This window comes from Tepidanaerobacter syntrophicus, from assembly GCF_001485475.2.
Lineage (GTDB): Bacteria > Bacillota > Thermosediminibacteria > Thermosediminibacterales > Tepidanaerobacteraceae > Tepidanaerobacter > Tepidanaerobacter syntrophicus.
This window is the reverse complement of the sequence record NZ_DF977000.1, coordinates 57672-173014: the sequence shown is the minus strand read 5'-3', so window position 1 is coordinate 173014 and position 115343 is coordinate 57672. Positions and strand designations below refer to the sequence as shown.

Below are 115343 nucleotides of genomic sequence, written 5' to 3'. Positions count from 1 at the left end.
AACAATACCTAACTTTTCAAAAAAGCCCATGGTTTGCTGTACATTAAAAGCCGACAGTGCGCCATAAGCAAATTCCGGATTTTTGCCATGATAATATTTTATATCTGTATTTACATTAGTGTAGTTACACCTTCCGTTGCCCGTAGCAAGGATTTTCTTGCCTATTCGCGGATTGCGTTCCAATATAGTAACATTTGCGCCGCTGTAGCGAGCTGAAAGGGCTGCCAATATGCCGGAAGCTCCGCCCCCCACAACATATATTTTTGCTGTATCTGTTTTGGACAATGATTTTCTCTCCTTTATGGTAGCATAATAAATATTTAGAAATACTCATTGACAGCGAAAAAAAATAATAGTATAATAAAATCAGGCTAGAAAAAAGCGTTTAAACACGCCTATGTTCCTTGTAAAGCTGAATAAACTTTAGGATAAAAGTAAATTCTTCGGTACTGCAGTCGGCCAAAAGTTCAAGAGCTGACCGGACCCGAGGATCGTTTAAGAGTTCCCTTATTTCAGGATTCATAGATTTCAATGTAGACGTAAGCTCATCATCCTCTGAAACAAAAAAGCACGGCGAAAGGGAAAGCGCTGCAGCGATTTTTTCTAGAGTTTTAATAGAAGGCTCTACCTTTCCGCTTTCAATCTGACCTATAAGACCGGTAGATACTCCGGCTTTCTTTGCAAGCTGTGCTTGGGTGATATTTCGCTCCCGCCGTATCTTTTTTATCTTGTAGCCGACAAAACTGGTGGAAGCCATGAGAAGTTCCGGTTCTACATCTAAAGCGGCGGCTATATTCTTCAAAGTAGAAAGCGCCGGCATTACCTTGCTGTTTTCAATTTGGCAAAGATAGCTTGGCGAGATATTGGCCTTTTCAGCAAGCTCGCTAAGAGACATGCCTTTTTCCTCTCGAATAATAGAAATCTTTGCTCCAAGTCCGCTGGTATTTGCCGGACTGGTTGGAGAAAGAAGTGCATCACGAGAAATATTCAAGGCTTGCGAGATTTTTTCAAGGGTCTCCAATGAAGGCTGTTTCTTGCCTCGTTCAACTTCACTAAGGTAAGAAACTGAAAGACCCGTCTGCCGGGCCAAATCTTCTAATGTCATATTTCGCTTTTGACGAAGGCTCCGAATAATTTTGCTCTCTATCATAAAAACTGCATCCTTCCATAATAATTTAAAAATAATATTACACTAAACCTTTAAGGGGTTTTCGCAAAATATAAATTATACTATAATAGTAGTATAGTATAACCACAAAAACAGGTCAAGAAAAATAAAATAGTTTCCAAAGGAGGAAATTTAAATGAAACCTATAGTTGTTACAGACGATAATTTTGAAAGTGAAGTCCTTCAAGCAAAAGGTAAGGTATTAGTAGATTTTTGGGCAGCTTGGTGTGGTCCTTGCCGCATGATGAGCCCTGTTATTGAGGAGATAGCCGCAGAATATCCCGGAATTAAAGTCTGCAAATTAAACGTAGACGAAAATCCCAATACCGCTTCAAAATTTGGAATCATGAGCATACCCACACTTATACTTTTTGAAGACGGAAAGGTAGCTAAAAAATTAATAGGATTTAGACCAAAACAAGAATTAGTAGCTGAAATAGGACTATAGATAAAAAACCAAAAGACCAGCCGTCCAAGCGTTTATGCTTAGGTATGGCTGGTCTTTTTATAAGCGGTTATTAATTCAAGCCCCTGGCTTCTTTAAGGATTTTTACCACTTCATCCTTTTTTAGAACTTTGCCAAAGGAGACAACTTTGCCGTCTACTACAAGAGCGGGTGTGCTCATTACTCCATAAGATGCTATCTTACTAAAATCTGTAACATGGTCGATTTTATCATCCATGCCCAACTCGGCCAAGGCTTGCCGCGCAGCTTCTTCTAATGCATTGCACTTTTTACATCCTGAGCCAAGTATCTTGATGCCGCCTTCAGTCTTTTTCTCCTCAGCTATTTTCGTGTTTTCATCGCTGCAATCACAGTTGCAGCAGCAGGGTTCAATTTCCTCTTTTTTCTTTCCAAAAAGTTCCATAATATTCCCTCCACCTTTTATATAAATATATATTGAAATATATTAAAGATATATCCGACTAAAATAATGCCAAAAGTACAAATCCCTATAAAAACTGTCAACAATCTGGGTTTTATAGCCTTGCGCAGCATTATCATGGAAGGTAGGCTCAGTGTAGTTACCCCCATCATAAAAGACAGCACTGTTCCAAGCTGCGCTCCCTTATAAAGCAGTGCTTCTGCGATAGGTATGGTGCCAAAGATATCCGCATATATTGGCACTCCTATCAATGTTGCTATAATTACGCCAAAAGGATTGTTATCGCCCAGTATATTTTCTATAAAGCTTTCAGGTATCCAGTTGTGAATAATTGAACCTATGCCTACTCCAACTAAAATATAAGGAAAAACTCTTTTAAATGTGCTCGAAACTTGCTCTCTTGCATATAGCAGCCGCTGGCTTTGAGTCAAATCAGGAGATTCAATGTCTACTCTGCCGGCCTTTACAATAAACTCTTCAATATACTTTTCCATTTGCAGCTTTTCTATGAGCGTGCCGCCTGCCACAGCGACAACAAGACCTAGAACCACATAAGCAAGGGCGATTTTTGTTCCAAAGATACTCATCAGCAACACAAGACTGCCCAAGTCCACCATGGGAGACGAGATCAAAAAAGAGAACGTAACACCCAGCGAAAGACCTGCGCTTGTAAAACCAATGAACAGCGGAATAGATGAACAACTGCAAAAGGGCGTTACCGTCCCTAGAAGTGCCGCCATACAATTTGCCCATATGCCGCTGAATTTTCCCATAATCTTTTTACTGCGTTCCGGAGGAAAATAACTTTGTATATAGGAAATTATAAAAATAAGGATACACAAGAGAAAAGTAATCTTTAATGTGTCATACAAGAAAAACTGAAGACTGCCGCCTACTTTGCTTTCTATATCCAATCCGAGCCTTACTAATATATTTCCAATCAATGTATTTAGCCACTTAAGGCCCAGGACCTGATTTTGAATAAAATTCCATGCCATCAGCATCTGCACTCCTTACTGCTTTTGCAACAAGACAGAGATGCAATATAGCTTTGAAAATCGTAGAATGTATCACAGTTTAGAGAATAATAGCACCACTTTCCTTCGCGACGGGCATTTACAAGGCCTGAGTCGCAAAGCACCTTCATATGGTGGGATAGCGTAGGCTGCGTAATATCAAACTTTTCCAGTAGTTTGCATGCACATTTTTCGCCATCTGAGAGCATCTCTACTATCTGCAGGCGGTTAAAGTCCCCAAGGGCTTTACATATTAAAGCAGCATCTTTTTCTTCCATGAATTACACCTCATATTGATTGATATCTATCTAATAAGGTAATACATATATAGATATTTGTCAATATGTTTGCGAGTTGCGAATATCGTCAGCTAAATGCAAAAACCTTTATAAATAATTGTAAGCAAGAAGCGTGTATATTAAGTTATGTTCATAGACTGTCTTCTGATTGAGAAAATCTTCACAAAATCGAGAAAATCGCAGATATATCGTTAAAAATTAAACAAACTGTAGCAGAATGGATATATTTAAAGGTGGTTGCATTTTGTATAATTGACATACAAGTTATATAATAAATACAGAGAATGTGAAAACAATCACAAGGAGGTATTATTATGTGGGAGCTTACCGTAAATCCTAATAAAGTTTTTGAGCTAAGATGTAAGAACACAACATATTTTGGAGTTGGAGCAATCCACAAGATTGCTGATATCTTAGATAACTTTAAAGAACATAAAATAACTAAGATTTTGTTTGTCACCGGAAAAGGTTCTTATAAAGTTAGCGGAGCATGGGATATAGTAAAACCGGCATTAGATGAGAGAGGTTTTGAATACAAATTATATGACAAAGTAGGCCCTAATCCAACAGTAGATATGATTGATGAGGCGACAAAGCTAGGCAGAGAAATGGGAGCTGAAGCCATAATCAGTATCGGCGGTGGTAGTCCTGCCGATACAGCAAAAAGCGTATCAGTTCTATTAAAATATACCGATAAAGATGCAAGACAGCTCTACACTCTGGAATTTGTTCCGGAAGAATCTGTTCCGCTTGTTGTAATAAACTTGACCCATGGCACAGGGACAGAAGTCGATAGATTTGCCGTTGCAACTATTCCCGAGAAAAACTATAAACCGGCTATCGCTTATGAATGTCTGTATCCAAGGTTTGCTATAGATGATCCTGCTTTAATGAAGAATCTTTCAAGAACTCAGACCATAGCAGTTACAGTAGATGCCGTAAACCATGTTATAGAAGCAGCTACTACGAAAGCAGCCTCGCCTTATAGTATTTTAACAGCCAAAGAGACCATAAGGCTTGTGGCAAGATACTTACCTATTGTATTAAAAGATCCGGAAAATTTAACAGCTCGCTATTATTTACTATACGCATCACTTCTTGCAGGAATTTCGTTTGATAACGGATTGCTGCATTTGACACATGCGTTAGAGCATCCGCTTAGTGCTGTAAAAGGCGATCTTTCCCATGGATTAGGTCTGGGCGCTATCTTGCCGGCAGTAATTGAGACAATTTATCCTGTAGAAAGTGAAGTGCTGGCTGATATATTATACCCAATAGTTCCTGATTTACAAGGACTCCCGGCTGAGGCAGAGTATGCTGCTTGCAGGTTCGAAGAATGGCTGTTCTCGGTAGGCTGCACCGAGAAACTATCGGATCTTGGATTTACTGAAGAGGATATACCTAAATTAGTAGAACTTGTAAAAACAACACCATCATTAGACGGCCTTTGCGCTATGTCTCCTGTTCCTGCTACCGATAAAGTTATAACCGATATCTTTACTAAATCATTAACCCCCATGCATGCCTAGTGACAATCTAGCACTTAGAAATACCCTCGGAAACGGGGGTATTTTTTTGCAATTCTGGTGAAATAGTTATTCGGTCGATACGGATTATGTATCTATTGACACTCTTTACCTTCTACCTTATAATGTAAGTTACAAATGCAAATCCTTTGCAATTAGAAAAGGTTATTAAAACCAAACTCCAGGGAGGAAAGCCTGTTGAAGAAAACAAAAACTATTTTAGTATTATTTTTAGCTGTATGTCTTGCGGCTTTTGCAGCAGGATGCGCCAAAAACGAAGATGTAGAAGAAGTAGAACCGGAAGATCAAGCAAACCTTAAAATTTACACTACATTTTATCCTATTTACGATTTTACCGAGAAAATTGTAGGCGATAACGCCAATGTGGAAAATCTCATTCCTACAGGGGTTGAACCTCATGACTATGAACTTTCTCCAAAACAGATGGCAAAGATTTACGACGGCGATATTTTCATATATTTAGGCGAAAGCATGGAGCCTTGGGCTTCAAAGATTGCAGAAGATTTAAGTAAGAATGGCGTAAAGGTGCTGGAAGTCGGCACAGATCTTATAGAAAACAATGATCCCCATATATGGCTTGACCCTGTTTTAGCAAAGGAAATGGCACAAAAGATTTTTGAAGTAATTGCCGCAGAAGACCCCGAACATGAAGAAATATACAAAGAAAATCTTGAAGCCCTTTTAAAAAAATTTGATGAACTTGATAAAGAACTGCTTGAAGTAACATCAAAAAGCTCAAAAAAGGATGTTGTTACTTCTCATGGGTTTTTAGATTATATGGCGAAAAGATACGGCTTTAATCAAATATCTATAGCAGGCCTTTCGCCTCAAGATGAACCATCGCCTAAAAAGATAGCCGAGATCGCGGATATATGTAAATCGAAGAATATAAAGTATATTTTAGTAGAAAAAGGTTCATCCTCAAAACTACCTGAAACAGTAGCAAATGAAATAGGGGCACAGATTTTAACTATAAATCCCTTAGAAACACTGTGGCCTGATGAAATAAAGGCAGGAGAAGATTATTTTTCCATTATGGAAAAAAATTTAGATATTTTAAGGCAGGCGTTAGAATATGAAGGGCAGTAATGCTTCATGCATCGATTCTTGCGGCGAATTAAAAGCAAAAGCCGGTGACGAAATGGAAAGAAAGTTAGAGATAGATAAATCTGCCGATGTAATAAGGCTTGAAGGTGTTTCCTTTTCCTATAATGGCACACCGGTTTTGCGTAATATAAATTTATTAGTTGAAAAAGGTGAATTTCTTGCAATTCTCGGCCCCAATGGCTCGGCAAAGTCAACGCTGCTCAAAATCATGCTGGGCCTGCTTGTGCCTAAGGCCGGTGAAGCTAAGATATTCGGCCGAAAAATCAAAAATTTTAAAGAGTGGAATAAGATAGGTTATATATCCCAGCATGCATCAAATACCAATATTTCTTTTCCGGCAACGGTGATGGAAATCGTATCTTCCGGCTATTATCCGGGATTTGGAAAAATATTTAACAAAAGCAAGATAAAAGAAGCAGCCGAAGATGCTTTAAAAGAAGTGGGGATAAGCCATCTTGCAACTAAACTTTTAGGACATCTTTCGGGAGGACAAAGACAAAAGGTATTTCTTGCAAGAGCGCTTGTGAAAAAACCTGAAGCGCTTTTCTTAGATGAGCCTACTACCGGTATTGATGCAGCATCACAGCGGGAGTTTTATGAGCTCCTAGACAAATTTCATAAAGAAGGCGGAACTGTAGTAATGGTAACCCACGAAGTTGACGCAGCGCTGAGGATTGCGGATAAAGTAGGCTACATGGAGGATGGCGAAATATCAGTATATGAAAATAATGACAGTCTTTCAAAAATTTTGGCCTATAGATTGCTTGGCAAAAGTGCAAGGAGAGGTATTTAAATGGATATGTTAAGTTTCGATTTTATGCAGAGAGCTTTTGCGGCAGGAATCATAATAGCGCTTTTAGCGTCGATTATGGGCGTTTTTATAGTATTAAGACGAATGTCCATGATAGGCGACAGCCTGTCCCATGCGGCTTTAGCCGGAGTTGCAGGGGCTATGCTTATAGGCATTAATACATCTTATGGAGCCCTGGCGTTTTCATGCATTGCGGCTTTTTTAATTGAGGCAATAAGGTCATCGTTTAATAAATATGCTGAGGTAGCTCTGGCAGTGGTGCTTTCCGGAGGGATGGGGCTTGCGGCGGTGCTTATAAGCCTTGGAAAATCATTTAATACAGATCTTATGTCTTATTTATTCGGTAGTCTGGTAGCCGTTTCTTCGCAGGATCTGATAATTATTTCAATATTAGGTTCCTTCTTAATGTTTTCTATGGTATTATTATATAAAGAGCTTTTTGCTGTAACTTTTGATGAGGAGACGGCAAAACTTGCCGGAATTCCGGTAAAAGCTGTAAATATTTGTTTTATGCTTATGACAGCGGTGGTCGTGACGCTCTCGATCAGAATAGTGGGAGCTTTACTGATATCCGCTCTTATTGTTATACCTGCTGCTGTCAGCGTGCAGCTTGCCGGAAGTTTCAAATCGACGTTTTTTATATCTGCAGTAGTTGCAGTTTTTTCTGTGATAAGCGGCCTTTATATTTCTTTTTTATTTGATTTGGCTCCGGGCGGAACCATCGTTTTAATTGCTGCGGCTATTTTGATGATTGTTCTTTTGGTTAAAAAATTAAAAGGAGCCTTAAACTAATGGATACTGAAGAGATACTGAAAAAGCAAAAATTAAAAGTAACACCGCAGCGTAAGGCTATAATACAAGTGCTTCAGAATTCCAGTTCAGTTTTAAGCGCTCAGGAGATATTTGCAGCAGTCATAGATGTAATGCCGAATGTTAATCTTTCGACAGTATATCGAAATATTGATGTGCTGCTCAAAAAAGGTGTTTTGTGTCGAATTACTTCTGAAGACGATAAAATTCTTTATGAACTTAGACGAGAGAAAGGCCACCATCACCATATTATTTGCAAAAAGTGCGGTGCGTCAATACCTATTGATTACTGCCCGATGGAAGATATAGAAAAAGAGCTTGACAAAAAAGGATTTACGCCCACGGAACATCGATTTGAAATCTATGGCTATTGTGAAAAGTGCAGCAAAAAATTAAAAAAATGAGGGGGTTTTAATATAGTTGAACCGGCTAAAGTTAGTAGGAAAACTTTCTATTTTTATGCTGGTTGCATTAATGATACTTACAGGATGTAGTAAAGGGGATAGTGCAAGTCCGGGAACTTCTAATACGCAGAACAACCCTTCCGGCACAAAAGAGACATCGTCCCAAGAAGATTCTGTGGTCTTGCCTGTCCAAAATACAGATGATGAAGACACCCAGGATGACTCAAAAAACGGCGATGATGTAAATACAGAAGAGGAACCGGCATTTAATATAGAAGAGGCAGAGCAAATAGAAGGCTGGAAAAAAATTATCGTCAAAGACTATGCTTATGTTACAGAAGACTGGGTCTCATATTCTTTTCGCGAAAATTCCCCTATAATTTCCTACTCCCTAGAATTTCCCTCCCAGTGGAAAGTAGAATATAGTATTTTTACCGATGAAAATGGCGAAAAAATAGGAGAACTTTTGCCGCCTGTGATGATGAAGGAAGGCCAGACTCTCCTTGACACCTGGAAGCCAAGCGATGATTATGAACTTATATCTAAAGAAGATATAAAAGTGGGAGAACTTACAGGCGTAAAAATAATTACGAAATCATATCCTTACGGAGGAGACATCGACGTATGGTATCCTCATACTTATTATCTTACTGATGGAAAGCGAGTCTTCATAATTAGTTTTTATACACTTGATATTGATTTACAAAAACAGGAATTATTCGATAAAATTATAAGCACTTTTAAATTTTTAGATTAAACCATCAAAATTCGACACAAAACATAAAGCGGAGCAAATAAATGCTCCGTTTTTTTGTATCCTGTTATCATCCTATATCTTACTTTCATTCTAAGTACAGCAAAAAATCCTATTACAAAGTTTACAAATAAATCAGATAAAATTTTTCCGGGAAAGGAGGAAAACTGCGATAAGCGTTGAATATATAAATAAGTTACATTTTTCTCAAAGTACTTAGGTAATTTTGCTAAACATTAAAATAAAAATCCTCATAGGTAAACTAATCAAACATCAAAGTCACAAATTTCCATTCCTTATAGGCAATCTATGTCTGTTTGATTATATCAAAAATCGTGATAGATTGCAGCTTATTTTGTAAAAGTTTTTTTAAGTTTTTTTAAAAACCTTCTTGACAATTAGATTATTATGTTTTATGCTTAATGTAAGATTAAATAAAACAGCAAAGTCACAATAATAAGGAGGATTTAAATTGCAATTATGTCTATTGTTAAGAAATAGACAAAATGACAATCAAACTACTTTACCGTTGCAGTATAATCACTTAATTCAAGGAATGATATACAATAATATAGATGATGAACTCGCAGATTTTCTGCACAATAGGGGATTCACCTATAATGAACGCACGTTTAAAATGTTTAATTTTTCTAATTTATTTGGTAAATTCTCAATAGATAAAAAGAACAAATCAATCACCTTTTTTTCTGATATGAAACTGTATTTTTCATCTCCGATGGATGAGTTTTGCCAGTCATTTGGGAATTCCATTTTAAAGAAAGGTGAAATTGTTTTAGGAAAAAACAAACTACAGGTTAAAGAAATACAGTTTATTCCGACAAATACCAAAAGTACATCTATCTTAGTACAAACTCTATCTCCGATAGTAGCCTATAGTACTTTTATAAAACCAGATGGAGGAAAATATACATGTTATTTTACGCCAAAGGAACCAATGTTTCAGGAATTAGTCAAAGAAAATCTAAGAAAAAAATGGCAGGCCTTTTATAATAGGCCGGCACCTGAAAGATTCGAAATTTTCCCAGTTGGCAATCATAAGCAAAATGTAGTTATTTATAAAAATACAGTTATAAAAGGTTCTAGCGGGTTATTTCGCCTGCGAGGCGATAGTGAACTTCTGTCCTTTGCACTAAGTGCTGGGCTTGGAAGCAAAGGCTCTCAAGGTTTTTCGTGCATACAAATAATAAATGAAGGGAGGTAAATTAAGCATATGATGGAATATACTTTTAAAGTCAGAAATAATTGGTGGTTGAATGCGGGATTAGCCGGATTATACCTTATAGCCGTAAAGGATGCACTTCGAGATAAAAGAGAGGAATTAAATATTGAAGTTGTTCCAAAATCGATAGGACTTACATTTCAAGCTGAAAATATTGATGATTTGCGTTCTTTTCTCGGGGAATGCTATGAACATCTTGCAGGGATGTATTGGAATATCTCAAGTGCCAGCCAGCGAGAAAAACAGGAACTTGTAATATATGATAGAGAAAAAGATGAACTAAAAACAGCACCGCGACGAATGCCCATTCCGCCTATTCAAAAAGTGTTAAGCGCAAGAAGCTGGAAAGCCGAAGGAGAAAAATATGAAAATTTGCCTGAATCTCTCAAAAAACGAGTTGATGAGTTTTTAAGCCAAACAAATAAAAAACTGTGGGGTAAAGATGAAAAACTTCTATATGAGCCACCTATTTGTCACGATACTGAAATCAAGATTTTGCCAAAAGAAAAGAGTAAAAAGAAAACCTATACCTGCTGTATATGTGGCCAGGAACACACTGAGGTATATGATATAGCACAACCAATCTATTTCTTATTTGCAAGTGCTTCTGCTTCACGATCCTTTCATTCTCAGGCACGAAAACTCGATGCTGTTTGTTGGGAGTGTAATTTCTTATCAAAATTTGCATACGAGTGTATACACTATAAAACGGACAACGATACCATGATCATAATTTCTCCTAACTCACCCAATTTGAAACATTTACTCAAATTACAGGACAAACTTGGCTGCAGATCTGCTTTAAGAGCTTTTGATGATCAATACTTTCTAAAAAATATAGGGGTAAATAAAGATGAATTACTTTATTATGCTAATAAACCATATGAACTGCTTTGGGCATTCTATTTTGACGCCTATGATTTACTAAAAAGACAATATGACCTAAAAAATGAAAACGTGAATAGTAACATAAATTCATTTCTTCAAGAGCTAATCGGAGATATATTGGGAGCACCAACTGAAGTAGTTTTACTTTTCTTAGAAACTAAAGGGCAAACTTTTATAACTAAAGATTTAATCATTTACCAAGATACAGCATACATGTTTAGGCTATTTTCTGCACTAATGGAAAAAGATGTAAATTTAAAGCAAGTATTTGAAGATTTATACGATACAATGGAATCAAAAATTGAAAATAGGGCATTAAAGCGCAATGAAATACTAAAAAAGGTTCTAAATAAGCATCCTATCTTGCAGGATATGGAAGAATTTTGTTTTAGTAAAATAGTGAGCAATAACGGTTTTCTGCGTATGCGCAATATGCTGCTGTTTATCATGAATTATCAATTAATTATAAGGGGTGATAGCATGACTAAAGAACAGATTGAAGCTGCCGTGAATTTGGGAAAGCAGATTGTCTTGCAGGCAAAGCAAAAACTGAACAATGATGAATTTAAAAAAATTAAAGGCGATTTATTTAAGCTGAGAAAAACACGGACAGCAACAGATTTCTTGAACCAATTAAATAACTTGCAGTTTAGATATGGGATTTCTGTATCTAAACCAATACAAGAGGGATTAATCAACGATGTTAATTTTGAAGATTTTCGAGCTTACTGTATTTTAGGTGCATTGAATGTTTATAATGGTATCATGACAGATTCTAAAAAAGGAGATGTGAAAGATGGAGAAAATTAAGGCATTGACAATTACTTATTTGACAAAGGCAAGCTATGCTTCATTAAATGGTTCTGACAAAGAAGCAGATAACATTTCCAGCATAAAAAAGATACGTAAAAATGATGGGAAAGATTATCCATACTGTTCTTCACAAGCTATTCGGAGAGCGCTTAGAGAGCAACTTGCGGTGATGGGCTTTGAACTTTCTGAAGGAAAAGCCGGAGAGAAAGAGAAAGGTGCTGCTACTACGTTGTGTGATCCCAAAAACTATATCGATGATGATTTATTTGGGTTTATGGATGCGAAAAAAGAAACTGTAAAAAGAACAAGCCCGGTTCGCGTATCGCCGGCAATTGCTCTTAATCCATATCTAGGAGACATGGATTTTGGTACGAATTATATGTCTGTTTCTGCTGGGGGCAATCCCAACATATTTGAAACGGAAATCCATTCCGGATTTTATTGCGGGACTATTCTAATCGAGCTTGATAGGGTTGGAGAAGCTTCAAAGGGTGACCTTTACGAACTTAGCTTAAGTCCGGAAGAAAAAACTAAGAGAGTCCTTGCACTTTGCGATGCAATACAAAACCTTTGGACCGTAGGAAGGCAGAGCAGATTTTTAACTGATATGTCGCCTAAGATGGTTTGCGCAGCTATTATGCCGGTTAAAAATCCTATTTTTCTTGAGAGCGTAAAACTAAAAGGAGAAAACGATTTTGATGCTGAGCTAATCAAAAATACAGCAGAAGATTTTTCATCACAGATTTTGGCTCATACATTTGGAGAAAGAAAAGGTTTCTTTGATTTAGATCATGACGGGTTTGTGCCAATCGGAGAAGCCTTTAAAGAAATCAGAAACTGGATTAGCGAAGTTTATTAAGGAAAATTCATTAAGCAAAGGGAGGGAAATGAATTTGAAAGGTATAAGCATAGAAGTTGAAGCAATTACTGCTTCATTTCGAGAAGCGGCAGGACAGTTGTATCATGAGACACTCCCTTTACCCCCTCCTAGCACCCTTGCGGGATTTGCAGGAGCAGCAATGGGCAAGAGTTTTGAAGAAACTCTCAGCTTTTTCAAAAGGTATCATATTGGGGTCGGATGCCAAGGGAATTATCAAGGCAAAGGCCGCGACCTCTGGAATTATGAGAAGATAAAAAGTGGCGGCAAATCAGGCACAGATATAGTTATCAGAGAGTTTTTATATGAATTTCGTGGCAAATTGTATTATATGTGCGAGGACAAGGAAATAGCAAAGGAGCTATATAATGCTTTTACAGCACCTTATTACGGACTAACCTTAGGCACAAGCGATGATATTGCAAAATTAAGCAAGGTAACATGGCACGATGATTTAAAAATAGGTAAAAGCTCAGAAATAGATAATACCTGGATTTATGGCGATCAATTGTCTAATCTTGAATTAGACTGGGAAAAAATAAGTAAGACTCCTATTGCAAAAACTATAAAGCCAGCAATAGTTAAATTACTACCTGTAGATTATACATTTGAAACTGATGGTGCTCGACAAGCTTGTTCATACCAAACTTTTACCTTTTTGGGAGACAATCAAAAGCCTACTAATCCGGTTTCTGTGTATTTTTTTGATGATACAGTAGTTTCTTTGTGCTATATATTTAATGAAAAAGGAAATGAATAAATAATGTATTACGCTAAGCCTATAAATGGTGAAAAAGGTTCATACTACTATCATGTTAGCAAAGTCTATGAAACCTTTGAAAATGAGTTAAAAGAAACACTAAAATATTTAACTCCATTGCTTAACCGTTGTGGAGAGACGCCGGAGCAATATGAGCAAAAAATGAAAATTGCAATTCTAATGCATGATTTTGGAAAGTTAAATTGCAACTTTCAAGAAGTTATGCGAACTATTATCCGGGGAGAAAAAGTAAATAAAAAGTATCACTTTCGACATGAATTACTTTCGTTTTACTATATGCTGCCTTTTGCAGGTGAGTGGAAAAAGCAAAAAGCGGATTTTGGGTATCCGCTTTTTGCGGTAATATCGCATCACAAACAAATAGATCAAAGATTTGATAGTTTTGAACGAGAATTTAACAAAAAGAACTGGCCATTACTTAGCAATGAGGAAATCGAATATGGTTGTAAACTATTAGATGAATACCATGGTATAAGGCCACAAATACCTTTGAATACAGAAAGTTTTCCACTAACGATAAAATTAATTTTAGAGAACATATTTAGTTTACTGAGTATGGAGGAAAGAGGAGCATTTAAAACCATCAGTCGTTATGACCTACGTTTACTTTACGCTATTGCTAAAGGCCAACTCCAATATTGTGACTGGATGGCATCCTCGGAAGAAGAGATCCGAAAGTATACACTTACTCAAGATGAGCTAATTCAAAGATTAAAGAAAAAATTAGAAGAAGAAGGCAGAACTTACGTAGAAAGACCGTTTCATAAAAAGTGTGCTCAAGCCCAGGGCGATGTAATAGCAATAGCACCTACAGGTTCAGGAAAGACTGAAGCATCTCTTTTGTGGGCTGCGCAATTTGACAGCAAGAAGATAATTTTTTGTATGCCTACTAAAGTAACTTCCAATAGTATTTATGAACGTATGAAAAAATATTATTTTAATCCCAAGGTTTGTGGCTTGAGTCATTCTGGCGCAAACACCTATTTTGCACTACAAGAAAATGATGCTTTACCATCGTTTACGCTTCTACACGGAAAAGCCCTCATACCCTCTGTGATGGTATCTACCGTCGATCAAATTTTAACAAGCGGTTTTAACTCTACATTATGGGGTTTAAAAGAATATGCTCTAATAAACAGTACAGTAATTTTCGATGAAATCCAGTCATACGACACCTTTACATTAGCGCTTATTACTCAAACTATTAAAAAAATAAAGACATTAGGCGGTAGGGTTATGTTAATGAGCGCTACATTTCCAAAGTTTTTGTTAAAACATTTTCAAGATTTATTAGATATAGAAAAACCCATTATAGCAGAAGAATTAATGGATAGAAAATCGAACACTTGGAGATATATTGAAAAGAATTTAGAAGATATTAGAGATGAAATAGAAGAATACTTACAGCAAGGTAAAAAAGTTGCATTAGTAGTAAATGATATAGAAACTGCAAAAAGAGAATATGATTACTGGCATGAAAAAAATGAGTCGCTTCGTGTCTTGTGTCTACATTCCGAATTTACGATGGAAGATAGAATGAAAAAAGAAGCTTTGTTATTAGAAGGAAGCAAGGATTATCAATTAGTTATTGCTACACAAGTCTTAGAAGTATCTTTAGATGTAAGCTTTGAAATTATGTTCTCGGAATGTGCTCCTATTGACAGTTTGGTACAAAGAGCAGGACGCTGCAACCGTCACTTAGAATTTGAAAATTCGGAGTTTATTGTCTTTGATCCGTCGGAGATAAGTATAAAATATGTTTATAAAGACTCAAGAGCAATTTTAGAAAAAACTCAAACGATACTGAAATTAAAGCAAAAGAAATTAGCCGAGCGAGAAATTATAGACATGATTGAAGAAGTTTATGATGGGTTTGATATTTATGATGAAAATTATGAAGAAGGTTTGCAACTATATCAAAATATCGCAGATGAACTGTTTATATTTGATTTACCGATAGACGAAAAGCTTGCTACAAGACGATTTGATATCATAAAAGTAGCTATTATACCTACAATATTTAAGGAAAAAGTTGAAGAACTATATGCAGAAAAGGAGTATGCAAAAATACCCTTGTATGAAGTGCCCGTAACTTACAGCAAATATCGAAGGTGGATAGCAGCGACGAGAGTTGAAGATGAACAGTGTCCATTGCCTTTTTGTGAAGTGGAATATAGTGCGGAACGAGGAATTAAGTATGATGACAGTCCTTCTATCATATAACATGAAAGCTTTTTTACCCCATGCCAGAAGAATTGCTGTTTTAAAAAAACGAAAATAGCAAGAAAGGTGATGCCTAATGTCTGCAGAAGATGTTAAAATTAATGGCACACTGATTTGGTACTATTGTGTATGCAAGAGAGAAGCTTGGCTGATAGCTCGGAGCATCGTGGCTGACCAAGAAAATGAATTCATAGAGATTGGCAGATTTATTAATGAAAGTTCTTACCAGCGTGAAAAGAAAGAGATGCAGATAGGCAATATTAAACTTGATATACTAAAGATGGACAATGGACAGATTGTGATAGGTGAAGTAAAAAAGAGCAGTAAATTTAAGCTTGCAGCAAGAATGCAGCTGCTGTTTTATCTATCAATTTTGAAAGAAAATGGGATATCGGCAAGAGGCGAACTTTATTTTCCAGAGGAAAAAAAGCGCGAAGAAGTTTTGCTAAACGAAGAGGCGTTAACTGAACTTGAACAAATGAAACAAGATATCTTAAAAATCATATACCTAGAACAACCTCCCGCAGCTAGAAAAATTCCATTTTGTAAAAACTGTGCATATGCAGAATTTTGTTTTGCTTAAGGAGGGTCTGCTGTGAAAAAACCTGTATACATATTTTCTAATGGAGAACTAAAAAGAAAAGATAATACATTGTTCTTCGAAAATGAAGCAGGCAAGAAATATATTCCAGTAAACGGCACGAGTGAAATTCACATTTTTGGAGAAGTAGATATAAACAAAAGGTTTCTTGAGTTTGCAACGACTTCAGAAATAATCTTACATTTTTACAATTATTATGGCTATTACGCTGGTACTTACTATCCAAGAGAACACTTAAATTCCGGGCATATGATTTTAAAACAAGCTGAGCACTATTTAGATAATGAAAAAAGACTGGAATTGGCAAAGGAATTTGTTATCGGGGCATCAAAAAATATGAGACAAGCGGTAAGGTATTATATTAATCGTGGCAAAAACTTACAAGATATTGAAAATGAGATAAATAATCTTGAACAGCACATTGATGAATGTTTGCAGATAGATGAATTAATGGCGATTGAAGGCAATATCAGACAATACTATTACGACGCTTTTGATGAAATAATACAAAAACCCGAATTTAGTTTTGTAGAACGAACCAGAAGACCACCAAAAAACAATCTTAATACCATGATAAGCTTTGGCAACTCACTCATGTATACTACGTGCCTTAGCGAAATATATAAAACACATCTTGATCCGCGAATAGGATTCTTGCACGCGACTAACTTTCGACGATTTACCTTAAATCTAGATGTATCAGAAATTTTCAAACCAATTATAGTGGACAGGGTAATTTATACTTTGCTGGGAAGGAACATCATAAAAGCTGATGATTTCGAGAAAACCACCGATGGATTGCTTATGAAAGAAAATGCCAAAAAGGCTTTTGTTCAAGAGTATGAAGACAAATTAAATACAACAATAAAGCACAGAGAATTAGGAAGAAATATTTCTTATCGGCGAATAATACGTATGGAGCTATACAAATTAGAAAAGCATCTTATCGGAGAAGAAAAATATGAAGCATTTATAGCAAGATGGTAAATTTTGTATTTTAAAATTGTCGTCGACCTCCGATAGCGCAAAAACCCCTGGAGATCGACGACAAATAAAAAATGCCTTCAAATAAAGAATTTATCTAGAAAAGAAGGATTTTTTGATTCTATGTAGAAGTTATGTATAGAAAATTACACAAATTATTTTTCTCGCATTTTCTTTATTTTTTACCATGATTTACGGGTTCATAGCCTACCTATAAGGAATTGAAACTACACTAAAGTTCAAGAAATTATAACTATTTTTGAAAGTTCATAGCCTACCTATAAGGAATTGAAACTGGAAAAATTCTTTATAACGATGAGAATAAAGAAATAGTTCATAGCCTACCTATAAGGAATTGAAACAAGGATTGGGTAAATGGAGAAAGCAATCCAAAACTTGAGTTCATAGCCTACCTATAAGGAATTGAAACATAATTGGAGAATACAAGAAGAGCAGAATTTCAATAGTTCATAGCCTACCTATAAGGAATTGAAACGCAGAAAAATTACAGAGTAAAACATATCAGTTAGGAGGTTCATAGCCTACCTATAAGGAATTGAAACTGTAATATGAGAAGAGCCTTCGGGCTCTTTTTTCATGTTCATAGCCTACCTATAAGGAATTGAAACCAGCGCAGGGGTGCAGATACAGGGAAGTATTTTGCATACAGTTCATAGCCTACCTATAAGGAATTGAAACCGGTAACTTATAGGGAGAGGTGGTTATAAATGGCTTTTACAGTTCATAGCCTACCTATAAGGAATTGAAACATTATCTCCTCTTGTAACCGCTCCCTTAAAGATAAAAAGTTCATAGCCTACCTATAAGGAATTGAAACTCAATCATCATCGATAAACTTGAAGGGAAGGCTTGAGTTCATAGCCTACCTATAAGGAATTGAAACTTCATTGCCTCTGCAAGTATTTCCCATGCAGGTATACCGTTCATAGCCTACCTATAAGGAATTGAAACTTTTGCATCCTAGGGGCGTTGCTTTCCAGGGCAAAAGTTCATAGCCTACCTATAAGGAATTGAAACTTGTATAAGAAATTGCCCATTATATTCCCCGAACTCGTTCATAGCCTACCTATAAGGAATTGAAACTCCACTCCCAAAAACCGGCTAAGGTAGGCTTCATTTCCGTTCATAGCCTACCTATAAGGAATTGAAACCTGGAAGTGCGATGATTAAAATGTCCTTGGATGCACGTTCATAGCCTACCTATAAGGAATTGAAACCCATTACCGGCGGCACGATTATGGGTTACAGCGTAAGTTCATAGCCTACCTATAAGGAATTGAAACTACAATGCCAAGAGGTAAGCCTGGAAGACCGGTTATTAGTTCATAGCCTACCTATAAGGAATTGAAACACAGAATTATCCTGGCTTTGGGTCAAATGCGGGCTAGTTCATAGCCTACCTATAAGGAATTGAAACGGTGTTTGCCATGCCATTTTACGCCCTCCTTCCATTGTTCATAGCCTACCTATAAGGAATTGAAACCAAGGTTTTTGAGAAGATTTTCATCGGCTGTAACTGTTAGTTCATAGCCTACCTATAAGGAATTGAAACTGAGTGTCTTTTTTACATATCGGCTCTGCATATGAAGTTCATAGCCTACCTATAAGGAATTGAAACAGCATAAATCTGGTTCTAATCAAATCGGTTCTCATTGTTCATAGCCTACCTATAAGGAATTGAAACCACTGTTAGATGTGTTCTAACAAAAAATGGGCAGGTCGTTCATAGCCTACCTATAAGGAATTGAAACTCCTCCACCGGCTTCAACGGGCAGTCAGCCTGTCTAGTTCATAGCCTACCTATAAGGAATTGAAACGTGTTTCTATCGTGAGTGTTTCTATTGTGCATCTGAGTTCATAGCCTACCTATAAGGAATTGAAACAACATTACATCTATCATTCCCACCGGCCCGTTTCTAGTTCATAGCCTACCTATAAGGAATTGAAACCGGTAAAAGCACAGACACAAAACCGACCCCGGACAGTTCATAGCCTACCTATAAGGAATTGAAACATTGACCTTTATGCTAGTGACAAGTATTTGCAGGAATGTGTTCATAGCCTACCTATAAGGAATTGAAACACGATACAGAACATGGCTAAAACTATAGCAAATCTAGTTCATAGCCTACCTATAAGGAATTGAAACCAGCACCAAATTGAACTGGACAAGCCAAAGGTCATAGTTCATAGCCTACCTATAAGGAATTGAAACATTGATATATATTCCGGTTTGGTCCATCAATATTTGAGTTCATAGCCTACCTATAAGGAATTGAAACTGCCCTGTCGAAAGGGGGCTTTTACATTGGAGGTGAAGTTCATAGCCTACCTATAAGGAATTGAAACGAATTCTATTAAGGCGGTGATAAAATGAACAGATATAGTTCATAGCCTACCTATAAGGAATTGAAACAAGGTGATACTCTTACAATTACAGCAACCACACTAAATGTTCATAGCCTACCTATAAGGAATTGAAACGTCGCCAACCTAAAGCAGATGCATTTATGGATTGGGTCGTTCATAGCCTACCTATAAGGAATTGAAACAGAGCTGCTGGCGTATTTAAAAATAAACATATTCCTAGTTCATAGCCTACCTATAAGGAATTGAAACAATTTTTACCCCAGCTAAAAGCAGAACTCACTAAATGTTCATAGCCTACCTATAAGGAATTGAAACATTGTTTCTCAAGGCTTTTAAGATTTTGCTCTGTGGCGTTCATAGCCTACCTATAAGGAATTGAAACTCCGGACGGCTCTAATCAATTGGGAGCCGTTCAAAGTTCATAGCCTACCTATAAGGAATTGAAACCTCAGGGGCCCAAAGGAGGGGGTCAAGAAGTGCAAAGTTCATAGCCTACCTATAAGGAATTGAAACAACCTTGTCGTCTACAAGGTTTCTCATGAAACCGTGGGTTCATAGCCTACCTATAAGGAATTGAAACAGCATATAACTTCGGCAGAAAGAACAGCATGGAATAAGTTCATAGCCTACCTATAAGGAATTGAAACAATATGCCGCCCTCTGCCGGAGAAGGCCGCTGTTGGTGTTCATAGCCTACCTATAAGGAATTGAAACCAAGATATAGGGAAATTCTTCGCAACACACAAAAAAAGTTCATAGCCTACCTATAAGGAATTGAAACAATATTCCCCGATGGTCATAATGCTCTGGCTCTTCCGTTCATAGCCTACCTATAAGGAATTGAAACTCTTGACAGTATCTGTCAATTGCTCGGGCAATTTCGGTTCATAGCCTACCTATAAGGAATTGAAACACACCATGATTGACAACAACATCACGCCACGCAAACAGTTCATAGCCTACCTATAAGGAATTGAAACTTGCGTTTTGTATACCTCCTGCTTTTAGTGCATCGTGTTCATAGCCTACCTATAAGGAATTGAAACTGACAATAAATACTGACACTACTATGGGCAATTTCTAGTTCATAGCCTACCTATAAGGAATTGAAACTCAGGGCAATCATTCAAAGTAACCATAGAGCCGGAGTTCATAGCCTACCTATAAGGAATTGAAACTACAAGTAGTGTTCAATGCACCTGAACACCCATTTAGTTCATAGCCTACCTATAAGGAATTGAAACACAGAAGAATGATCAGCAGCCCAATATGTATCTACTGGTTCATAGCCTACCTATAAGGAATTGAAACTTGAGCGATGGATTGCAACAAACATACGTTCACCTGCGTTCATAGCCTACCTATAAGGAATTGAAACTAAAATGCCGTCACCGTCTTTGTTGAGCTGCCCGGGTTCATAGCCTACCTATAAGGAATTGAAACTAGCCGAAGCTGGACTGGCAGCAGCCTTTCAAAACCGTTCATAGCCTACCTATAAGGAATTGAAACAACATGGAGCGTAACACCTGGGACGCGAAGGTTTACCGTTCATAGCCTACCTATAAGGAATTGAAACCGTATTGTTGCTATGGGAACAACATCAGTGGGTACGTTCATAGCCTACCTATAAGGAATTGAAACAAAAAAGCCGGCGGCAACGCTTATGAACAGATGATCGCGTTCATAGCCTACCTATAAGGAATTGAAACCGCCATAGGCCTGAAATACTTCATGCTCTTGGGCGGTTCATAGCCTACCTATAAGGAATTGAAACGCTCAAATCTCGTCTTGGTCCTGCGGATTTTCTTCCAGTTCATAGCCTACCTATAAGGAATTGAAACGAAGAGAGACCCTAATTAATCACGGGCTGCAAGGCGTTCATAGCCTACCTATAAGGAATTGAAACACGATTATAATTGTAAACCTGTAGGACTGAACACACTGTTCATAGCCTACCTATAAGGAATTGAAACGGTTTAAAGGTTATGTTAAATCAAACTTTAGAGATGATGTTCATAGCCTACCTATAAGGAATTGAAACATAAAACTTTAGGAATTACTCAAAAAATACAAACATGTTCATAGCCTACCTATAAGGAATTGAAACTACCCTTTATTACAACACCTCCCTACAGCCACAGTGTTCATAGCCTACCTATAAGGAATTGAAACATCACCTTCTCTGCCTCCCTTCATTTTTTGCTCCAGGTTCATAGCCTACCTATAAGGAATTGAAACCTTTTGACCATCCACATAGCCCACCAACACCAAAGGGTTCATAGCCTACCTATAAGGAATTGAAACGCGGCTCTCCCATATATACAAAGCAAGGCAAGCATGGGTTCATAGCCTACCTATAAGGAATTGAAACGCCTGTGATGGATTATAATTCTTGTCCAGCACTTCAAGTTCATAGCCTACCTATAAGGAATTGAAACTATCAAGATGAGTTGTATGAATTTATGGAAGACAACGTTCATAGCCTACCTATAAGGAATTGAAACTGCCAGGGTGCGTTACAACCAGAACCTGGACTACGTTCATAGCCTACCTATAAGGAATTGAAACCAAAATACAGAAGCTGCTCAAAGCCCCACTTAAACCGTTCATAGCCTACCTATAAGGAATTGAAACAAATCCCCAAAAGGTATATTTTGGGCTTGTCCGGCCGTTCATAGCCTACCTATAAGGAATTGAAACATACAAGGGTTGCACAATGGGATAAGGGTTGCATAGTTCATAGCCTACCTATAAGGAATTGAAACACGTATTTTCAAAAACAAGACTGCACAGCCGAGAAGAGTTCATAGCCTACCTATAAGGAATTGAAACTGGTGATGATAGTATGTTAAGAGCTTACAGATACAGAGTTCATAGCCTACCTATAAGGAATTGAAACCTTCAAACCCTAGCATGTTTGTTAGAACTGCTGCTGTAGTTCATAGCCTACCTATAAGGAATTGAAACATTGATGAAATGAATAAATTAATATCTGATTTAGTAAGTTCATAGCCTACCTATAAGGAATTGAAACTTATTTGCCTTTCGGTCTCGTTTAGCGCCCCTATTGGTTCATAGCCTACCTATAAGGAATTGAAACCTGGCAGCGCTTTTCGCAATTGCATCTGTTGCTATTTGTTTATAGCCTACCTATAAGGAATTGAAACTTGTTACAACTCCTTTTTTTATTGTTATAATATATTAGTTTATAGCCTACCTATAAGGAATTGAAACACTTTAAAGGCTATTTTTGGTCATATTTAATAGTATGTTCATAGCCTACCTATAAGGAATTGAAACAAACGTATGTTTCCGGCACTAAGCCTAGCGGCCTGGTTCATAGCCTACCTATAAGGAATTGAAACAAGAACTGCCATGAGGTAAGAGTAGTAACGGCTCCAACGTTCATAGCCTACCTATAAGGAATTGAAACACAGAAGGCACTGTATCTTTTAACACCAAAGCTACGTTCATAGCCTACCTATAAGGAATTGAAACATAATCTAGACAACGAAGTTATAACGTCTTCGCTGTCGTTTATAGCCTACCTATAAGGAATTGAAACATTCTATTGGATGGAGTGAATAACCCCAGTTCATTTCGTTTATAGCCTACCTATAAGGAATTGAAACAACGCTTTCTGCAGGCCGAAGTTTATTAGTGCATCTTCGTTTATAGCCTACCTATAAGGAATTAAATCCGGAATTAAATCCATCTTCTTTAGCGTGGCAAGAGATGCCAGAGATGTTCATAGTCTGTCTGCAAAGGATCGCTTGTCGCTAAATGGAAAAAATGAACTTAAACCCATACTAATGGGTTTATTTTTATATCGCACAAAAATCATATGGTAAAATATAATAAACAGTACAGAAGAATTTCATTGAAGAAAAGCTTAAAGGGTGGACAAAATGTTTGTAATAGTTGTATATGATGTCGGAGAAAAACGAGTGGCAAAGGTTTTAAAAATATGTCGAAAGTATCTGACATGGGTTCAAAATTCTGTCTTAGAAGGGGAAATTTCGGAAGCAAGTTTTAAAAAATTAAAGCTTGAGCTGAAGAAAACCATCAAAGAAAGTGAGGATTCAGTTATATTTTACATACTTCGAACTACCAAGTATTCTGAAAGAGAAGCTATGGGAATACGAAAAGGGGGAGAAGATTTAATTATTTAGCTAAAAATCAAAAACAAGTGAATGCTGATAAACTAAGCAGATATTTAATAAAAAACAAGAGTATTAGTGATATATGGCGTAAAACAATTGTTTTCAGAAAAAATGTATTATACAAAACCTAAAAAATATGATATATTAAAATAAAGAAGATTATGTATTCTGTATACAAGAAAACAGTATCTTGTGTATGCGAATATTTTCAAACGAAAACATATATTGAGCACGGACTAAATTAGAATTAATATTCTTGAGCGATTGTATACAGGAAACCTGGCATCCAAAAATACCGAATATTCTGTATACGTTTCTTCAACCAAACAATTATTGCATGGGGTGATATAAGTTGAAATACGATGATAAAAAAACGATTGTACTAGGAGTTATAGGGTCTGATGTGCACTCAGTAGGAATTAGAATCCTTGATGAAGCTTTCAGCGAAGCCGGTTTTAATGTGGTAAACATCGGGGTTTTATCCTCGCAGGAAGATTTTATTAATGCCGCAATAGAAACCGATGCAGATGCTATTTTAGTGTCTTCGCTCTATGGACATGGAGAACTTGACTGCAAAGGCTTTAAAGAAAAATGTATCGAAGCAGGCTTAGGTGATCTGATCCTATATGTAGGCGGCAACCTGGTGGTCGGAAAACAAGATTGGCCAACCACTGAAAAGAAATTTTTAGATATGGGATTTGATAGAGCGTATCCACCGGGAACGCTGCCTGAGAAGCCTATTGAAGATTTAAAAAATGATTTAGGGATTAAATAAGCAATTCTTGTTTACAAAGAGGTGTGAAAATGGAACTAGCCTTACTTATAGATATTGGAAGCACCTATACAAAAGTGACTGCCATAGATTTGGAAACTGTGGAGCTAAAAGGAACAGCTCAAGCAGCAACTACCGTAGCTGAAGATGTAAATATCGGAATAAATAAGGCCATCGAAGAGCTTAGGGCAATGGGAGTAGAGCCTACAGAAGCAAAACATAAGCTTGCATGCAGTAGCGCGGCAGGCGGACTTAAAATGATAGCAGTAGGTCTTGTACCTGAACTGACTTCTGAAGCTGCAAAGCGTGCGGCGCTGGGAGCAGGAGCCAAAGTAGGACATGTATTTTGCTATGAGCTGACAGACGATGAGCTAGATCAAGTAACAAAGTACTCGCCGGATATAATTTTACTTGCAGGCGGCACCGATGGCGGCAATAAGGATGTAATAATCCACAATGCTAAGAAACTTGCAGAGCTTAAAGTCGATGCTCCCATAATAGTTGCAGGCAACAAAACGGCGGCATCTGCTGTCGAAAAAGTTTTGCGTGCGGCTTCTAAAGAAGTCTATGTGGCCGAAAACGTAATGCCAAAATTGGAGTGCCTCAACATAGAGCCTGCCAAAAAAATTATTCGGGAAGTTTTTTTAAACAGAATCATCTATGCCAAAGGTCTTGCAAAAGTAAGCGAATATGTAGATAGCCCGATAATACCAACTCCTTCAGCGGTAATGAAGGCAGCCGAACTTCTTGCAAAAGGAAGTAATAATGAAGCAGGGCTTGGAGATGTAATGGTTGTGGATATCGGCGGAGCCACCACAGATGTGGATTCTGCTGCAACAGGAGAGCCGACAAAACAAGGAGTAACGCTGAGAGGACTGGAAGAGCCTTTCGTGAAAAGGACTGTTGAGGGAGACCTTGGGATGCGTTATAGCGCCTTAGCGCTAGTTGAAGAAGTAGGCATCAAAAACATACTGAAGAACTATCTGCCGCCTAACATAGAAGAAAAAATGCTGGTGGAATATGTTGAGAAAATAAGCAAAAATACAGATTATGTACCCTGCGATGACATAGAAAAAGAAATAGATGCAGGAATTGCAAAAGCTGCAACAGATCTTGCGGTAAAAAGACACGTAGGAAGAATTGAAACAGTCTATAGCCCCTTTGGAGCGGCATATGTCCAGCATGGAAAGGACCTTACCCAGCTAAACTATCTGATAGGGACAGGCGGCATCTTGATATATGGCGAAAATCCAAAAGAAATACTAAAACATGGCTTATATGACAGCAGCCAGCCGGATATCCTAGCGCCGGAGAATCCTAAAATACTCCTTGATGAAAAATATCTTTTATCATCCATCGGATTATTAAGCGAAATCGTGCCTGACAAGGCCTTAAGACTAGCTAAACAATATCTTAAAGAGATTTAAAACTGTAAGTTTATTATAACGAGGAGGCGTTTACTGTGGAAATTCAAAATAAAAAATGGGACATAAAGAAATTTAATGAAATGAGGCAAGAGGTTTTAAATCAGTGGCCTACAGGAAAAGAAGTTGATTTTGAAGAAGCCTTAAGATACCATCAGAACCTTCCAAAGAATCAAATCATGACAAACAAGCTGAAAGAAGCTGCTTCAAAGAACAACACACTGATACAACCCAGGGCCGGTGTAGCGCTACTTGAAGAACATATAGAACTTTTAAGATTCTTAAGACAAAAAGGAAAGGCAGACGTGCTGCCTACCACAATAGACAGCTATACAAGACAAAACAGATATGAAGAAGCCGAAAAAGGAATTAGAGAAAGCGAAAAGGCAGGACGGTCTCTGCTGAATGGTTTTCCTGCAGTAAATTACGGCGTACAAAAGTGCAGAAAGGTCATTGAATCCTTAGACTGTCCCGTTCAAGTAAGACATGGCACTCCCGATGCCAGACTTCTTGCTGAAATTTCTTTAGCAGGAGGCTTTACAGACTTTGAAGGCGGCGGCATATCATACAATGTGCCTTATGCCAAGAAAATCTCTATTGAACAATCGATTTATTATTGGCAATACGTAGACAGACTTGTAGGCATTTATGAAGAAAACGGAGTTTCTTTAAACAGAGAACCCTTTGGACCGTTAACAGGAACATTGGTTCCGCCTTGCATATCCCATAGCATCGGCATTATCGAAGGAATTCTTGCTGCAGAGCAGGGCGTTCGGAATATTACCCTTGGATATGGACAATGCGGCAATTTGATTCAAGATGTTGCGGCAGTAGAGACGTTAAAAGAGCTGTCAGCGGAATATCTAAAAGATTATAGTGTCATGATTACAACAGCTTTTCATCAATGGATGGGCGGATTTCCCCAAGACGAAGCTCAAGCCTTCGGTGTCATATCCTGGGGAGCTGCAACTGCAGCATTGAGCAAGGCTACCAAAGTTATTGTAAAAACACCCCATGAGGCGTTTGGCATACCTACAAAAGAGGCAAATGCCGAAGGTTTAAGAGCAACAAGACAAGTAATTAATATGCTAAAAGATCAGAGGATGATTTCTAATAAGGAACTTGAAAAAGAAAAAGAAATTATAAAGAGGGAAACCCGGCAGATTTTGTCCAAAGTGTATGAACTTGGAGAAGGAGACTGGGCCAAAGGCGCAGTAAGAGCCTTTGCAGCAGGGGTACTTGATGTTCCCTTTGCGCCTAGCCAGTATAATGCCGGAAAAATCTTGCCGGCACGGGACAACAGCGGGGCAGTCAGGTTTTTAAACTTCGGGTCAATTCCGTTTGATGATGAAATAAAAGAATTCCACAGAAGAAAATTAGCCGAAAGGGCCAAGGCGGAAAACAGAGAAGTAAGCTTTAAAATGGTTATAGATGACATTTATGCCATAGGGCAGGGAATGCTTGTAGGAAGAACGGATTCTAAAATTGCATAAAGGAGACAAGATGATGAGCAAAATCAGACAAGTTATAGCATCTAAAGGTCTTGCCGGCTTTTATTTCGATGATCAGGCGGCAATCAAAAGCGATGCAAAAGAAGATGGATTTATTTACGAAGGCACGCCTAAAACAAAGGGATTTAAAGCTGTAAGGCAAGCCGGAGAGTCGATTTCCGTAATGATAATAACAGATGATGGCAAGATGGCTTATGGAGACTGCGCCGCCGTCCAATATTCCGGGGCAGGCGGTCGGGACCCCTTGTTTTTAGCTGAGGATTTTATACCGGTTATTGAAAACGAGATAAAGCCAATACTTATAGGCGAGGAGCTTGACAGCTTTAGGAGACTAGCCGATAAAATAGATAACTACAAGATAAACGGCAAAAGGCTTCATACAGCGCTGCGGTATGGAATCACTCAAGCAATTCTGGATGCAGTTGCTAAAGCAAAAGATATAACCCGAACAGAGGTAGTGGCTGAAGAATATAACCTCAAAATAGATCCTATGCCGGTTCCTATTTTTGCCCAAAGCGGAGATGACCGCTATACAAATGCTGATAAGATGATAATAAAGCGGGTGGATGTGCTCCCCCATGCCCTTATAAACAATGTTTCAAAGCTTGGTAAACAGGGCGAAAAGCTCATAGAATATATCAATTGGCTAAAAGAAAGGATTTACCAAATAGCAGGAGATGACTATAAGCCCATATTTCACATAGATGTTTATGGGACAATCGGCGAGGCATTTGACGGTGATATTTGCGCCATAACGGATTATTTTGAAAAACTCGAGGAAGCAGCATCTCCATTTACGCTCAGAATAGAAGGCCCAATAGATGCGGGAAGCAAATATGAGCAGTTAAAGCAATTAAAGAAGCTTAGAGAAAGCCTTAAAGGGCGAAATATCAAGGTTGAAATTGTAGCCGATGAATGGTGCAATACCTTAGAAGATATAAAGGAATTTGTAGATGAAGGCGCCGCCGACATGATTCAGATAAAAACACCGGATTTAGGCGGTATAAACAATACCATCGAGGCGGTGCTTTACTGCAAGGAACATAAAATAGGCGCATACCAGGGCGGAACGTGCAATGAAACTGATCGCTCGGCTCAGATATGCACAGATATTGCTCTTGCTACACGACCATGCCAAATACTTGCAAAGCCCGGCATGGGGGTAGATGAAGGATTGATGATTGTATATAACGAGATGAACAGAGTACTTGCTCTTTTAAAGTCCAAAAAGGAGGTTTTCTGATTGGAAGAAATAAAAGTTCTTTCACCAACTGCCATACTCGGTTACGGATTTCCGGTAGAGTCCTTTGAAAGAGGGCTTGATCAGCATCCGGATGTTATAGCGGTGGATGCAGGTTCTACAGATCCGGGGCCCTACTACCTAGGCGCAGGGGTGTCCTTTACCGACCGGGAAGCAGTAAAACGAGATTTAAAGCTTATGCTAAAAGCCGGAAAAAAACTTAAGATACCTGTGTTAGTAGGCACAGCCGGAGGTTCTGGAGCAAATGAGCATCTATACTGGGCCGAAGATATCATAAAAGAAATAGCAAGAGAAGAAAGCCTAGAACTTAAAGTTGCGGTTATAGAGGCACAGATCCCCAAAGAGAAGATCTTAAAAGAATTTGAAAAAGGAAAGATCGAGCCTCTTGCTCCGGCAGGAGAACTTAGCCGAGAAGACATAGAAGAGACAACACGGATAGTGGCTCAGATGGGAGTAGAACCTATTATAGATGCACTGGAAAATGATGTAGACCTGGTATTGGCAGGAAGGGCGTTTGACCCCACTGTCTTTGCCGCACCCTGCATTAAAGCAGGATTTCCGAAAGGACTCGCCCTTCACATGGGTAAAATACTGGAATGCGCCAGCATAGCTGCAACCCCCGGAAGCGGCAGTGACTGCATGATGGGCACACTAAGGCGTGACTGCTTTATCCTAGAAGCCTTAAACCCAAAAAGAAAGTGCACCGTTACATCCATAGCAGCACATACTCTTTACGAAAAAGACGATCCCTATAGGCTTCATGGACCGGGAGGAATAATAAGTCTTGAAGAGACAGAGTTTACTCAGATAGATGAAAGGCGTGTAAAGGTCAGCGGCAGTAAATTCATACCTTCTGATGAATACACCATAAAGCTTGAAGGCGCCAAAAAAACCGGCTACCGCACGATTTCTATTGCAGGGACAAGAGATCCCATAATGATAAATCAAATTGATGATATATTGGAAGCAGTTAAAGACATGGCAAAGAACAATTTTTCAAATATAAAGAGCGACGATTACCAGATACTATTTGCACTATACGGAAAAGACGGCGTAATGGGCAAACTTGAGCCATTAAAGGATGAGCCCTCACATGAGCTTGGCATTATAATAGAAGTAGTTGCCAAAACCCAAGAGATGGCCAACACCATTTGCAGCTTTACTCGTTCAAGCCTTCTGCACTATGGCTACCCCGGCAGAATAGCTACCGCAGGCAATCTGGCTCTTAGATATTCGCCGTCTGATATAGAGGCAGGAGAAGTTTATGAATTTAGCATATATCACCTACTTAAAGTAGACGATCCAAAAGAATACTTTCCCATTACCGTCAAAACAATAAAAGGAAGTGAATAAAATGGGCATTCCGATTACAGAAGTAGCCGAAGTTATAAGGAGTAAAAACTCAGGTCCTTACGAACTTACAATGGATATAATCTTTAAAGACTTTGACTCATATGAGAAAGTAAAGCAGAAAGACATCATAAATAAAAAACTCATCAGCAGCCTTTACCAAATACCCGAAGAAGACATAATATCTATAATAAACTTCGACCCGGCAAAGGCAATAAAAATCACCATAAAAAGACCCCTCGTAGCAGGTGCAATAGGAGAAAGCGATGTCTACGGCGCCCAGCAGCATGCCCCCCTTCTTACAATTGAGGTTTAAATAAATAAAAAGCCCAAACTTCGCAAGTAAAATAATCGGAGCTTGGGCTTTTTAATATAAAAGTAAGATATTAATTTAAAAATTTGGAGGATTTGCATACATTTTTGTCGAATAAGTATGTAATTTGATCTTAGTGATTAAAATTCTATCATACTATCAAAAATTCATAAAGCACAAAATTGCATAAACAATAAACCTCAAAATATCTCTAAAGGCTGATAAGATGCACTGCATGTAATGTAACAGGATGCTGAGAAATTGTATTCAAATTAAAATAAACACGATAACTATATTTTTTAAGTTAATTAGCATGGTTATGATTTTTGCAAAAGCAAAAGGAGGTGAACGCGAATTGACAACACTAAAAATCAAAGTAAATACTGTAACACCTTTATGGACAGGGAACGCTTCGGGCACATGCAAGCGCATACAGCCTCAATCTGTTATGGGTTCCCTGCGATTCTGGTTTGAAGTGATATGTTATGCATCAAGCAAGATTGATGTTAAATCCTATCAAGCAGAAAAGGTAGATTATAATAAGTTTAAATCGGGAGTATATAATATATTATCAAGTGCCGAAAGAAATAACGAAGTAGGTATGTCACTTTTTGAAATTAAACAGAGATCCTTAGAAGAACTTAAAGTTTCTTTACCTTCTCAAATCTTTGGGTGTAATGGCTGGTGTGGCTTTGTAAAAATAAAGAAACTCGAATACTCAATCCACTCTTTCTTAAATGATCAATTAGAGCTACCAAAGTATATTCTAAAAGAATCTATTGAGAGGCAAAAACCTTCGAAATGGTATTATGAAAAACCATACTTTTGGGGGGATTTCTGTTTATATCTCGAATTGGAAAGCGATGAATTAAAGAAAACCATCATATATCCGCTATTGCATTTTATTGAAATATATGGATTCATTGGAGGGAAAAATAACCTTGGGTATGGGAGAGTAAAATTCGAAGTGGAAGATGAAAATCTTGAAATTTATAATAGCTTTAAAATTAAGGGATATCCTGAAATCAATTGTAGCGAGATTGTGAAGGAAAATATAGCAAATTTTAAGGACTTATTAGAAGATAGCCTCATTGAAAATAGACAAATTGGTCTATACATTATGGGAAGAAGCAAAGATACCGATTATAAAAAAATAAGTGAAAAGTTGGTTAAATACAAAAGTGATATGAGATCGGCTGTAGACGATAAAGAAAAACGGCACTACATATTTGGTTCTACCAAACGTGACAAGTATCAAAATATTGAAGGTCCGAATGCCACAAAAATAATTCCTTGGATCAATAAAACAGCAAATAATTCGTATCAGTATGGATTTATTTCTCTAATACTTTTACAAAAATTTTTAAGCGGGGTGAGCCGATGAAATATGAAGCTATTTATGATTGCCCAAAGGAATTAACGCCATATGCCCTCTTTTTAAAATATTCATATAAATATACAGTTGACAAAAGTTCAGATAAAAAAGTAGAAGAATTAGCAGAGGAAGATTTTCTTAATACATTTCCGTTTGTAAAAACGAGCCATATTTCGCACAAAGAAATGCCCAAAAAAGTTAAATTTCAAGAGTTCCCATTAGCTTTTTTTAAAAAAGAAAAAAATGGTTTTTGGTATTGCTCTAATGATGCGTGCTCTGCACAAAAATCGTCTGGCATCTTTAAAAACCAAAGCGCTCTTCAAGATTACATTAAATCTCTTATACCAGGTTCCTTTGGGCTTCAGTATAGATTTATTTTACAAGCCCCTTATTTTTCGCGCGATATGGAGGACTTTTATATAATTGACAACCCGATATTAAAAGAGAAAATATGGAAAGTTCCGATGGTAAGAGGAGCTGGATGGAAAGGGATGCTTCTGAAAACAGCTTCAAAAAAGTTAGCTGAACTCATGGATAAAAATCAAGAAGTAGAAGCTATCCGATATTTTCAAAGCATTTTAAGGATTTTTGGTACAGGCTCGGAAGAATTCCGCAAGATCGAAAAAGCAATTGATGACTATGTAAAAAATGAAAAAAACTCCAAAAACAAAATAGAAACAAGCGCTTACGAAATCGATCTTACTTCTAAAGTTGTAAAATATGCATTAGAAGAGTTAGGGATAAATCTTATATTCAGCAAAGAAGGTAAGAGTATAAAGGAGCAAATATGGCAATATTTCGAAGATAATATTGAAACAATTAAAACTAAAAAAGGTAGAGGAGTGTTCTACCCAACGTATTTTAACCGGTTAGATCTAGAAGTGATAAATCCGCACAATAGAAATACAAAAGCTGGGACTTTTCCTATTTATTTTGAAGTAGTTCCACAAGGCACAGAAGGCATTTTTCAATTTATATATATACCTTATGATGCAGTAATGCTGCCATTTAAAGAGTTAAAAGATCAAGTAAATAATGACTATGAGATTATAAAAACTCTTATCCAATATTCTTTTGAGGAAGAAGGAATAGGCGCAAAAAGCAAATATGGTTGGGGAAAGGCTTGCATAGTAGAGAAAGACACAATATGCTACTTGAATATGTAAGGTGGAAGGGTAGTGGGTAGTTTGGATTTAGAAAAACTTAAAAAGAATAAGACGGAAATAATAAAAGCAGAGATAGGAGCACTTTTATTTAACCTTGGGAAGACACATATTAATTTCAAACATTGGAGTGATTATTTTAACATCAATGCAAAGGCGTTTGAAGCAGAATATGGATATCCAATTTTTACTGGGTACAGAGATTATTATACAGATAATAAAGACCCCAATTTAAGCAGATTTAAAGAAGATTTAAAACGGATAAATGAAGACTTTCCTGATTTTTTCTACAATACCAAAGTTGGCCTAGAAAAAGATTTACTTCTTTCAGATATTGTATACGGCGATGGTATTGAAAAAAAGCGGCCTCTCAATGTCATAAATTTTGTCAAAAATATATTATTCCATGGATGCGAAAATGTAAATTCCGGAATCGACAAAGGAGAACCTCTAGAGAAACAAAAGCTTAAAAATCTATGGATTTCTAATGCATTTGGCTCATTTAAAGAAGAAGTAAAAGAAGAAATGCTTGATAAGCAAAGAATTTGTTTTTTTAAAAATCTATGGAAGATGATAAGTTCAATACCAAGAAAACCAGAGGATTTTTCAGATGATGATTGGATAGAAATAAGAAATTTTGTTTTTGAAGAGGTCAAGAACTGGTATTCACACCTCTTAAGCGATTCTCGATTTCCTATAAACGATGTCACTTTGTGGGACCAGGCATATATGACTGCGTCGCTTTTCAAAGCCTCTCTTGCAGCAATTCAATTAGACTCATCGAAATACAAAGATTATATAGATAATACCAAGTGCAGGAAAATAAGGTGGAGTATACTTGGCGTTCAATATGATAAATTAGCCCTTGCTGAAAAGGCTTTAAAGGCACATTTTATAAAATGGTACCGAGATGCGGCAGATAAGGCTGATAAAATGGTGAAAGATATAATAGAAACGGAATATGCGCTTGGAAATGAGATATATCGAGATGAAACGGGAATTTATTTTATAATACCAGAGAATGCCGGTGATTTTAGGAACAAGAGCGATTATATTTTTCCTTTAAATAAATCTTTGAAAGAAATCGCTGATAAGATTATGAAAGTTTTTAGCGAAATATTTGGCGGTGAAATTTACCCCTCCATCTTTACAACAAAGCCTTCTCGAGGCATGATGAATATCACATATCTTTTAGAAAAAAGTAGAGAAAATTTTTTAAAGGCTTCTTATCCAACAGATTCTGATAATAACTTTGAGAAGATATGTAAAGGTATTGCACTAAAATTAAAAGAAACAGAAGATAAAACAAATTCAAACTTCAATGGTTTGTGCCAGGCATGCAACTTCCGGCTAGCAAGAAAAAGTGATGAAGACTTAATGATTTGTGATGGATGTAAGGAAAGAAAGGATAATAGAATCGAAGAATGGATTAAGAATATAAACGGTGAAACAATTTGGACAGGAGATTTAAAAGATTCAAATGATAGAATTGCTATAGTTACCCTAAAATTTGAGTTGCAGGACTGGCTTAACGGAGACCTAATAAATACTACTTTTACCAATCAAATAGATTGGCATTTAAAGAAAAATCTGTTGGTAAAAGATTTTTCGGTAGCGGGGAAATTAGTTAAGGAAACTATATTAAAAGAATATGTTAATAAAGGCGTTCATAATCAAAAGCTACATGATTTTACTGCTAATATCATACTAGAACGAAGTATTGGGGATAGATGGGAAGAGTTTATTAAAAGTAAACTTGGCGTCAAAGTAGATTTTGATAAAGGAAAGATAGACTGGGATAAGCTAAATGGAGAGGACTCGGATTTCCTTGCTACTATTTTACTTCAATTTGTTTTAAGGAAAAATCCATCACCCGCAAGACTCAGAAGAATATGGGAGACAACTCAAGACTTTTTTATAGAATGTAGTAAAGATATGAAAAGTCTATTAGATATCAGCGATGAAGATTATAGATATAAAAGACTTGTCTGGTATAGAGCTGTCGACGAGCGGGGGTATATGGAGAAAGAATATAGTTACAAAGGACTAGATTTTTGGATAGACAAGAAAGGGAATGCATATCTAATTTCTTCTATAGCAGAAGCTATACCTATTATTGTCAAAAAAAGCTTTAAAGATAAGGCAAAAGATACATTAGCTATTAAAAATACTGACTGGTTAGATGACATTCTACTTCAAGATTACTACACGGGCGAATATACAGATATTAACTTGAGTGGAGATATGGCGACTTATGAGTCATATTTGCCATATATTTCAATAATAAATCCAACACCAATTTCATGGCAGTTTATTATTTCCGCCCAATCCTTACCTTGCCTCATAAGTAATATTCAAAATAAGTATTATAATCATTTCAAATATGTCGCTGGGAAATTACCATTACATATAGGAACAATATTTCAGTACTATAAACAACCATTATATATTGGCATTAAAGCAGGAAGAAAAATAAGAAGAGATATAACGAGTTGGAATGAAATACAGATGAATGGAAAAGCGTTAGATATTGAAGAAATTCAAAAGGAAGCATTAAAGAATATAACAATTTATGAAAAAAACGAAAATCCAACAAATTATTACAGTTTCTATCTAACAATAAATAATAAAGAAAATGAATATCAATTGTACATAAACCCCGAAGACAAAAAAACTGATATTTGTGAAGTTGACTTTAAAAATAGTAAACCCATTACTAAAATTGTAATATATCCTAACACAATTGATTTTGAATTTTTAGATACTAACTGTCGCAGAAATGATATTTGCTATTCTAAAGGAAAAAGAAAAATAGAGGGGAAAAGTAATAGACCATATACATGGAAAGAGTGGAAGCTATTTAATGAGTTTGCCGAATACTTTAGGAATGATCAGAACAAAATTGCTGGACTCCACCAAATAATAAATATAATATATTCTAAATTGAATGACTGGAGAAATGATGAGGACAGTATCAAAAAATTTATGTTATCAGCTTTTATTAATATTTTTGATCTGAAAACAGATAATGAAAAAGATAAATTTGCACATATATTAATACAGCCTACTTATACAGATAGCGCAACGACTGTTCCAAAGTTAGAAAATATTTTAATAATGCCTCCAAATGAATTTAGGAGATGCCTTTTGCGGTTTTTAGATATGTATGAATTTTGGCATACAGCTCTTAGAAAGATATAGAAAAGGAGAAATTAAAAATGAGCGAAAAACAAGAATTAAATATGTACGCATTATCGACTGACCCTATTTTTATTGGCACAGGAGGATATACAATTGGCAGAGTAGATAATACGATCGTAAGAGATACTATAACAAAAATACCAAAAATACCAGGCTCAAGCATTGCGGGAACCTGGAGATATTATATGGCATTAGAATTACAAGGATGGTACAAAAAGAATTTTGAAAACATAAAGAGCATTCTTGGAGGAAACGAAATTGCTACAGAAGACATTAGAGAATTGGTAAATCGACTTGCAGACCGTGAACTCGATGCAGGTCGCAGAGAAAACTTTAGCGAACGAATGACAAAGTTTAAGAAATACTCCAAAGCAATAAGTTCGGCAATAAACACTAACTGTTATGAAAATAATAATGATAATGAAACGAAAAATGATTGGCAATTATATTGGGGCAATCTTATCTCATCTATTAAGTGTGCTGGGCAAGATGATAAAGCTAATGAAAACTATGAGGATAGCCTTGTCGGTAGTATTAGGGAATTATCTGATACAGGGCATTGTGGCCACTGCATAATATGCAAGACTTTTGGATTTTCAAAGAAAAACAGATCACAACAAGGGATGGCTTATTTTTCTGATTTGAATATACTTCTTTTTCCGGTATATACTCGATTGGGCGTTAAATGGGTGACATCTCCATACATCTTAGAATCTGCGGGAATAAAAGCTAAATTTCAACAAATGAATAAATCGGAGGATATCTTAAGCGAATCTTCGTTTAGCAGGCTTAGAAATTTGCTTAAAGATGATACAGCTGTTATAGTAAAGAACTGTGAGAATGAAAATGATAAATATTATATTAATTTAGGCTGGCTAAATCTTGAAGCAGTAAACCAGGATATTTTATTGGCATTACCAAACCTCGAAAATAAAGAAGAAACTTGGAAAAACATATCAGAGAATCTAATAATCGTTCCTGATGATTTAATATCTAATATAATTAATGCGAACTTAGAAGTTAGAACATCAGTATCAATAAATCCCCTTACAGGGACGGCAAAGGAAGGAGCTTTGTTTACATCCGAAGCTATACCTCGAGGCACTGTTTTTTATGGAAATATTAGGCTGCTCGAAAGCCAAAGCGAAGTTGCACCTACTATAAACGAGGTTGTTATGGCACTAAAGGATAGCAAAAAATACTATGAATGTTTAGGGGTAGGTGGCATGACTACAAGAGGTTTTGGCCGAGCTAAATTATTTTTTTCATAAATTATGAAACGATTCTGGGGGTGACATTATGTCTAAAAAAGAAAATCTTGACGCAGTCATAAATAAGTTAGGATATAATATACTCAAGAGTATTAGCGAGACAAGGGGGCCGGAAAGAAGCGGTTTAAAAGCACATATTGACAAAGCGTTAGGCGTTTTGGTAAATGATGGAGTCTATGCTTATTATGTATTCTGCAAATCAAAAGATAAAGATAAAGATAATAAAATATATTCTAAAATATTTGTTAATGATATTATAAAAGAACTTAAGGAATATGTGAACCTAAAAGACGAAAAGTTGAAAGATATAAATTATAGCGATAGAGAAGGTAGAAATGAGGCATTCTTCCAAAACCTCTCAGAAAATTTACATGAACTTTTATTTTTCAGAGAAGCATTGGAGACAGTATTGATTTATGCACGATATCATGTAAAAGCACTAGGTGACGAGAATGAGTAAAAAATGGTATAAATTAATCTTCAAACAGATGGAACCCATACATATAGGTGCCGGAAATTATGGTGTCCTTTCTGAAACAAGGATTTTTATTCCAGGCTGGACAATGTGGGGAGCACTGGCTAAGAGATATGGCGGATATTTAGGAGGAACAGAAGAAGATTTTAATGTAAGCAAAGAATTATTCAAAAACATATCTTGCTTTTTTCCCTCATTTAAAGAAAATGAAGATCCGCTATTTCCAACTTATGTTGATGGCCTGTTTTATTTGGGAAGTATATCAGAAAAAGATTTTAGAGTAGAATTTACAGATACATATATTTCTACAGCTATTAGCCCTGCAATGCAAGCTGCTAAACGTGAATCGCTTCATGAAATTGAGGTCATTCTTCCGATATCAAAGACTGGCATGAAGGAATCTAACAATAGTTTGTATTGGTCAGGTCTATTAAGCGTTAGTGATGATGAAAGTGTTGCTGACAGCGTTTTACACTTCCTTAAAGAGGGCCTAGAACTTACGCTCGGAGGAGAAAGCCGATATGGATTTGGCAGAATAAAACTTATTAGAAAGTGCGAAATTACTAAAGAAGAACTTGAATTTTGGGGCTTAGATGAAGAAGGGAAATCCATTGCAAATGTGTATTTAAAGAATTATAGCGAATACTGTAACGGGATATTTGGAATGGGGAAAATTGAACATATTATTGTAGAAGCCGATTTCTCTATAGCTACTCCAAAAATAAAAGAAAGCAAGATATGCTTAGCGCCAGGCAGTAAAGCAAATTTACCAGGAGTATTAGAAAGAGGAGTTTACATACAAACATAAGTTCAGCATTATTAGTTAATGCCTTCTTAATTATTATATATTACAAGTTAATCATGCAATTATCTCATTTTACATATAAAGTTTTCTAATGTCGTCGATCCCCAATAGCGCAAAAACCCCCGGAGATCGACGACAAACAAAAATTGCCATCAAATAAAGAATTGATATGGAAAAGAAGGATTTTTTGATTCTATGTAGAAGTTATGTATAGAAAATTACAGAAATTATTTTTCTCGCATTTTCTTTATTTTTTACCCTAATTTACGGGTTTATAGCCTACCTATAAGGAATTGAAACAGTGCTTCTCTATTGCAGGTTCTAATGCTTGTTCACGTTTATAGCCTACCTATAAGGAATTGAAACTATCCCACGGCAAGCCACTTCTTTAGGCCAGCCACGTTTATAGCCTACCTATAAGGAATTGAAACAATACAAATCGACAGCACCCAAAGGTTTTGTTAATGTTTATAGCCTACCTATAAGGAATTGAAACTTGACAAGCTGGAAAGGAGGTAGAAAACTTGGAGTTGTTTATAGCCTACCTATAAGGAATTGAAACACCTGCTGGCAAATATGCCACTCAGGGGAAAAATAGTTTATAGCCTACCTATAAGGAATTGAAACCTTCCAGTTCCAGGCACGATACCAAAATCGTGATTTTGCGTTTATAGCCTACCTATAAGGAATTGAAACATGGGCAATCTGGATGCTTACCCTTTCTCGGCACTGTTTATAGCCTACCTATAAGGAATTGAAACATTTTTGTCTTGCTAGGCTTGCCTGTATGTCGTCGTTTATAGCCTACCTATAAGGAATTGAAACTCTCAATTTTAGAAAACGCTGGAGAGATTGGTTTACGTTTATAGCCTACCTATAAGGAATTGAAACCGGCTATCTTCAGCCTCTACCTCAAGAATGAACAAGTTTATAGCCTACCTATAAGGAATTGAAACTAAACGGATACCCGGATGGCACATGGCAGCCGGAAAAGGTTTATAGCCTACCTATAAGGAATTGAAACGCAATTGCTTCTAATATTTCATTTGCAATTCTCGGTTTATAGCCTACCTATAAGGAATTGAAACAAGGGGTCTTCCAGATATTTTGCCTTGCCACCCTTCGGTTTATAGCCTACCTATAAGGAATTGAAACTAGCATATGTCTTTGCGTTTTGCAAGGGATTTTTATGTTTATAGCCTACCTATAAGGAATTGAAACACTTTCCCGGCAAAAACGTAGATTTTAATTTTAATCACGTTTATAGCCTACCTATAAGGAATTGAAACGCGTTTTCATGGAAAATACATATAAATCCGCAATATTCGTTTATAGCCTACCTATAAGGAATTGAAACTTTATTTTTACATTGCAAATGAATTGTTTTCTATACTGTTTATAGCCTACCTATAAGGAATTGAAACAACGATTGTTCAACCGCTTCACCTCCTTAGCATTTGTTTATAGCCTACCTATAAGGAATTGAAACTCTATAACCTTCCCATTGCGTTTCGCCAAGTTACAAGGTTTATAGCCTACCTATAAGGAATTGAAACTAAAAAATTTAAGTAAAAAAGCGGCCGTTATGACCGTTTATAGCCTACCTATAAGGAATTGAAACAAACTCCCCGGTTTCGACGAGCCGATACAAATTACGTTTATAGCCTACCTATAAGGAATTGAAACTAGGCTTCCTCAGCATTTTTAATAAGGTCATCAATTAGTTTATAGCCTACCTATAAGGAATTGAAACTATGTTACTTCTGCGAGGTCTCTTTTGAACTTTAGGTCGTTTATAGCCTACCTATAAGGAATTGAAACTTGCGGTAGCAACGGAGAATTAACACAAGAACATTTGTTTATAGCCTACCTATAAGGAATTGAAACGATATGAGTGCATCCATGGAGATATAGATATGTCAAGTTTATAGCCTACCTATAAGGAATTGAAACAGGCAACGCCGTTTCAGCATCAGGTATTAGGCTACAAGTTTATAGCCTACCTATAAGGAATTGAAACTAGAATGTCATGGTCTATTGAGTAAAAATATTTCTTAACGTTTATAGCCTACCTATAAGGAATTGAAACTACCAGGCGGCGGACATGAATTTCACGTCCAAAGTTGTTTATAGCCTACCTATAAGGAATTGAAACTCGGAATGTTCCACGGCGTAAGGGTTTATTCTTCTATGTTTATAGCCTACCTATAAGGAATTGAAACACTGACCTGGCCGACATCTTGGAAGCCTTTATCCAGTTTATAGCCTACCTATAAGGAATTGAAACGATTCAGCAGACACGAACAGGAACGAAGAAGGATATTTGTTTATAGCCTACCTATAAGGAATTGAAACTAAATTAGATAGGTTATCTAGGAGTCAAAAAGATAGTTTATAGCCTACCTATAAGGAATTGAAACAATACAATAATTTGCAGTTCCTGAACAAGCCGAAGCGTTTATAGCCTACCTATAAGGAATTGAAACTCGATAAAAAGGAACTAAGGAAGATAAAGGGGGCTAAGTTTATAGCCTACCTATAAGGAATTGAAACATTAGAAAGAAAGAAAAAAGTAAAGTCAACTAATTTGTTTATAGCCTACCTATAAGGAATTGAAACTTTTTTAGAGAGCATCCCAATGCTTTAAAAGACGATAGTTTATAGCCTACCTATAAGGAATTGAAACTTTCGTCAATTTCCCATTTCTTTTCAATCATCAGTAGTTTATAGCCTACCTATAAGGAATTGAAACATTTATATAAATTAACTGTTTTTTTCATTTTTTGCGTTTATAGCCTACCTATAAGGAATTGAAACAACGCCCTTTCAGAATATATTTCTCCGAAGCTTTCAGTGTTTATAGCCTACCTATAAGGAATTGAAACCGGGCAAAGGTGTAAAGATAGCGAATCTCGAATCCGCGTTTATAGCCTACCTATAAGGAATTGAAACCCGTAATAAAAGAAGTTCCTCCGCCACTGTCATAAAAAGTTTATAGCCTACCTATAAGGAATTGAAACAGGAATATACAAGACCAACCGGAAGATTTCGATGCATTGTTTATAGCCTACCTATAAGGAATTGAAACGATTTTGATGCTTTCGCTGATTCAGCCAAAAATGCAGTTTATAGCCTACCTATAAGGAATTGAAACTAAACCAAGAATCCGAACATTTAGATAAGATAAATGAAGTTTATAGCCTACCTATAAGGAATTGAAACATGCAGGACCCAGAGCAAGCGAAGTCTCGGACCTTAAAGAGTTTATAGCCTACCTATAAGGAATTGAAACTATCGGAGGCAAATCAGCAACAGGCCATGGCGAAGGTTTATAGCCTACCTATAAGGAATTGAAACTTGCTTCTGGTCCTGCTTCTGCCACTAGTGCAGCATGAGGTTTATAGCCTACCTATAAGGAATTGAAACTCATATTTGAGCGTACCCGGAGTACCAGGGTCAACGGTTTATAGCCTACCTATAAGGAATTGAAACAGTGCTTCCATTAAATCTTCGTTTGTTGCGTTTTTGGTTTATAGCCTACCTATAAGGAATTGAAACGTATTTGCAGGGCATAAAGAACAAAGACCACAAAGGTTTATAGCCTACCTATAAGGAATTGAAACTAAAGAATGGATCGAGGAAATAAGACATAGTGAAAGTTTATAGCCTACCTATAAGGAATTGAAACAAAGATAGCCCGGATACTATTAATAAGGCCGCTTCGTTTATAGCCTACCTATAAGGAATTGAAACGACCTGCCGTTGACTTTTAGGTAATTTAAGTATTCATGTTTATAGCCTACCTATAAGGAATTGAAACTTGCAATTCTCAAGAATTACAGAAAGATTTTTATTAAGTTTATAGCCTACCTATAAGGAATTGAAACACGGTCATGCGGACGGCTCTGTTGCGCTTTGAGCCACTGTTTATAGCCTACCTATAAGGAATTGAAACAGAGATAGAGTTACTGAGAATACAAAGCAATGTATATTTGTTTATAGCCTACCTATAAGGAATTGAAACTTATAAGTTGTTTTGCTTCTTCTTCGTTTTTACGGATACGTTTATAGCCTACCTATAAGGAATTGAAACATGACCGGTAAATCCGGTTTTTCCTCGTCGTTGAGACGTTTATAGCCTACCTATAAGGAATTGAAACTTCTCATAACTCTATAACTTTTGCATCAGAGGCACAACAGCATTTAAAACCATGGAGGTAAAACATGAAAAAATATTATATCCTTGCAATCACTTTGTGCGCGATGTTTTTATTAATCGCCTGTGCAAATCCTAACAGCGAAGTAGTAGGCGAATATGATACAAGTAAACTCGGAGGCGATTTTGCAAAAAGCAGTAATGAGGCTTATGCCATAGGGTCTAATAAGGATAAAATGCCGGTTTTTAAAGATACCGACAAAGCTTTTAAACAAGCCCTTATTGATTATGAAGAAGGATTTAAAGCAATTCAAAAAGAATTTAACTTGAAACCAGTCAGTAAGAAAAACTGGGAAGCATACAAAACTTATGGATGGCAATTATCTGCTGATAATGATGAGGAAATCCGCAGACAGGGAAGAGAGATAACGCAATTTTTCGATATATATGAGAACAGTTTTAAGCAGTTAAGTGTTCTTCATATCAAAAGCATAAATAAATTCAATTCATAAAGCGCACAAATTTAAAAAGGAACATGTCATACATTTATGACATGTTCCTTGATCTCTTTCATTAGGCATTAGTAAACTTTTTATTCAGCTTACCAATGCCTATTTTTTATTTTCGGAAATAGCCAGTTTACTTATTTGAATTCTATTGCCTTAACGTCTTCAAAAATTCATTTAACAGTTCTAATTGTTTAGGAGAAAGTACCTTAACATTTTCAAGTAATTCTTGATATTCAGGAGGTAGATTAACGTTTTCATCCATAAAAAATTCGGCGAGCGTAATGCCCAAAGCATCGCAGATTTTTTGGAGGGTTGTAAGAGAAATTGGTTTTATTCCATTTTCGACCGCGCTTAAATGCTCACGGGATATGCTTACCATTTCCGCAAGTTGCATAGCAGTTAGTCCTTTCTTATTTCGCAAAACTTTAATACGTGTCCCTATATTCATTATTAATCACCGTTTGTAATCGTATTTATTACTTCTTACAGACATTATAAGTGATTCTAAGCAAACTTACAAGAAAAAAAGAGAAAAACGGAGGAAAATAGAGGTTTCATAACCACAATGTAATAATATAAGCTACAGAAAGGTTGATATATGTAATAATTAAAGTTACAATAGTAGATAAGACTTATTTTCTATGCTTTGTACAGATTTTCAAGGAGGTATTCGTATGTCAAATGAACTTTATCAAAAGGCTATAGAACAAGTGAAGGAGGAGATGGTTCCAGCTTTGGGGGTTACAGAGCCGGCCGCTATCGCGCTTTCTACGGCTAAGGCTTATGAAGTAGTTGGAGGTGAGGTAAAGAAGGTTGCAGTTCTGATGGATGAAGGGGTTTTCAAGAACGGGTTTTCATGTGCCATACCGGGAACTTCTGAAAAAGGAAATGAGATGGCGGCAGCACTTGGGGTAATAGCCGGAAAGCCGAATTTAGGTTTAAGGGTACTAGAAGACGTAACAGAAGATGATGTGTCAAAGGCAAAGGAGATGATTAAAGAAGGAAAAATCGAGATAAATGTAAAACGAGGTGCATCTGATATTTTTATAGATGCAATAGTGGAAACTGATAAGGGCACAGGTAGAGCTGTCATAAAAGATAAACATACAAATATAGTTTTAATAGAAAAAGACGGAAAAGAAATCTTTAAAAAAGATGCGGAAAGCGAAACTTCAAAAGACAAGGCTTTTGATATATCAAAGCTTGTACTTAAAGACTTGATAGATATAGCAGAGCACACACCATATGAAGACATAAATTTTATATTAGAAGCAGTCAGGGTCAATGATGAACTTGCCAAAGAGGGCAAACAGGGTCAAGGCATGAAAGTAGGAAGGGGTATATCGGACCTTATAGAAGAAGGATGGCTGAAGGAAGATATATTAACTTATGCAATGGCATATACAGGATATGCAGTTGATGCCCGAATGGGAGGAGTTTCAAAACCTGCTATGTCCATATGCGGAAGCGGTGACCATGGTCTTGTAGCAACACTGCCTCTCATAGCAATAGCCGATAAAAAAGAAATACCGGAGGAAAAACTTGTAAGATCAATACTTTTAAGCTATCTTGTTACAATGTACATAAAAACCTTTGCCGGAAGGCTGTCGGCTTTTTGTGGCTGTGCTATTGCGGCAGGCACAGGATCAAGTGCAGGCATATGCTGCCTTTTAGGTGGGAATAATGAACAGATAGGTTTTACAATAAATAACATGGCAGCGGATATCACAGGAATAATCTGCGATGGCGGCAACTTTGGCTGTTCAATGAAGGCTGTAACGGCTGCAAGCACCGCCATACTTTCAGCACTTTTGGCATTGAAAAATATTCATATACCCAAAGACAGCGGTATCGTAGGAAATACAGTGGAAGAAACCATGCAGAACATTGGGAAAATAGCATCACCCGGAATGATAAAGACAAACGATGTTATTTTGGACATTATGATAAATAGATGCGATTAAATAAAAAATCGCAGCTTCACAAAAAGAAATTGCGATGAAAAATAAACCGTAAGTTCATTTTAATATAAAGCTTCATTAAAAACAATACATCAGGAGGCTTCATAATGGACAAAAAAGACACTAAAATATTATCCTTTAGACCTAACCAATTTGCGGCCCTAGTGCCATTTATCATATTCATCATAATCACCATTTCCCTTTCTTTCATGAAAGCAGCAGACCTTAATATGATGATAGCATCAGGAATAATCGGGCTTATTATCGGCATGTTTTTTTGCGAAAACAAAGAAGAGTATTGGAATGTTATCATAGAAGGATTGGGTTCTGATGTGGGTATGACCGCAGTCCTTATATGGTTGGTTGTTGGTATATACGGAAGCATATTAAAAAGCGGCAAATTAGTAGAAGGATTGGTATGGCTGAGCTGTAAACTAGGAGTAAAAGGCGCAGCCTTCACAGTAGCAGCATTTATATTTTCTGCTATTTTTGCGGTAGCAACCGGTACAGGTTTCGGCACCATTGCCACAATGGGTTTTATACTTTACCCCGCAGGACTTCTTTTGGGCTCAAATCCTGCAGTGCTGGGAGGAGCTATATTAAGCGGTGCAGCCTTTGGAGACAATCTGGCTCCGGTTTCGGATACCACCATAATATCTGCAACCAGTCAAACATATAAATATAAAGAAGGAACCGCGGAGATAGGTGGAGTAGTCAAAAGCCGTTTTAAGTATGTAATAGTTGCCGGAATTATTGCAGCGGTGCTGTTTTGGTTTTTTGGAGGAAGCGCGGCTTCGACAAATACAGAAAGCGCAGCAAAAATACTTACCGAATACCAAAATCCAATGGGTCTTCTTCTCCTCATCCCAACTGCTGTGGTAATTTGGATGGCTGTAAAAGGAAACAGTATCTTTGCAACACTTAGCACAGGGACAATCCTTGCCATAATAATCGGTCTTGCAGCCGGACTATTTAGCGTAGCGGACCTTGCCGTGATTAAAGATGGCGCAGTTGTAGGAGCAATCCCTGATGGTGTTGCAGGCATGACGACAGTTTCCATACTTTTGATGGTAGTTGTATCAATGGGTAATTTGCTGGTTAAAAGCGGTTGTATGGAAACAACTGTAAACTGGCTCAATGAAAAAGTAATCAAAACTCCAAGAGATGCAGATATTGCCATATTTTTATTGTCAACGATTTTCGGAATACTTATCGCTGCCATAAATACCATAGCAAATATATGCGTATCTCCCTTTGTAAATGCCATAGGACGAAAAAACGATTTGCATCCTTACAGACGTGCTGATATCTTAAGCACAGCAGTTTGCTCCTTTCCGTTCTTTGTGCCCTATGGCGGATGTGTTTTGCTATTGCTAGGCACCATGAAATCGGTGTCTTCCACATATCCTTTTGTGCAACCCCTAGATCCATCTTCCTTATTTTTCACCGTTTTTTACAGTTGGGCAGTCTGGTTTGTGACGCTATTTGCCTGCATCTCAGGCTGGGGCAGAGAATTTGAGGGAAAAGATGGAGAGAGGGTCAAACAACCTATAAAAAATTGAAAGCTGAAAAAGTTTGTGATAGGATTAAGCAGAGAAATACAACATATAAATTATTCTAACAGGGAGAGATAGCATGCTGTATTTATTAGATACTGCAAATGTCAAAGAAATAAAAAGGCTCTGCAATATTTATCCTATCGACGGAGTAACTACGAATCCGACGCTTGTGTCAAAAGAAAAAATGGATTTTAGGCAGCTTTTTACACAGTTAAAGGAAATCTTAGGACCGGATAAAATGATTCATGTCCAGACACTAGGCAAAAGCGCAGAAGATATAGTGAAAGAAGGAGAGATTTTAAACAAATTCCTGGGCGAAAACCTATATGTAAAAATCCCTGTAAGCCCTTATGGGATAAAAGCAATTCAGATACTAAGTCAAAAAGGCATAAAGACTACTGCTACGGCAGTATTTACGCCTCAGCAGGCATTAATTGCGGCAAGAGCAGGGGCAGACTTTGTAGCGCCCTATGTAAATCGTCTTGATAATATAATAGGCGATGGGGTAGAAGTAGTTTCCGAAATCATTAAAGAATTCAAGATTTACAATTTGAAAACCAAAGTAGTTGCTGCAAGCTTTAAAAATTTAGAACAAATCCATAAAGCAAGCCAAGTAGGAACACATGCTGTAACTGTTCCGCCTGAACTGTTTGAAAAACTTTTAGAGCATCCGCTGACTGACTCTGCTATAAGAAAGTTTGAAAAAGACTGGGAAGAAGTATATGGAAAAGGCAAGATTGTTTCTGATTTAATATAGGCAAGTTTAAAAAACCTTCCGTGTTTTCTGCGGAAGGTTTTTATAATACAGCTTTGCCATCTTAAACGTAGTGAAGGATCTTCAAAGAATAGAATCCTCTCCGCACTCAAAATGACAAAAGTATGCGGCAGCATAATAAATGAAAATATCAAATTGAGTAAACACTCATGATTGATAAAAAGATAATAATATGATAATATATTCAAAGAAGATAATAAAGTCAGATAAAATTATCCCATCAGCGAATTCCTAAAATATCTCGCAAACACCTCCCTAATTTTTTCAAAATTTTATGTTGTCACAAAATCATTTTTTCCTAGGCGTATGCCTAAATAAAAATTAAAGGAGACGATTTCCTTGGATAAACCCATTGACAAAAAGTATCAATTACTAATTGGCGGTAGATGGGTGGAGGCAAAAGACGGGAAAACATTTGAGACTTATTGTCCGGCAAATGGCGAACTTTTGGCAACTTGCGCCAATGCCGGCAAAGAGGATGTGGACGAAGCTGTAAATGCTGCATGGAAGGCTTTTGAAACATGGAAAGATACCAGCGCACAGAATAAAGCAAATATACTACTTAAAATAGCTGATTTAATTGATGAAAATGCCGAAAAACTTGCCATGGTCGAGACTCTAGATAATGGCAAACCTATTCGCGAAACAAGAAATATTGATGTTCCTTTGAGCTCCGATCATTTTCGGTATTTTGCAGGAGCGATAAGAGCCGAAGAAGGAAAAGCCGCGATGATTGACAAGGATACCATGAGTATCATTTTAAAAGAACCTATCGGAGTTGTTGGGCAAATAATACCATGGAATTTCCCTCTGCTTATGGCTGCATGGAAACTTGCGCCTGCACTTGCTGCAGGATGCACAGTTGTCATTAAACCATCTTCTTCTACACCGCTTAGCATCTTGGAACTTGGCAAATTAATCAATGATGTGCTTCCTCCGGGAGTTGTAAATATCGTAACCGGCAGCGGCTCTACTACAGGAAACTACATATTGGAACATCCGGGATTTAGAAAACTTGCTTTTACGGGTTCGACCGAAGTAGGATACAGTATAGCTGAGGCCGCAGCTAAAAAGCTTATACCTTCGACATTAGAGCTCGGCGGAAAGTCCGCAAATATTTATTTTCCTGATTGCCCGTGGGAAAAAGCTATCGAAGGTGTGCAGCTTGGAATATTGTTCAACCAAGGCCAGGTTTGCTGCGCCGGCTCAAGAGTATTTGTTCATGAAGACATATATGATAAATTCCTTGCCGAATGTGTAGATGCTTTCAAAAAAATAAAAGTGGGCCTTCCTTGGGAAGAAGATACTGTTATGGGCTCTCAGATAAACGAAGCTCAGCTAAAAAAGATATTAAATTACATTAAAATCGGTAAAAAAGAAGGAGCCAAACTTGCCTGCGGAGGTTCCAGAATTAACAAAAACAACCTTAAAAAAGGCTATTTTATGGAGCCTACAATATTTACAGATGTGGACAACAAAATGAGAATTGCACAGGAAGAGATATTCGGCCCTGTTGCCTGCTTTATAAAGTTCAAAGATGAAGACGAAGTAATAAAGATGGCAAACGATACCGAATACGGTCTTGCAGGAGCGGTTTGGACAAAAGACATAAACAAAGCCCTTAAAGTTGCACGAGGAATAGAAGCAGGTCGTGTTTGGGTGAATGATTACAACAACCTGCCTGCGCATACGCCTTTTGGCGGCTACAAGAAATCGGGCATCGGCCGCGAAACCCACTTAATGATGCTTGATCATTATACACAAAAGAAGAATATAATGATAAGCATGAAAGAAACAAAGGCCGGGTTATATTAAGGCTTATCAGTTGGCCAAACTAGCAAAGCCCCTGCGTAAAAAGCAGGGGCTTTAAATCTATGCCTCGATTAAAAATGCTTTGTAGGCTTTTACAGCCTCATATAAGTCGGCTTTGCAGGAAATTTCCCAGGGTGCGTGCATGTTATGTAAAGCAATGCCTGCATCAATTACCTCCATGCCGTAATTTGCTAAAATGTAGGCGATAGTACCTCCTCCACCCTGATCCACTTTGCCAAGCTCTGCTGTCTGCCAGCTAACGTTGTGTTTTTCCATTATAGCCCGAAGTTGTGCAATAAACTCAGCATTGGCATCATTACTGCCGCTTTTTCCCCTTGACCCTGTGTATTTGTTAAAAACGATACCCCTCCCGAACCTTGAGGAATTGTTCTTTTCCATCACCTCGGGGAAATTAGGATCGAAAGCGGCATTTACATCAGATGATATCATCTTTGAGTTGCTCAGGGCCCTTCTTACAGTAAGTTCGCTGTATTCTCCCAATAAATTTGCAATCTCTGCTACGGCGTTTTCAAAGAATCTGGAGTGCATACCGGTGGCCCCCACACTTCCGATTTCCTCTTTATCTACTAAAAGAGCAACACAGGTTTTTTCAGGTTTTTCAACCTGCATTATAGCTTCGAAAGATGTATAAGCACATACCCTGTCATCTTGGCCGTAAGCCATAATCATGCTCTTGTCTATCCCGTAATGCCTTGCCTTACCTGCGGGCACTACTTCTATTTCCGCAGATACGAAGTCTTCTTCTTTAATCCCATATTTTTCGTTTAATATCTGCAAAATATTTTGTTTTACTCTATTCTTGGCTTTTTTATCTTTAATTGGGATACTGCCCACAAGGATATTTAGGTTCTCGCCGTCAATACCATCGGCTAAAGTCTTTTTCATCTGATCCTTTGCAAGGTGAATCAGCAAATCCGATACGCCAACAACAGGATCGTCATCTTCTTCTCCGATTACCACATTTATACGGGTCCCGTCTTTTTTTACTATAACCCCGTGCAGAGCAAGAGGAAGAGTAACCCACTGGTATTTCTTAATTCCGCCATAATAATGAGTCTCAAACATCGCAAGGTCTGTGTCTTCATAAAGCGGATTTTGTTTTAAATCTAGCCTTGGCGAATCGATATGCGCCCCGATGATATTCATTCCTTCTTCTAACGGTCTTTTGCCTATTACAAATAAAGCGATAGTTTTGCCCATAACTTCTGCATATATTTTATCTCCGGGTTTTAGCAGTTTTTTCTGCTCGATAAATTCTTTTATATTTTTGTAACCGGCTTTTTCTGCGACAGTGCGGAACTCATCTACGCACTCTCTTTCTGTTTTGCAGCGAGATATAAAGTTGATATACTTTTCGCCCAGGTCAAAAACCTTATCTAGTTCTGCCTTGCTATACCTGTCCCATGCATTTTCATATTCTTTTTCAAGAGGTGACTTTTTTGCTTCAGCCATCATATTCCCTCCAAAATTTTTATAGTAAATCGTAAGTATTATTTTATCAAACTGTGAGCCTTTTCACAATTCCTTATTGACAACAGCAAAGAGCAGTGTTATCATGGAGTTAGTTAAAAAAACCGGATATAATCTTCGGGGCAGGGTGCAATTCCCGACCGGCGGTAATGCGGCAGGTGCCGTTAGCCCGCGAGCGAAAGCAGACATCGGTGAGATTCCGAGGCCGACAGTAAAGTCTGGATGGAAGAAGATTGATTTTTTGTGTGAAGCGGATTCCCCAAGATTATATCTTGGGGAATTTTTAAATTTACGGAGGGTGTTCTATGAGAAAAAGCGAAGTAAACAAAATGTCGAGACTTGCTATGCTTGCAGCTCTATCAATACTTTTAATGTTTTTGGTAAGATTTCCCCTTATTCCGGCAGCCCCTTTTCTAGAGTATGAACCGGGCGATATACCCGCCCTTATAGCAGCGTTTTTATTCGGACCTGCCGCAGGCGTTCTGGTAACCCTTGCAGTATCAATTATACAAGCCTTTACGGTCAGCGCCGGAAGCGGTTGGATAGGGGCCATAATGCATTTTATAGCCACTGGAACGATGGTTGCGGTTGCAGGATATATTTACAAAAAAATCCATACACAAAAGGGTGCGGTGATTGCGCTTATTGCAGCATCAATCAGCATGACACTTGTAATGATACCCCTTAACCTAATCTTTACTACAAAGTTTATGAATGTGCCAATGGAAGCCGTAAAAGCCATGATTGTGCCGATTATAATACCTTTTAATTTACTGAAAGCATCCATAAATTCGACCCTTACTTTTCTAGTTTACAAGCCTATAGGCAGAGTTTTAAGAGTTGAACTTGAACCGGTAAAACCGGTAAAATCCGCAATGGAAGAGACAAGATAGTTTAAGGAAATTCATAAGTCCGTATATCTTCTCTCGGATTATGTGATATAATCAGCATATAGAATGCGGGGAGGAGATAATACATGAAACGGTTTTTAGGAATTTTAACAGCCTTTTGCGTCTTGTTGACAGCTTTTGGTTTTACAAATCTTGCTATGGGGGAAGAGAGCTCTACAGCACCTTCTGAACAAATTTTGCAATCGCAAAGTGAACAAGTCTTAGAAAAACTTGACTCAAGAAGGATTAAAAAATATAAGCTGCCCCAGGAAAATATATTTATTCTCAAACAAGAAAAAGCAGATGTAAACGGTGATGGCAAAGAAGAAACGGTATATTTTCTAGGTCAAAAATTCGAGGACTCAGATATCTATATGGAGCATGTATACATCTTAATAGAAAACCTAAAAGGCCGCGGGTATTTGATAAAACTTCCCGAGGACGGCGATGGTGGCTATACTCCCGATGCTGTGCTGGCGGATATTACAGGCGATAGCGTGCCTGAAATAGTTATTTCACTTCCTACCGGCGGCAGTGGCGGTATAATAAACTATTATATTTACACAGCAAAAGATGATAGGCCCCGACTGATTTTCAACTCCCAAAGAGATATTGTAAATGTTTCAGGAAACTTCGATGAAAATTATAAAGCAAAGATTTGTATAAAAGATCCTAACGGAACCTATGATATCCAGACATTGCTAGACCTAAAAGACCGCAAGGAAATATATGACGAACTGGGTCTTTACAGCGACGGGAAGCTTCAAAAACCCGGCACTGAAATAATGCCTTATCCCTATGGCCTTATAAATGTTAAGGATTTAGACAATGATGGGGTATATGAGCTGGAAGCCTACCAGAGTGTAAGAGGTATCGCCGGGGCAGATTCTATTGCCGAAATTATTACTCATTGGAAGTGGGTAGATAACGCCTGGGTTGTTACCCGAATCGGCATCGAAAAAGAATAAAATTTTAATTTTAAAAAAACGAAATGAAGTTGACATACATTTATAAGTCATGATATAATTATCCTTAATCAAGTCGGAAATTCAGTGATGGGAAAGAGTAGCTTTGGCAGAAGGTCGAAGAGAGCCGCCGGTGGTGGGAGTGCGGCACCGAAAGTCATAGTGAATGGGTCCCGGAGAAGGCAAGGCGAAATAGTTTAAGTAGCTTTGCACGGCACGTCCCCCGTTAGCAAAGGACAGGATATCGCGATAATATCGCTGTATCTGATAAGAGTGAGTTTTACATTGAGGTGGCAAGCATTTCATCCTGAAGATGAGATGCTTTTGTTATATACACCCGATGTAAAGCTAATTTGGGTGGCACCACGGAAGCAACCGTCCCTGTAGTAGGGACGGTTTTTTTATATTCTTCGGTTTGAGGTGATGGATATGACATGAAAGCGCAAGATTAATACAAAATCAGCAGAAATTTATCAAGATGTCATAAATCTTTCTAACCCCTGCTTGCCGCATATAACAAAAATCTGTAAAAATATGAATTGTGACTCCTTATCTTTAAATCACTATTATTTTATAAGTTAGATAAAATAAATAAAATTATCTATTTGAGGTGATGAAGGCAATGAAAAACGAAGATACAAAAATATTACTTGAAGAAAGCGAAATTCCAACAAGCTGGTATAATATTCAGGCAGATATGCCGACCCCATTAAAACCTCCGCTTAGCCCTGCCACAGGAAAACCTGCGACTCCTGAAGAGCTGGGAGCAATATTTCCTGAGGAAATCATAAAGCAAGAAATGAGCACAGAGCGATTTATAGAAATACCTGAAGAGGTTAGAGAATTATACAGATTATGGAGGCCGTCTCCTGTATATAGGGCACACAGACTGGAAAAAGCTTTGGATACCCCGGCTAGAATTTACTTTAAATATGAAGGAGTAAGTCCTGCCGGAAGCCATAAGCTAAACACCGCTATCCCCCAAGCCTACTACAATAAAAAACAAGGGATAAAACGGCTTGCAACCGAAACCGGAGCAGGGCAGTGGGGAACAGCGCTTGCCATGGCTTGCAAGTTCTTTGATATGAAATGCTCGGTTTACATGGTTAAAGTAAGTTATGAACAAAAGCCCTATCGGCGCTCGATAATGCAGCTTTTTGGAGCAGAAGTATTTGCAAGCCCCACAGATAAAACAGATGCCGGCCGCGCTGTGCTGAAAGAACATCCGGATTCACTAGGAAGCTTAGGTATTGCAATAAGCGAAGCAGTGGAAGACGCAGTGAAAAATTCCGATACGAACTATGCTTTAGGCAGCGTGCTAAACCACGTAGTTCTTCACCAAACAGTAATTGGTCTTGAAGCTAAAAAACAAATGGAAAAAGCAGGCTACTATCCGGATGTAATAATAGCATGTTCCGGCGGCGGCAGCAATTTTGGCGGAATTGCCATGCCTTTTGTACATGACAAAATAAAGGAAGGCAAAAAGGTCCGCATAATTGCGGCAGAACCTACTGCATGTCCAAGTCTTACCAAAGGTAAGTTCACTTATGATTATGGCGATGTGGCTCATTTGACTCCAAAGATGATGATGTACACCTTGGGAAGCGATTTTGTTCCACCTGGAATCCATGCAGGCGGTCTGCGCTACCACGGAGCATCGCCTCTTGAAAGCCAGCTTTTGCATGATGGATTTATTGAGGCTGTTGCCTATGACCAGCAGGATATTTTTGAAGCAGCAGTGCTTTTTGCGCAAAACGAAGGGATTGTACCGGCGCCTGAGTCGGCTCATGCTATAAAGGCAGCAATCGATGAAGCCTTAAAAGCCAAAGAAGCCGGAGAAAAAAAGACGATTTTATTTAACTTAAGCGGTCATGGATATTTCGATATGGCATCTTATGACAATTATCTTTCGGGTAAACTGCAAAACTCCAGTTTGCCTGATAAGGTCTTACAGGAAGCTTTAAGCAAGTTAGACTAACAGGTTTTTAAAATAAATCACGATTTGGAGGAAATATTATGAAATTAAGAGATATGATTTTGACATCGCTTTTGATAGCAATTGGATTGGTGCTTCACTATATAGTTCCACCTATTATGGGAGGAATGAAACCTGATTTTCTGCTGTCAATGCTATTTGTAGCCCTTTATATAGACAGCAGCCCGAAAAATGCTGTGCTTGCAGGCATACTCGCGGGTATATTTTCCGCTTTGACCACCGGTTTTCCCGGAGGCCAAATAGCAAATATGTGCGACAAAATTGTTACGGCATTTGCTGTTATAGCAATGATAAAGGCATTTTCACATCTTAACCAAAATGCAGCAGTAATAATTACAGCAATTATTGGAACTATAATAAGCGGCACGGTCTTTTTAGGAACAGCTCTTTTTGTGGTGGGAAGCCTGCCGCTTGCTTTTCCGGTGCTTTTTACAACAGTGGTTCTGCCGGCAGCGGCAGTAAACACCATTGCTACTTTTATATGCTATAAAGTGGTAGCATCAATGCAAAAATCGGCGCTGCATAAAGCATAGGTAAATCTTATAGGGCAGCCGGGATATCCCGGCTGCCCTAAGTCTTTTTTTATTATGGTGTTTTATTTTTGCAGTTATAATCCTTTCATCGTAAGGCTTATCCTTCCCCTTTCTTTGTCCGCGGATAACACCTTAACTCTTACCACATCTCCGACACTTACCACATCAAAAGGTGAACGCACAAAGCCATCAGAAAGCTCCGATATGTGGCAAAGACCGTCCTGATGAACGCCGATATCGATAAATGCTCCAAAGTCTGTTATATTACGCACACTGCCTGTTAAAACCATGCCCGGTTTTAAGTCTGAAATTTCCAGCACATCAGTGCGAAAGATGGGGGCGGGAAGTTCTTCACGAGGATCACGGCCCGGCTTTTTAAGCTCTGACAGGATATCCCTTAGGGTAGGGATGCCGATATCAAGATTCGAAGCCATTTGAGCAATTTCATTTTCAGAAAAACTTTTTGTTTTAAGTTCCTCTAAAGTATAAAGCTTCATAATCTTTTCAGCTATATCATAACTTTCGGGATGAACAGCAGTATTATCCAAAATATTGCTGCTTTCCGGTACGCGAAGAAATCCTGCGCACTGCTCAAAGGTCTTTGGTCCCAGTTTTGGCACCTTTAAAAATTCCTTTCTTGATTTGAACATGCCGTTTTCTTCCCGATATTTTACAATATTTAAAGCAATAGATGAGCTGACGCCGCTTACATAGCTAAGAAGAGAAGGAGACGCAGTATTTACATCTACTCCTACAGTATTCACACAGTCTTCTACAACAGCTGATAATTTTTCTGAAAGCCGTTTTTGATTTACATCATGCTGATATTGGCCGACACCAAGTGATTTTGGGTCTATCTTTACCAGCTCTGCCAAAGGGTCTTGAAGGCGCCGCGCAATGGAGACAGCTCCCCTAAATGAAACATCCAGGTTCGGAAATTCTTCGGTTCCAAGTTTTGACGCAGAGTATACCGAAGCGCCTGCCTCACTTACAATGACATAAGAAACAGGTCTTGAGCTTTCCTTTAAGATTTCCGACAGGAATTTTTCACTTTCCCTGGAAGCAGTGCCATTTCCCAATGAAATAACATCAACCTGGTACTTTTCTATTAAATCTAAAATAACCTTTTTCGATTCATCAAACTTATTCTGCGGCGGAGTGGGATAGCAGACCGTGCACGCTAAAAGTTTTCCGGATGCGTCTATTATTGCAATCTTACAGCCGGTTCGATACGCAGGATCAAACCCCATTATTATACGGCCTTTTACAGGAGGCTGAAGAATTAAGTGTTTGAGATTTTTAGAAAATGTAGAAAGCGCCTGTTCCTCGGCTTCTTCTGTCAGCATATTTCTGATTTCCCGTTCTATTGAAGGCCAAATAAGCCGCTTATAGGCATCTTCAACGGCGTTTTCCATAAGATTAGAGGTAGGCGAAGACTTCTTTATATATTCGGCCTTTATTATTTCTATAATTTCATCATCGGGAACCGAGATTTTTACCTGAAGATATTTTTCCTTTTCGCCACGGTTTATTGCAAGGATTCTATGTGAGACGATTTTTTGCACAGGCTCCTTAAAGTCGTAATACATCGAGTAAGTTGACGTCTCATCGGTAAGGCCTGTTGTCTCTATAATTCCTTTTTTACAGGCTTTATCCCTTATGAGCTTGCGAATTTTCGCATCATCTGAAATAGTTTCAGCAATAATATCAAGGGCCCCTGTTAAAGCCTCATCACAAGTTGAAACACCTTTTTGCGGGTCTACAAAGGATGCGACAAATTGTTCATCAACTACATTTTCTTGGGATAAGATTTTTATTGCCAGAGGCTCAAGCCCTTTTTCCCTGGCGATAGTAGCCCTGGTTCTTCGTTTAGGTCTAAAGGGCCTGTAAATATCTTCTATTTCCTGAAGAGTTAGAGCCCTATCAAGGCTTTGCCTAATTTCCGGTGTAAGCTTTTCCATTTCCTCTAGAAGCCTTGCAACTTCAGTCTTTCTTGTTTCAAGATTTCTAAGATAGGAAAGCCGATCTGAAAGCAGGCGAAGCTGTTCGTCTGACAGACCTCCGGTTGCCTCTTTTCGATACCGAGCTATAAAAGGCACCGTATTTCCGCTATCTAGAAGTTCAACGGCTGCCGCAACTTGTCTTTCTTCTATATTTAATTCTTGAGCTAAAGCTTTTATGATTTTTTCCATACTAACCTCCTGCTTATATGCGAGCCTAAATATCTAATATCTCAACTTCAGGCGTTGTCCTGTATATTACATCTTTTCGCTCTATGATAATTTTAGCTTTTTTTGAAAGATCTTCATCTTTTTTTATAGCTTGAAGCAGTTTTTTGACAGGATTGACGGCAACGGGATTGCCTACTATTTTGAGCATTGAAAGGTCTCCTGTGGTGTCTCCGTATGCAAAACTCTTGTCCAAATCCACCTGATATGAGCATACAAGCTGATTTATAGACCTTTGCTTATTTTCCGAATCCCACATACTGAGAACTTCGCCTGTGAAATTATTGTTTTCGTCTACAATATATTGAGTTGCTTTATATGCTGTAACCTTATATTTTTCAGCCATCTTCTCCACAAGAAAATCAGGAGCGCCGGATATAAAAAATATCATATGCCCCTCCTGCCTATGCCAGTTAATCCTTGATCTGGTATATCGATAGACCTTATCCCAGTTCATATTTATTACCTGACTTGCCACAAATTCAATATAGGATTTATTTATACCTCTAAGTTCTTTTACATAAATTTTTACCAATTCATCCATATAATCATTAAAATCCCCGTAGCGCTTTTCCCATTCAGAATAGTAGTCCTTAAGACGGCCGTGCCAAACACGAGGGTCTATTACTTCATACTTTATTAATTTTTTAAAATGCTCAATCATGAGAGAATTTCGAAAAAGTGTGCCGTCAATGTCAAAAAATGCCGCTGTGTTGGCCATATTCTTCCCTCCTTTGAAATTGTCGTCGGAAACCTTAAAAATATCCTTGTCTACCAATATTATATCATTTTAATAAAATAAGACACCAGTAAGAATTAGTCTATCGACAGAAGGATGATTTTTGATAATAAGTATAATAAAAAGTAAGGTGAAAAAATTAGCAAAAAACAGTTAAGGAATTTTAATAGTTAAAAAATCCTTTTTGCAGTATAATAAAGTTATATATGAAGGGTATGTTGGAGCAAGTGGTATTATTGATGAAGTTTTCTTAATACAAAAAGAGGAAAAGTAAAATTGTTATAGAATATATTAAGTTAAACTTTTGCATTCAAGGTTGCCTACTTCAACACTTGATATGAAAGTAAAACAAAGTAGAAAGGATTGGAGTGTTATAAATGGATTACAACAGAATTTATAATTTTTCAGCCGGTCCCGCCATGATGCCTACACCGGTGCTGGAAGAGATTGCTAGTGAAGTGTTAAACTACAGAGGATGCGGTATGAGTGTTATGGAAATGTCACACCGCTCTGAGGTTTTCCAAACTATCATGGACGAGGCTGAAGCGGATTTGCGTGAACTAATGGACATTCCTGATAATTATAAGGTATTGTTCATTCAAGGCGGCGGCACACTGCAGTTTGCAATGGTGCCTATGAACCTTATGAAAAACGGTGTTGCCGACTATATAATAACCGGTGCATGGTCGGAAAAAGCCTATTTGGAAGCTAAGAAATACGGAAAAGTTAACGTGATTGCAACAAGTAAAGATAAAAACTACACATATATTCCAGATTGCTCGAATCTGCCGGTTGATCCTAATGCCGATTATGTGTACATCTGCGAAAATGAAACAATACACGGCACAACCTTCAAAAAGCTCCCGAATACCAAGGGAAAGATATTGGTTACTGACCAGTCGTCAATGTTTCTATCTAAACCCTGCAATGTTTCAGATTATGGGTTAATCTTTGCCGGCGTACAAAAGAACGTTGGCCCGGCTGGCATGGCAATAGTGATAATCCGCGAGGATCTTATTCGCGAAGATTTGGACGAAAAAGTGCCTACATACCTGCGCTACGATATACACGCAAAAAGCGGTTCTCTGTATAATACGCCGAACTGCTGGAGCATATACGCTTGCGGCAAAGTTTTCAAATACCTTAAAAATATCGGCGGACTTTCTGCTATGCAGAAAATAAATGAAGAAAAGGCTGCTATTTTATATAATTTTCTTGACAAGAGTAAAATGTTCCACGGCACAGTGGAAAAGGAATACCGTTCATTAATGAATGTGACCTTTGTGACAGGAAATAAAGAACTTGATGAAAAAGTTGTTGCGGCAGCCAAAGCGGCCGGCTTTGATAACTTGAAAGGACATAGGAGCGTCGGCGGCTTACGTGCATCTATCTATAATGCCATGCCTAAGGAGGGCGTTGAGGCTCTCGTTGCATTCCTTGAAAAATTCGAGAATGAGTATAAGGCATAACATAAATTTTCATGAAATCCATGAGGCGGATTTAGCAAACATCGCAGGTGCTGATTTTTCCAAGAGATTTATGACTTTAGGACGGATAAATAAGATCATCGCTTTTACTAAAAGATGAGTTGTTGCACAACAAGTTTAGGATAAAGATAAAAAGCCTGAAACCTTAGATATGTATGAGGTTCAGGCTGTTTTTTTAAGTAGTTTTGTGCAAAAGTTAAGAAACAAGATCTCATTAGTCATGACCTTATTAATTGGTGTCAAAAATGCAAAAATAAAATTGCAAAAAAGTATTGACGAAATCCAGGTGAACAGGTATAATTGTATACAATTATACAAAAAGCCAGGGAGGAATAAAAATGACAGAAAAGGATCGGAAGATATATATTGTTGATACGACTTTGAGGGATGGGGAGCAGACAGCGGGAGTAGTTTTTGCAAATAGGGAAAAAATCCAAATAGCCAAGATGCTAGATGAGATAGGTGTAGACGAGATAGAAGCAGGTACTCCGGTAATGGGTGGAGACGAAAAAGAGGCAATTACGGCTATTGCAAAACTAGGGCTCAATGCACGCATAATGGCTTGGAACAGAGCCGTAATAAAGGACATACAAGAATCACTTCGATGCGGAGTAGGAGCTGTTGCAATCTCCATAGCAACTTCTGATATGCATATAAAAGATAAGCTGCATTCTACGAGGGAAGAAGTTTTAGAAAAAATGGTAAAAGCAGTAGAATATGCTAAAAAAGAAGGCGTATATGTTTCAGCTAATGCAGAAGATGCAAGCCGCAGCGACGAGGAATACCTGATTCAATTCATAAAAGCCGCAAAACAGGCCGGCGCTGATCGCATCAGGTACTGTGATACAGTAGGAATAATGACTCCTTTGGAGATATATGAGAGGATAAAAAGAATAAGGCAGGCAGTAGATATCGACATAGAAATGCACACACATGATGATTTCGGTATGGCTACAGCAAACGCGATTACAGGTGTTAGCGCAGGGGCTACTCATGTTGGCGTTACAGTAAATGGCCTTGGCGAGCGCGCGGGCAATGCGGCATTAGAGGAAGTTGTAATGGCGCTGAAACATCTATTAGGATTTGATATGAAACAGAATACAAGGAAATTCCGGGAGATTTGTGAGTATGTAGCAAAAGCTTCCGGCCGTGATTTGCCTTCATGGAAAGCTATAGTAGGAACAAGCATCTTTACCCATGAGTCGGGAATTCATGCAGACGGCGCAATTAAAAACCCGAAAACCTATGAAGTATTCGATCCTGATGATGTAGGACTTACAAGGCGTTTTGTAATAGGTAAACATTCCGGAACTGCAAGCATCAAAAAGAAACTTAGCGAATACAATATTAATATTGATGATGGCTTGGCAAATATCATTCTCGAAAGCGTTCGTAAAACATCAGTAGAACTTAAGCGGCCCTTGACTGACGCAGAACTTTTGAATCTATACTACGAGCATGTAAACAAAGATATTGAACATGCAATTTAGGAGGCTTGCAATTGGGACTTAATCTTACACAAAAAATCATCAAAGAACATCTAATTTCAGGATCAATGGAAAGCCAAAGCGACATTGAAATTGCCATAGATTCCACATTAACACAAGATTCAACCGGGACTATGGTCTATCTTCAGCTTGAAGCCCTTGACATCGATAAGATAAAAACAAAATGCTCAGTTGCGTATGTAGATCACAACATGCTGCAAACCGGATTTGAAAATGCCGATGATCATTTGTATATAAAGACCGTGGCGGGTAAATATGGAATACATTTTTCCCGCCCCGGCAACGGTATCTGCCATCAGGTGCACCTGGAGCGATTTGCAAAACCCGGGTGGACCCTTTTAGGTTCTGACAGCCATACCCCTACCGCAGGAGGCATCGGCAGCCTTGCCATAGGCGCAGGGGGGCTGGATGTGGCAGTTGCTATGAGCAATGCAACTTACTCAATGGTTATGCCTAAAGTATATAATATTGTCTTAAAAGGAAAACTAAATCCACCTGCTACCGCAAAAGACATAATCCTTTATATCCTAGGAAAACTTAGCGTAAAAGGCGGTGTGGGTAAGGTATTCGAATACTCTGGAGAAGGAGTAAAAACCCTATCAATTCCTGAAAGGGCAACCATAACAAATATGGGAGCGGAACTAGGAGCAACTACCTCTATTTTTCCATCAGACGAAAGAACCCTTGAATTTTTAAAGCTGCAGGGAAGAGAGAAGGATTTTGTAGAGCTTAAGGCAGATGATGATGCAGTATATGATGAAAGTATAACTATAGATCTTTCAAAAATTGTCCCAATGGCTGCATGCCCCCACAGTCCTGACAATGTAAAACCCATAAGCGAGCTGGAGGGCACAAAGATAACCCAGGTGGCTATAGGAAGCTGCACCAATTCATCTTATAGGGACTTGACTATAGCTGCTCGAATATTAAAAGGCAAAAAAGTTCATCCTGACGTGAGCTTAGTTATTTCTCCCGGTTCAAAGCAAGTTCTTACAAAACTTTCCATGTCGGGAGCACTAAAAGACCTTATAGACTGCGGAGCCCGAATTTTGGAGTGTGGCTGTGGGCCGTGTATAGGCATGGGGCAAGCACCGGAGACAAATGGCGTTTCCCTTCGCACATTTAACAGGAACTTTGAAGGAAGATGCGGCACAAAATCTGCCAAGGTTTATCTCGTAAGCCCTGAAACTGCAGCCGTATCTGCTATATATGGGAAGATTACAAATCCGACTATTTTGGGAGAAGATGTATTTAAAGATATTGAGGAATTTTCCTATGTAAATGACAACATGATACTGACTCCTGAGGAAAACCCATCAAAAGAAGTAATTAAAGGACCTAACATAAAGCCGTTTCCTTTAAATACTCCACCGGGTGATATAATTTCAAAAAAGGTCGTTCTAAAAGTGCAAGACAATATAACAACCGACCATATCATGCCGTCGGGAGCAAGCCTGCTGCCGTATAGGTCAAACGTGCCATATCTTTCTAATTTTTGCTTTTCGCCGATAGACCCGGATTTTGCTAAAAAGTGCAAAGAAAATGACGGCGGGTTTATTGTGGCAGGTGAAAACTATGGGCAGGGTTCAAGCAGAGAACATGCAGCGCTTGCGCCGCTATATCTTGGAATAAAGGCTGTATTTGCAAAGTCCTTTGCCCGCATACACAAAGCCAACCTTATAAACAGCGGAATTTTCCCGCTTATCTTTAAAAACCCGTCAGATTATGATGAAATAAATGTATTTGACGAAATAGAAATTAAGGATATAGCCGGCCAACTTAAGAATGGAAATACAATTATCGCAGCAGATAAAACCTTAGGCAAAGATATAGAGTTGGTTTTAGATGTTACCGAGAGAGAAAAAGAAATCCTGCTTTGCGGCGGATATATAAACTATATGAAGAGCAGGAGGGGAAAAAGCGATGCATAAAATAACGTTGATTCCGGGAGACGGCATAGGTCCCGAGATTACTGATGCTGTAAAGTCTATAATCGCCGCAAGCGGCGTAGATGTTTTGTGGGATGTGCAGGAGGTTGGGCAAAAAGCCCTTCAGATTTATGGAAATCCTCTGCCGGATGTTGCAATAGAGAGCATAAAAGCCAATAAAATCGCATTAAAAGGTCCTGTAACAACACAAATAGGCAAAGGTTTTAAGAGCATTAACGTTACCCTTCGCCAGACCTTTGACCTTTATGCCAATATAAGGCCGGTAAAGTCACTGCCCGGTGTAAAGACGCCTTTTAGCGATGTAGATATGGTAATATTTAGGGAAAACACAGAAGACCTGTATGCAGGAATAGAAAATGTAATAAATGAAGACAGAGTCGAAGCCATAAAGGTAATAACTCGAAAAGCCAGCCGTAGGATTGCTGAAAAGGCTTTTGAGTATGCGCGTCAAAATAACCGTAAGAAAGTAACGGCGGTACATAAGGCCAATATTATGAAAAAATCCGATGGTCTTTTCTTAGAGGAAACTCGAAGAACTGCCGATAAATACAGTGATATAGCCTATGATGAACTGATAGTGGACAATACCTGCATGAAACTAGTGCAGCAGCCGGAAAAATTTGATGTTATAGTTACGGAAAATTTGTACGGAGATATCATTTCTGATTTATGCGCAGGACTGGTAGGGGGTCTGGGAGTTGTGCCCGGTATGAATGTAGGCGAAGATTATATGATCTTTGAAGCAGTCCACGGCAGCGCTCCTGACATAGCAGGCAAAAATATAGCAAATCCTTTGGCTCTACTAATGTCATCAGTTGAAATGCTAAAAGTCATCGGCGAGACCCGGGCGGCAAATTCTATACAAACTGCGATTTATAAGCTTTTAGAAGACGGCAAACACCTTACTCCGGATTTAGGAGGTTCTGCCACTACTTCAGAAATGACACAAGAGCTTTGCAGGCTTGTTGCAAATTAAGTAAATACTCATCCCTTTTATATTTTCCCGGCATAATAGGTGCCGGGTTTTAAATTGTACAAAAAACCGCTTAAGGGCTTTGATCTGCATTTATTGCTGCATTCGCATGATTAATTGTTTATGGTATAATATAATGAAGTTCGACCTTGACATTTATTATAGTATTATAAAGCGCTTTGATATTTATAAATAACAAAACAATTAATCGGTTTTCAGTTCTCATCTACAAAACTTTTTGAGGTGTTATCGTGCTATATCCGTTTTTTAAGGTTTTGTGCCAGATAATTTTTCTATTAACAGGCGGCATAAAGGTATATGGAAAAGAGAATATTTTAAAAAAAGGCCCCTTTGTCCTTATAGCGAATCATCAAAGCATAATAGATCCTTTGGTATTGATGGCATGTCTGCCTAGAAAAATTACCTTTCTTGCAGCATCTTACCTTTTCAAAATTCCAATTGTGGGCCTTATAATTTGGGCAGGCGGCGCAATTCCAATAAACGATCCTAAAGGAGATTTTAAGCACATACAGCGGGCCTTAGCAAAACTTGAAGATGGAGAAGCTATTGGAATTTTTCCGGAAGGCGGCGTTAGCCTAGATGGCAAGTTAAAGGAATTTATGCCGGGGTGGGCATATTTTGCTTTAAAATCCGGTGCCCCCATAATACCTGTTGCCATATCCGGCAGCCGCAAGGTTTTGCCGGTAGGCCATTACCTTTTGCGCCCTGGTAAAATCGTAGTGAATATAGGGGAACCGATTTTGATGGATAAAAAGACAAGAATCCGAAGCAGTGACCTTAAAAAACTAAGTGAGAGCATGGAGAAAATAGTTTTTCGCTTACTTTACCAAGTTGAAAGAAAGCAAGGATAAAATTATTTAAACTGTTATTTAAAAAAATATATGATAATATAAAATAAAAAAATATTTTGGTGGTGAAATGTTTGGACAGTACCAACGAAAAGCAAATGGAAGCACGCTTGCGCGATATATTTACCATAGCTAAAAAAAACAGAGAAAAAAGAGCGTCAAACTTCTTAGATCCTGCAGAACAGGAAATTGCAAGAAATGTAGCTAGCGGTTTTCCGGATATGGATTTTTATCTTGATGGCGGTTACGAAAATGCCGAACGCAGGATATTAGTGGCTTACCCTAAGGGAATGGAAGATGAACCATTCAAGCAACCTATCGGTGCTTTGAGAATAACCTCTAGAGACCTAAGCGCCCATCCTGGGCATAGAGATTACCTTGGAGCAATTTTGGGCTTGGGCATAAATAGAGAAAAGATTGGAGATATATTGGTAGGAAAAGATTATACCGATATAGTTGTCAAAGAAGAAATAATGGAATATATAGGAACGAATCTTTTAAAAGTAGGGAATGCCCCGGTAGAAGTTGAGGAAATTTCATTAAAAGAACTTTTAAAACCTGAAAGAGCCTATAAAGAAATTAAGGGCACAGTTGCGTCTTTAAGATTAGATGCGGTTGCATGTATCGCTTTTGGCATCTCCCGTTCAAAGATGGCGCCATTTATAAAAGGAGAAAATGTCCGCATAAATTTTAAAACGGTAAAAGATCCGTCTGCTCCTGTAAAAGAAGGAGATGTAATTTCAGCTAACCGGCTTGGACGAGCAAAAATTATGGAAGTCGGAGGACAAAGCAAAAAGGGCCGCACATATGTAATAGTGCATAGATATATCTCAAGATGATGAAGCAAAAGAAACAAAGGAGATGATCTTTGGTGGCAATAAAATTAATTGCCCTTGATATAGATGGGACAGTTGCAGATGGCGAGAATAATGTTTCTTTAGAAAATGAAAGGGCCATAAAAAAGGCTATGGAGCGCGGCGTTCAGATTGCGCTGGTTACAGGAAGACATCGGGACGGACTTAAAAAAGTAATGGATGTATTAGGCCTTGATTTTAAAACTCCTTTGGTTCTAAATAATGGGGCCCTGATATATTGGCAAGGAGAGCTGATATGGGAAGACTTGATAACACCTAAAGAAGCAGATGGCGTTATAAAATTTAGCGGGAAGATGCCTGATGTGGCAATAGTTATCTTCCGGGCTGAGGATATCGAGATGTACTGTGGCCCTCTGGTAAATAAAGAATGGTTATTAGATAGACTAAGCGCCTTTGAAGTAAATCCTAAAAAAGTTGCAAAAAGCCCTGACGAACTTACAAGAGAAAATGTAGCAAAAATAATGCTGGTAGTAGAAAGCGGAGAAAGAGCCCTGGAAATATATAGTATTTGGCCCAAGGAGCTGTCTTCCCTTAAACGTACCCGTTCATATCCTTATCTTTGCGAAATAAACAGCGGCACATGTGATAAGGGACGCGGCATTAAAATCTTATGCGAGAAAATCGGTGTTTTACCAGAAGAAGTCCTGGCTGTTGGAGACGGTGAAAGCGATGTGCCTATGTTAAGCTTTGCAAAAAACGCAGTTTTTGTAAGACATTTTGATTGGCTGCCAAAACTTCCCCCTCATGTAGAGGTTACACCTAAAGAGTATCGCCACACAGGCGCGGCTTGGGCTATTGAAAAGTATATTGATTTATTTGAGTAGATTTTAAAGGTGTTGTATTTATGAAAGCAAAGGGCATCAACGCTTCATAAATGCAACGCCTTCTTTAGGCGAAAGACTTCTACACCGGCATGGAGGATGACAAATGTCCGGAGAAATTATTGACAGTAATTCTCATAAGTTATATAATGTTATATAACTATATATGATAATAATTGAGAAAAAAGGTTAATATTTTCACATAATAAATACAGAATATTTCCTGAATTATTGCCTGTATCTAGAAAGCATTAAATATTATAATACATATAAGTATAACTTTACAGATTACACAAGAAGGTGAAATAAATTGTTAGATACCAACATTGCGATGCCTCTATATCATCAAATACGAGAAATAATAAGAGCAGAGATTGAAAGAGGCACCTATAAGCCGAACGAACAAATACCCACCGAACAAGAACTGGTAGAAAAATACAATGCAAGCCGAATTACAATAAGAAGAGCTATAAATGATTTGGTAGAGGAAGGGTTATTGGTAAAAAAGCAAGGCAAAGGAACATTCGTGGCTATGCCTAAAATAAAGCGGGAGATAATTGCGGTTAACAGTTTTAGCCATAGAATGCGTGAGGCTGGCCTGGTTCCGGGCTCAAGAGTTTTGAGCATGAGAATAACAAATTCAACTCCTACAATTCAAAAATATCTTGAACTGGGCCCCGAGGATCAGGTAATAGAAATTGAAAGGCTAAGACTTGCAGATAACGAACCTGTTATGATTGAAAAAACTTATCTTCCATATAAAGAGTTTCCAAAGGTAATGGAAGCAGATATAAGCATTGGCTCTCTTTATAAATTCCTGGAAGAAGAGTATGGTGTTGTGCCGGCAAAATCAAAACGCAGTCTTGAAATTGTTTTAAGCAATAAGTATGAGGCAGATCTGCTCCATATAAGAGTCGGCCAGCCTTTATTCCTGCTTCGCGCAATTGTTAAATCCCAGGATGATAAACCGATAGAATATGTTAAAACTCTTATTAGAGGCGATAGATTTAAATTCGAAATTTAATGCAGGCGCTAACTAGTGTTTAAAACAACAAGTTGCGAATCTGATTTATACAGATGACGGCACCAGCCGTCTTTTTTTGCTTAGTAGATTATAAAATAGAAAATTTACGGAATAATTTGAGGTATTTACAATCATGTACTTTTCTGGTAATATTATATCCATACAGAATAAGATGATATAATACGATAACAATTAGATCAATTAAGTTGTAATTCTCTGAGGAGGGTTGAGATTGAGCAAATACATAGCAAGGAGAGTAGCAGTTAGCATCATAACATTTTTTGGTATCACAATTTTTGTTTTTTTTATTGCAAATATGGCGCCCGGCTCACCGCTAGATGCTCTACTAGCTGAACCTGGAATGACTGAAGCGGATGCTGCTCGGCGTGCTGCTGCCCTTGGCATAGATAAGCCTATATACATTCAGTATTTCAACTGGGTAAAAGCATTACTTCACGGCGATCTCGGTTTTTCGTATCGGACATTTCAAAAAGTAACCTTGATGGTAGCCCAGCGCATTGGGCCTACATTGCTTCTGACGGGCAGTGCAATATTAATTTCATATATATTTGCGATTCCTCTTGGAATAATTTCATCACTTCGCCCTTATTCACTACAAGATTATATGTCAACTGCTCTTGCGTTTCTAACTGCCGCTTCACCTAGCTTCTTTTTGGGTATGATCTTTATTTATATTTTTGCGGTGAAATTGGGATGGTTTCCAATGGGCGGAATGTACGAATCGGGAGTTGCAGGAAACTTTTTGTCGCTTTTAAGGCATCTAGTGCTACCTGCAGTAGCCCTTGCCCTTCCCCAAATAGGAAGTACGATGAGATACGTACGCAGCAGTATGCTAGAAGTACTCAACGAAGACTATATCCGTACTGCGAAGGCAAAAGGCTTAAGACCCAAAAGAGTTATTTGGGTTCATGCTTTTCGGAATGCCTTAATACCGGTTGTCACAAATTTTGGGTCGTCACTGCCTTTTTTAATAGGCGGGGCAGTAGTAACGGAACAAGTATTTAGTTGGTCAGGTTTAGGGATGCTTATGGTTTCCTCAATAGGAGCAAGGGATTATCCTGTAATTATGGGAATTACTGTTGTTGTTGCTATATTTGTTTTAATTGGAAATCTTATAGTCGACTTGCTTTACGGAGTTCTTGACCCAAGGATTCGCTACAACTGAAGCAGGAGGAAAAATAATGTCCGAATTACAGAAAAAGAGAAATTCATATTATACAGATGTTTTCAAGCGATTTAAACGTCACAAGCTAGCAATGTTTGGAATTGCAATGCTAACTATCATTATATTAGCTGTGTTGCTATTGCCTATGATATTTAAACTGGATCCATATACTACAATGGTTGCTCCGGCACTGTCGAGACCATCTGTAAAATTTATATTAGGAACTGACGCAACAGGACGGGACAATTTTGCGCGTTTGCTTTACGGTGGCCGCGTTTCTTTGTTGGTTGGGCTTGCCTCGACCTTTATTTCTATAATTATTGGAGTTCCTTTGGGACTTATTGCTGCTTATTATCGAGGAATTGCTGAAATAGTAATTATGAGAATTGTCGACATATTTATGTCTTTTCCTTCAATGGTGCTAATAATGGTTCTCGTATCAATTATGGGACCTTCTATTTGGTCAGTTACAGTCGTAATCGGTGTTCTTGAATGGACTCAATTTGCAAGACAGATTTATGGAACTGCTTTAAGTATAAGAGAAAAAGAATATATAGAAGCTGCGAGAGCAGTGGGAGCCAGCGATTTTCGTATTATTACACGCTATATTCTTCCAAATTCTATAGCTCCTATCCTTATTGCTGCTACTTTTAGAACAGCAGCTGCTATGCTGCAAGAGTCAACACTGAGCTTTCTCGGAATGGGTGTTCAGCCTCCCCAAGCTTCCTGGGGCAATATCTTATATAACGCTCAGTCTATTGCGATACTTTCTACAAGGCCGTGGATGTGGGTACCAGCGGGAATTCTCCTGATACTAACCGTACTTTCGGTAAATTTTGTAGGCGATGGCCTTAGAGATGCCCTTGACCCCAAGATGAAAGTATAGCTTTACTGCAGCGAAAGCTGCGTTAACATACACACATAATTTTTGGAGGGAGATATATGCATAAAAGCAAGATCATTAAATTGCTCTGTTTGTTTGTTGTTGTAGGCTTATTAGCTGGCTGCGTTGTAGGCTGTGGCGGAGGATCGAATGAAAAAGCCACACCTGAGCAAGGTTCAAAGACAGAATCTTCAACTGCACCTGTAAAGCATGATGTTGTGACAATGGTTATGACTTCGGCTGCAGATACCTTAAATCCTTATAATATTAGCGGCAACTACGGAGACGTAATATTCGACCAGATTTTTGACCGGTTAGTGTATGTTACTGCATCGGGCAAAGTTCTTCCGAGATTAGCCGATAGCTGGGAAATGTCCAGCGATTATAAAGTTGCAACATTTCATCTTAATAAGAATGTAAAATGGCATGATGGAGAGCCTTTTACAGCTGACGATGTGGTATTTACGGCTCAATTAATAACAAACAAAGATGTAGTAAGCAACCGCAGAAGTTATTTTTCTAGCATTGAAGGTACTGACGAAAATGGTGTTGCAGCAGAACCGTCAAAAATTGGAGTTGTAGCAGTAGATCCTTATACCCTGGAAATACACTTCAAGACTCCTACTGATATTAATGCATTTTTGCAGCTAGATTCCACAAGAATATATATACTTCCTAAACATTTACTTAAAGATGCTGATCCTGCTCACTTAGACGCAGATCCTTATTTTCAAAAGCCGGTTGGCACAGGCTGCTGTATATTTGACAAACAGGTTCCTGGCGAGCGTTATGAATTAACTGCAAATAAAGATTACTTTTTAGGAACACCAAATTTTAACAAGATGGTTATTCGTGTGATGGACGCAGCAAGCATCGTACCTGGATTAATGAGTGGCGAAGTCGATCTTACGAGCGCCCAAGGAGAAGTTCCTATAAGTGATTGGCCACTTTTAAAAGATGCAAAGGGAATTGTTCCGGCAAGCGTAAAGAGTTATGGTTATCAATATATGACTATAAATTGCTCAAAGGAGTATTTCAAAGATGCTCGCGTTAGAAGAGCGTTTAGCATGGCAATAAACAGGAAAAATATTATAGATCAACTGCTTTTTGGCGAAGGTGTCATTGCTGTTGGCCCAATGCCTCCTCATCACCCCTATTTTAATCAGGCAATTGCAGGAGATCCATATGATCCTGAAGGAGCAAAAGCCCTTCTTCAAGAAGCCGGATGGGACTTTAACAGAGAACTTGAATTTTTTGTTCCAACAGGCAACAAAGTTCGTGAGAACTCTGCAACGCTGATTCAGCAAGATTTAGCTGCTGTTGGCGTTAAAACAAAGCTTCAAGTAATGGACTTTACAACTGAAATAAATTATCTGCGCCAGTCAAAGGGCGATTTAGGTTTACTAGGCGGTGCAGGTTCCATAGATCCAGATGATGTACGCATACTTCTTGCACCGGGAACAAATATGAATTTCTCACATTATGATGATCCATCGCTTTTTGAACTTGCTACAGAAGCGCGCAATAAACCCACATTTGAAGAACGCAAACCGCTTTATGATGAACTGCAAAAGAAGCTTGTGGAAGAGATGCCGTATGTATGGCTATATCATGCAAATGTATTGATGGCACATAGAGATATATTCGAAAATATTCCTGTAGAGGATTTTCCAAATTTAAATTATGCTGCATATTCTTGGACATTTAAAGAGTAAAAGATTTAAACAAAAAGACTATGACCTTAGAGATGCAAAAGGTCATAGTCTCAACTCTGAAGCTTGCATAGAGAGGAGAAATGCTTATGCCAACACTGCTCGAAGTCAAAAACCTTAGGACATGTTTTTTTACTGAAGATGGGGTAAAATATGCAGTTGACGGTATAGATTTTAGTATTGACAGCGGAAAAACGTTATGTATAGTAGGCGAATCGGGTTGCGGTAAAAGCATTACCTCTCTTTCTATACTGCGTCTTGTCCCGAGCCCTTCGGGCAAAATTGTAGAAGGGAGCATAAAATTTAACGGAGAAGAGCTTCTGACCAAGACAGAAGCGGAAATGTGCGAAATCAGAGGCAATAAAATTTCAATGGTATTTCAAGAACCTATGACCAGTTTAAATCCGGTGTATACTATTGGCTTTCAGCTAATGGAAGTGTATTCTCAGCATCAGCATTTAAATAAACAGGATGCTTATAATAAATCTGTGGAAATGTTGAATATGGTAGGTATATCGGCCTCTGAGCAAAGGATGAACCAGTATCCCCACCAGCTTTCCGGCGGAATGAGGCAGCGAGTGATGATTGCCATGGCGCTTGCCTGCAATCCTCTTCTCTTGATTGCAGACGAGCCAACTACTGCTCTGGATGTGACTATTCAAGCTCAAATACTGGAATTAATGAAAGATCTTAAGGAAAAATTAAACACTTCTATTCTTCTTATAACGCACGACTTAGGTGTTGTTGCTGATATGGCGGAAGATGTTTTGGTAATGTATGCAGGAAAAGTCATGGAATATGCAGATGTTTATTCTGTTTTTTATAATCCTTTACACCCTTATACAATTGGACTTATGAATTCTATTCCTCGCTTAGATAAACCAACTGATAGATTACATGTCATAAATGGCATGGTTCCTAATTTGTTAAATTTGCCTGCAGGTTGCAGATTTGCGCCTAGATGCGATAAGGCGCTGCCGGTGTGTCATGAAAAAGAGCCATTGCTAACTGATATAGACGGTCATCAAGTTCGCTGTTGGCTGTACTCAGGTAAGGGCAAGGAGGCTTAACTAAAAGTGAACGAACAAAAGACTTTACTTGAAGTCTATAATATGAAAAAATATTTCCCTATTAATAGAGGATTATTAAATAGGAATACAACCTATGTAAAAGCGGTAGATGATATAAGCTTCAAAGTTATGGAAGGTGAAACACTTGGTCTTGTGGGCGAATCAGGGTGTGGGAAATCTACCTTGGGCCGCTCTATTTTACGACTTATAGAACCAACGAGCGGAAAAGTAATATTTGACGGAAAAGACATTTCAACTCTTAGCAAAAGCCAAATGCGCACTATGAGACAAGATATGCAGATTATTTTTCAAGACCCGTATGCCTCCCTAAATCCCCGTATGACAGTAGGAGATTTTGTTGGAGAGCCTCTTGATATTTTTCACATTGCAAGCGGAGAAGAAAAATTCAAAAGAGTAATCTTATTACTAGAAAAAGTAGGGCTTGATGAATCTTGTTATAATCGTTATCCTCATGAATTTTCAGGGGGACAGCGCCAGAGAATCGTTATTGCAAGGGCTCTTTCGCTAAACCCCAGATTTATCGTATGTGATGAGCCTGTTTCGGCATTGGACGTTTCTGTAAGATCTCAGGTGCTTAACTTAATGCAGGATTTACAAAAGGAATTTAACCTGACTTATTTGTTCATTTCCCACGATTTAAGCGTAGTAAAACATATAAGTGATCGAGTAGCGGTGATGTACCTTGGCCGGATAGTAGAGATTACAGGGAAAGATGAACTTTATAAAAACGCGATGCATCCTTACACAAAGGCCTTGCTTTCAGCAATTAAAATTCCAGATCCTGCCTTAAGAACCAAAACTCCTATTGTTAAGGGAGATATTCCTTCACCGACGAGTCCTCCAAATGGCTGTCATTTTCATCCTCGATGCCCTCAAGCACAAAAGGTATGTTCTGAAATAAAGCCTGAATTAGCAGAAGTTACTAATGAGCATTTTGTAGCATGCCATCTTTATAATGAGAGTGCTATTATACACTAAATATTTAGTTGTTTCTAAATTAATTAGGAGGCCTATTTTAATGGAAATACAAGATATAACAAACTTTATTGATGAAAATAAGGCGCAATACATTCAAATAGCCGATAGAATCTGGGAATACGCAGAACTTGCATTTAGAGAGCACCAATCATCTAAAGCTTTGAGCAAAACCCTTGAAGAAGTTGGATTTAAAGTCACACGCGGCGTATCAGACATGGACACAGCATTTGTCGCAGAGACAGGAAGAGGCAAGCCTGTTATAGCATTTCTCGGCGAATATGACGCATTACCCGGATTGAGCCAGGAGGCAAATGTGACTACTTACTCTCCGATTGTTAAAGGAGGTCCCGGCCATGGCTGTGGACATCATATTTTGGGAACCAGTGCCATGGCAGCGGCGATCGCGCTTAAAAATTATATAGAAAACAATAATCTTTCAGGCACAATCAGATATTATGGATGTCCTGCGGAAGAAGGAGGCGCCGGCAAAATCTATATGGCGCGAGATGGATTGTTTAATGATACGGAATGTGCTATAACTTGGCATCCTGCTGATGATAATAATATCTGGTCTATGAATTTTATGGCGATACAGGATATGCGAATTCATTTTACCGGCATCGCATCCCATTCAGCATCTCAAGGCCATCTAGGTCGAAATGCGCTTTCTGCGGTAGAATTGACAAATATAGCATCGAATTATCTTAGAGGCCATGTACAACGCGATGTATGCATTAATTATGCAGTTACTGATGCCGGCGGAACTGCACCGAATGTAATTCAAGCAAATGCAGAAGTTGTTTATTGTGTAAGAGCTGCTACTTATAAAAGGGCAAAAGAAACAGCTGAGCGCATTAAAGAGATTGCCCAAGGCGCGGCAATGATGACCGGAACTAAAGTGGAAGTTGAATTTACCGGTGGTCTTTCGGAGCTTGTTCCCAATCGAACACTTGAACGCATAGCTTATGATAAATTTCTTAAAATTGGGCCGGTTTCTTATACTCAAGATGATGTAGAATTTTGTAAAAAGATACATGCAGCTTTTCCTGAAAACGCAGAAGAAAGTACTTTTGATACCTTACGGTATCTTTATGGCCCAATAGCAGAGGAAATAATCCCTAAAATCAAGGGTAAATATATAAATGATATAATATATCCATATACAGAAATTCCGCATCCCAAATACGGTTCGACAGATGTCTGCGATGTCAGCTGGTTTACCCCAACTGTGCAGTTTACAACTGCATGTTATGCAAAAGATACACCTGGGCATTCATGGCAAGAAGTTGCTCAAGGCAAGCGGTCTTTGTGCCACAACGGAATGCTAACTGCAGCCAAAATCATGGCTTTAACAGGTGCCGAACTTTTTACAAACCCTGAAGCAGTAGCGAAAATGCGTGCAGAGTTTGAAAAAGCAATGGAAGGCAGGAATTATTTATGCCCCATTGCTCCTTATCAAAAGCCTCCTAAATATTAACATATAGAAAGCGGGCATTTTGAGGAAACTCATTACCCGCTGTTTTATTTATACTATTTTAGAGTTGTTGTATTCTACAATGTGAGGGACACATATCTGATGAAAAATTAAATTTTGTAATAAACAAAGGAGTGCTGTAAGCATAAACAATCCGGCATAGTTTCCTTTTGATATAAAATATCCGGATATCGCAGAACCTAAGCTCATGCCTATATAGTTAGAACTGACCCTTAAGCCGGAATAAGAACCGCGTCTATCTTGTTCTATGGATTGAAGCATAGGATTGTCTACTGTTGCATATATGAAGTTGTTTGCCACAGTTCGCATGCAAACAAGGATTATAAAAAGCCAAACGGGGGCAAAAGCCATAAAAGATATAATGAATATCTGAACTGCTAAAGTTGCAGAGGCAATTTGATAATTGGAATATTTGCGATATAACAAAGCAATAATTGGAATTGCCATACAACCTGATATGGAGACTAATGAGTAAAGAGATCCGACAATATCATCGCCAAGACCATAGCGCTCGCGTAAAATGAGATTTAACATTGACATAATGCAATTAAAAATAGTCATCATCACAAATCCAAAGAGCAGAAAAGAAAGGACATTTTTGCTTTTTAAGACATCCAAAAATTTCACACTGCTTCTGCCTGCAAGCGGCTGCTTCGGCAGCCATACACGAGTGCAGCCAAGTATTAGATATGAGGTAGCGCTAATAATTAAAAGCACCTTATAGGGATTTTCATATAACGGAAACATTTTGGGGAAAAATCCGGCAAAAAGACTTCCTGCAACACTACTTAAAAAATATGTAAAAATCGTAAGGTTATATCCCAATTGTTTTTGATGGGGAAGGACAAGGCTTGTAATTAAAGGAGAATCTGTTGACATAATACAAGCAAGTCCAAAACCGTAGATAATCTGGGCTATATAAAAAAGTTGATGTGAAGATGAATGAGATATAGTAAAAAGTGAAATACTTACCATTATTCCGCCTAAAGCAGATACCTTTGAAAAACCAATTTTGTCGCTTAGCCTGCCGCAGAAAGAAGATGAAACCGCTGTTGCGAAAAATCCTACTGATATCAGCAAACCTATTTCTGCCGGAGAAAGTCCATATGCTCTAAAATAAAAATTTAAAGCAATATTCCAGATTCCAATCCCGAAGCCAAAAGCACATTCAATTATTAAATTGAACACAGCTGCTTTTGGAAGATATAAGTTGCCTGATGGAACCCTCACAGTAAAACCCCATTTCTTGTATTATAATATTATATTACATTATAATACAAATGAAATAATATTACTAGATATTACATTTGAAACTTTGATAAATTATAATTTCTAGAGGTTTCATAGAGTTAATTTAATTTGCGGCGGATAAATTCTTATTTCAAAAGATTTGATAATCGATAAGAAAATATTTAGCATAATCTATTTACATTAATGCTTATTAATAGTATTATAACATTATAATACAATACATAATATCATTTTACAAAATAGCAAATTCAAGCCAAATTTATTACATGGAAGGTGAAAAAACTTATGGCTTATATGATAGGTGTTGACGTAGGCGGTACTTTTACCGACTTTTCGGTATCTGATACCAAAACAGGAGCCCTTTTTCATTACAAATATCCATCTACTCCTGAAGACCCATCTATTGCAATTGTCGAGGGCATCGGCGAAATACTTAAAGCCTACAATATCAAACCGGAAGAAGTAAATTATCTGGCACATGGAACTACAGTTGCTACAAATGCTCTAATTGAAAGAAAAGGCGCAAAAACCGGGCTGATTACTACAAAGGGATTTAGAGATTTGCTTGAAATAGGTTGGCAGAAAAGGCCTTCCCTTTACGATCTCCACAAACCAAAGCCTGTGCCATTTGTTCCGACAAATTTGATATGTGAAGTAAGCGAGAGGATATTACATGATGGGAGCGTTCTCATACCACTAGACGAAGAAGATGTCTATAAGGCCGTAAATTATTTGAAATCCCAAAAAGTCAGCTCTATCGCGGTTTGCACCCTCTTTTCCTTTATAAATCCTGCTCATGAACAGCGCATCAAAGAAATTGTGCAAGAGGTATATCCGGAAGTTTATATCTCAATTTCGAGCGAATTAATACCAGAGTTTCGAGAGTTTTCGAGAATGAGCACAACAGTGCTTAATGCGTATCTTGGGCCGGTTATGAAAAAATATGTTTATAATTTTGAAAAGAGCATCCGAGATACAGGAATTAGAATAGATCCCTATGTTACACAATCCAATGGAAGCATAATCTCAATTTCTGAGACCATCGATTCACCTATAAGGACTGCTGTTTCAGGACCTAGCGCCGGTGTAGTCGGGGCCGTTTATATAGGCGAACAATGTAAAAATAATAAAATCATTACATTTGATATGGGAGGAACCAGTGCCGATGTCAGCCTCATAGAAAACGGAAAACCGCAGCTATCCTCTGAACGTTTAGTAGAGGGTTTTCCTGCACGGATTCCTATGATTGATATAGTAACGATAGGAGCCGGAGGCGGCAGCATCGCCTATATTGATGATGGCGGCGCAATGAAGGTGGGACCGGAAAGCGCAGGAGCAAAACCGGGACCTGCCTGTTATGGTGTGGGAGGCACAAAACCCACCGTAACAGATGCTAATATAGTTTTAGGCAAACTTAATCAAAAAAGTATCTTGGGCGGACGCTTTGCAGTTCACAGAGACCTGGCAGAAAAGGCGATAAAAGAGCATATCTGCAGTAAGACAAATTTTGACTTAATTCAGGCTGCAAATGGAATTATATCAGTTATAAATTCAAGCATGATGCGTGCTGTGAGACTGGTTTCAGTAGAAAGAGGCTATGATATAAGGGAGTTTTCACTTATGGCATTTGGTGGAGCAGGCCCCCTTCATGCATGCGAGATAGCAAGCGAACTGGGCATAAAGACTGTTATTGTTCCCCCATCGCCCGGCACACTGTGCTCCTTAGGTCTTTTAATGGCAGATGTGAAATTTGATTTAAGTCGTTCTAAGATTATGATTGCAGAAAAACAAAATATTAAAGAAATCAATGAAATCTTTGATGCAATGCTGGAAGAAGGCAAAAACATGCTTATCAGAGAAGGCGTTGCGCCTGACAGAAGAAGTTATAAACGTTTTATTGATGCACGATATGAATTCCAAAACTATGAAATTTCTATTGAATTGCCGGACCGCCCGGTAACAGAAGACGTGCTAGAGGAAGCCATTCAAAGCTTCCATAAAGAACATGAGCGCAACTACGGCTATTACAACGAGAAAAACCGAGTGCAAATTGTAAACTATCGCATATCGGCAATCGGCGATATAGACAAACCTACTTTGAAAGAAAGTCCATGTAATCCAAATGCAGCACTTCCAGAACCTTTAGAGACAAGAGATGTGCTTTTCCAAGGCCGACCCGATTTTATAAAAACAAATATCTATCAGCGAGAAAAAGTAGCACCTGGCTGTGCCTTTAACGGACCTGCTATATTGGAAGAAATGGATTCAACGATCGTCATTCCGCCCAAGTGGAGCGCCAGGACAGACGGATTTTATAATCTCATCTTGACTTATAACGGAGGTGAAAAATAATGACCCCGGAAGCCAAAAAGAATGTTGATGCAGTAACAATGGAAGTTGTCGGAAACCTTCTTCTTTCTATTGCAGAAGAAGTGACCACGATAATTATAAAGAGCGCATATTCCACCAACATAAAGGAGCGGCGCGATGTATCTAGCGGGATAATGGATCCGGAAGGCAATATGGTGGCCCAAGCTGAAAATCTTGCCATACATCTTGGCTCACTGCTTACTTTTATAAAAGAGCTTTATAAAAGACATCCGAAAGAAACCATCAAACCCGGTGATATGTTTATAGGAAATGACCCTTATAACGGTGGTGGAAACCACCTGCCTGACATAGTTGTAGCTGCGCCGGCTTTTGAAGGCGAGACTATGATTGGCTGGGTAGTTAATATGGCGCACCATTCTGACATAGGTGGTAAAGTGCCCGGCAGTACATCAGGCGATGCAACAAGCATATATCAAGAAGGTTTGAAGCTGCCAATAATCCGTATATGCGAAAACGATAAGGTTCTTGATAACGTAATGGATCTTATACTTGCAAATACCCGAGTTCCCCGGGAACGTTATGGTGATTTGATAGCCCAGATTTCAGCTAACCGGGTTGGCGTAAGAAGATTAAAAGAAGCTTACGCTCGCTATAATATGATATTACTTGATTGCATGGAAGAATTACAAAATTATGCAGAGCGCAGGCTTCGCACAGTTATATCCGATCTTAAAGAAGGCATTTACAAGTTTACCGATTATATGGACAATGGCGGAGAAAGATATCCGGATCCGCTGCCGATAACAGTTACTATCACAATAAAAAATAATTTTATTGATTTTGATTTTACAGGAACCTGCGACCAAGTGGAAGCACCTGTCAATGTTCCTTATAACTCACTGCTTGCCACAGTATTTTATTCACTAAAGGCTCTTCTGGGACCGGATATTCCTTCAAATGCAGGCATATATAGAGCATTTAAGGTTTATGCGCCAAAAGGATGCCTTGTAAATCCGGTGCATCCTGCTCCTGTTGGAGTTATGATTGATACCTGTCAGAGGCTGCCAGACGTTATATTTGGAGCTTTGGCGCCTGCGGTGCCTGATAGAATTTTGGCAGCAGGCAATGGCGCTTGCACTTCTATTGTCTTTACCGGAATGCTAAACAACAACCCGGACCAATTTTTTATTTACCATGAGGCCATTGCAGGAGGTTCAGGAGCCAGCAAACATGCAGACGGTCTAAGCGGCGTCCAGGTTCATATGACTAATACATCAAATATGCCTATAGAAGCTTCAGAGATTGAATTTCCGATTGTAAGGATAAAGAAATATGGCCTGCGCATGAACTCAGGCGGTGCCGGGGAAAATCGCGGAGGACTGGGGATCATACGAGAATTTGAAGTAATAAGTGATGGAGTTTCCTGCACATGCTTAGGCGATCGGCAGAAATTTTCGCCCTGGGGCCTCGAAGGAGGAAAAAATGGTGCAAGCGGAGCATTTTATCACATATTACCTGATGGCACGGAAATTCGCCTTCCAAATAAATGCACAGATCACCCTGTTAATAAAGGAGACATCATTAGAGTCCTAACCCCGGGCGCCGGCGGATACGGCGATCCCGTAAAAAGGTTGCCGCAAAAGGTGCTTCAAGATGTATTAGAAGGCAAAGTTTCCTTAGAAAGCGCAAAGAACGATTACAAGGTTTTAATACTTCAAGATGAAAATGGAAATCTTGCAATTGATGAAAAAGAGACGACAAAGCTGAGAGGACTTAATTAGAGATATAGCTTGAATAACAAATAAAAATTTTTGTGTAAATTTTATAGCCAACCTAGATCAGGCTAAAAATTACAGGAGGTTTGAGATGGAAATAAAAAATATGGTAAGTGAAATAAAATCAAAATTAGATGCAAGAGGCGGCTTAAAGGCGATTTACTTTGCGGCGTGCGGGGGCTCTCAGGCAGCTATATATCCAGCGAAATACTTAATCCAATGTGAAGCTAAAAACATTGCTACCGGCATATTTAACAGCAGTGAGTTTGTAAATGCGACTCCTGCCATGATAGATGATCGCTGTATTTGCATTATTTGCTCTCTTAAAGCTACGCCGGAAACGGTGGAAGCAGTTAAGGCGGCCAACGAAAAAGGCGCTATAACAGTTGCGATGACAGGATTTGCAGATTCAGAAATGGCAAAGAACGGGCAGTATTCTATTATATATTCAAACGGCCAAAACCAAGTTTACTCAAAAGCAAATCAGGCTCTAGCTTTAAAGTTTTGCTTTGAAGTACTAAAACAATTTGAAGATTTTCCATATTATGATGAAGCAATGCAAGCATATGATTATATAGACAATATTATCGAAAAAGGAAAGAAGGATATCTTGCCGCTTGCACAAAAATTTGCGAAGGATTTTAAAGACGACAGCGTATTTTATGTACTTGCAAGCGGACCTGCTTATCCGGCTGCTTACTCAATGGCTTGCTGCCATTTGATGGAAATGCAGCAAAAACATGCTGTTTATCTTCATTCGGGAGAATATTTCCATGGTCCTTTTGAAACAACTAATGAAACAGTTCCTGTAATATTGATTAAATCAGTTGGAAAAACCCGTCCACTAGATGATAGGGTAGAACGTTTTCTAAAAAAATATGCTCCACGTCATATGATTCTTGATATGCAAGAGTTTGATATTGGGAAAATCGATGAACATGTAGTAGAATATTTTGCATCTCCAATTCTTACACCTATGGAACGTTTTATGGTCTCGACGATGGCGGATCTTCGAGGCAGGTCAATGGATGAACGCCGCTACATGTGGAAAGTAGAGTATTAATAAATAGCGTGGAATATTCCACGCTATTTATTAATGTACTCGGTTGCTTACACAAATAAGTTATACTTTAAATTTCTTGCCCATTCCAAATGCACCATGGACGAGGCAGGTTTTTGCAGCAAAAGATGCCGCTGTTTCTAATGCTTTCTTAACCGTATTTTTATAATATTCTTCGTCGGTTTTAATACGAAGCGGTTCTAATTTTTGCACCTCAACAAAAGAAACTAGAAAAGCGGCAGCAAATGAATCCCCGGCTCCTAAAGTATCAACTGCCTCCACCAGTTTCGGGGGCTGAACAAAAAAGTCTTTTCCATCATACAATACAGACCCTTTGCTTCCGCATGTGGCAATTACTATTTTACAACCTTCTTCATAAAGCTGAATGCATGCCTTGCGAACTTCTTTATCCGGTAAAGAACCACATGACATAAAACCATAATCTATATATTTGCAAACTGCGCGAACCTTAGCCGGCTCTTTCCACTGTCCGGAAAAGTCATATGAAACTAAGATGCCAAGTTGGGATATTACGGGGAGCTGGTCGTCAAAGTAACTATTATTGCTGGTATGAACAAGATCAAAGGTCTTGATATATTCCTTGTCATTTTCAGTTAAGATGATGGGATGCTCTTTTAAAACTCCCCCTTTATTGCTTGCGATAAATATTCTTTCACCATCTACAATATTTACTACAGCATAGCCATTTTCGCCTTCATACTGACGGCAGTGAGAGCGATCGATTCCAAGCTCGTCAAGGGTTGCAATAACATGTGCCGCCACGTCGTCAGTGCCGAAAACTCCCATATAAGCTGCGTCGGCGCCTAACTGTTTGGCATATACTGCAAAATTTAAAGCTTGACCTCCCGGATACATGTAGCCTGAATTGATATACTTATCGCAAACGTTATCGCCGATTCCCAACACCCTTACCATATTGTACATCCTCCCGATTTTAGATTTTTAGGAAACGCATAAAGGAAAATTGCTGTATTTAGTTCATAAACTTTGTGTGATATAATGTTATAATATATCTTATTCCTTAAAATATCAATATATATCATAAAACTATGATATAGAAGTAAAAATAATAAGCTGCCAGCAATTGAATTAAAATAATAATAGGTATCCCGTATATGAAGCTCTTATGGCGGGTTTTATGATGGAAAAAATACATCCCGCAGAGCACTCCTGCCGAACCGCCTAAAAGCGCCACTACAAAGAGAGTTCTTTCGCTTATCCTCCACTTGTTGTGTGAAGATTTATATTTGTCGATTCCCATTAAGATAAACGAGGCCGCATTTAATAAAATTAACCCTATAAACGCAGTATCACAAAAATGATGCATTATACTCCCTCAATTCTAAACAGCAGATTTAAAAAGGATTATATTTGCCTTTTCCGTATTTATAAATATAATTAGATTATAAAGGATTTAGAGTTTTTAAGCCATATTTTTTGTAAATGAGGTTCCTGTAATGATTTTATATAAAAATGACAATTTATTAAAAAGGGAAAGGACTACATTTTCTTTGATGGTATTTCCTTTATGGACGCTCCCTTTTACACCAAAATTTTTCCCTGCAGCCTTTGGTTTGAATTTTGCGATAAATATAATAGTTGTCTGGACTTATCTAAAGCTACACAAAAAATTCAATAAGCCTAAAATATACTGTTTTATGGCTCCGGGCAGCCAGCAGCAGACTCAAATAGAAATCAACAATCGACTGGTTTTTAAGTATTGCTTACGAGCGGCGTTTTTTGGCTGCTTTGCAATTTTTTTAGGCGGGACAGCCATTGGCTTACTGCTAAAAAAATTTCCCATAATAGATGAATATATCGATACTTTCTATGTATGGTCAAGTTTTGCCAGCGGATTTTTTCATATTCTAATTGCTATTTTTGCGGGTTTTATCATTTATCACTATCATCGCCGCATGGCAAAAAGCCGTCTTGGCCTTGATACAGCCGAGGCTTCTTTTTTAGGAATAGTTATAGGACTTTTAACGGTACCTGAATTTTTCCTTATCCCTGCGTCGTGGCTTTCAGGCCTTATTCAAAGTCTTTATCATTAAAATCTAGTTCTGCTTATTGATATAATTTGACGATTAATTTATAATGATATAATAGCATTTGAAGCAGCCCTTGGCAAAGAAGGGCTTTTCGGCATTTAATCGAAAATTTAATTATTTTATTTTTTATAAATATATAAATAGAGGTATGTAAATGGAACAAATTTTAAAGACTGCTGAAGAAATACCAGAATTTCAAAAATTAATAAAAGATTTAAACAGACAAATGTCTAATCTGTTCGCGTATGGCGTTTCAGATTCTCAGCGATCCTACCTTATTGCTGCATTGAAAAAGAAAATTACTTCTCAAATATTAGTAATTACGGCGGATTCGCTGGAGGCAAAAAAAATAACAGAAGATCTTTTACTTTTCATGGATCCGGAAGAAGTAGCCTTTTTTCCGGCAAGCTCTGTTCTGCCTTATGAAATTGCAGCAAAGAGCACAGAATTTACTGCAAAACGCCTAAAGGTCATGGAAAATCTACTTATGAAAAAATCCATGGTGGTAGTGGCGCCGGTTCAAGCATTACTTACAAAGGTCTTAAGTCCTGAAATTATGAAGAAATTTACTTTGACAATCAGAGTCGGCGATACGGCTTCCATGGAGGAAATAGTATCCAAGCTTTCGGTAATGGGCTATGAGCGACGTGAGATAATCGAGGCCCAAGGGCAATTTGCCGTGCGAGGCGGAATTCTCGATATATATCCTCTGACACATGAATACCCTTATCGCATTGAATTTTTTGATGAAGAAGTAGATTCTATCCGGGAATTTCTTCCTGAGGATCAGCGCTCAATAAATAAACTTGACAAAATTTTTATCACGCCTGCACGAGAGATAGTCTATGACGAAGAAACAGCCAAAAAAGCATCGGTTGCCATAGCTGAAGAATTAAAAGAGAGAGTGGATCTTTTTAATTCTTTAGGACATCCTAAAATTGCCGAGCATCTTTCAGAAAAAGTGGAAGAACATATTGGAAGACTAGCAGACGGTCTCTTTTTTGAATCTTCAGAACTATATGCATCACATCTTTATCCAAAACTTTATACAATCCTGGATTATTTTGAAAGCCATTTTGTACCAATATTAATAGAGCCTGCAAGAATTGCCGAAGCTCAAAAAAATACCGCCTTTGAAGTTCAAGAAACATATAAAGGGCTTCTTGAAAAAGGAGAAATATTGGCATCTCAGGCCAACATTTATTGCGACCCTTTTGAGATATTAGACGAACTGAAGCAACAAAGAATAGTATATTTTTCGATTCTGCCGAAACTACATCCCGAGTTTGAAGCCCGCAGTCTTTATTCATTTCAATTTCAATCAATTCCATCTTTTTATGGAAAGTTAGACCTTTTGGCAGAAGAAATCACAAGGCTTAAACGTAAAAACTATAGAATTGTTCTTCTTTCCGGCACAAAAGAACGGGCGGAACATTTAATCAAAAATCTAAGAGACAGAGATATTCAAGCTGTATTATATGAGGAAATTAAAGAGGAACCCCTAAAACCCGGTAATGTAGTGGTTGTTCCTGCCTCATTGGAGCATGGTTTTGACAATCTTGCCGTAAGGCTTGCAATAATTTCTGACTCTGAAATTTATGGTAAATCTACAAAAAGGCAAGGTAGAACAAAGGTAAAAACCAAAGGTCAAAGGCTTACAGATTTTAGAGATTTAAATGTGGGAGATTATGTAGTGCATATAACCCACGGCATCGGCAAATATTTGGGTATTGAATCTCTCGAGGTAGCCGGCCATATAAAAGACTATTTTGCCCTAATGTATGCAGGCGGAGACAAGCTATATGTTCCGACAAATCAAGTAGAGTTAATTCAAAAATATGTAGGAAATGATGATACACCTCCAAAGCTTAATAAACTCGGAGGCAGTGAGTGGAACAAAATCAAGAAAAAGGCAAAAGATTCCATAAAGCAAATGGCAGAAGAGTTAATAAATTTATATGCTGCAAGAGAATCTGTTGAAGGCTTTGCATTTTCGCCGGATTCGCCATGGCAAAAGGAATTTCAGGATATGTTTCCTTATGAGGAGACACCTGATCAGTTAGCTGCTATTGAAGAAGTAAAAAGAGATATGGAGAGCTCAAAACCTATGGATAGGCTTTTATGCGGAGATGTAGGCTACGGCAAAACAGAAGTTGCAATGAGAGCGGCATTTAAAGCAGTAATGGACAGCAAACAAGTAGCTGTATTAGTGCCTACAACAATCCTAGCCGAACAGCACTATCACACGTTTTTAGAAAGGTTTAAGCTATTTCCCGTCAAGATAGAATCAATAAGCCGTTTTAAATCCCCAACTGAACAAAAGCAGATACTCAGAAAACTTAAAACAGGAGAAATAGATATAATAATAGGCACCCACAGGCTTTTGCAAAAAGACGTCAAATTTAAAGACTTAGGGCTTTTAATAATAGATGAAGAACAAAGATTTGGAGTATCTCATAAAGAAAGAATAAAACAATTAAAGAAAAATATAGATGTGCTTACTCTAACGGCAACGCCTATTCCGAGAACTTTACACATGGCAATGAGCGGGTTAAGAGATATGAGCATAATCGAGACTCCACCGGAGGATAGATTTCCTATTCAAACATATGTGGTAGAATACAATGAATCCCTTATAAGGGATGCGATAATGCGTGAACTTTCAAGAGGTGGCCAGGTATACTACGTTTATAATAGAGTGCAGAGCATACACGAAGAGGCGCAAAAATTAAAACAGCTAGTTCCCGAGGCCCGCATTGCTGTAGCCCATGGGCAGATGAATGAAGATGAGTTGGAGGAAATTATGCTGGGATTTTATGACCACGACTATGATGTTCTTGTATGCACTACAATAATCGAAAGCGGTCTTGACATACCTAATGCAAATACACTGATTGTAACTTCGGCTGACAGACTAGGACTTTCGCAGCTTTACCAGTTGCGCGGCCGTGTCGGCAGGTCAAATCGCCAGGCTTTTGCTTATTTAACTTACAAAAAAGATAAGGTCCTGAGCGAAGCTGCGGAAAAGAGACTTTCAGCAATACGAGAATTTACTGAATTTGGTTCCGGCTTTAAGATAGCTTTGAAAGACCTTGAAATTCGAGGTGCCGGCAATATTCTCGGGGCAGAACAGCATGGTCATATGATGGCTATAGGTTATGACCTTTATACCAAATTACTTGCGGCTGCAATAAAAGAGCTAAAAGGTGAAAAAGAGGAAGAAGAAATCCGCCCGACTCTTGAATTCGACGTGAATGCCTATATTTCAGATGAATATATAACTAATGCGTCGGTAAAAATGGAAATTTACAGGAAAATGGCCACGGCTGAGACGCTAGGAGAAATAGATGATCTGGAAGAAGAAATAGAAGACAGATTTGGGGATATTCCTGAGGCTACAAGAAACCTGATTATAATTTCCAAGCTCAGAGTTTTGGCAACCAAGCTCAAAATTGCAAGCATAATTCAGCAGGGAGAAGTAATAAATATAAAGTTTCATGAAAGCAGCCAATTGACTCCGGAAATGCTTTTCAGGCTAAAAACAATGATGGCAAACCAAGTAAATATAATAGGGACCGAAAATCCGACAATTACAATAAAAACAAGAGGCAACCAAGGAACAAAGATGTTGCTTAGGCTGCAAAAGGTTTTGCAGGACATGGATGCTATGCAGCAAGTCTGTGATGTAGTATAATTAACTTATAATTTGCGTAAAAAACAAGGAGGATCCCATGAAAAACACGGTTAAGACTTTAGTTATATTATTTATGTGTGCTGCATTTTTTATATCAGGATGCCAAAACGTTGAGAAGGTAGAAAAGCAGGGCAAGGTTATTGACGGCAAAGAAGTAATTGCAAAAGTAAATGATGAATATATATTAAAATCTGATTATGACTATCAAGTAGCCCAAGTAAAGAGTGCTCTTGAGGCAAACGGACAGGATTTTTCAAAAGATGAAGGAAAAAAAATACTAGAGGAAATTAAAAAGCAAGTATTGGATGCAATGATAAACGACAAAATAGCTCTTCAGCAAGCCGAAAAAGAAGGTGTGTCACTAAGCGATGAAGAGCTTCGGGACGCCATGAACAGCCTTGAAGAATACCATGGAGGCAAAGATGCACTAGATAAGTACATTAGCCAGCAAGGGCTTGACAGAGAATCCTTCGAGAAATCGGTAAAAGAACAGCTGATAATAAATAAATTTAAAGAGAAGATTACAGCAGATATCAAAGTCACAGATGAAGAGATAAAGAAATTCTATGATGAAAATAAGGCGATGTTTGAACTTCCTGCCCCGGAAATACGGGCAAGCCATATTTTAGTTGATACGCAAGAAGAAGCAGAAAAAATTCTAGCCCAAATCAAGGCAGGAGCTGATTTTGCGGAACTTGCAAAAAAATATTCCAAAGATCCCGCAACTAAGGACATAGGGGGAGATTTAGGTTATTTTTCAAAAGGGAAAATGGATGCTGAATTTGAAAAGGCGGCATTCGCTTTAAAAACAGGCCAGGTCAGTGATGTGGTAAAAACAAGTTTTGGCTATCATATAATTAAGGTGACAGGAGAAAGAAATTCTTTGAGTTTTGAAGATGCTAAAAGTTATATTAAGTCACACTTAGAAGATAGCAAACGAGAAGAGGAATTTAATAAGCATATCGAAGAGTGGAAAAAGCAAGCCAAGATAGAAAAATACCTGTAAAAAGCTTTAAATTAAAATAGCAGCTTGAAAGATTCCTTATAATAGCTTTAGCTATTATAAGGAATAAATTTTTGGCTGCTATTTCTACGATAACACATTTTTAGTTGTTATCGACCTTAGGACCTGCTGCTGCAATTTCAGGGGCGATACCGGAAAACTTCTTAATATTTTTTGCAAAACTTTCAGCAAGCCTTTTAGCTGTTGCAACATACGCATCTTTATCTTTCCATGTGTTAATTGGATTTAAAATTTCAGAAGGAACATCAGGGCAAACTTTTGGCATCATTAGACCAAAAATCGGATCTTTTTCATACTCAACTGACTCTAGTTTGCCATCTAATGCAGCATTTATCATGGCTCTTGTGTACTTGAGATTCATGCGTTGGCCTACGCCATAAGCCCCGCCTGTCCAGCCGGTATTTACCAAGAAGACTTCAGAACCATGCTTTTCTATTTTCTCACCAAGTAATTTAGCATAAACCATTGGAGGTAAAGGCAAGAACGGTGCGCCGAAGCATGATGAAAAAGTAGCTTGAGGTTCTGTAATGCCGCGTTCTGTACCGGCGAGCTTGCTTGTATATCCTGAAATAAAGTAGTACATAGCTTGTTCTTTACTAAGCTTAGAAATTGGAGGCAGAACACCAAACGCATCTGCCGTTAGGAATACTACTGTTTTAGGATGACCGCCTATGCCTGGTATTACGGCGCCGGGAATAAATTCTACAGGATATGCGGCTCTAGTATTTTCTGTAATCTTGTCACTGCTGTAATCCGGAATGCGAGTGTTCTCGTCCACCACAACGTTTTCTAATACAGCCCCGAATTTTATGGCATCATAAATCTGAGGTTCTTTTTCTCTTGTAAGATTGATACATTTTGCATAGCAGCCGCCTTCAAAGTTGAATATGCCGTTCTCTGTCCATCCATGCTCGTCATCGCCTATTAAGAAACGGTTAGGATCTGCGGATAAAGTGGTTTTTCCTGTACCGGAAAGCCCAAAGAAAAGCGCCGTTGATCCATCCTTTCCAACGTTTGCAGAACAGTGCATTGAAAGAATGCCTTGCTGAGGCATTAGATAGTTCATTACCGAAAAAACAGATTTCTTGATTTCTCCTGCGTATTTAGTCCCACCGATTATAACCATTTTTTTCTCGAAACTGATTACAATGAATGCTTCAGAATTTACTTTATTAATCTTTGGATTTGCCTCAAATCCGGGAGCGGATATTACGGTAAACTCAGGTTCGTGGGTTTTGAGTTCTTCGTCAGTAGGAACTATAAAGAGCTGACGGCAAAATAAATTTTGGTAAGCAAATTCATTAATCACACGTATAGGAAGACGATATTTAGGATCGGCTCCCGCAAAACCATCAAATACGAAAATATCGCGATTTTGAAGATATGCTAAAAGCTGCTTTAAAAGACTGTCAAAATCACTTTCACTTATTGCCTGATTGTTTCCCCACCATATTTTGTCGTGTACAGATGGTTCATCTACGATGAATTTGTCATTAGGTGAGCGTCCTGTATATTTTCCGGTGTAGACATTTAATGCGCCTGTTGAAGTAAGGATGCCCTCCTCCCTGCTCAGCGACTCTTCAACCAAACGCGTTGGCGACAGATTTTTGTAGATATTTTTAGCATTAATAAGACCTATTGAATCTAGTTTTTCCATTGTTCAGACCCCCAATTTACAAAAAAATATGTAATTAGGCTCTATTATATAACATTTTTTCTTGGTGTTCCAGTCTTATAATGAATTATTTTGAGCAAGGAAAATGATATAGCTAATCAATGGTCATGTTTTCAAGGAATTTTATATAAAAAGCAAGTATACTTGTATACGAAAATTGACCAATCTTTTTAATCAAAGATGTTGCCCATACTAGAGTAAATAGACTATAATAATTAGGAACTTAAATGAAAGGCGGATTTTTCTTGACTGAAAAAAAGGATTCTTTTCTAAAAGGAGCATTTATACTAGCTGCGGCAGGCCTTGTCGTAAAAGTATTAGGAGCGGTATATCGGATTCCGCTGGCAAGGCTTATAAAAGATGAAGGCATGGGACTTTATCAAATGGCATATCCGATATACTTGATATTGCTGTCAATATCTACAGCCGGCATTCCAACAGCAATATCTAAGATGGTTTCAGAAGATGTTGCTATTGGCAGATTTAAAAATGCCCATAGGATATTTAAGGTTTCTATGATAGTCCTTACAATTATCGGCCTTGGTTTAACTGTTTTGTTGGGCTTTGGCGCAAATTGGCTGGCAGTAAAAATATATAAAAACCCCAAGGCATTTTATTCGATTTTAAGTATATCGCCGGCCATCTTTTTTGTTTCAATAATGTCTTGCTTTAGAGGATTTTTTCAGGGATTGCAGGATATGACCCCCTCTGCTGTTTCACAAATAGTAGAACAGATAGGAAGAGTGATTGCCGTATTTATTTTGGCATATATGCTTTTGCCATATGGGGTGGAATATGCTGCGGCAGGAGCTGCTTTCGGTCCTGTAGCAGGTTCCGTTATGGGACTTATTGTACTTATTGCAATTTATTACAGACGAAAAAGAACATTTGATGCGCAAATCTTATTAGATGAAAGCGGCAGTCTGGAAAATCCCCTACATATTATAAACAGACTTTTTATATTTGCAGTTCCTGTTACACTAGGCGGCCTTATAAGCCCGATGATGAGCATGGCTGATGCGGCTATAGTCAGCAGTCGCCTACAGGATGCAGGTTTTTCGGTAAAGAGGGCAGCAGAACTTTTTGGCCAGTTAAGTGGTATGGCGGTTCCTCTTATAAATCTGCCGGTTGTTATAACTGTTGCATTATCAGCAACTTTGGTGCCTGCAATTTCTGAGGCTGTAGTTTTGAAAAATAGGCAAATGGTTGCCGAAAGATCTGAAACAGGCATGCGAATGAGCATAATCTTTGGATTGCCATCAGCGGTAGGGATGTATGTACTTGCAACTCCTATAACCCTACTCCTTTATAACAACGCAGAAGCAGGAATGTCCCTTCAAATTCTTGCATGGGGAGTGGTGTTTTTAGCCCTTACACAAACTACCACAGGTATACTTCAAGGAGTGGGATACGCGGGAGTCCCTGTAAGGAATATGGTATTTGGCGCTTTAATTAAAATTTTTATCAATTATTTTCTCACGGCAATGCCATCTATAAATATAAAAGGCGCTGCTCTTGGAACAGTCATAGGTTATTTAGTGCCGTCAATCTTAAATTGCTTTATGGTAATAAAATTGACTGATGCGGTCTTTGACTTAAAACATATGCTCCTAAAGCCGGCATTGGCAAGCGGTATTATGGGAATTACTGCATATGTATCCCATACAGGGTTTATGGCCTTAGGTCTCTCTCAAAATAAGGCGACACTTGTGGCGATAGTGTTAGGGGCTGCAATTTATGGATTGGCCTTGATTGCTGTGGGGGGCATAAAGAAATCTGATTTGGAGTTTTTACCGGGCAATCAGCGAATAATAGCGTTTTTTAACAAATTTGGATTACTGAGGGGGTAAATGACGATGTCTAAACAAAGCCTGAGAAGTCTGGATGATTTGGTGTATATAATGGCACAGCTTAGAGGAGAACCGGGCTGTCCATGGGATAAATCCCAAACCCATGAAACCTTAAAACCTTTTCTTATTGAAGAGGCATATGAAGTAATCGATGCCATTGATAGGAAAAATGAAGAAGATCTTAAAGAGGAGCTTGGAGATTTACTACTGCAAGTGGTATTTCACAGCCGTCTTGCAGAAGAACGAGGCAGTTTTGAGATAGGTGATGTAATCGAAACAGTGTGCGAAAAAATGATTAGGCGTCATCCTCATATATTTGGAAACATTACAGTGGAAGGAACAGATGAAGTCCTGAAAAATTGGGAAGAAATCAAGCGCGAAGAAAAAGATATGAAAACCGAATCCGAAAGCATGATGCAGCTGCCTAAAGCGCTGCCTGCTTTAATGAAGGCTTATAAAGTCCAGGAAAAGGCTGCAAGAATTGGCTTTGACTGGGACGATATTAGCGGAGCCTTTGATAAAGTATATGAAGAATTGGATGAACTTAAAGAAGCATATGCTACAAAAAATCAGGAAAAAATAGAGGAAGAATTTGGGGACCTGCTTTTTGCTTGCATAAATGTGGCGAGATTTTTAAAGGTTGAGCCGGAACTTGCATTGGATTATGCAGTGAAAAAATTTATTAAAAGATTTAAGTTTTTAGAGGCAGAAGCGGCAAGATCTGACAAAACCTTATCTGATATGAATTTACAGGAAATGGATGCGCTTTGGGAAAAAAGCAAAAATCAAGAAAAAAAATTGTAAAATGCCTTTAAAAAGAAGGATTTTGGCATTTTATGAAGAATATCCAATATGTAATTAATTAACATCAAGGAGGGAATCTTGTGAACAAAGCTGAATTAATTTCTATGATGGCCGAAAAAAGCGGTCTGACGAAAAAGGATTCTGAAAAAGCTCTCAATGCTTTCATTGAAGCAGTTGAAGAAGCTCTCGCGAAAGGCGACAAAGTCCAATTAGTAGGATTCGGAACATTTGAAGTTAGAGAGAGGAGCGCGAGAAAAGGCCGCAATCCTCAAACGGGCGAAGAGATAGACATCCCCGCGGCCAGCGTTCCGGCCTTCAAACCGGGCAAAGCCTTAAAAGATAATATTAATAAGTAGAGAGTAATCCTCTCAAAAGCAGGTCTGAAAAGGCCTGTTTTTGTATATGAAAGCAGCCGATAGCCGATTAAAAATTAATTATTGCTTACTTGAAGGACTTTGCAAAAAAACATCGAAATCTACTATATAACAAAATAATCGGAAGGTTTGGTTGAAATGAGAGGCAAAAATAAGTTTAAAATGCGGCATTTACTGCTTTTGCTCTTTGTAGCTTACATATTGTCTACTCTTGTAATGCAACAGTTTAAAATGATAAGCCTTGCAAAGGAAGAAAAGCAACTCAAAGCCAGAATTGAGGAAGCGATGAATCAAAAAACGCAGCTTCAAAATGAAATAAACCTTCTTCAAACCGATGAATACATTGAAAAGGTTGCACGAGACGAATTGGGTTTGGTAAAACCCGGAGAATACATATATAAAGGCATTAAAACTTTAAAATAACCGGTTCTTTATTGACGAATCTGCAAACTTTAAGTATAATGAATAATTGAAGGAAGATTCTAAAGGAGGAATTTTTTAAGTATGCCTGTTGAGGTAGGCCAAATTGTAGAAGGAAAAGTAACAGGAATTACCAAGTTTGGAGCTTTTGTTGAACTTTCAGATGGAGTGACGGGACTTGTTCATATCTCTGAGGTGGCAGATAGCTTTGTGAAGGATGTCAATGATTTTCTTAAGCAAAACGACGTCGTAAAAGTTAAAGTCATCTCGATTTCACCAGACGGCAAAATCAGCCTTTCAATCCGTAAAACAAAGGAAAGTTCCAACAATAGCCACAGAAAGCCCAAACAAGAAGAGCTTAGCTTTGAAGACAAATTATCTAAGTTCTTAAAGGATAGCGAAGAAAGATTGCTGGACATTAAGAAAAATAATGAATCCAAGCGCGGCTCAGGGTCATATGGAAAAAGAAAAGTATTGTAATTTGAATGAAACAGAAAACCATCCACTTTTATAAACGATGATGGTTTGCAGGACTTATCAAGATTATATTTTATTTGGGAAGGAATTAATTTATGAGGGCTGCAGTGATAGACCTGGGCTCTAATTCAATAAGATTGCTGGTGGCGGATATCTCTTCCAAGGGCGAGGTTATTCCTGTGGCAAGAGATCTCATAACTACGCGTCTTGGCCGAGGAGTAAATCAAAACAATATACTTGATGAAAAGTCAATAAGCGATACTGTCTCAGCCCTTGTAAATTTTCGAAATAAGGCAAAATCCCTCGGAAGTGAAAGGATTTTTGCTTTTGGGACAAGCGCTCTCAGAGAAGCATCTAATAGCAGCGCACTTTTAGAAAAGACAAAAGAAATAGGAATTAATGTAGAAATTCTTTCAGGAGAGCGAGAAGCTCTCTTGTCGTTTTTTGGAGCAAGGCTAGGACTTAAAACAGTTGAAGTTTCTTTGGTAATAGATATAGGCGGAAACTCAACGGAATTTGTTTTAGGCGACGATGAAAAGATAGAAAAAGCCGAGAGCTTGCCTATCGGAGCAGTCAGATGGACACAGAAGTATATAAAGTCAGATCCGCCTGCTTTTAACGAAATTGCCCAAGCTCGCAAACAAATTGACCTGATGATAAAGGATTTTGCCGATTATTTTAAGAAAGTTAAAGAAAGCAAAGAAGTAACTGTTATTGGAGTAGGCGGAACCTTAACAACCCTTGCTGCTGTCGCACAAGAACTGGAGGTTTACGATTCTAATAAAGTTCATGGATATGTGTTAAATAAGCAGACTATTGATGACATATTTTTAAAACTGCTTTTTAAAACATCAGAAGAAAGACTAAAGGTTAAAGGCCTTATGCCGCAGAGAGCCGATATTATTACAGCAGGAGTTTTAATAGCCAAATCAATCATGGAAGATTTTAATATTAGCCAAATTACAGTAAGCGAATCAGATATCATGGAAGCTTATCTTGTAGAAAATCTTGAATTACGCACGGACTCATCTGTTTAGTCAAACATTTGGATTATCTTTTTATTATCAACTTAATAAAACGAAAAATGCTCAGATTCATACAAACTATAAAAGCCCAAAAGTCTATTATTTGCGGTAAATCCCATGTAATCAGACAATGTAGGGCTTTTTGTGTTATAAAACTTACAAAAAGGGGTGATGTAAAACTAACGAAAAATAGCGCAAAGATTTAAAGGTTTAGTTCGGACTTCATGGTTTAAACAGATTCAAGTTTTAAAGGCCAATGAAAAGATTATAAGGAGGTCTTATCATGAAGTATCCAAAACTTTTTGAACCGGCAAATATTGGATCTATGACTTTGAAGAACCGTATTGTTCTTTCACCTTTACATGCCAATTTTACTGTATGCGATAAGTACACTGATAGATTTGTTAAGTATTATGAAGAAAGAGCCAAAGGTGGGGCGGGTTTAATAATTACCGCGCATATAAAAGCTGAGAAAGATATCGATCCTTATCCAAAAACTTTTGGTTATCCCATATTTGATTCTGCCGCAGAAATAAAATATTTTACCGACCTTACTGAAACTGTTCATAAATATGGAACAAAAATAGCAATTGAACTTTCACCGGGGACAGGCCGCATAGCAGATGAACCTCTTCCTGATAAGAGGCCGGTAGGCCCTTCGGAAATACCACTTCTAACAATGCCTGACGTAAAAACAAGGGAACTGACAAAAGATGAAATTAAACAGCTTGTTAAATCCTACGGAAAAGCTGCAGGTCTTGCTAAAGCGGCAGGATTTGATGCAATTTATGTTCATTTTCTGGCGTATTTAGGAGATCAGTTCCTCTCATCTTGCTGGAACCATAGACAAGACGAATACGGTGGAAGCCTTGAAAATCGCATGAGATTTCTACTAGAATGTATTGAAAGTGTACGTGCAAATGTTGGAGATGATTTTCCACTTATTGTTGGGATAGCTCTAGATCATGGATTTGCCGGGGGAAGAGAACTGGAAGAAACAATTGAAATCGCTAAAAGGCTTGAGCCACTGAACATTGGTGCGCTACATCTTAGACGAGGTTCCTATGATGCAATGAGCCTTCTTATTCCAACACCTTATGTTAAAGATGGAATTGCCGTGGATTATGCATATGAGGTAAAGAAGGCAGTGAATATCCCTATTATTGTAGATGGAAAACTGCCGAATGCTGCATACTGCGAAAAGCTCTTAGAAGAAGGTAAAACAGATTTTGTAGGAATAGCTCGCCAATTTGTAACAGATCCATACTGGCCAAAAAAGGCCAAAGCCGGAAAAGAAGATGACATTCTTCCCTGCATTCGCTGCGTTCAGTGTATAAATCGAGTATTTTTCTCTAAATCCTCTGCTTGCAGCGTTAACCCACAATTTGGGCGCGAATTCGAAGGGCCTCTTCCGAAAACAAAGGAACCAAAGCAAGTTCTTGTAGCCGGAGCCGGTCCTGCAGGAATGACAGTGGCTAAGTTCTTGGCTGAAAGAGGCCACAGCGTGATTCTTGCTGAAAAAAGCGGTGAGCTAGGCGGCCATTTGATAGAAGCAGCAGTTCCCGCATACAAAAAAGAAACAGCAGCTTATTTAAGATGGCTCAAAAAACAAGTAGAAGAAAATCCAAATGTAGATATAAGATTAAATACAGAAGTTACGCCCGAATTCGTGTCATCTGTGAGACCTGATGCGGTAGTAGTATGCACAGGGTCGGCGCCATATGTTCCGGCAGTGCCTGGAATTGATAGGAGCAATGTAAAGCTTGCAACAAATCTTTTAGTAAATTATAAGGATGAAGAAGTAGGAGACAAAATTGTCATTGTAGGCGCGGGGCTAGTAGGATGTGAGACAGCGCTGTTTCTTAAAGAACAAGGCAAGAAAGATATTACTTTAGTGGATATGCTGCCTGAAGTGGCCCAAGACGTTATTTACCTTGCAAGACTATCACTTTTAGAGAAATTGCAAGAAGAACAAATTAACAGTAGGACAGGCCTGAAATTAAAAGAAATTATACCGGAAGGAATCATCGTAGAGAATGAAAAAGGAGAAACTCAAACTATAAATGCTGACACAGTGATAATTGCTACTGGCTTGACATCTGACAACAAGCTTTATGAGAGCCTAAAAGATGAAACGGAAGAAATATATGCTATAGGCGACTGCATAAGCCCGAGAAAGTTTATAGATGCAGTGCAAGAAGCTTATGCAATTGCAAAGATTATTTAAGAAACATAGCAAGCTTTAAAATCAATAAATAATTAAATTACCCCCATAGGCAATATAGCGCTTATGGGGGTAATTTAATAAAAGACTTGAATTTTTTAATGATTATCTAAAAATGTTTTTAAATCTTGACATCTTGAAAATCAAGTTATAGAATTTTTTTACCTCATTTATAAAACTTATCAGAATAATATAAAACTTATCAGAATAAAGGAGATGTCATTTTCGAGTATGGTGTCTTATTTCTTTGCTATAGTTGTTGGTATAATTACAGGAATTATTACAAGTCTCATAGGCGCAAGCGGCGTCATGGTGGTTGTGCCGGCTTTGACGATGCTTTTTCATGTTAACACGCATGCCGCAATTGGGACGAGCCTATTTGTAGATGTTATCGCTTCTCTTACCGTATCATACAATTATTTTAAAAATGGAAATGTAGACCTTAGAGCAGGAGCATGGATTGCTGTTTCATCGATTGCCGGAGCCCAACTGGGCGCCATGTTTGCAAGCCAAATTAACGAAGGCTCTTTATCGTCTCTCTTTGGGATTTTCCTTTTGATTTCAGGAATTATGATGTTAAGCAGAAGCAGCAAAAATGAGGGCGGCACTGAAAAAGAGGCTGAAAAGAGAGCACTTCGTTTTAAAAAAAGATGGCAACAGATAGTTTTGGCAGTGATAGTCGGAATCGGTATAGGTATTATAAGCGGCATATTTGGGGCCGGAGGCGGAGTAATGATTCTTCTGGCATTAATAATTATAATGTCTTATCCACTTCATAAAGCCATAGGAACATCCACCCTTATAATGTCAATGACAGCTCTTTCTTCGACCATAGGTTACGCGGTGCGGGGCAATATCAATCTGATATTAGGATGCTTTTTAGCTATAGGTGCAGTTGCCGGCGGCACAGTTGGTAGTTTCTATGCGAACAAAGTAAATGAAAAAACTCTTCAAAAGATTGTAAGTGCAGTTTTTATCTGTCTTGGAGGCATGATGACACTTCTTGAGGTAATTTAAATTGAAATTGGACTATTTTATATAAATCAGTTGTTTTCTTTCATTGAAAAAGCCCCTATATGAAAGGTAACAAGCTATGAACGAAGATATTGACGTGGTAGAAAGCAGCATAAATGTTACCATTATCTGATATTTTATAGCTTCAAGAGGTGAAGTTCCTGCAAGAATCAACCCTGTCATCATTCCCGGAAGCGATACGATGCCCAGTGTCTTTGCGGAATCAATTGTCGGAAGCATACTGGTTTTTATGGATTCACGGATAATGTTAACAGAGGCAGGTAAAATATCAGCTCCAATTGATAATTTTGTTTCAATCTCATCCTGCTTGTTTTTAAAATCTGAAAGAAGCTGATTGTAACATAGACCTAATGCAACCATTGCGTTGCTTATAATCATTCCTCCTACAGGTATAATTTGATATGGCTGATAACGGATAGCACCGGAAAAAACGAGAATAATTAATGTAGCCATGGTGCCTGCCATAATCGATACAAAAGATATTACAAGGCCGTTTTTTATACCCTTTCCTCTCTTTGATGCATTATATGCTGCGTTAAATGCCATAAAAATGAGTAAAAGAGTTGTGAATAAAGGACTTTGCAGGCCAAAGATATATTCCAAGACATATCCCACTGCGACAAGTTGAACTATTGCTCTTATTACACTAATAATGATTTCTTTTTCGAGTTTGAGTTTTTGCCAATAAGAAAAAAAGACAGTTACCATAACAAGGGATGATGCTATAAAAAGCGAAGGAATGCTTATGTTGGCTGAAGAGTTCATTTTAAAACCTCCAATGATTTTATTTTACCTGCCTCTATATAAAGAAGTTTATTTGCAAATTTGCGGCTTTGTTCAGGATTATGAGTTACCCAAAAAATTGCAGTATTCTCCTTGTTCAGCGAGACTATAATATTTTCTACAATTTTTGTGTTCTCAGGATCAAGGGCAGATGTTACTTCATCTAAAAGAAGTATTTCAGGCTTAAACAGTAAAGCACGAATAAGGGCTATCCTCTGCTTTTCACCGCCCGAAAGAACATTAACCCTTTTACTTAAATAATCTGTAGACATTTTAAACATGGAGAAAATCTTGCTGATTTTTTCCATATCAGTTTTAAGTCCCCTTATTTGAAAGGGAAATTTAATATTGTCCATGACAGTATCCGGAAAAAGACAAGGAATTTGAGAACAATAAATTATTTTTTTCCGAAGTTCAGTAGGCTCATATTCGTTTAAATCCTTATTATTATATAAAATGGTGCCATAAGTTGGGCTTATCAGATGATTACATAGCTTTAATAAGGTGGTTTTTCCGCTTCCTGAAGGCCCGACAATTGAAATATAATCTCCCTCTTCAGCAATAAATGAAATATGATCTAAGATTTTATCATTTCCACTTTCAAAACTTACGTCTATAAATTCAATAAGCGACAAGCAAAACACTTTCCTTTCAATAAAATTTTTACGAAAACGACAAATTCAACTTATAAAAAACCAAAAAATTACTTGACATCTTGCTAAAGTCCGGATTGACAGTATTGCAATAATGTGATATCATAATAAACTGCATAATAATCGTTACATGCAAAAACTATGCCAAATATTTACTTTTAAAAATGATTTGGACGCGAGTTTAAAAATAAAAAAGTAAATCATAATAAAGTAAATCATAATTAATATACACTATTTTACTATAAAAACCAAAAGCAACAATCAAACAGCTTTTGGCTATTTTTACTTATAAAAAGGAGAGAAGGAAACTTGGTTAAACCTATTTCCGTAGGCAATCGCACCCGATGGAGCTACTCGAAAATTAATGAAGTTATGGAGATGCCTGATTTAATCGAAATTCAGCGAGATTCGTACCAATGGTTCTTGGATGAAGGACTTGCAGAAGTGTTTCGCGATGTATCACCGATTGAAGATTTTACGGGCAACTTAGTACTTGAATTTATTGATTATCAGCTTGAAAGCACGCCTAAGTATTCTGAAGATGAATGCCGTGAAAGAGATGTTACTTACGCTGTTCCCCTTAAAGTCAAAGTCAGATTAATAAATAAGGAAACAGGCGAAGTTAAAGAGCAAGAAGTTTTTATGGGGGATTTCCCTATAATGACAGAAAACGGCACCTTTATTATTAACGGTGCAGAACGAGTCATCGTAAGCCAGCTTGTCCGGTCTCCCGGCGTGTATTTTAACAGCCAGCGAGACAAAAACGGCAAAGAATTATTTTCCGGAACAGTTATGCCCAATAGAGGTGCATGGCTGGAACTTGAGCAAGATGCAAATGAAGTCCTTTATGTTCGTGTGGATAGAACCCGTAAAATGCCGGTTACAGTTCTTATCAGAGCTTTAGGATACGGAACAAATGCTCAAATACTAGAACTGCTAGGCGAAGATGAGAAAATCCTAAGGACATTTGAAAAAGACAGCACCGAAAATCAAAACGAAGCTCTAATTGAAATATATAAACGTTTAAGACCCGGTGAGCCGCCAACCGTAGAAAACGCAAAGGCATTACTTGATTCGCTTTTTTTTGATCCAAAAAGGTATGATTTAGCAAAAGTTGGCCGATATAAATTCAATAAAAAATTAAGATTAAGAGATCGAATCATTGGAAAAATAAGCGGCGAAGATATAGAAAATCCTCAGACAGGTGAAATAGTCCTTAAAAAAGGCGAAAAGATAACTAGAGAGAAAGCAGAGCTTTTAGAGTCTTTGCGCATAAAAGAACTAAAAATAGAATTGCCTCCTGACTATGGAGAAGCTAAGGCGCAAGGCGAATATCATCCAAAGATTGTAAAGGTTATAAGTAATGGATATTCAGAAGAAAGCTGCCCTGAAGGCCATAGATCTGAAAAGCATATAACAATTGAAGATATTATAGCCTCTGTCAATTACTTTATAAATTTACCCTATAAAGTTGGGAACGTAGATGATATAGACCATCTTGGAAATAGACGACTAAGGTCTGTAGGCGAATTATTGCAGAATCAATTTCGCATAGGCCTTGCCAGAATGGAACGAGTGGTTAAAGAACGTATGACTATACAGGATGTGGATACTATTACACCTCAAGGCCTTATAAATATTCGCCCTGTTGTAGCAGCTATAAAAGAATTTTTTGGCAGCAGCCAGCTTTCACAATTCATGGATCAGACGAACCCTCTTGCTGAACTTACACACAAGCGTAGACTCAGTGCCCTTGGACCCGGAGGCTTAAGCCGCGATAGAGCAGGTTTTGAAGTGCGAGACGTGCACCACTCTCACTATGGCCGTATGTGTCCTATAGAAACCCCTGAAGGACCTAATATCGGTTTAATTGGTTCTCTTAGTACATTTGCCAGAGTAAACCAGTATGGCTTTATTGAGACACCTTACCGAAAGGTTGACAAGGAACGGGGCATTGTTACAGACAAAATTGACTACCTTACAGCTGATGAAGAAGACCTTTATATTATAGCCCAGGCAAATGCTCCCTTAGATGAAGAAGGACACTTTGTAGAGAAAAAGATCATTGCAAGATATGCAGACGAGAATATCATTGTATCCCCCGAAGAAGTAGACTATATGGACGTCTCCCCGAAACAGCTTGTTTCAGTTGCAACAGCCCTTATTCCGTTCCTAGAACATGATGATGCTAATCGAGCTTTAATGGGTTCTAACATGCAGCGCCAGGCAGTGCCGCTTTTAATACCGGAAGCACCTTTTGTGGGAACAGGTATAGAGCATAAAGTCGCCATGGATTCTGGAGTAATGATTCTGGCGAAAAACAGCGGTGTTGTAGAAAGAGTCACAGGAAGAGAAATTGTAGTGCGGCGTGACAGCGATAAAGGCTTAGATGTATACAAAGTTCATAAATTTATAAGATCAAATCAAGGTACCTGTATAAATCAAAGACCCATCGTAAAGCGAGGGGAAAGAGTGGAAAAACGCCAGCCTATAGCTGACGGCCCCTCAACTGACCATGGTGAATTAGCATTAGGGCGCAATGTACTTGTGGCTTTTATGCCTTGGGAAGGTTACAATTACGAAGATGCTATATTATTATCTGAACGGCTCGTAAAAGATGATGTATTTACTTCAATTCATATTGAACAGTATGAAGCTGAATCTCGCGATACAAAACTAGGTCCCGAAGAAATCACAAGAGATATTCCCAATGTTGGCGAAGATGCACTAAAAGATTTAGATGAGCGGGGAATTATAAGAATAGGTGCAGAAGTTCAGGCAGGCGACATATTAGTCGGAAAAGTTACACCGAAAGGCGAAACTGAACTTACGGCGGAAGAACGACTTTTGAGGGCTATCTTTGGTGAGAAAGCTAGAGAAGTAAGAGATACATCCCTGAGAGTCCCTCATGGTGAGTATGGTATTGTTGTGGACGTTAAAATCTTTACCCGGGAAAACAACGATGAACTTTCTCCTGGTGTCAACGAACTTGTAAGAGTTTATATTGCCCAAAAGCGAAAAATATCTGAAGGAGACAAAATGGCAGGACGTCATGGAAACAAAGGTGTTATTTCAAGGATATTACCTGCAGAGGACATGCCTTTTCTCCCGGACGGAACGCCGATAGATATTGTATTGAATCCTTTAGGAGTGCCTTCGCGTATGAACATAGGCCAGGTGCTTGAAACCCATCTGGGATGGGCGGCTAGAGCCCTCGGATGGTATGTGGCTACACCTGTTTTTGATGGTGCACAAGAAGAAGAGATATTTGAGACTTTAAGAAAAGCAAATCTTACAGAAGACGGAAAAGTAGAATTGCGGGATGGAAGAACAGGTCTTCCTTTTGACAGGCGGGTAACCGTAGGTTATATGTATATGCTTAAACTTGCCCACTTGGTAGACGACAAAATTCATGCTCGTTCTACAGGCCCCTATTCACTGGTCACTCAGCAGCCACTGGGAGGAAAAGCTCAGTTTGGCGGTCAGAGATTTGGAGAAATGGAAGTTTGGGCACTAGAAGCCTATGGCTCAAGCTACACGCTGCAGGAAATGCTTACGGTGAAATCAGACGATGTTACAGGACGTGTGAAGACATACGAAGCTATTGTAAAAGGCGAAAATGTGCCTGAGCCGGGCATACCGGAATCGTTCAAAGTCTTAATAAAAGAGCTTCAGTCTTTGGCACTTGATGTAAGGATTTTGTCAGAAGATGCCGGAGAAATTCAGCTCAAAGAAGATGACGACGAAGAGGAAGAAGAAGCTCCTATGGATATAAATTTAGAAGGCTTGGAAAGCGAAGAAAAGCTTGTAGGGGCAACTACAGGCATAATGAGCATAAGAAGTGGCAGTACAACCGATGATAAATACGATGACTACACAGACGACGAAGATGAAGATGAAGAAGATGAGGATATGGATGATTTCATAAGCCTTAATATCGAAGATGAAGACGATGACGATGATGAATAGAGTGGTTGGCTGGGAATTTTAAGACCCTAACCAAGAGTGAAGGGAGAGAATAATTATTGGAACTCAATGAATTTGATTCCATAAAAATCGGCCTTGCCTCACCGGAACAAATCAGAGCATGGTCTAAAGGTGAAGTGAAAAAGCCGGAGACCATTAACTATAGAACTCTTAAGCCGGAAAAAGACGGGCTGTTTTGCGAACGTATTTTTGGACCTGTAAAAGATTGGGAATGTCATTGCGGAAAATATAAGAGAATTAGATATAAAGGTGTCATTTGCGACCGCTGCGGAGTTGAAGTTACAAAATCAAAGGTCCGCCGTGAAAGAATGGGACATATTGAACTGGCGGCACCGGTATCTCATATATGGTTTTTGAAAGGAATACCGAGCCGCATAGGATTAATCCTAGATATGTCGCCTAGAGCGTTGGAAAAGATCATTTATTTTGCTTCATATGTAGTTACAAATGCCGGCGATACTCCTTTGATGAAAAAACAATTGTTAAACGAGAAAGAGTATCGAGAATTTAGGGATAAATACGGCGACAGTTTTAGAGCTGCAATGGGGGCCGAAGCTGTAAGAGAGCTTCTTTCAGAAATAGATTGCGAAAAGCTTTCGAAAGAGCTTCGATCAGAGCTAAAGGATGCTACGGGACAAAAAAGGGTAAAGATTTTAAGACGGTTGGAAGTAGTTGAGGCATTTAAAAAATCAGGCAATAAGCCTGAATGGATGATTTTAGATGTTGTACCTGTAATTCCGCCTGACCTAAGACCGATGGTGCAGCTTGACGGCGGACGCTTTGCCACATCAGATTTAAATGACTTATACAGAAGAGTCATTAATAGAAATAACCGGCTTAAAAGACTTTTAGATCTTGGAGCTCCTGATATTATAGTAAGAAATGAAAAAAGAATGCTTCAAGAAGCTGTAGATGCTCTAATTGACAACGGCAGACGAGGCCGGCCGGTTACAGGACCCGGAAACAGACCATTAAAGTCATTGAGCGATATGCTCAAAGGCAAGCAGGGCAGATTCAGGCAAAATCTTTTGGGCAAGCGTGTTGACTATTCGGGAAGATCTGTTATCGTAGTCGGTCCGGAACTAAAACTTTATCAATGCGGTCTTCCAAAGGAAATGGCACTTGAACTTTTTAAACCTTTTGTGATGAAGAAATTAGTTACAGACGGTTTTGCTCATAACATAAAAAGCGCAAAACGCATGGTAGAACGTGTAAGACCTGAGGTTTGGGATGTTCTCGAGGACATTATAAAAGAGCATCCGGTGCTTTTAAACAGGGCTCCTACTCTGCACCGCTTAGGAATTCAGGCGTTCGAACCGGTGCTGGTGGAAGGCAGAGCAATACAGATACATCCACTGGTATGCACTGCATACAATGCTGACTTTGATGGAGACCAGATGGCTGTTCATTTGCCTCTTTCAGCAGAAGCTCAGGCAGAAGCGCGGGTTTTGATGCTTTCTATAAATAATATACTAAAGCCTCAAGACGGCAAACCGGTTGTAACACCTACTCAGGATATGGTTTTAGGCTCCTATTATCTTACAATAGAAAGACCAGGAGAAAAGGGCGAAGGCAGATTTTTCTCAAGTCCTGAAGAGACAGTGCTTGCCTATGAAATGGGAGAAATAGGCCTACATGCAATAGTGAATGTTAGAATCAAAAGAAATATTAATGGTATAGAGCGCCATAAGATTATAAAAACTACAGCCGGACGCTTAATATTTAATGAAGGCATACCCCAAGATTTAGGTTATGTAGACAGAACAAAGGAAGAAAATTTGTTTGAACCGGAGCTTAATACACTTGTAGATAAAAGCAAATTAGGAGATATAATTGAGCGCTGCTATCGCCTTCACGGCACAACTGTTACAGCTCAAGTTCTTGATAAAATAAAAAAGAAAGGCTTTGATTATGCAACAAAAGCCGGCATAACCATCGGTATTTCAGATATAGAGGTTCCAAAAGAGAAAGAAGAAATCTTAGCAGAAGCTGATAAGAAAGTAGAACAGGTTGAACAGCTATATAGAAAAGGTCTTATTTCTGAAGAAGAGCGCTATGAAAACGTGCTTAATATCTGGAGCGAGGCTACTGAAAAAGTAACAGATGCTCTTATGAATTCCCTTGACCGGTTTAACCCGCTGTATATGATGGCAAATTCAGGCGCTCGAGGCAATAAGCAGCAGATAAGACAGCTGGCAGGAATGCGAGGTCTTATGGCAGACCCGTCAGGCAGAATAATCGACCTTCCAATCAAGGCTAATTTTAGAGAAGGCTTAACTGTTCTTGAGTATTTTATATCGACACATGGAGCACGAAAAGGCTTAGCAGATACAGCTTTAAGAACGGCAGACTCAGGTTATCTAACCAGAAGGCTTGTAGATGTGAGCCAGGATGTTATAGTAAGAGAAACTGACTGCGGCACAACCGAAGGAATAGTAGTAAAGGCAATCAAAGACGGCAGCGGAGTTATAGAAGGCCTTAAAGAACGAATTGAAGGTCGGTATGCCGCCGAAGATGTAAAAGACCCACAAACCGGCGAGATTTTAGTAGCTGCCGATGAACTTATAACTGAAAGCATAGCAAATCGCATTATTAATGCAGGGATAAAGGAGCTTAAGATTCGTTCAGTTCTTACTTGTAGGACAAGACACGGGGTGTGCGTGAAGTGCTATGGCAAGAATATGGCTACAGGTAAGCCTGTAGATATTGGAGAGTCTGTAGGAATAATTGCCGCACAGTCCATCGGTGAACCCGGCACCCAGCTTACTATGAGGACGTTCCATACTGGTGGTGTCGCAGGGCAGGACATTACCCAGGGTCTACCTCGTGTAGAAGAATTGTTTGAAGCACGCAAACCTAAAGGTCAAGCTGTAATAAGTGAAGTTAGCGGCACAGTTAAAATAGTTGAAAGCAAGAAAAAGAGGGAAGTAGAAGTTACTACAAGCACCGGCGAGACCAAAACATATACCGTGCCCTATGGAGCACGCCTTACTGTAGAAAATGGGGATGTAATCGAAGCCGGCGATGAACTTTGTGAAGGCTCTGTAAACCCTCACGATATATTGAAGATAAAAGGCGTAAGAGGAGTTCAAACTTATCTTTTGCAGGAAGTGCTTAAGGTTTATAGACTTCAGGGCGTAGATATTAACGATAAGCATATCGAAGTAATTATCCGGCAGATGCTAAGAAAAATAAAAGTAGAAAAGCCCGGCGATACAGATCTTCTGCCAGGCGAGCTCATAGACATCTTTGAGTTTGAGGAGCTGAATAACGAAATGATAAGCGCCGGCAAAGCACCTGCAGAAGGCAAACGTGTGTTATTGGGTATTACTAAGGCATCTCTTGCTACTGATTCTTTCCTTTCTGCCGCTTCGTTCCAAGAAACTACAAGAGTTTTAACAGATGCGGCTATCAAGGGAAAGACGGATTCACTTCTTGGCCTTAAAGAAAATGTAATTCTCGGCAAGCTTATACCTGCAGGAACAGGAATGAATTGCTACAAAAATATAAAAATTCATACACCTGACGAAAAGTCGGAAGATGAAATTTCTGCAACTAAAGAGGATTTGCTTATTGACAGCCGAAATCTATGATGGTAGAATATTAAAGTGTGTCTTTGGCTCTCTTTTATAAATGAAAAAGAGGAGGGCACAAAATGCTGGAAGAACTGAAAAAAGCCCCCAAAAAAACTATAGGGACAAAGCAGACATTAAAAGCCATTGAAAAAAACCAGGTAAAAGTTGTTTTCATAGCTGAAGATGCTGAAGAACATGTTGTATCAGGACTTAGAGAAATATGCAAAGAAAAAGGCATTGAGGTTATACCTGTCGCTACTATGAAAGAATTGGGGGAAGCCTGTGGAATTCAGGTAGGGGCAGCCTCTGCTGCAATCTTAAATTTATGACCGGTTGTATTTAAGATGCCCCTATAAAAGCGGGGGCATCTTTTTTACATTAATTTAATCTACGGAAGGAGGTGCCGGATTGCCAACCATAAACCAGCTGGTAAGAAAAGGAAGAAAAAAGGTAGAATACAAGTCAGCAGCTCCTGCTCTCAAGGGTTGTCCTCAAAAGCGAGGAGTATGTACAGTTGTTAAAACTACTACACCAAAGAAACCTAACTCAGCACTGAGAAAGATTGCAAGGGTTAGACTTACAAACGGTATTGAGGTCACAGCATACATCCCGGGCATTGGCCATAACCTGCAAGAGCACTCGGTTGTATTGCTCAGAGGAGGCAGGGTCAAAGACCTTCCTGGTGTCAGATATCATATTATCCGCGGAACCCTTGATGCCGCAGGTGTTGCGGATCGCAGACAAGGTAGGTCTCTTTATGGGGCTAAAAGGCCCAAGAAAAAATAATCAGTGAAGGAGGGATATAATGCCAAGACGTGGCCATATATTTCGAAGACCAGTTCAAGAAGATCCTCTTTATGGAGACAAACTGGTAACAAAACTTATAAATAAAGTAATGTATGACGGCAAGAAAGGTGTGGCTCAGAAAAACTGCTATCTTGCATTTGATATTATCAGGCAGAAAACAGGAAAAGATCCAATAGAAGTTTTTCAAGAAGCCATGAAGAATGTAATGCCTGTCCTTGAAGTAAGGCCAAGGAGAGTCGGAGGAGCTACCTATCAGGTGCCTTCTGATGTAAGACAGGAAAGAAGACTCACACTTGGAATCCGCTGGATAGTTGACTATGCACGCAAGCGCAATGAGCGAACCATGGCAGAAAGATTGGCCGGAGAGATCATGGATGCAGCTAATAATGTAGGCGGAGCAGTTAAAAAGAGGGAAGAAACCCATAAAATGGCTGAGGCAAACAAAGCCTTTGCGCATTACAGGTGGTAACCGGCTGCTGAACAGCAAGGACGTGGCATATGAAAGGAGTGTAATATTGTGCCTAGGCAAATTACATTAGATAAAATTAGAAATATAGGTATCATGGCACATATAGATGCCGGTAAAACCACAACGACTGAAAGAATCCTTTTTTACACCGGCAAAGTTCATAAAATGGGAGAAACTCACGAAGGATCAGCTGTAATGGATTGGATGGCTCAAGAACAGGAAAGAGGAATCACCATAACATCAGCTGCAACGACGTGTTTATGGAAAGGTCATCGTATAAATATTATCGATACGCCAGGGCACGTGGACTTTACGGTAGAAGTAGAAAGGTCTTTGCGAGTTCTAGACGGTTCAGTGGCTGTTTTTTGTGCAAAGGGAGGCGTAGAGCCTCAATCGGAAACAGTATGGCGTCAAGCCGATAAATATAGAGTTCCGAGAATTGCTTATGTAAACAAAATGGATATAATGGGAGCAGATTTTGAAAACGTTATATCCATGATGAAGGAAAGGCTTGGAGCCGTGCCGGTTCCTATCCAGATACCTATAGGCAGTGAAGACAATTTTAGAGGTATTGTAGATTTAGTACATCAAAAAGCCTATATATTTAAAAATGAAATGGGCACTGAAATAGAAGAAGACGAAATACCGGAAGAAATTAAAGATAAGGCAAAGCTATACCGGGATAAGATGTTAGAAGCATTATCTGATGTTGATGACGAGCTGATGATGAAATATCTCGAAGGTGAAGAAATAGAAGACGAAGAGATACGCCGAGCTATAAGAAAAGGATGCGTAGAAGTTAAATTTACTCCTGTGCTCTGCGGTTCTTCATATAGAAATAAAGGCGTTCAGCAGCTATTAGATGCGATAATATATTATTTGCCTTCGCCTCTTGACATACCGGCAGTAAAAGGTATAGATCCTTTAACAGGCGAAGAAATAGAAAGACATCCAAGCGATGATGAGCCGTTTTCGGCATTGGCTTTCAAGATTGTAAGCGATCCATATGTAGGAAAGCTCACGTATTTTAGAGTGTATTCCGGCACCCTTAAGGCCGGCTCATACGTCTACAATTCAACAAAGAATAAGAAAGAGCGGGTAGGCCGCATTCTGTTTATGCATGCAAATCACCGCCAAGACGTGGAAGAAGTAATGACAGGAGATATTGCGGCGGCTGTAGGCTTTAAGGATACTACAACAGGAGATACCTTATGCAGCGAAGAACACCCAATTCTCCTAGAGTCTATGCAGTTTCCTGAACCGGTTATCCGCGTAGCGATTGAGCCAAAGACTAAAGCAGACCAAGATAAAATGGGTATTGCCCTGCAGAAGCTTGCTGAAGAAGATCCTACATTCAAAACATACACTGATCAAGAGACAGGTCAAACCATTATAGCCGGTATGGGAGAACTTCACTTGGAAATAATAGTCGATAGGATGATGAGGGAATTTAAGGTAGAAGCTAGTGTAGGCAAACCGCAGGTAGCTTACAAAGAAACTATACGTAAATCGGTTAAATCCGAGGGCAAATTTGTAAGACAGTCAGGCGGCCGCGGTCAGTATGGCCATGTTTGGCTGGAACTTGAACCGCTTGAGCCTGGCAAAGGATATGAATTTGTCAACAAGATTGTAGGCGGCGTGATTCCGAAGGAATTTATTCCTGCAGTTGATCAAGGTGTACAGGAGGCTCTTACAAGCGGTGTGCTGGCAGGATATCCTGTAGTTGATGTAAGAGTTACGCTTTTTGATGGTTCCTACCATGAAGTCGACTCATCTGAAATGGCATTCAAAATAGCCGCTTCAATAGCTTTTAAAGAAGGTATGAAGAAAGCGGATCCGGTTCTTCTAGAACCTATAATGAAGGTGGAAGTAGTAGTGCCGGATGAATATTTAGGCGATGTTATAGGAGATATAAATTCCAGAAGAGGACAGATTGAGGGCATTGAGCCTAGAGCAGGCGCTCAAATAGTTCATGCATATGTGCCTCTTTCGGAAATGTTTGGATATGCCACCGACTTAAGGTCGAAGACTCAAGGACGAGGCATATATACCATGCAATTTTCACACTATGCTGAAGTTCCCAAGAGTATAGCAGATACTATAATTAACAAGTAATGATTAGATTATAAAATAAAATTATCTAATATCTAAGGAGGATAACCATGGCAAAGCAAAAATATGAAAGAAAAAAGCCCCATATTAATATAGGGACAATAGGTCACGTAGACCACGGCAAAACAACTCTTACCGCAGCAATAACAAAGGTTTTATCTGATGCGGGACTTTCAAACTTCGTAGACTACAGCAATATAGACAAAGCTCCTGAAGAAAGAGAGCGTGGAATAACGATTGCAATATCCCACGTGGAATATGAAACAGAAAAACGCCACTATGCCCACGTGGACTGCCCGGGCCATGCTGACTATGTAAAGAACATGATAACAGGCGCAGCCCAGATGGACGGAGCAATACTTGTAGTATCGGCAGCTGACGGCCCAATGCCTCAGACAAGAGAGCATATACTTCTTGCCCGTCAGGTAGGCGTCCCCTACATCGTAGTCTTTTTAAACAAGACCGACATGGTAGATGACGAAGAATTAATAGAATTAGTTGAAATGGAAGTAAGAGAGCTCTTAACCGAATACGGATTTCCCGGAGACGAAATACCCATAGTAAAGGGTTCAGCCTTAAAAGCATTAGAGTGCGGCTGCGGCAAAAGAGACTGCAAGTGGTGCGGCCCCATATGGGAGCTTATAGATACCATAGATACCTATATACCCACACCCCAGCGTGAAGTAGACAAACCCTTCCTCATGCCTATAGAAGACGTATTTACCATCACAGGAAGAGGCACCGTTGTAACAGGAAGAGTTGAAAGAGGAACAGTTAAGGTAGGAGACGAAGTTGAAATCGTAGGCCTTGCCGAAGAGACAAGAAAGACAGTGGTAACAGGCCTTGAGATGTTCAGAAAGCTCCTTGATACCGCAGAAGCCGGAGACAACGTAGGAGTTCTTCTTCGCGGCATAAACAGAGACGAAGTTGAAAGAGGAATGGTCCTTGCAAAACCCGGCAGCATTAAACCCCACACCAAATTTAAAGGTCAGGTTTATGTTCTAAAGAAAGAAGAAGGCGGAAGACATACTCCCTTCTTTAACGGCTATCGTCCTCAGTTCTACTTCAGGACAACCGACGTCACAGGAACAATCAAGCTTCCTGAAGGCACAGAGATGGTAATGCCCGGAGACAACGTAGTAATGGACATAGAGCTAATAGCTCCTATAGCCATCGAACCCGGACTTAGATTTGCTATCCGTGAAGGTGGAAGAACAGTTGGAGCAGGTGTAGTAACAGAGGTAATCGAGAACTAAATAATACGCAAACAATAAATCCGAATGCAAGGAGGGAAGCAAGATGGCCCATCAAAAGATAAGAATTCGTCTGAAGGCTTTTGACCATGAGATACTTGACCAATCAGCAAAAAAAATAATCGAGACGGCCAAACGAACCGGGGCCAAAGTATCGGGGCCTATACCTTTACCTACGGACCGCAGTATAGTGACTATACTTCGGGCTCCACACAAGTATAAGGATGCCCGAGAACAGTTTGAATCCAGAACTCACAAGAGACTAATAGACATTCAGCAACCTAATCAAAAAACGGTTGATGCCCTTATGAGACTGGACTTGCCGGCAGGAGTCGATATAGAGATAAAGCTGTAGCAACAGGAGGTGATTGTGATGATTTCAAAAGCCATTTTAGGTAAGAAACTTGGCATGACCCAAATCTTTAATGAAACAGGTGAAGCTTTGCCGGTAACACTTATTGAAGCGGGACCATGCCTGGTAATTCAAAAGAAAACCGTTGAAAACGATGGCTACACTGCAATTAAAGTAGGTTATGAAGATATTAAAGAAAGAACACTAAATAAGCCGGAAAAAGGCGAATTTGTAAAGAATCAGCTGAAATTTAAAAGATATATTAAAGAATTCAAGATTAAAGATGCAGCAAAATATAATGTAGGCGATGAAATAAAAGCAGATATTTTTCAACCCGGCGAAAAAGTAGATGTTACGGGTATATCCAAGGGAAAGGGTTTTGCAGGTGGAGTAAAGCGCTGGAATTTTAACCGAGGCCCCATGGGGCATGGCTCCATGTACCACCGCAGACCAGGTTCCGGAGGCGCCACTGATCCTGCAAGAGTATTTAAAGGAAATAAGAGACCCGGGCACATGGGAGCAGAAAAAACTACAGTGCAAAATTTAGAAATTGTAAAAGTTATCCCGGAAAAAAATATATTGGTTGTCAAGGGCTCTGTACCGGGAGCAAAAAAATCACTGCTATTTATAAAAAATACTGTAAAAAGCGGGAAATAATTAGGAAAGGAGGAGCCCAATGCCTAAAGTAAGCATGTTCAATACAAAAGGAGAGCAAGTAGGAGAGATTGAGCTTTCCGATGATATTTTCGGGGTTGAAGTCCGACCTGATATAATGCACAGGGCAGTTGTAAATTATCTTGCAAATCAAAGACAAGGAACATCAAGTACACTAACAAGAGCCGAAGTAGCCGGCGGTGGCAGAAAACCGTGGCGCCAAAAAGGCACCGGCAGAGCCCGCCATGGCAGTATAAGATCGCCTTTGTGGAGAAAGGGCGGTATAATCTTTGGGCCCAAGCCTCGTTCATATAAGGCTGCTATGCCAAAGAAGCTTAAAAGATTTGCACTAAAGTCAGCTCTTAGCGCAAAAGTTGTAGATAATGAACTTATAGTATTAGATGAGCTTTCCTTAGAAGCACCAAAAACAAAAGAAATGATTTCCATATTGAAAAATTTAAATGCAGACAAAAAAGCTCTAATAGTAATAGCCGGAAAAGATGAAAATGTGGAAAAATCTGCACGCAATCTTCCGACAGTTAAAACCACATATGTTAATACGCTGAACATATACGACATCCTAGATTATGACAACTTAATTATTACAAAAGAGGCAGCTGAGCTGGTAGAGGAGGTGTATGCAGGATGAAAGATCCGCATGACATCATTATAAAACCGCTCATTACAGAAAAAACCATGGATATGCAGCAGCAGAAAAAATATACGTTTGTGGTTGACAAAAGGTCAAATAAAACCGAGATAAAAAACGCATTAGAGTCTATATTCGGGGTGGAAGTTGCTAAAGTTAACACTGTAAATATGAGAGGCAAAATGAAAAGAATGGGCAGATTCGAAGGTAAGCGGCCCGATTGGAAGAAAGCCATAGTAACACTAACTGATAAGAGTAAAACAATTGAGTTCTTCGAATCCATGTAGCATAAAATGGCCACGAAGAGACTTAGCTTTACAGAGAAGGAGGGAATAATGTGGCTATAAAAAAGTTTAAACCTACCACACCCGGGCGCAGGTTTATGAGCGTTCCCACATTCGAGGAAATTACAAAAGTAGAACCTGAACGGTCATTGGTAGAAATTTTGAAGAATAAAGCCGGCCGCAACATGCAAGGCAGGGAAACTATAAGACATCGCGGCGGCGGCCACAAGCGTAAATATAGAATAATTGATTTCAAAAGAGATAAAGACGGCGTGCCGGCCAAGGTAGCAGGAATTGAGTACGATCCAAATCGCAGCGCTTATATTGCATTATTATCGTATGCAGACGGCGAAAAAAGGTATATTTTGGCCCCGGCCGGAGTTACAGTTGGAGATATTGTTCAGTCCGGTAAAGGCGCGGATATAAAGCCGGGCAATGCCTTAAATCTTGCAGACATACCTGTGGGAACTACAGTTCACAATATTGAGCTTATCCCGGGTAAGGGAGGCCAGATGGTAAGATCGGCCGGCACATCAGCCCAGCTCATGGCAAGAGAGAGCGGTATGGTGACCCTAAGATTGCCTTCAGGAGAAATGAGAATGGTTTCTGAACTGTGCCGAGCTACTGTTGGTCAAGTAGGAAACATTGAACATGAGAATATTTCTATTGGCAAAGCAGGTAGATCTCGCTGGATGAACAAAAGACCCCACGTGCGCGGTGTTGCCATGAACCCGGTGGATCATCCCCATGGCGGTGGCGAAGGTAAATCGCCTATTGGACGGAAGAGTCCTGTTACACCTTGGGGCAAACCGACCCTTGGCTACAAGACCAGAAAGAAAAATAAGGCTTCGGATAAATATATTGTCAAGCGCCGCAAGTAGAAGGGAGGTAATCTTATGAGTCGTTCAACAAAGAAGGGCCCTTTTGTAGATAAGAAGCTATTAGATAAAATTATTGAAATGAATCACAAAAGGGAGAAAAAGGTTATTAAAACCTGGTCCAGAGCTTCTACTATATTTCCTGAAATGGTGGGCCATACAATAGCGGTTCACGACGGAAAAAGGCATGTGCCTGTTTATATAACTGAGGACATGGTCGGCCACAAATTGGGTGAATTTGCGCCTACTAGAACTTTCAGGGGGCATGGGGCCCATACCGAAAAATCTACAGCACTTAAATAGATTGGTAAATTTTGAAAGGGTTATGACAAACCTTGCAAAGGAGGTATGAAAGTGGAAGCGAGGGCACGGGCAAGATATGTTAGAATTGCGCCTAGAAAAGTCAGGGTAGTTTTAGACCTTATTCGCGGAAAAAAAGTAGATGAAGCCTTGAGCATTTTGCAATTTACGCCTAAAGCGGCTTCAGAAACATTAGAGAAATTGCTTAAATCAGCGGCAGCAAATGCTGAAAATAATTTTGATATGGACAAAGATGCTTTATATATTGCTGAGTGTTATGCCGACCAAGGGCCAATTTTGAAGAGATTTCGTCCCAGAGCTCAGGGCAGAGCGGCATCTATACACA

Annotated in this window: 93 protein-coding genes, 2 CRISPR repeat arrays, 1 riboswitch and 1 other annotated feature (2 of these 97 cut by a window edge); of the genes, 78 read left to right on the top strand and 15 right to left on the bottom strand. The window is 38.6% G+C overall.

Annotation, left to right across the window (positions count from 1 at the left end; all coding sequences use genetic code 11):
• Together TSYNT_RS03925 and TSYNT_RS03920 are read right to left on the bottom strand one after the other, a co-directional pair.
• Positions 1-285, bottom strand: partial view of a BaiN/RdsA family NAD(P)/FAD-dependent oxidoreductase gene (locus TSYNT_RS03925; RefSeq protein WP_059031929.1) — the start only. It extends 966 nt beyond the left edge of the window; the window shows 285 of its 1251 coding nt (coding positions 1-285); it begins with the start codon at positions 283-285; its stop codon lies beyond the left edge, outside the window.
• Positions 286-385: 100 nt separating this feature from the next.
• Entirely contained in the window at positions 386-1150 is a 765-nt protein-coding gene (locus TSYNT_RS03920) for a helix-turn-helix domain-containing protein (RefSeq protein ID WP_059031927.1), read from the bottom strand.
• Between the two features lie 154 nt (positions 1151-1304).
• On the opposite strand from TSYNT_RS03920, the gene trxA reads away from it, so the two are divergent.
• Entirely contained in the window at positions 1305-1616 is a 312-nt protein-coding gene (trxA, locus tag TSYNT_RS03915; RefSeq protein WP_059031925.1) for a thioredoxin, read from the top strand.
• 70 nt (positions 1617-1686) lie between these two features.
• Here the strand turns inward: trxA and TSYNT_RS03910 are convergent, their stop codons facing one another.
• From TSYNT_RS03910 to TSYNT_RS03900, 3 genes are read right to left on the bottom strand one after another with little or no spacing between them, the layout of a single operon-like run.
• The gene (locus TSYNT_RS03910) at positions 1687-2037 is read right to left on the bottom strand and encodes a thioredoxin family protein (protein ID WP_059031923.1); all 351 of its coding nucleotides are present in this window, start codon (positions 2035-2037) and stop codon (positions 1687-1689) included.
• Between the two features lie 17 nt (positions 2038-2054).
• Positions 2055-3053 (bottom strand): permease, encoded by a 999-nt coding sequence (locus TSYNT_RS03905; protein WP_174221079.1) that lies wholly within the window; start codon positions 3051-3053, stop codon positions 2055-2057.
• Positions 3053-3349, bottom strand: a complete 297-nt coding sequence (locus tag TSYNT_RS03900) for an ArsR/SmtB family transcription factor (RefSeq protein ID WP_059031919.1) — start codon at positions 3347-3349, stop codon at positions 3053-3055. Before TSYNT_RS03900 ends, TSYNT_RS03905 begins: the two co-directional genes overlap by 1 nt.
• A 335-nt stretch (positions 3350-3684) precedes the next feature.
• On the opposite strand from TSYNT_RS03900, the gene TSYNT_RS03895 reads away from it, so the two are divergent.
• From TSYNT_RS03895 to TSYNT_RS03765, 27 genes are all read left to right on the top strand, one after another.
• The gene (locus TSYNT_RS03895) at positions 3685-4899 is read left to right on the top strand and encodes an iron-containing alcohol dehydrogenase (protein WP_059031917.1); all 1215 of its coding nucleotides are present in this window, start codon (positions 3685-3687) and stop codon (positions 4897-4899) included.
• Between the two features lie 195 nt (positions 4900-5094).
• Entirely contained in the window at positions 5095-6006 is a 912-nt protein-coding gene (locus TSYNT_RS03890) for a metal ABC transporter solute-binding protein, Zn/Mn family (RefSeq protein ID WP_059031915.1), read from the top strand.
• Positions 5993-6817, top strand: coding sequence for a metal ABC transporter ATP-binding protein (locus TSYNT_RS03885; RefSeq protein WP_059031913.1), 825 nt, complete (start codon positions 5993-5995; stop codon positions 6815-6817). The genes TSYNT_RS03890 and TSYNT_RS03885 overlap by 14 nt, the downstream gene beginning before the upstream one ends.
• Positions 6818-7627, top strand: coding sequence for a metal ABC transporter permease (locus TSYNT_RS03880; RefSeq protein ID WP_059031911.1), 810 nt, complete (start codon positions 6818-6820; stop codon positions 7625-7627).
• On the top strand, positions 7627-8049 hold the full coding sequence (locus TSYNT_RS03875; RefSeq protein WP_059031909.1) for a Fur family transcriptional regulator: 423 nt from the start codon (positions 7627-7629) through the stop codon (positions 8047-8049). Before TSYNT_RS03880 ends, TSYNT_RS03875 begins: the two co-directional genes overlap by 1 nt.
• Before the next feature lie 16 nt (positions 8050-8065).
• Complete coding sequence (locus tag TSYNT_RS03870) at positions 8066-8806, top strand: hypothetical protein (protein WP_059031906.1); 741 nt, start codon at positions 8066-8068, stop codon at positions 8804-8806.
• Positions 8807-9275: 469 nt separating this feature from the next.
• On the top strand, positions 9276-10025 hold the full coding sequence (cas6, locus tag TSYNT_RS03865; protein WP_059031904.1) for a CRISPR-associated endoribonuclease Cas6: 750 nt from the start codon (positions 9276-9278) through the stop codon (positions 10023-10025).
• 12 nt (positions 10026-10037) lie between these two features.
• Positions 10038-11741 (top strand): hypothetical protein, encoded by a 1704-nt coding sequence (locus TSYNT_RS03860; RefSeq protein WP_162780986.1) that lies wholly within the window; start codon positions 10038-10040, stop codon positions 11739-11741.
• Complete coding sequence (gene cas7i, locus TSYNT_RS03855) at positions 11728-12603, top strand: type I-B CRISPR-associated protein Cas7/Cst2/DevR (protein WP_059031900.1); 876 nt, start codon at positions 11728-11730, stop codon at positions 12601-12603. Before TSYNT_RS03860 ends, cas7i begins: the two co-directional genes overlap by 14 nt.
• 34 nt (positions 12604-12637) lie before the next feature.
• On the top strand, positions 12638-13381 hold the full coding sequence (gene cas5 / locus TSYNT_RS03850; protein ID WP_059031898.1) for a CRISPR-associated protein Cas5: 744 nt from the start codon (positions 12638-12640) through the stop codon (positions 13379-13381).
• A gap of 3 nt (positions 13382-13384) precedes the next feature.
• Positions 13385-15625: a CRISPR-associated helicase/endonuclease Cas3 gene (locus TSYNT_RS03845; protein WP_059031897.1), complete on the top strand. Its 2241-nt coding sequence runs from the start codon at positions 13385-13387 to the stop codon at positions 15623-15625.
• Between the two features lie 76 nt (positions 15626-15701).
• Entirely contained in the window at positions 15702-16208 is a 507-nt protein-coding gene (cas4, locus tag TSYNT_RS03840) for a CRISPR-associated protein Cas4 (RefSeq protein ID WP_059031895.1), read from the top strand.
• A gap of 12 nt (positions 16209-16220) precedes the next feature.
• Positions 16221-17213 carry a type I-B CRISPR-associated endonuclease Cas1b gene (cas1b, locus tag TSYNT_RS03835; RefSeq protein ID WP_059031893.1) on the top strand — a complete coding sequence of 331 codons (993 nt, stop codon included), beginning with the start codon at positions 16221-16223 and terminating at the stop codon, positions 17211-17213.
• Positions 17214-17408: 195 nt separating this feature from the next.
• Positions 17409-23301: a CRISPR direct-repeat array (repeat unit 30 nt; unit sequence GTTTATAGCCTACCTATAAGGAATTGAAAC).
• Between the two features lie 208 nt (positions 23302-23509).
• A complete protein-coding gene (cas2, locus tag TSYNT_RS03830; RefSeq protein ID WP_059031891.1) occupies positions 23510-23773 on the top strand; it encodes a CRISPR-associated endonuclease Cas2 in 264 nt (87 codons plus the stop codon).
• Between the two features lie 343 nt (positions 23774-24116).
• A complete protein-coding gene (gene glmS, locus TSYNT_RS03825) occupies positions 24117-24539 on the top strand; it encodes a methylaspartate mutase subunit S (RefSeq protein ID WP_059031889.1) in 423 nt (140 codons plus the stop codon).
• Between the two features lie 29 nt (positions 24540-24568).
• The gene (glmL, locus tag TSYNT_RS03820) at positions 24569-25963 is read left to right on the top strand and encodes a methylaspartate mutase accessory protein GlmL (RefSeq protein ID WP_059031887.1); all 1395 of its coding nucleotides are present in this window, start codon (positions 24569-24571) and stop codon (positions 25961-25963) included.
• A gap of 35 nt (positions 25964-25998) precedes the next feature.
• A complete protein-coding gene (locus tag TSYNT_RS03815) occupies positions 25999-27453 on the top strand; it encodes a methylaspartate mutase subunit E (protein ID WP_059031885.1) in 1455 nt (484 codons plus the stop codon).
• A gap of 13 nt (positions 27454-27466) precedes the next feature.
• Complete coding sequence (locus tag TSYNT_RS03810; RefSeq protein ID WP_059031883.1) at positions 27467-28714, top strand: methylaspartate ammonia-lyase; 1248 nt, start codon at positions 27467-27469, stop codon at positions 28712-28714.
• Positions 28715-30085: an acyclic terpene utilization AtuA family protein gene (locus TSYNT_RS03805; RefSeq protein ID WP_059031881.1), complete on the top strand. Its 1371-nt coding sequence runs from the start codon at positions 28715-28717 to the stop codon at positions 30083-30085.
• Position 30086: 1 nt separating this feature from the next.
• On the top strand, positions 30087-30398 hold the full coding sequence (locus tag TSYNT_RS03800) for a DUF4387 domain-containing protein (protein ID WP_059031879.1): 312 nt from the start codon (positions 30087-30089) through the stop codon (positions 30396-30398).
• Between the two features lie 352 nt (positions 30399-30750).
• A complete protein-coding gene (locus tag TSYNT_RS03795) occupies positions 30751-31779 on the top strand; it encodes an RAMP superfamily CRISPR-associated protein (RefSeq protein ID WP_059031877.1) in 1029 nt (342 codons plus the stop codon).
• On the top strand, positions 31776-32936 hold the full coding sequence (locus tag TSYNT_RS03790; RefSeq protein ID WP_059031875.1) for an RAMP superfamily CRISPR-associated protein: 1161 nt from the start codon (positions 31776-31778) through the stop codon (positions 32934-32936). The genes TSYNT_RS03795 and TSYNT_RS03790 overlap by 4 nt, the downstream gene beginning before the upstream one ends.
• A 12-nt stretch (positions 32937-32948) precedes the next feature.
• Entirely contained in the window at positions 32949-36134 is a 3186-nt protein-coding gene (locus TSYNT_RS03785) for a CRISPR-associated protein Csx11 (protein WP_059031873.1), read from the top strand.
• Between the two features lie 17 nt (positions 36135-36151).
• On the top strand, positions 36152-37405 hold the full coding sequence (cmr4, locus tag TSYNT_RS03780) for a type III-B CRISPR module RAMP protein Cmr4 (protein WP_059031871.1): 1254 nt from the start codon (positions 36152-36154) through the stop codon (positions 37403-37405).
• Positions 37406-37433: 28 nt separating this feature from the next.
• Complete coding sequence (locus TSYNT_RS03775; RefSeq protein ID WP_059031869.1) at positions 37434-37865, top strand: hypothetical protein; 432 nt, start codon at positions 37434-37436, stop codon at positions 37863-37865.
• Positions 37858-38688 carry a hypothetical protein gene (locus TSYNT_RS03770; RefSeq protein WP_059031867.1) on the top strand — a complete coding sequence of 277 codons (831 nt, stop codon included), beginning with the start codon at positions 37858-37860 and terminating at the stop codon, positions 38686-38688. The genes TSYNT_RS03775 and TSYNT_RS03770 overlap by 8 nt, the downstream gene beginning before the upstream one ends.
• Before the next feature lie 267 nt (positions 38689-38955).
• Positions 38956-42845: direct repeats of the CRISPR family, unit length 30 nt; unit sequence GTTTATAGCCTACCTATAAGGAATTGAAAC.
• A 64-nt stretch (positions 42846-42909) separates the two neighbouring features.
• Positions 42910-43353 carry a hypothetical protein gene (locus TSYNT_RS03765; protein ID WP_059031866.1) on the top strand — a complete coding sequence of 148 codons (444 nt, stop codon included), beginning with the start codon at positions 42910-42912 and terminating at the stop codon, positions 43351-43353.
• Positions 43354-43495: 142 nt separating this feature from the next.
• Here TSYNT_RS03765 and TSYNT_RS03760 read toward each other — a convergent pair whose 3' ends face one another.
• Positions 43496-43798, bottom strand: coding sequence for a helix-turn-helix domain-containing protein (locus TSYNT_RS03760; RefSeq protein WP_059031864.1), 303 nt, complete (start codon positions 43796-43798; stop codon positions 43496-43498).
• Positions 43799-44024: 226 nt separating this feature from the next.
• Here TSYNT_RS03760 and TSYNT_RS03755 point away from each other — a divergent pair, with 226 nt between their 5' ends.
• From TSYNT_RS03755 to TSYNT_RS03740, 4 genes are all read left to right on the top strand, one after another.
• On the top strand, positions 44025-45314 hold the full coding sequence (locus tag TSYNT_RS03755) for an L-cysteine desulfidase family protein (protein WP_059031862.1): 1290 nt from the start codon (positions 44025-44027) through the stop codon (positions 45312-45314).
• A 104-nt stretch (positions 45315-45418) separates the two neighbouring features.
• Complete coding sequence (locus tag TSYNT_RS03750) at positions 45419-46873, top strand: Na+/H+ antiporter NhaC family protein (RefSeq protein WP_059031859.1); 1455 nt, start codon at positions 45419-45421, stop codon at positions 46871-46873.
• Positions 46874-46946: 73 nt separating this feature from the next.
• Positions 46947-47627: a fructose-6-phosphate aldolase gene (gene fsa / locus TSYNT_RS03745; protein WP_059031857.1), complete on the top strand. Its 681-nt coding sequence runs from the start codon at positions 46947-46949 to the stop codon at positions 47625-47627.
• Positions 47628-47984: 357 nt separating this feature from the next.
• Positions 47985-49460 carry an aldehyde dehydrogenase family protein gene (locus TSYNT_RS03740; protein WP_059031855.1) on the top strand — a complete coding sequence of 492 codons (1476 nt, stop codon included), beginning with the start codon at positions 47985-47987 and terminating at the stop codon, positions 49458-49460.
• A 57-nt stretch (positions 49461-49517) separates the two neighbouring features.
• Here TSYNT_RS03740 and TSYNT_RS03735 read toward each other — a convergent pair whose 3' ends face one another.
• Positions 49518-50930 (bottom strand): aminopeptidase, encoded by a 1413-nt coding sequence (locus TSYNT_RS03735; RefSeq protein ID WP_059031853.1) that lies wholly within the window; start codon positions 50928-50930, stop codon positions 49518-49520.
• A gap of 127 nt (positions 50931-51057) precedes the next feature.
• Positions 51058-51186: riboswitch (FMN riboswitch) on the top strand.
• Between the two features lie 67 nt (positions 51187-51253).
• Here TSYNT_RS03735 and TSYNT_RS03730 point away from each other — a divergent pair.
• The 4 genes from TSYNT_RS03730 (at position 51254) to TSYNT_RS03715 (ending at position 55332) form a co-directional block, all read left to right on the top strand.
• Positions 51254-51841: an ECF transporter S component gene (locus TSYNT_RS03730; protein ID WP_059031851.1), complete on the top strand. Its 588-nt coding sequence runs from the start codon at positions 51254-51256 to the stop codon at positions 51839-51841.
• Between the two features lie 83 nt (positions 51842-51924).
• Complete coding sequence (locus tag TSYNT_RS03725) at positions 51925-52806, top strand: hypothetical protein (protein ID WP_059031849.1); 882 nt, start codon at positions 51925-51927, stop codon at positions 52804-52806.
• Between the two features lie 75 nt (positions 52807-52881).
• Positions 52882-53189 (top strand) — a binding site (T-box leader).
• Positions 53190-53425: 236 nt separating this feature from the next.
• Positions 53426-54781, top strand: coding sequence for a TrpB-like pyridoxal phosphate-dependent enzyme (locus TSYNT_RS03720; protein ID WP_059031847.1), 1356 nt, complete (start codon positions 53426-53428; stop codon positions 54779-54781).
• A gap of 38 nt (positions 54782-54819) precedes the next feature.
• Entirely contained in the window at positions 54820-55332 is a 513-nt protein-coding gene (locus tag TSYNT_RS03715; RefSeq protein ID WP_059031845.1) for a tryptophan transporter, read from the top strand.
• Between the two features lie 74 nt (positions 55333-55406).
• Here the strand turns inward: TSYNT_RS03715 and TSYNT_RS03710 are convergent, their stop codons facing one another.
• Positions 55407-57524, bottom strand: coding sequence for a Tex family protein (locus TSYNT_RS03710; RefSeq protein WP_059031843.1), 2118 nt, complete (start codon positions 57522-57524; stop codon positions 55407-55409).
• A gap of 25 nt (positions 57525-57549) precedes the next feature.
• Positions 57550-58281, bottom strand: coding sequence for an HAD family hydrolase (locus TSYNT_RS03705; RefSeq protein WP_059031840.1), 732 nt, complete (start codon positions 58279-58281; stop codon positions 57550-57552).
• A gap of 395 nt (positions 58282-58676) precedes the next feature.
• On the opposite strand from TSYNT_RS03705, the gene serC reads away from it, so the two are divergent.
• The 14 genes from serC (at position 58677) to TSYNT_RS03635 (ending at position 75132) form a co-directional block, all read left to right on the top strand.
• A complete protein-coding gene (gene serC / locus TSYNT_RS03700; protein WP_059031839.1) occupies positions 58677-59768 on the top strand; it encodes a 3-phosphoserine/phosphohydroxythreonine transaminase in 1092 nt (363 codons plus the stop codon).
• Between the two features lie 356 nt (positions 59769-60124).
• Positions 60125-61276, top strand: coding sequence for a homocitrate synthase (gene nifV / locus TSYNT_RS03695; protein WP_059031837.1), 1152 nt, complete (start codon positions 60125-60127; stop codon positions 61274-61276).
• A gap of 11 nt (positions 61277-61287) precedes the next feature.
• Positions 61288-63225, top strand: coding sequence for an aconitate hydratase (locus tag TSYNT_RS03690; RefSeq protein ID WP_059031835.1), 1938 nt, complete (start codon positions 61288-61290; stop codon positions 63223-63225).
• A complete protein-coding gene (locus TSYNT_RS03685) occupies positions 63218-64219 on the top strand; it encodes an isocitrate/isopropylmalate dehydrogenase family protein (protein WP_059031832.1) in 1002 nt (333 codons plus the stop codon). Before TSYNT_RS03690 ends, TSYNT_RS03685 begins: the two co-directional genes overlap by 8 nt.
• 248 nt (positions 64220-64467) lie before the next feature.
• Positions 64468-65088, top strand: a complete 621-nt coding sequence (locus TSYNT_RS03680) for a lysophospholipid acyltransferase family protein (protein WP_059031830.1) — start codon at positions 64468-64470, stop codon at positions 65086-65088.
• A gap of 71 nt (positions 65089-65159) precedes the next feature.
• Positions 65160-65924, top strand: a complete 765-nt coding sequence (locus TSYNT_RS03675; protein ID WP_059031828.1) for a YlmH family RNA-binding protein — start codon at positions 65160-65162, stop codon at positions 65922-65924.
• Positions 65925-65956: 32 nt separating this feature from the next.
• On the top strand, positions 65957-66784 hold the full coding sequence (locus TSYNT_RS03670) for an HAD-IIB family hydrolase (protein WP_162780985.1): 828 nt from the start codon (positions 65957-65959) through the stop codon (positions 66782-66784).
• 307 nt (positions 66785-67091) lie between these two features.
• Positions 67092-67805, top strand: a complete 714-nt coding sequence (locus TSYNT_RS03665) for a GntR family transcriptional regulator (protein ID WP_059031824.1) — start codon at positions 67092-67094, stop codon at positions 67803-67805.
• 232 nt (positions 67806-68037) lie between these two features.
• A complete protein-coding gene (locus TSYNT_RS03660) occupies positions 68038-68991 on the top strand; it encodes an ABC transporter permease (RefSeq protein ID WP_059031822.1) in 954 nt (317 codons plus the stop codon).
• 16 nt (positions 68992-69007) lie between these two features.
• Entirely contained in the window at positions 69008-69877 is an 870-nt protein-coding gene (locus TSYNT_RS03655) for an ABC transporter permease (RefSeq protein ID WP_059031820.1), read from the top strand.
• A 56-nt stretch (positions 69878-69933) separates the two neighbouring features.
• A complete protein-coding gene (locus TSYNT_RS03650; RefSeq protein ID WP_059031818.1) occupies positions 69934-71589 on the top strand; it encodes an ABC transporter substrate-binding protein in 1656 nt (551 codons plus the stop codon).
• An 86-nt stretch (positions 71590-71675) separates the two neighbouring features.
• Positions 71676-72656: an ABC transporter ATP-binding protein gene (locus TSYNT_RS03645; RefSeq protein ID WP_059031816.1), complete on the top strand. Its 981-nt coding sequence runs from the start codon at positions 71676-71678 to the stop codon at positions 72654-72656.
• Between the two features lie 6 nt (positions 72657-72662).
• Entirely contained in the window at positions 72663-73655 is a 993-nt protein-coding gene (locus TSYNT_RS03640; protein WP_202859719.1) for an ABC transporter ATP-binding protein, read from the top strand.
• A 40-nt stretch (positions 73656-73695) separates the two neighbouring features.
• Positions 73696-75132 (top strand): amidohydrolase, encoded by a 1437-nt coding sequence (locus TSYNT_RS03635; RefSeq protein ID WP_059031814.1) that lies wholly within the window; start codon positions 73696-73698, stop codon positions 75130-75132.
• Positions 75133-75180: 48 nt separating this feature from the next.
• On the opposite strand, the gene TSYNT_RS03630 is transcribed toward TSYNT_RS03635, so the two are convergent.
• A complete protein-coding gene (locus TSYNT_RS03630) occupies positions 75181-76380 on the bottom strand; it encodes an MFS transporter (RefSeq protein ID WP_059031813.1) in 1200 nt (399 codons plus the stop codon).
• A 306-nt stretch (positions 76381-76686) separates the two neighbouring features.
• Here TSYNT_RS03630 and TSYNT_RS03625 point away from each other — a divergent pair, with 306 nt between their 5' ends.
• The 3 genes from TSYNT_RS03625 (at position 76687) to TSYNT_RS03615 (ending at position 81570) form a co-directional block, all read left to right on the top strand.
• Positions 76687-78753, top strand: coding sequence for a hydantoinase/oxoprolinase family protein (locus TSYNT_RS03625; RefSeq protein WP_059031811.1), 2067 nt, complete (start codon positions 76687-76689; stop codon positions 78751-78753).
• Positions 78753-80513, top strand: a complete 1761-nt coding sequence (locus tag TSYNT_RS03620; RefSeq protein ID WP_059031809.1) for a hydantoinase B/oxoprolinase family protein — start codon at positions 78753-78755, stop codon at positions 80511-80513. Before TSYNT_RS03625 ends, TSYNT_RS03620 begins: the two co-directional genes overlap by 1 nt.
• An 85-nt stretch (positions 80514-80598) precedes the next feature.
• Positions 80599-81570 carry an SIS domain-containing protein gene (locus TSYNT_RS03615; protein WP_059031807.1) on the top strand — a complete coding sequence of 324 codons (972 nt, stop codon included), beginning with the start codon at positions 80599-80601 and terminating at the stop codon, positions 81568-81570.
• A 60-nt stretch (positions 81571-81630) separates the two neighbouring features.
• Here the strand turns inward: TSYNT_RS03615 and TSYNT_RS03610 are convergent, their stop codons facing one another.
• Positions 81631-82503 (bottom strand): fructoselysine 6-kinase, encoded by an 873-nt coding sequence (locus TSYNT_RS03610; RefSeq protein ID WP_059031805.1) that lies wholly within the window; start codon positions 82501-82503, stop codon positions 81631-81633.
• A 124-nt stretch (positions 82504-82627) separates the two neighbouring features.
• Positions 82628-82915 carry a DUF1294 domain-containing protein gene (locus TSYNT_RS03605; protein WP_059031803.1) on the bottom strand — a complete coding sequence of 96 codons (288 nt, stop codon included), beginning with the start codon at positions 82913-82915 and terminating at the stop codon, positions 82628-82630.
• A 130-nt stretch (positions 82916-83045) separates the two neighbouring features.
• Here TSYNT_RS03605 and TSYNT_RS03600 point away from each other — a divergent pair, with 130 nt between their 5' ends.
• The 3 genes from TSYNT_RS03600 (at position 83046) to TSYNT_RS03590 (ending at position 88339) form a co-directional block, all read left to right on the top strand.
• The gene (locus TSYNT_RS03600) at positions 83046-83642 is read left to right on the top strand and encodes a hypothetical protein (protein WP_059031801.1); all 597 of its coding nucleotides are present in this window, start codon (positions 83046-83048) and stop codon (positions 83640-83642) included.
• A gap of 151 nt (positions 83643-83793) precedes the next feature.
• On the top strand, positions 83794-87333 hold the full coding sequence (gene mfd / locus TSYNT_RS03595; protein WP_059031799.1) for a transcription-repair coupling factor: 3540 nt from the start codon (positions 83794-83796) through the stop codon (positions 87331-87333).
• Between the two features lie 37 nt (positions 87334-87370).
• Entirely contained in the window at positions 87371-88339 is a 969-nt protein-coding gene (locus TSYNT_RS03590; RefSeq protein ID WP_059031798.1) for a peptidylprolyl isomerase, read from the top strand.
• A gap of 100 nt (positions 88340-88439) precedes the next feature.
• Here the strand turns inward: TSYNT_RS03590 and pckA are convergent, their stop codons facing one another.
• Entirely contained in the window at positions 88440-90014 is a 1575-nt protein-coding gene (gene pckA, locus TSYNT_RS03585; protein ID WP_059031795.1) for a phosphoenolpyruvate carboxykinase (ATP), read from the bottom strand.
• A 263-nt stretch (positions 90015-90277) separates the two neighbouring features.
• Between pckA and TSYNT_RS03580 the strand changes: the two genes are divergently transcribed.
• The 8 genes from TSYNT_RS03580 to TSYNT_RS03545 all read left to right on the top strand — a co-directional run bounded on the left by TSYNT_RS03580 (position 90278) and on the right by TSYNT_RS03545 (position 98223).
• The gene (locus tag TSYNT_RS03580; RefSeq protein ID WP_238142628.1) at positions 90278-91882 is read left to right on the top strand and encodes a putative polysaccharide biosynthesis protein; all 1605 of its coding nucleotides are present in this window, start codon (positions 90278-90280) and stop codon (positions 91880-91882) included.
• 6 nt (positions 91883-91888) lie between these two features.
• On the top strand, positions 91889-92686 hold the full coding sequence (gene mazG / locus TSYNT_RS03575; RefSeq protein WP_059031792.1) for a nucleoside triphosphate pyrophosphohydrolase: 798 nt from the start codon (positions 91889-91891) through the stop codon (positions 92684-92686).
• A gap of 80 nt (positions 92687-92766) precedes the next feature.
• Positions 92767-93042, top strand: a complete 276-nt coding sequence (locus tag TSYNT_RS03570; RefSeq protein WP_059031790.1) for an HU family DNA-binding protein — start codon at positions 92767-92769, stop codon at positions 93040-93042.
• A 156-nt stretch (positions 93043-93198) separates the two neighbouring features.
• A complete protein-coding gene (locus TSYNT_RS03565) occupies positions 93199-93483 on the top strand; it encodes an FtsB family cell division protein (protein WP_059031788.1) in 285 nt (94 codons plus the stop codon).
• A gap of 81 nt (positions 93484-93564) precedes the next feature.
• On the top strand, positions 93565-93960 hold the full coding sequence (locus TSYNT_RS03560) for a S1 RNA-binding domain-containing protein (RefSeq protein ID WP_059031786.1): 396 nt from the start codon (positions 93565-93567) through the stop codon (positions 93958-93960).
• 92 nt (positions 93961-94052) lie between these two features.
• Positions 94053-94994 (top strand): Ppx/GppA phosphatase family protein, encoded by a 942-nt coding sequence (locus TSYNT_RS03555; RefSeq protein WP_059031784.1) that lies wholly within the window; start codon positions 94053-94055, stop codon positions 94992-94994.
• 271 nt (positions 94995-95265) lie between these two features.
• Positions 95266-97209 carry an NAD(P)/FAD-dependent oxidoreductase gene (locus tag TSYNT_RS03550; RefSeq protein WP_059031782.1) on the top strand — a complete coding sequence of 648 codons (1944 nt, stop codon included), beginning with the start codon at positions 95266-95268 and terminating at the stop codon, positions 97207-97209.
• Positions 97210-97437: 228 nt separating this feature from the next.
• Positions 97438-98223 (top strand): sulfite exporter TauE/SafE family protein, encoded by a 786-nt coding sequence (locus TSYNT_RS03545; RefSeq protein ID WP_059031779.1) that lies wholly within the window; start codon positions 97438-97440, stop codon positions 98221-98223.
• A 12-nt stretch (positions 98224-98235) separates the two neighbouring features.
• Here the strand turns inward: TSYNT_RS03545 and TSYNT_RS03540 are convergent, their stop codons facing one another.
• Complete coding sequence (locus tag TSYNT_RS03540) at positions 98236-99006, bottom strand: ABC transporter permease (protein ID WP_059031778.1); 771 nt, start codon at positions 99004-99006, stop codon at positions 98236-98238.
• On the bottom strand, positions 99003-99659 hold the full coding sequence (locus TSYNT_RS03535) for an ABC transporter ATP-binding protein (protein ID WP_059031777.1): 657 nt from the start codon (positions 99657-99659) through the stop codon (positions 99003-99005). The genes TSYNT_RS03540 and TSYNT_RS03535 overlap by 4 nt, the downstream gene beginning before the upstream one ends.
• 327 nt (positions 99660-99986) lie before the next feature.
• Between TSYNT_RS03535 and rpoB the strand changes: the two genes are divergently transcribed.
• The 14 genes from rpoB to rplV all read left to right on the top strand — a co-directional run.
• Positions 99987-103646: a DNA-directed RNA polymerase subunit beta gene (gene rpoB, locus TSYNT_RS03530; RefSeq protein WP_059031776.1), complete on the top strand. Its 3660-nt coding sequence runs from the start codon at positions 99987-99989 to the stop codon at positions 103644-103646.
• 56 nt (positions 103647-103702) lie between these two features.
• A complete protein-coding gene (gene rpoC, locus TSYNT_RS03525) occupies positions 103703-107257 on the top strand; it encodes a DNA-directed RNA polymerase subunit beta' (protein ID WP_059031775.1) in 3555 nt (1184 codons plus the stop codon).
• A 62-nt stretch (positions 107258-107319) separates the two neighbouring features.
• Positions 107320-107568, top strand: coding sequence for a L7Ae/L30e/S12e/Gadd45 family ribosomal protein (locus tag TSYNT_RS03520; protein WP_059031774.1), 249 nt, complete (start codon positions 107320-107322; stop codon positions 107566-107568).
• 79 nt (positions 107569-107647) lie between these two features.
• The gene (gene rpsL / locus TSYNT_RS03515; RefSeq protein ID WP_059031773.1) at positions 107648-108025 is read left to right on the top strand and encodes a 30S ribosomal protein S12; all 378 of its coding nucleotides are present in this window, start codon (positions 107648-107650) and stop codon (positions 108023-108025) included.
• A 19-nt stretch (positions 108026-108044) separates the two neighbouring features.
• Positions 108045-108515, top strand: a complete 471-nt coding sequence (rpsG, locus tag TSYNT_RS03510) for a 30S ribosomal protein S7 (protein ID WP_059031772.1) — start codon at positions 108045-108047, stop codon at positions 108513-108515.
• 48 nt (positions 108516-108563) lie between these two features.
• Positions 108564-110630, top strand: coding sequence for an elongation factor G (gene fusA / locus TSYNT_RS03505; RefSeq protein WP_059031771.1), 2067 nt, complete (start codon positions 108564-108566; stop codon positions 110628-110630).
• A 47-nt stretch (positions 110631-110677) separates the two neighbouring features.
• The gene (gene tuf, locus TSYNT_RS03500) at positions 110678-111883 is read left to right on the top strand and encodes an elongation factor Tu (RefSeq protein ID WP_059031770.1); all 1206 of its coding nucleotides are present in this window, start codon (positions 110678-110680) and stop codon (positions 111881-111883) included.
• Positions 111884-111926: 43 nt separating this feature from the next.
• Positions 111927-112235, top strand: a complete 309-nt coding sequence (gene rpsJ / locus TSYNT_RS03495) for a 30S ribosomal protein S10 (RefSeq protein ID WP_059031769.1) — start codon at positions 111927-111929, stop codon at positions 112233-112235.
• Between the two features lie 21 nt (positions 112236-112256).
• Positions 112257-112889, top strand: a complete 633-nt coding sequence (rplC, locus tag TSYNT_RS03490) for a 50S ribosomal protein L3 (RefSeq protein ID WP_059032317.1) — start codon at positions 112257-112259, stop codon at positions 112887-112889.
• Between the two features lie 19 nt (positions 112890-112908).
• Entirely contained in the window at positions 112909-113535 is a 627-nt protein-coding gene (rplD, locus tag TSYNT_RS03485; protein ID WP_059031768.1) for a 50S ribosomal protein L4, read from the top strand.
• Positions 113532-113822, top strand: a complete 291-nt coding sequence (gene rplW / locus TSYNT_RS03480; RefSeq protein WP_059031767.1) for a 50S ribosomal protein L23 — start codon at positions 113532-113534, stop codon at positions 113820-113822. Before rplD ends, rplW begins: the two co-directional genes overlap by 4 nt.
• Before the next feature lie 50 nt (positions 113823-113872).
• The gene (gene rplB, locus TSYNT_RS03475) at positions 113873-114700 is read left to right on the top strand and encodes a 50S ribosomal protein L2 (RefSeq protein WP_059031766.1); all 828 of its coding nucleotides are present in this window, start codon (positions 113873-113875) and stop codon (positions 114698-114700) included.
• A gap of 15 nt (positions 114701-114715) precedes the next feature.
• Complete coding sequence (rpsS, locus tag TSYNT_RS03470) at positions 114716-115000, top strand: 30S ribosomal protein S19 (protein WP_059031765.1); 285 nt, start codon at positions 114716-114718, stop codon at positions 114998-115000.
• 51 nt (positions 115001-115051) lie between these two features.
• Positions 115052-115343, top strand: the 5' portion of a protein-coding gene (gene rplV / locus TSYNT_RS03465) for a 50S ribosomal protein L22 (protein WP_083497634.1). 47 nt of this gene lie beyond the right edge of the window; the window shows 292 of its 339 coding nt (coding positions 1-292); the start codon lies at positions 115052-115054; its stop codon lies beyond the right edge, outside the window.

Excerpts from the sequence above, each read along its gene's own strand:
- TSYNT_RS03920 (WP_059031927.1), bottom strand. The coding sequence starts at position 1,150 with ATGATAGAGAGCAAAATTATTCGGAGCCTTCGTCAAAAGCGAAATATG.
- trxA (WP_059031925.1), top strand. The coding sequence starts at position 1,305 with ATGAAACCTATAGTTGTTACAGACGATAATTTTGAAAGTGAAGTCCTT.
- TSYNT_RS03910 (WP_059031923.1), bottom strand. The coding sequence starts at position 2,037 with ATGGAACTTTTTGGAAAGAAAAAAGAGGAAATTGAACCCTGCTGCTGC.
- TSYNT_RS03905 (WP_174221079.1), bottom strand. The coding sequence starts at position 3,053 with ATGGCATGGAATTTTATTCAAAATCAGGTCCTGGGCCTTAAGTGGCTA.
- TSYNT_RS03900 (WP_059031919.1), bottom strand. The coding sequence starts at position 3,349 with ATGGAAGAAAAAGATGCTGCTTTAATATGTAAAGCCCTTGGGGACTTT.
- TSYNT_RS03895 (WP_059031917.1), top strand. The coding sequence starts at position 3,685 with ATGTGGGAGCTTACCGTAAATCCTAATAAAGTTTTTGAGCTAAGATGT.
- TSYNT_RS03885 (WP_059031913.1), top strand. The coding sequence starts at position 5,993 with ATGAAGGGCAGTAATGCTTCATGCATCGATTCTTGCGGCGAATTAAAA.
- TSYNT_RS03880 (WP_059031911.1), top strand. The coding sequence starts at position 6,818 with ATGGATATGTTAAGTTTCGATTTTATGCAGAGAGCTTTTGCGGCAGGA.
- TSYNT_RS03875 (WP_059031909.1), top strand. The coding sequence starts at position 7,627 with ATGGATACTGAAGAGATACTGAAAAAGCAAAAATTAAAAGTAACACCG.
- TSYNT_RS03860 (WP_162780986.1), top strand. The coding sequence starts at position 10,038 with ATGGAATATACTTTTAAAGTCAGAAATAATTGGTGGTTGAATGCGGGA.
- cas7i (WP_059031900.1), top strand. The coding sequence starts at position 11,728 with ATGGAGAAAATTAAGGCATTGACAATTACTTATTTGACAAAGGCAAGC.
- TSYNT_RS03845 (WP_059031897.1), top strand. The coding sequence starts at position 13,385 with ATGTATTACGCTAAGCCTATAAATGGTGAAAAAGGTTCATACTACTAT.
- cas4 (WP_059031895.1), top strand. The coding sequence starts at position 15,702 with ATGTCTGCAGAAGATGTTAAAATTAATGGCACACTGATTTGGTACTAT.
- cas2 (WP_059031891.1), top strand. The coding sequence starts at position 23,510 with ATGTTTGTAATAGTTGTATATGATGTCGGAGAAAAACGAGTGGCAAAG.
- glmL (WP_059031887.1), top strand. The coding sequence starts at position 24,569 with ATGGAACTAGCCTTACTTATAGATATTGGAAGCACCTATACAAAAGTG.
- TSYNT_RS03810 (WP_059031883.1), top strand. The coding sequence starts at position 27,467 with ATGAGCAAAATCAGACAAGTTATAGCATCTAAAGGTCTTGCCGGCTTT.
- TSYNT_RS03800 (WP_059031879.1), top strand. The coding sequence starts at position 30,087 with ATGGGCATTCCGATTACAGAAGTAGCCGAAGTTATAAGGAGTAAAAAC.
- TSYNT_RS03790 (WP_059031875.1), top strand. The coding sequence starts at position 31,776 with ATGAAATATGAAGCTATTTATGATTGCCCAAAGGAATTAACGCCATAT.
- cmr4 (WP_059031871.1), top strand. The coding sequence starts at position 36,152 with ATGAGCGAAAAACAAGAATTAAATATGTACGCATTATCGACTGACCCT.
- TSYNT_RS03775 (WP_059031869.1), top strand. The coding sequence starts at position 37,434 with ATGTCTAAAAAAGAAAATCTTGACGCAGTCATAAATAAGTTAGGATAT.
- TSYNT_RS03770 (WP_059031867.1), top strand. The coding sequence starts at position 37,858 with ATGAGTAAAAAATGGTATAAATTAATCTTCAAACAGATGGAACCCATA.
- TSYNT_RS03765 (WP_059031866.1), top strand. The coding sequence starts at position 42,910 with ATGAAAAAATATTATATCCTTGCAATCACTTTGTGCGCGATGTTTTTA.
- TSYNT_RS03760 (WP_059031864.1), bottom strand. The coding sequence starts at position 43,798 with ATGAATATAGGGACACGTATTAAAGTTTTGCGAAATAAGAAAGGACTA.
- TSYNT_RS03755 (WP_059031862.1), top strand. The coding sequence starts at position 44,025 with ATGTCAAATGAACTTTATCAAAAGGCTATAGAACAAGTGAAGGAGGAG.
- TSYNT_RS03750 (WP_059031859.1), top strand. The coding sequence starts at position 45,419 with ATGGACAAAAAAGACACTAAAATATTATCCTTTAGACCTAACCAATTT.
- fsa (WP_059031857.1), top strand. The coding sequence starts at position 46,947 with ATGCTGTATTTATTAGATACTGCAAATGTCAAAGAAATAAAAAGGCTC.
- TSYNT_RS03735 (WP_059031853.1), bottom strand. The coding sequence starts at position 50,930 with ATGGCTGAAGCAAAAAAGTCACCTCTTGAAAAAGAATATGAAAATGCA.
- TSYNT_RS03730 (WP_059031851.1), top strand. The coding sequence starts at position 51,254 with ATGAGAAAAAGCGAAGTAAACAAAATGTCGAGACTTGCTATGCTTGCA.
- TSYNT_RS03725 (WP_059031849.1), top strand. The coding sequence starts at position 51,925 with ATGAAACGGTTTTTAGGAATTTTAACAGCCTTTTGCGTCTTGTTGACA.
- TSYNT_RS03720 (WP_059031847.1), top strand. The coding sequence starts at position 53,426 with ATGAAAAACGAAGATACAAAAATATTACTTGAAGAAAGCGAAATTCCA.
- TSYNT_RS03715 (WP_059031845.1), top strand. The coding sequence starts at position 54,820 with ATGAAATTAAGAGATATGATTTTGACATCGCTTTTGATAGCAATTGGA.
- TSYNT_RS03710 (WP_059031843.1), bottom strand. The coding sequence starts at position 57,524 with ATGGAAAAAATCATAAAAGCTTTAGCTCAAGAATTAAATATAGAAGAA.
- TSYNT_RS03705 (WP_059031840.1), bottom strand. The coding sequence starts at position 58,281 with ATGGCCAACACAGCGGCATTTTTTGACATTGACGGCACACTTTTTCGA.
- serC (WP_059031839.1), top strand. The coding sequence starts at position 58,677 with ATGGATTACAACAGAATTTATAATTTTTCAGCCGGTCCCGCCATGATG.
- nifV (WP_059031837.1), top strand. The coding sequence starts at position 60,125 with ATGACAGAAAAGGATCGGAAGATATATATTGTTGATACGACTTTGAGG.
- TSYNT_RS03685 (WP_059031832.1), top strand. The coding sequence starts at position 63,218 with ATGCATAAAATAACGTTGATTCCGGGAGACGGCATAGGTCCCGAGATT.
- TSYNT_RS03655 (WP_059031820.1), top strand. The coding sequence starts at position 69,008 with ATGTCCGAATTACAGAAAAAGAGAAATTCATATTATACAGATGTTTTC.
- TSYNT_RS03650 (WP_059031818.1), top strand. The coding sequence starts at position 69,934 with ATGCATAAAAGCAAGATCATTAAATTGCTCTGTTTGTTTGTTGTTGTA.
- TSYNT_RS03645 (WP_059031816.1), top strand. The coding sequence starts at position 71,676 with ATGCCAACACTGCTCGAAGTCAAAAACCTTAGGACATGTTTTTTTACT.
- TSYNT_RS03635 (WP_059031814.1), top strand. The coding sequence starts at position 73,696 with ATGGAAATACAAGATATAACAAACTTTATTGATGAAAATAAGGCGCAA.
- TSYNT_RS03625 (WP_059031811.1), top strand. The coding sequence starts at position 76,687 with ATGGCTTATATGATAGGTGTTGACGTAGGCGGTACTTTTACCGACTTT.
- TSYNT_RS03620 (WP_059031809.1), top strand. The coding sequence starts at position 78,753 with ATGACCCCGGAAGCCAAAAAGAATGTTGATGCAGTAACAATGGAAGTT.
- TSYNT_RS03615 (WP_059031807.1), top strand. The coding sequence starts at position 80,599 with ATGGAAATAAAAAATATGGTAAGTGAAATAAAATCAAAATTAGATGCA.
- TSYNT_RS03610 (WP_059031805.1), bottom strand. The coding sequence starts at position 82,503 with ATGGTAAGGGTGTTGGGAATCGGCGATAACGTTTGCGATAAGTATATC.
- TSYNT_RS03605 (WP_059031803.1), bottom strand. The coding sequence starts at position 82,915 with ATGCATCATTTTTGTGATACTGCGTTTATAGGGTTAATTTTATTAAAT.
- TSYNT_RS03600 (WP_059031801.1), top strand. The coding sequence starts at position 83,046 with ATGATTTTATATAAAAATGACAATTTATTAAAAAGGGAAAGGACTACA.
- mfd (WP_059031799.1), top strand. The coding sequence starts at position 83,794 with ATGGAACAAATTTTAAAGACTGCTGAAGAAATACCAGAATTTCAAAAA.
- TSYNT_RS03590 (WP_059031798.1), top strand. The coding sequence starts at position 87,371 with ATGAAAAACACGGTTAAGACTTTAGTTATATTATTTATGTGTGCTGCA.
- pckA (WP_059031795.1), bottom strand. The coding sequence starts at position 90,014 with ATGGAAAAACTAGATTCAATAGGTCTTATTAATGCTAAAAATATCTAC.
- mazG (WP_059031792.1), top strand. The coding sequence starts at position 91,889 with ATGTCTAAACAAAGCCTGAGAAGTCTGGATGATTTGGTGTATATAATG.
- TSYNT_RS03565 (WP_059031788.1), top strand. The coding sequence starts at position 93,199 with ATGAGAGGCAAAAATAAGTTTAAAATGCGGCATTTACTGCTTTTGCTC.
- TSYNT_RS03560 (WP_059031786.1), top strand. The coding sequence starts at position 93,565 with ATGCCTGTTGAGGTAGGCCAAATTGTAGAAGGAAAAGTAACAGGAATT.
- TSYNT_RS03555 (WP_059031784.1), top strand. The coding sequence starts at position 94,053 with ATGAGGGCTGCAGTGATAGACCTGGGCTCTAATTCAATAAGATTGCTG.
- TSYNT_RS03550 (WP_059031782.1), top strand. The coding sequence starts at position 95,266 with ATGAAGTATCCAAAACTTTTTGAACCGGCAAATATTGGATCTATGACT.
- TSYNT_RS03545 (WP_059031779.1), top strand. The coding sequence starts at position 97,438 with ATGGTGTCTTATTTCTTTGCTATAGTTGTTGGTATAATTACAGGAATT.
- TSYNT_RS03540 (WP_059031778.1), bottom strand. The coding sequence starts at position 99,006 with ATGAACTCTTCAGCCAACATAAGCATTCCTTCGCTTTTTATAGCATCA.
- TSYNT_RS03520 (WP_059031774.1), top strand. The coding sequence starts at position 107,320 with ATGCTGGAAGAACTGAAAAAAGCCCCCAAAAAAACTATAGGGACAAAG.
- rpsG (WP_059031772.1), top strand. The coding sequence starts at position 108,045 with ATGCCAAGACGTGGCCATATATTTCGAAGACCAGTTCAAGAAGATCCT.
- tuf (WP_059031770.1), top strand. The coding sequence starts at position 110,678 with ATGGCAAAGCAAAAATATGAAAGAAAAAAGCCCCATATTAATATAGGG.
- rpsJ (WP_059031769.1), top strand. The coding sequence starts at position 111,927 with ATGGCCCATCAAAAGATAAGAATTCGTCTGAAGGCTTTTGACCATGAG.
- rplD (WP_059031768.1), top strand. The coding sequence starts at position 112,909 with ATGCCTAAAGTAAGCATGTTCAATACAAAAGGAGAGCAAGTAGGAGAG.
- rplW (WP_059031767.1), top strand. The coding sequence starts at position 113,532 with ATGAAAGATCCGCATGACATCATTATAAAACCGCTCATTACAGAAAAA.
- rpsS (WP_059031765.1), top strand. The coding sequence starts at position 114,716 with ATGAGTCGTTCAACAAAGAAGGGCCCTTTTGTAGATAAGAAGCTATTA.